Genomic DNA, 115,343 nt, shown 5'->3' with positions numbered 1-115,343 from the left:
CGTCGCTGTTCAGCCCTACGATCAGGCGGTCGCAGGCGGAGCGCGCCGCTGTCAGGACCTTGACGTGGCCGGGATGCAGGATGTCGAAGCAGCCATTGGTGAAGCCGACGCGCTGGCCTTGCTTCTTCCATTCCGCGAGCTGCGGGTCGAGCGCGCCGGGCTCGAGCACGATCTTCTCCTCGGCCGCGTGATAGGCATGCGGCAATATCTTTCGCTTCAGCTCGGCCGCAGTAACGCTGGCGGTGCCCTGCTTGCCGACGGCGACGGCGGCCGCGGCACTGGCCATGCGCAGCGCCGTGTCCCAGTCCGCGCCGGTGGCGAGCGACACCGCGAGCGCCCCGGCAACGGTGTCGCCGGCGCCGGAGACGTCGCGCACCTTGACCGGAAACGCCGGAACGTGAACGGCCTCGCCGTTGCGCGGCACCAGCGTCATGCCGTGCTCGCCTTGGGTGACCAGGATCGCTTCGCAATCGGCGAGCCGCATCAGGTCCTCGCTGGCATCGACGATGCTCTGCGGCGTGTCGGCGCGACTTCGGGTCGCTTCCGAAAATTCCTTGCGATTGGGCGTGAGCACCGTCGCGCCGCGATAGATCGCCCAGTTTAGGCTTTTGGGATCGACGATCACGGGCTTGCCGAGTTTTCGCGCGGCGTCGATGGTGTGGCGGATGACGCGGGCGGTCAGCACGCCCTTGGCGTAGTCGGACAGCAGCACGATGTCGGCGCGCGCGATCTGCGGCAGGATCGCTTCGATCAGCTTGGTCTCGATCGTATCGGAAGCAGGCTGTGCCTGCTCCCAATCCGCACGCAGCATGTGCGTGGAAAAATGCTCGGAGACGAAACGCACTTTTCGCGTGGTCGGACGCGAGGGATCGCACACCAGCACGCTTTCGATGGCGCCCTGCTCCGCAAGCGTCGAGGCGAGCTGCCTGCCCGCCTCGTCCTCGCCGACGAGGCCGACGAAGATGCAGCGCGCGCCGAGCGCGGCGACGTTGCGCGCGACATTGCCGGCGCCGCCGATATGGATCTCGCTGCGCTGGGCCGCGATGACAGGCGCCGGCGCCTCCGGCGATATCCGCGACACCTCGCCATAGACGAACTCGTCCAGCATGATGTCGCCGATGCACAGCACCGTGCAGCCTGAGATGGCTTGCGCGAGGGCATCGAAATTGAGAATGGGCGTCGGCATGGTGATGGACCTCAGCGGAAGCGGTCGGGCCGGTCGAGATAATCCCCGACATAGGCCTTCACCGCGTCCTCGAGCGTCGTGAAACCGCCATTGTAGCCGGCGCGGTGGAGGCGATCGACCTCACTCTGGGTGAAGTACTGGTAGCTGCCGCGGATCTGCTCGGGCATGTCGATGTATTCGATGTTGGGGCCGGCGCCGAGCGCAGCATAAGCCGCCAACATCAGGTCCCTGAAGCTGCGTGCCTTGCCGGTGCCGACATTGAACAGCCCGGACACCGAGGGCGTTGCCAGCAGCCACATGATCACGCGCACGACGTCGTCGACATAGATGAAATCGCGGCGCTGATCGCCGTCGGCGATGCCCTCGCGATGCGACTTGAACAATTGCACGACGCGGCCCGCTTTGACGTCGTCGAAGCGGCGCGCCAGAACGCTCATCATCGAGCCCTTGTGGTATTCGTTGGGGCCGAACACGTTGAAGAACTTCAGTCCGGCCCATTGCGGCGGCAGCTTCTCGCCGTTCGCAGCGCGCTGGGCGACGGCAAGATCGAACAGGTGCTTGCTCCAGCCGTAGAGGTTCATCGGGCGCAGTTTCTTCAACGCAGCGACCGAGGCATCGTCGTCAAATCCTGCGTCGCCGTCGCCGTAGGTCGCCGCCGAGGAGGCGTAGATCAACGGCACCGCATTCGCCGTGCACCAGTCCAGGAGGCGCATCGACAGGCGGAAGTTGGTCTCGAACACCAGGTCGCCGTCGGTCGCGGTGGTCGCGGAAATCGCCCCGAGATGGATCACGGCGTCAAGCTTGCGGCCCTGCAGCCAGTCCGGCAGCTCAGCCGGCGGCACGATATCCAAAAGCTGCCGCTTGGCGAGGTTGCGCCATTTGCCCTCATTGCCAAGGAAATCGCAGACGACCACGTCGCTGCGCCCGGCCTCGTTCAGCACGGCGACGACATTCGATCCGATAAAACCGGCCCCGCCGGTCACCAGCAACATTCCAAGTTCCCTGCCAGATTCCGCGTGCCCGAAGTTTTGCGGCCCGGTTCTGCCCTAGCGCATGATCCGCCAAAGTGTAAGCGGTTTTGGGATTGCCACTCAGCCGGCTTTACCTGCCGGCCCGGAGCGGCTAACCGAACCGCCACATCAGGTACCCGACTTTATCAACGAATGAACCAAGATTCGCAACTTAGCGGCGAGGCAGATCGGGGCGACAGGCGCCCGATCCTGATCGTCCCCTACATGTGGATCGGCGATTTCGTCCGGAATCACACCGTCGTGCGGGTCCTAAATGAGCGCTGGCCGAACCGGCCGGTCGATCTGCTCACGACCTCCCTGTGCGCGCCCTTGGTCGATTACATGCCGGGCGTGCGCGAAGCGATCGTCTGGGACCTGCCGCGCGGCCGGCTCGCCGCGGGCCGCCAGCTCGGCCTGGCGAAGCTCCTGCGCGAGCGAAACTACGGCACCGCCCTGGTGCTGCCCCGGACCTGGAAGGCCGCCATTGCGCCCGCTTTGGCCGGGATTCCGGAAAGGGTCGGCTTCGTCGGCGAGTTCCGGTTCGGCCTGCTCAATCGCTGGCGCTGGGGCGAAAAGAAGCTGCCCCGCTTCATCGACAAGAACGCCGCCCTCGCCCAGCCCGATCGCGCCCCGCTGCCGGCAGAATGGCCGGTGCCGCAGTTGCGGGTTCAGGCCGAGGACATCCTCCGCTGGCGGCAGGCCAACGGCCTCAGCGCCGGCGCCGCGGTGGCCCTGGCTCCCGGCTCGGTCGGCGTCTCAAAACGCTGGACCTACTATCCCGAGGCTGCCCGCTTGCTCGCCGAGCGCGGCGTTGAGGTCTGGGTTGTCGGCGGCCCCGGGGAAAAGGGCTTCGCCCAGGAGATCGTCGCGGCCGGCGGCCCGGGGGTCCGGGACCTTACCGGCAATGATCTGCGCAACGGCGTGCTGGCCATGGCTGCGGCCGGCGTCGCGATCTCCAATGATTCCGGCCTGATGCACATCGCAGCCGCCCTGGGCACGCCGACCATGGGCATCTTCGGCCCGACCAGCCCCTATCTCTGGGCCCCCCTCAACGGCCTCGCCGCGACCGTGGTGCAGGACAAGAGCGTGCTCTCCTGCCAACCCTGCCAGAGCACGATCTGCAAGATGAACGACCACCGCTGCATGCGAGATATCGCGGCGCAGGACGTGGTCGAGATCGCGAGAGACGTGCTGGCGAGGACGCAGGGACTTGGAAATGTCTGACGGCCGCGCGGCGAAACCCGCCGCATTCCTCGATCGGGATGGCGTCATCAACCGTGACGATGGCTATATCGGCACGCAAGACCGCATCCGCTGGATGCCCAACGTTGCCAGGGCCATTCGCCGCCTCAACGAGGCCGGCTATTGGGTATTCGTCTTCACAAACCAGTCCGGCGTCGCGCGCGGCCTCTTCACTGACGCCGACGTGAACCGGCTGCACGGCTGGATGTGCGCCGAGCTCGCCCGTGACAGCGCGCGGATCGATGACATCCGCTTCTGTCCATACCATCCGCAAGGAACGGTCGCCGGCTATATCGGAGAGCATGATTGGCGCAAGCCCGCACCAGGTATGTTGCGCGATCTCGTCCAGCACTGGCCGGTGCAACTCGACGGCAGCTTCGTAATCGGAGATCAGGCTCGGGACATCGAGGCCGGCAAGGCGCTCGGACTGCCGGGCTTTCTCTTTCCAGGCGGCGACCTCGACGCGTTCGTGACCGAGGTGCTCGCCCGGACCAAACGACCGTAGACCGCGGCGATCCGGCGGGACATCGAGTCGAGAAAGGACGTCAACGGGTGTCGTGCCGGAGTGTATCCCCGGGAGTCGCGCATAATCTGCAATGCCGTCTAATTGCAGTGTCTCGTCTGACGGCTCAAAACAAGTTCGTAAATCCGCATTGCATTGCGCAGGCCGCCAAGCCATTGATTCCGCTGCCCGGCTAGTGCATGGGGATATATTTTCTCCGCTCGCTCAGAGCAGTGGCCGATAGACCTCACCGATCCGGGCTGCCTCGGCATCGAGGCTGAATCGTTCGAGCACCCGTGCCCGCCCGCGCTTGCCCATCGCGATCGCGGCGGCCACGTCACGCATCAGCGGTTCGACCGCTGCAGCCAGCGCGTCCGCATCACCGGTCGGGATCAGCACGCCGGTCACGCCATCCTCGACCACGAGTTCGGCCGCGCCGGCGCGCGCGGCGACCAGCGCGCTGCCGGCCGCCATCGCCTCGATCAATGTCAGGCCAAAACCTTCGTTGCGCGAGGTGAAGGCGTAGATCGTCAGCCGCTGATACCAGCGCTGCACGTCTTCGATCGGCAGCTCGCCAGTGATGACGATGCGCGATTGCAGGCCGGCGGCCTCGATCCGCTTCTTCAGGTCGTCTGCAAAAACGGCTTGCTCGGGTGTGACCTGGCCGACGATGATTGCGGTGAAATCCGGATAGCGCGGCAGCAAGCGGCACATCGCGTCGACGAACACGTCGGTGCCCTTCTGCGCGCGTACCCGGCCGAAGCAGCCGATCGCATAGCGGCCCGGCAACGCGGTTTCCGCGAAGGCAGCAGTGCGGTCGAGCGGCGGCGCATAGATTGCGGTGTCGACGCCATGCGGAATCACCGTCGCCTTCACCTTCAGGAACGAGGCCGAAAGATCCGATGTCGCGATGATCGTGTCCATGCGCCGGATCAGCCAGCGCGTGATCCAGCTATGATGGCGCTGTGCCGCCGAGGTGAAGACGAGCTTGAGCGGCCAGCCGAGCGCGCGCAACAGCACACCCGCGATCATCTCGTTGTTGCGGCGCGCGTGCCAGATCAGCGGCGCCTTGCGGCGCCACAATCTCAGGAGATCGGCACAGTTCAGGCGCGCGATCCCCTCCGGCGCGTCGGAGCCGAACCACGCGGCGCGAAACAGCTTCGCCAGCCGCGGCGCCACCATCCGGTTGGTCGCGGTGACCCCGGAATAGCGCCTGTGCAGATTTGGCACGATCACTTCGAGATCGCTTGGGGAATTCGCCACGCCACGCTCCGTTTCGAAAGTCCCTATACGCAACATTAAGCATAGTGACCAGTTCAGCCGCGCCGATACCCACTCTTCACCACGTAAACGTTAGCTTGGAGCGTTGATCGAAGACGGGTGAGATCATGACTGTGCTTGTCACCGGCGGTGCCGGCTATATCGGAAGCCACACGGTTCTGGCGCTGGCGGAAGCCGGCGAGGACGTCGTCGTGATCGACGATCTCTCGACTGGCTTCTCGGCCTATCTGCCCGAAGGCGTGCCGCTGTTCATTGGCGATGCCGGCGACGAGAACCTGCTCGAAGGCGTGATCGCCCAGCACAACATCGAGAGCATCATCCATTTCGCAGGCTCGGTCGTCGTGCCGGATTCGATGCGCGATCCGCTCGGCTATTACCGCAACAATTTCACGACGGCGCGGAACCTGCTCAACGTCGCGGTCAAGCGCGGCATCGACCGCTTCATCTTCTCCTCGACCGCGGCGGTCTATGGCGATCCGGACCAGGTGCCGGTGCCCGAGCATGCGCCGACGCGGCCACTGTCGCCTTACGGCTCGTCGAAGCTGATGACCGAGATCATGCTGCACGACGTCGCCGCCGCCTACGGCATGCAATACGTGACCCTGCGCTATTTCAACGTTGCGGGTGCCGATCCGCAGGCCCGCATCGGCCTTGCCACCGCTGGCGCCACGCATCTGCTCAAGATCGCGGTGGAAGCCGCGACCGGCCAGCGCGCCAAGATCGACGTGTTCGGCACCGACTATCCGACCCAGGACGGCAGCTGCATCCGCGATTTCATCCACGTCACGGACCTGTCGCAGGCGCATCGCTCGGCGCTCGCTTATTTGCGCAACGGCGGTGCCTCGACGACGCTCAATTGCGGCTATGGCCGCGGCTACTCGGTGCTGGAGACCATCGACGCGGTGCGCCGTGTCTCGGGCCGCAGCTTCGCCGTGCAATACGCCCCGCGCCGGCCCGGCGACATCATGACCATGGTCGCCGACACCAGCCGCATCCGCGGCCTGCTCGACTGGAAGCCGCAATACGACGACCTCGAGACCATCGCAGCGCATGCGCTGGCTTGGGAGGACAAGCTGTTCCGCGAGCGTCACGGCGAGCTCCGCCAGGCCGCCTCGGCCTAGATTCCATCCGAGCGCAAGCCCTTAATTGGGCTTGAAAAGCGCTGGCTTAGCGGGCACAGAGGCCGTTCGATCCCTGACGCGCGGGCAGGCTTATTCCTGTGCCGTCAATGGACTGCGGATGGCTCAGTTTCCAAAGAAAATCACCGACGATCCCTATGCGGCAGCGGTGCTGATTCGCCGCCTGGTCACAGAACAGGGCATCATCTACTGGCGGCGCTACCTCGTCGCCTTCGCGCTGATGGCGCTTGCCGCCGGATCGACCGCGGGCGCGACCTACGTGCTCGGCCAGGTCATCAACCAGGCCTATGTCGACAAGAACATCCCGGGCATCGCGATGTTCTCGGGCATCACCGTGATCCTGCTCTTCATCAAGGGCGTGGCGACCTACGGTCACATGGTGATCCTGACCAAGATCTCCAACGCCATCCTCGCCACCAACCAGCGCCAGCTGTTCGCCAAGTTGATGCGCGAGAGCGTCGGATTCTTCTCCGAGCGGCATTCGTCGGAATTCCTGGCGCGGCTGACGGCCGGCGCCAAGTCCATCACCGATGTCCTCAACCTGCTGGTCAATGCGGTCGGGCGCGACCTCATGATGTTGCTCGCCATGATCGGCGTGATGGTGTGGCAGGATCCGGTGATGTCGTTCATCGGCCTCGTCGCCGTGCCACCGGCGATGCTGGTGCTGCGCAAGCTGGTCAAGCGCATCAAGGGGCTCGCCTACAACCAGTTCACCGGCACCGCCGACATCCTGGAGACGATGCAGGAATCGCTGCAGGGCATCCGCACGGTGAAAGCATTCACGCTCGAAGACACCATGCAGACCCGCATCGACGAGAACATCGCGATCGTCGAGCGCAACGCCAACAAGATGGCCCGCGTCGCCAACCGCTCCAATCCGCTGATGGAGATGCTCGGCGGCTTCGCGGTCGCCGGCTGTTTGCTTTACGGCGGCTATAGCGTAGTCGCCCTCAACGCCACGCCTGGCGCGTTCTTTTCCTTCATGACCGCGTTCCTGATGGCGACCGAGCCGGCCAAGCGGCTGGCGCGGCTCAACATCGACCTCAACAGCCAGCTCGTCGGCGCCCGCATGCTGCTCGAAGTCGTCGACAGCCCCGCGAGCGAGCATTCCGACGACGACAAGCCGGCGCTGAAACTGTCGACTGCCCGCATCGAGCTGCGCGACGTCAGCTTCTCCTATCGCAACGGTGAGACCGTCCTCAACCGCATGAGCTTTGTTGCCGAACCCGGCAAGGTCACTGCGCTGGTCGGCCCCTCCGGCGGCGGCAAATCGACCGTGCTGGGATTGCTACTGCGCTTCTACGAGGTGACGCAAGGCCACATCGTGATCGACGGCCAGTCGATCGGCGCCGTCTCGCGAAAATCGCTGCGGGCTCAGACCGCCTATGTCGGCCAGGACGTCTATCTGTTCCGCGACACCATCCGCAGCAACATCGCGTTCGGCCGCGCCGGCGCGACCGAAGACCAGATCATCGATGCTGCGAAAGCAGCCTGCGCGCATGATTTCATCATGGGCTTCCCGCTCGGCTACGACACGCCCGTCGGCGAGCACGGCACGCAGCTGTCCGGCGGCCAGCGCCAGCGCATCGCGGTTGCGCGCGCGCTGATCAAGAACGCGCCGATCATCCTGCTCGACGAAGCCACCGCCGCGCTCGATTCCGAGTCCGAGCGGCAGGTGCAGGAGGCGATCGAGCATCTCTGCCAGAACCGCACCACCATCGTGATCGCGCACCGCCTGCACACCATCATGCACGCCGATGCGATCCTGGTGGTCGAGGGCGGCGAGATCGTCGAGCAGGGCCGGCATGACGAGTTGCTCCGCCGCGGCGGCCGCTACGCCTCGTTCTTCCGCCTGCAACATCACGACGCCGGTGCTCTGGCGCCGATCAGCGCAACCGCATAGAGTTCCCTTCACCTCAAGAGCAGCGAGATCGCACCATGAACGCCGCCTCCTACGTCATCCCGCTTCCGACCCAGGCTTCGCTTCCCGTCGTCGGGGAAAGCGGCCGTTATCCCGTGCGCCGCATCTGGTGTGTCGGCCGCAACTATCTCGAGCACATCCGCGAGATGGGCAATGACGAGCGCGCCCCGCCGTTCTTCTTCGCCAAGCACGCCGACATGCTGGTGCCCGACGGCGCCACCATTCCCTATCCGCCGCTGACCAAAGATCTCCATCACGAGGTCGAGTTGATCGTCGCGATGAAGAGCGGCGGCCTCAACATTCCCGCCGACAAGGCGCTCGACCATGTCTACGGCTATGCCGTCGGCATCGACCTGACCCGCCGCGACCTGCAGATCGCCTCGCGCAAGAAGGAGCGTCCGTGGGAGGTCGGCAAGTCGTTCGACTATTCGGCGCCCTGCTCCGCGGTGCAGCCGGCATCGAAAATCGGTCACCCCGCCAAGGGCAAGATCTGGCTCACAGTCAACGGCAAGGAAGCGCAGAAGGGCGACCTCACCGAGCTGATCTGGAACGTGCCTGAGATCATCTGGCAGCTCTCGCAGCAGGTGAAGCTCGCCGCCGGCGACATCATCATGACGGGCACGCCGGCCGGCGTGTCGCAGCTCCAGCCCGGCGACAAGCTCGAATGCGGCGTCGACGGCATCGGTACGCTGAAGGTGAGCATCGGTCAGCCGGAATAAGGCCGAGCTCGAGATCACGGGACAGCAAAGCCCCGGGCATCGCGTCCCGGGGCTTTTTTGCGGATTCAAGTTCGTCGCTCGTACGCCCCCGCCGCGTTGATGTCCTTTCCGGTGTAATCGGTCATCATCGCGGTCGCGACCAGCGTCACGACCGCGCAAATCGCGATGTAGATCGCGATCGCGGTCGCCGAGTGGAACGTGCCGTACAGCCAGGTGGCGATCAGCGGTGCGGGGCCGCCGGCGATCACGGATGCGAGCTGATAGCCGAGCGAGGAGCCGCTATAGCGCAGGCGTCCGGTGAAGCTCTCGGCGATCAAGGCGGCTTGCGGTCCATACTGCATGTCGTGCGGAATCAGCGACAGGATGATCGCGAGGAAAATGATGGTCAGCGACCCCGTATTGAGCATGGCGAAATAGACGAAGCCGAAGATGCCCGTCACGGCAGCGCCGAGCATATACATGTTCTTGCGGCCGATCTGATCGGAGATATGTCCGCACAGCGGGATCGACACGAACGACAGCACCGAGGCCGAGAGCACCGCGGTCAGCAGGAAGTCGCGCGATACGTGCAGGGTGCCGATGCCATAGGAGAACACGAACGCCGTGAAGATGTAGAACGGCGCCTGCTCCGACATGCGCGCAAAGGCAGACAGTAGAATCTCCTTCGGGTATTCCCGGATCACCGTGAGCATCGGCGTTCGATCGACCTGGCGTTCGGCCACGAGCTTGGAGAACACCGGGGTTTCGAGAATGCCGAGCCTGATATAGAGGCCCACGCCGACCAGGATGATGCTGAGCGCGAAGGGAATACGCCAGCCCCATGCCAGGAACTGATCACCCGCCATCTGGCTGAACACCAGCACGGCAAGATTGGCGAGGAAAAGCCCGCAGGGCACACCGAACTGCGGCCATGATGCGATCAATCCGCGGGATCGGTCGTTGCGCGCCCATTCCATCGACATCAGTACCGAGCCGCCCCACTCACCACCGACTCCGACGCCCTGAATGAACCGCAGCACGGTCAGGATCACGGCGCCCCAGATACCGATGCTGGCATAGGTCGGCACCACGGCGACCGCAGCGGTCGCCAGTCCCATCAAGAGCAAGGTCGCGATCAGCGTGGATTTACGTCCGATGCGGTCGCCATAATGGCCAAAGATTGCCGCGCCGACGGGCCGCGCGGCGAATCCGACCGCGTAGATCGCAAACGCCTCCAGCGTGCCGACCCAGGGATCGGAGTGAGGAAAGAAGAGCTTTGCGAAAACCAGCCCCGTGACGGTGCTGTAAAGAAAGAAGTCATACCACTCGATCGCGGTCCCGATTGTGGAGGCGATCACGGCGCGGCGAAGCTGGCGCTGATGCTCGGGGGCGGTAAGTCGGGTGGCGTCGAGATCAAGGGTTGCCATGGGAGCGCATCCTCAGATAGGCCCCCGCTTGCGTGGTTTCACCTGTTATTGTTGCTGAAAAAACGACATTGGGTTCCAAGGGTTCCAGCCGAGCTGGAATGAGGGGGTAAAACTTTAGTCGGCCCACAAGCCCGGCGGCACTACCAAGCCTTCACCGGCCGATTGGCGTGGCTTGTCTGCGGCACACCCCGATTGAGCGACATGTGCGAATGCACGCACAGCCAACCATCGCCATGTCTTGAAAACACCATCGTGGCCCGGCCGGGACGTGGAAACGCGCTGCCGTCGGGATGATAGCCCGTGCTCGTCCACGGCACGATCACGGTCGCTATCGTGTCATCGGACGATGCCAGGACCGACGCCTGGTTGATGACGAAACGGAAGTCGGACGTCTTCGGCCACACGTTGTCCCATTGCGTGGTGACCCATTGGTCGAGGCCGGGAATGACGTCATTGTGCGTGCCGAAGGCCAGCACTTCCGGATGGAAAAGCGGCCGCGCCGAAGCATAGTCGACCTCGCGGACATAGCCCGCGAAGGTCTCCAGCCAGTGCTGAAAGAACTGCGTGATCACGGTATTCGCGGTCGGCAAAGAGACCATCGTCTGCTCCATGTTCGCAACTCAATCGCGGCAATCTTTGTTGCCATGAGGCGAACCGTCCAGCAAGATATGTGGAGAGCACCGGTGGAGATCGATCGACCAGCCGGGCCGATTTCATGGAGCCAGACTCATGAGACGCCTTCTCCTGCTTGCAGCCACGCTTATCGTCTCGTGCAACGTTGCCAGCGCGCAGTCCGTTCAGCCCTATGCCGGTCTTGAGCATCGCCCCATCAAGGCGCTGTCGCAGCAGCAGATCGATGATCTGCGAGTCGGACGTGGCATGGGCCTGGCACTTGCCGCCGAGCTCAATGGATATCCCGGTCCGAGCCATGTTCTCGACTTCGGTGATCGGCTTGATTTGACCGCGGATCAGCGCATCCAGGTTCAGCGCCTCTTCGATGCCATGAAGCAAGAGGCGGTCCCGCTAGGTAACAAGCTGGTCGAGCAGGAAACGGAGTTGGACCGCCTCTTCTCCGCCCGCGTCGTGACATCGGAGTCACTCAAGGCAGCCCTCGTGGCCATTTCGGAAACCCAGGCACTGCTCCGCGAAAGCCACCTCAAATATCATCTGTCGACAACTGCCTTGCTCGATCAGAGCCAAATGCAGCGATACGCGGAGCTGCGCGGTTACCAACGCCCTGATGGCTCCGAAGAACACAAGCACCGTCACTAAAGGCGATCACCGCAACGCCGACAGCACGATGAGACCGAGGATCAGCGCCGTCAGCGAATATTTGAGCGTGTAGTAGACGTTGCGATTCCATTCCTTGACCTTGCGGCTCGCAAGATGGATCTCGTAGAGCTTGCCGAACACCTTGTTGAGCAGGCCGACGCTCTCGCCGTCGACGTTCTGGGTTGCAGAGGCCTTGACGATGTGGTGGCTGACCCAACGGTTGATCGCGGTCATGAAGCCGTATTTCATCGGACGCTCGACGTCGCAGAACAGGATGATGCGGTTGACGTCGGTGGCATTCTCGGCGCTGTGGATGAAGGTCTCGTCGAACATAAAGGCCTCGCCGTCGCGCCAGACGCATTCGACGCCGTCGACCAGGATGCGGCACTTGTTCGAGTTCGGCGTGACAAGACCGAGGTGGTAGCGCAGCGAACCGGCGAAGGGATCGCGGTGGGCGCCGAGCTTGCCGCCCGGCGGCAGCATCGCAAACATCGCACCATGCACGCTCGGAATGGAGTTGAGCAGCTCCGCCGTCTTCGGGCACAGCGTGCGCGCCGAGGGCAGGAAGTCATCGTACCATTTCAGGTAAAAGCGTTTCCAGCCGCTCTTGAAGAACGAATAGAAGCCCCAATCGTTGTTCTTCGCCGCCGCGCGAATGAAGCCTTCGTCGAACAGGCGAACGGCCTCGTCGCGAATGGTCTCCCAATTTTCGCTGAGGGCTTTCAGCTCCGGAAACTGCTCCACCGGGATCACCGGCTTGTTCGGCACCGCCGAGCCCGCGTACATCAGCACATTGTAAGGCGCGAGATAGGTGGAGTGGTCCCCGAGCTGGCGCGCTAAGCGCAGTCGCTGCTTGCCGCGGAAATGAACGTAGATCGTCGATGCCGCCAGCACATAGAGAATGACGAGTTGCGGCGCAAAAAGCTGTTTTAACATCTCCCCCGTTCCCCAGTGATTCAACCGGGGACGTCATCTATCCCGACGCGGCCCGAGCAGCAAGATATTCGCCGGTGGGTTGCAATCACGCTCCGGAGATCAGGGCTGGGAACTTGAGGCCGAACCGAGCCGAATCAGGCCCGTGACAGGGCCTGGAGGCCCTTGAAGGTCAGGCGCTTGGGGTCGGTGACGCCGGCAAGATACAGGCGGCGGATGAACGCGATGACGGCGTCGCGGTCGCAATCGGTCAACGCGACGACGGCGTCGACCGCGATTCTCTGGGCTTCCATTGCGCTCACCTCGGCCTTGCAAGTAACCCCGGCCGAGACAGGCTAGGACTCCGCGGTTAATCCGGCGTTAACCGTTCGGGCAACATGGCCGATTCACCCGACCCGCCGTATACGCAAAACAACGCATTGCCCGTGTGCGCAGCGGCTCACCGGGCACTGATGCCCTTCTTGAGCTGAGCAAACTGCTTCTTCAGCCGCGGCACCGCAAAGTCCGTGAAGGTCCGCACCTTCGGCACCGAGAGCCGGCCCTGCGGACAGATCAAATGCGCGGGCATCTCGGGATCCTCGTCGCCGGTCAGGACGATCTCAAGTTCGCCGCGCGCGACCTGCTCACCCACCTGGTACGAATACATTCGCGCCACACCGCGGCCGGCGACGGCCGAGGCCACCGCCGCATAGGTGCTGTTGACGACGAGCCGCGGCGTGAACTGCACCGTGCGGGCGGCCGACGACCCGGCCTGCGGTGCAAAGGTCCAGGAATTGGGAAGGTGCGCCATCGCGACGATCTGGTGCTTGGCGAGGTCGCCGGGCTCGGTAATGCGCGGATGCTGCTTCAGATAGCGCGGTGATGCTACCACGACGCGGCTGATCTCACCGACCCGCATCGCGACCATTGCCGAATCCGCGAGATGACCGATACGAAGCGCGACGTCGACCCCCTCCTCGATCAGATTGACCGCGCGATCGAACAGCAGGAGTTTTGCCGAGACGGTCGGATAGGCGTCGAGAAACGCATCGAGGATCGGCCGCAGCACCATCTCACCCGACACCACAGGCGCAGTGATCGTGAGCAGGCCGCGGGGGGCCGTGCGCGGCCCGGCCACGATGTCGTCGGCCTCCTCCAACTCGGTGAGCACGCGGCGACAGACCGCGACATAGCGCTCGCCCTCCTCGCTCAGCTTGATGGAGCGTGTGGTCCGGTGCAGCAGCTCGGCACCGACCCGCTGCTCCAGGAAAGCAATGGCGCGGCTGACTGCCGCCGGCGAACGGCCGAGCTTGCGGCCCGCGGCCGCGAGGCTGCCCTCGTCCACCGCAAGGACAAACACCTTCATCGCATCCAGACGATCCATACGTTTCCCGCCAGCCCATCGAGCTCCGACTGCAAGCTAGGCGTTCGCTCCCGCTGCGACAACCACCGACGGGGGCCGGTCCGGCATTCGTTCGCGCCGCGAAAGAGTGTCTGCCGGACAGCGCGTATTCGCAGCCGGCCCGCTGCGGCGTACCTCATCGACTAAGCCAGCCGCTGCTGGCGCAGGTTCTGAAAGCCAACAACAGGAGCCCATCATGGGTATCGAACAGAAGGTTGCCATCATCACCGGTGCTTCGCAGGGCATCGGTGCCGCCCTGGTCCAGGGTTTTCGCGATCGCAACTATCGCGTCGTCGCGACGGCGCGCTCCATTAAGCCGTCGGGCGATGAAGATGTCCTCACCATTGCCGGCGACATCGCCGACCGGAAGACCGCCGAGCGCGTGGTCTCGCAAGCCGTCGCCCGCTTCGGCCGCGTCGACACGCTGGTCAACAACGCCGGTATCTTCGTCGCAAAGCCGTTCACGCAGTATACGGCGGAGGACTATGCAGCGGTGATGGGCACCAACGTCGCTGGTTTCTTCCACGTCACGCAGCTTGGCATCGCCGAGATGGAAAAGCAGGGGTCCGGCCATGTCGTCCAGATCACGACGACGCTGGTCGACCAGGCCAATTCGAACGTGCCCTCGGTGCTGGCCTCGCTGAGCAAGGGTGGGTTGAGCGCCGCGACGAAGTCACTGGCGATCGAATATGCCAAGCGTGGTATCCGCGTGAACGCGGTGTCGCCCGGCATCATCAAGTCGCCGATGCATCCCGTCGCGACGCACGCCCAGCTCGATGCGCTGCATCCCGTCGGCCATATGGGCGAGATGTCCGACATCGTCGATGCCGTGCTCTATCTCGAGGGCGCCTCCTTCGTCACCGGCGAAATCCTGCATGTCGACGGCGGCCAGAGCGCCGGCCACTGAACGCTGGCGCCTTCGCGCAGGAGGACGATATGACAGACGCAGATGCCAAGCAGCAAGTCCACCCCCGATCGCATCAGCGGTCCGGTTCGACATCACAGACTTGCTCACAGCAAACCTGGCGATATGCGGTAGCAGGATTGTCCGCATCGCTGGTCGGGCTTGGCCTCGCGCGCTTTTCCTACACGCCGCTGATCCCGGCCCTGATCGCCGCAAAATGGTTCGACCCGTCCGACGTCGTCTATCTCGGTGCAGCGAACCTGGTCGGCTATCTTGCCGGCGCGCTCGCGGCGCGGACCGTGGCCGCGCGCATCGGCGCCGTTCGCGGCTTGCGGGCGATGATGTTGCTTGCGACCCTCTCCTTTTTTGCCAGCTCGACCCCGGTGTCGTTCACCTGGTTCTTCGCCTGGCGCTTCCTGTCGGGGCTCACCGGCGGAATTATCATGGTACTGGCGGCCTCCGTCATTCTGCCGCATATCTCGGCCGCGAGGCGCGGCATCGTCGGCGGCGTGATCTTTGCGGGCGTCGGGCTCGGTGTCGCCGCATCCGGCACGCTGGTGCCGCTGTTGCTGCAGCAAGGCTTGCAACAGAGTTGGTATGGTCTTGGCGTGCTCGCGGGCACGCTCACGCTGATGAGCTGGTGGAACTGGCCCGCTGAGGCCAAGGCCGATACCGTGTCATCGCAGCGGGCGAAGCACGCTTCGCCCGCTGCTCGCGGCTTGCTCGTCCAATACGGCCTCAACGCGGTGGCGCTGGTGCCGCACATGGTCTTCATCGTCGATTTCGTCGCGCGCGGCCTCGGCCAGGGTATTGTTGCGGGATCGCACTACTGGGTGCTCTATGGCCTTGGCGCAATCGTCGGCCCGCTGGTCACCGGTCATCTCGGGGACCGCGCTGGGTTTGGACCGGCGCTGCGCGCCGCCTTCCTGATCGAAGCGGCCGCCGTGTTGCTCCCGACCGTCAGTACCGCGCCTCTCCCGCTAATCGTATCGAGCGTGGTGGTCGGCGGCTTCACACCTGGCATCGTACCGCTCGTGCTCGGACGCATCCATGAGCTGGTCCCACATTCTGCCGAGCAGCAGCGCACGACATGGAGCCATGCCACGACCAGCTTTGCGCTGTTCCAGGCGGCCGCGGCCTACGGCTTCTCCTGGATCTACGCACAGACCGGCGGCGATTATCTCGTCTTGTTCGCGCTGGGCGCCGGCGCCGTGGTGCTCGCACTCGCAATTGATCTCGCCCTGCCGCTTGCCACGCGCAAGGCTTAGAACGCCGCGGTCGTCGCGATCAGGAATATTGCATCACGCCGTCGTCGATCCGGCCGAACCGCAAGGAGACGATGTCGAGCGCGTAGTTTTGGTAGAGCCGCCACGGCCGCTTCGAGCCTTGCTTCGGCATCTTTGCGACCGAGCGCTGCACATAACCCGAGGTGAAATCGAGCGACGGCTGCGCCGTGATCGTGGGATCGTCATTATGCGGCATGCACTGCCGGAAATTGTGCCGGTCCATGTAGTTGATGAGCCGACAGACATATTCGCAGGTGAGGTCGCATTTCAGCGTCCATGATGCGTTGGTGTAGCCGAACGCGGAGGCCATGTTGGGCACGTCGGCATACATCATGCCCTTGTAGGTCAGCGTGTTGGCAAAATCGACGACGCGGCCGTCGACATTAACCTCCAACCCGCCGACCACCTGGAGCACCAGCCCCGTCGCGGTCACGATGATGTCCGCCGCAAGCTCGCTGCCGTCCTTCAGGCGGATACCGTCGTGCGTAAACCTGTCGATCTCTTTGGTGACCACCGAGGCGCGCTTCTCGCGGATCGCCTTGAACAGATCGCCATCCGGCACGAGGCAGAGCCGCTGGTCCCACGGATTGTAGCGCGGCGTGAAGTGGGTCGCGACGTCGTAGTCGGGGCCGAGCGCCATCTGCACGCCCTTGAGAACCAGATCCTTCACTTTCGCAGGGCGGCGCCGACTGAGCTGGAAGAAGAACATCCCCCACATCACGTTGCGCCAGCGGATCAGGTGATAGGCAAGCCGCGTCGGGAGATTGCGCCGCAATTTGTTGGCGACGGGATCCTGCGCCGGGCGCGACACTACATAGGTCGGCGAGCGTTGGAGCATGGTGATCTGCGCGGCCGACTTGGCGAGCTCCGGCACCAGCGTCACCGCGGTCGCGCCCGAGCCGATCACGACGACCCGCTTGCCGGCGCAGTCGATGTCGTCGGTCCACTTCTGCGGATGCACGATGCGGCCGGCGAAATCCGCAACGCCCGGAAACTCCGGCGTGTAGCCCGCCTCGTATTTGTAGTAGCCCGAGCACAGGAACAGGAAATTGCAGGTGAAGCGCACGGTTTGTGCCGTGCCCTCGCTGGTGATGCGCTCGGCCTCGACGGTCCAGCGCGCCTCACTCGTCGACCACGCCGCACGCTTGACCCGATGGTGAAAGCGGATGTGCTTCTCGATGCCGTTCTCGGCTGCGGTTTCGCGAACGTAGCTAAGAATTTGCGCGCCGTCGGCGATCGCCTTCGGATCGGTCCAGGGCTTGAAGGAATAGCCGAGCGTGAACATGTCGCTGTCGGAGCGGACGCCGGGATAGCGAAACAGGTCCCAGGTGCCGCCGATACAGTCGCGTCCTTCAAGGATGACGTAGCTCTTGGTCGGACATTTGGTCTGAAGATGATAGCCCGCGCCGATCCCGGACAGGCCGGCACCGACGATCAGCACGTCGAAATGGTCTTGAGCCATTGTTTCCTCCGCTGCCAAGGATTGTCTGACCGGGATCATTGCTCGTCAACGGCAATCGGCCTGACACAACCTCGGGGAGACGCGTGCGTCACGCTCAAGACAACAAAGCCCCGGATCGCTCCGGGGCTTTGCATCGAAAATAGATACGATCAGCGGATCAGTAGCGGTAATGGTCCGACTTGTACGGACCTTCCTGCTTGACACCGATGTAATCGGCCTGGTCCTTGCGCAGTTCGGTGAGCTTGACGCCGATCTTGGCGAGGTGCAGGCGCGCGACTTTTTCGTCGAGGGACTTCGGCAGCACGTAGACTTCCTTCTTGTACTTGCCGTCCTTGTTGTTGGCGAAAAGCTCGATCTGCGCCAGCGTCTGGTTGGTGAAGGAGGCCGACATCACGAAGGACGGATGGCCCATCGCGTTGCCGAGGTTCACGAGGCGGCCTTCCGACAGCATGATGATGCGGTGTTTGTCGGGGAACTCGATCTCGTCGACCTGCGGCTTGATGTTGGTCCATTTCAGGTTACGCAGACCCGCGATCTGGATCTCGTTGTCGAAGTGACCGATGTTGCAGACGATGGCGCGATCCTTCATCGCGCGCATGTGCTCGATCGTGATGATGTCCTTGTTGCCGGTCGCGGTGACGAAGATGTCGGCGCGGGGCGCGGCGTCTTCCATGGTCACGACTTCATAGCCTTCCATCGCCGCCTGCAGCGCGCAGATCGGATCGACTTCGGAGATCATGACGCGGCAGCCGGCCTGGCGCAGCGAGGCGGCCGAACCCTTGCCGACGTCGCCGAAGCCCGCGACCATCGCAACCTTGCCGGACATCATCACGTCGGTGCCGCGGCGAATGCCGTCGACCAGCGATTCACGGCAGCCATAGAGGTTGTCGAACTTCGATTTGGTGACGCTGTCGTTGACGTTGATGGCGGGCCATAGCAACGTGCCGGCCTTCTGCATGTCGTAGAGACGATGCACGCCCGTGGTGGTTTCTTCGGAAACGCCCTTGATGCTCTTGGCGATCTCGGCGAAGTAGCCCTTCGGCTTCTCCTTGAGCTGCTTCTTCAGAAGCGCGAAGAAGACTTCCTCTTCTTCCGAACCCGGCTTGTCCAGGAACTTGGTGTCGCCGTTCTCGGCGCGCAGGCCGAGATGGACGTACATGGTGGCGTCGCCGCCGTCGTCGAGGATCATGTTCGGGTGACCGCCGCCGTGCCAGTCGAACAGCTTGGCGGTGTAGTCCCAGTACTCGGTAAGGCTCTCACCCTTGACGGCGAACACCGGAATGCCGGCGGCTGCGATCGCCGCCGCGGCGTGGTCCTGCGTCGAATAGATGTTGCAGGAGACCCAGCGGATGTCGGCGCCGAGCGCGGCCAGCGTCTCGATCAGCACGCCGGTCTGGATCGTCATGTGCAGCGAGCCGGCGATACGCGCGCCCTTCAGCGGCTGCTTCGGGCCGTACTCCTCGCGGGTGGCCATCAGGCCGGGCATCTCGGTCTCGGCGAGCGAGAGCTCCTTGCGGCCGAAATCGGCCAGCGAAATGTCCTTGACGATGTAATCGGTGAAGCCGGGCTTCGCGTTCATTGCGGGCGTCCTGTTGTTGAATTGGTCATCCCGGGTCACCCTGGAGGGGCGAGCCCGGAATTTCGAGGCGACGGATTAGGAATTCCGGGTTCGCCGCTATCGCGGCGCCCCGAAAGGTCGTCGGTGATCAGACCGCGCGCTTGAGCGCTTCGACGAGATCGGTCTTCTCCCAGGAGAAGCCGCCCTCGTTGTCGGGAGTACGGCCGAAATGGCCATAGGCGGAGGTGCGCGCGTAGATCGGGCGGTTGAGATCGAGATGGCTGCGGATGCCACGCGGGGTGAGATCCATCGCCTTGGCCGCGGCCTTCTCGAGCTGATCCTCCGACACCTTACCGGTGCCGTGGGTGTCGATGTAGATCGACAGCGGACGCGCCACGCCGATGGCGTAGGCGAGCTGCAGCGTGCAGCGGTCGGCAAGACCGGCCGCGACGATGTTCTTGGCGACATAGCGGGCAGCGTAAGCCGCGGAGCGGTCGACCTTGGTCGGATCCTTGCCGGAGAACGCGCCGCCACCGTGCGGAGCCGCGCCACCATAGGTGTCGACGATGATCTTGCGGCCGGTCAGGCCGGAATCGCCGTCGGGACCGCCGATGTAGAACTTGCCGGTCGGGTTGATGTGCCAGATGGTCTTCGCCGTGATCCAGTCCTTCGGCAGCGCCTCGCGCACATAGGGCTCGACGATGTCGCGAATTTGCTTGGACGAGATGTCCTCGATCAGATGCTGGTGCGACACCACGATCTCGCGCACGCCGACCGGCTTGCCGTTCTCGTACTGCACGGTGACCTGGCTCTTGGAGTCCGGGCCCAGCACCTTCTCGCGGTCGGAGTGGCGCGCTTCCGAGATGAGGCGCAGGATCTTGTGGGCGTAAAAGATCGGCGCCGGCATCAGATCCGGCGTCTCGTTAGTGGCATAGCCGAACATAATGCCCTGGTCGCCCGCGCCCTCTTCCTTGACTTCGCCCGGCTGCAGCGCATCGACGCCCTGCGCGATGTCGGCCGACTGCGGATGCAGCAGGATCTCGATGTCCGCCTTCTCCCAGTGGAAACCTTCCTGCTCGTAGCCGATGTCCTTGATCGCGGCGCGCACGACGCCTTCGATCTGCTCATTGGTGACGGATGCAGGACCGCGGGTCTCACCGGCGATCACGACCTTGTTGGTGGTCGCGAGCGTTTCGCAGGCGGCACGGATTTGCCAGGGATCGATGCCTGCTTTCGGTCCTTCGCGGTAGAACAGATCGACGATCTCGTCGGAGATCCGGTCGCACACCTTGTCCGGATGGCCTTCGGATACGGACTCGCTGGTGAAGAGATAGGACGCGCGCATCAGTAACCCCTTGTTCCGCCGCTAGCTGGCGGGCGTTGCGATATTTAGCTTTGAATGATGTCAATCACGCCGGCGCGAGATGACGTAGGATTCGTCGAGAAACCAGAGCCCATTGTACTTTCGCAGCACGTCCCTGGCGGCGTCCAGAGTGCGGCCGTTTTGAGTCATTTCCGTCAACCGGTCGTCCTCAATCTGAGCGACATACACCGCCGCATTCCAGGCTGCAAAGGCTGTCGAGGTTCCGATAGTGCCCGTCACCTCGTTGGGCAGCGCTTCCATATCATACCTGAAGATCGAGCGGTTATCAGCGTAAGCATTAAAATTTAAGTCGCGGCCCACCGAGCCGAGCTCGTACTTCACCGCGCGCAATAGCTCATGACGGCTCACCGAGAAAGGATTTTCTCCGGGCCAGATCGCCTGGATCATCTCCATGCCTGGATCCTGGCCATGGGAGTGAATACCGATCAGGCGGCCACCCGCCCGCAAGGCCCGGGCCAGGGGCGCAATGATCCGTTTTGCCCGAAAATTGACTGAGGACAGCGCGCGGTATGGCTGGGATGCAATAACGAGGTCGAAATTGGCCTCGGCCTGGCCCGGTCGGGGAATGGTCGAATCGAGCAGAAAACGCTGATCTTCACGGTAGAGCACCAGCACGACAGGCCGCTCATAGAGCGGCATCCCCGTGCGCGGGCTGACCGCCGCCCGCCAGTTCTGCTCCAAAAACGGCTTCAACTCCGCGATTTGCGTCTCGAACTCACCGGAGGAAGCCCCCCGCAAGGGAACCTCGTGCCAAACGGTCGCGGCGGCCGCCGCGGGCGATGCCGGCGTGAGCCAGGGCGCCTCCGCGTAGAGCATGTTGGTAAAAACGAACACCGAGGCCGGGTGCTCGAAAATGCGATCCGGCACCTTGTCCAGCGTCAGGCGGAGGTCCTCGAGACTGAGTTCCTTGCCGGCGACATAGAACGGCATGTGCGGAAAGCGCTGATGCATCGAGCGCAGCACGCGCGCCAGTACCGTGCCATCGCCAACACCGGCATCGAACACGCGCAGCGCCGGGGGCCGGGGATGGATGCTGGCAAGCTCCAGCGCCACACGCTCGGCGACCACCCGCTTCTCACTGCAGGTGTGGACGAACAGCAGGTATTTCTGCCGATTCTCGAAAAAGCGGAAATTGCCGCGCGGATCGCGCTTTTCCGGGGGCACCTGAAGCCCCCGCGGCGGCGGCACACCGCCGGGCATCGATGCGGCCATGTAGGCCTGGATCCGGTCCAGCGTGTCGATCGTGATGCGCTTGCCCTCGCGCAAGCGATGCACGAGCTTCCCATCGTTCACCGCGCGTCGGCCGAACGTCGACTCAGCCATGTCCGCCTTGCGGCAGAACTCGGTGATTTGGCTCAGGATTTCGTCATTCTTCATGGAGTGGGACGCGGTGGGCAGAATGATTGGGTAGCGCCTCCTAGCAAAATCTGCCCACTGAGGGAATAGGGATAGCGACACCCCCGTTTGCCGTGTGCACAACAGCGAGGCCGTGAACCACCTTCTCCTGCCGGGCAACAAACAGACGCCTCTCCTCACCGGACCACCACCAATGCGTCGCCTGCTCGTCACGCTCTGCCTGCTCGCCGCAACCCTTTGGTCGGCGCCCGCTTTTGCGCAGGCGCGCAGCCAGCTTGGGCCGTTCTGCACCACCGACACGACGCCCGCAGACCAGATGATCGATGCCTGCAGCAAGATCATTGCGCTGAAGGTGTTCAAAGGCGAGCAGCTCGCGACGGTCCACTTCTGGCGCGCGGTGGGCTGGAATAAGAAGGGCGATTACGCCAAGGTCATCACTGACGCCACGGAAGCGATCCGGCTCCAGCCGAGCCAGGCAGTCTACAACCTGCGCGGCTCGGCGTATTACGACAAAGGCGACTACGAGATCGCGATCGCTGATTTCGACGATGCGCTGAAGCTTGGCCCGCCTGTTGGCATCATCTTCCACAATCACGGCAATGCCTGGCGCGGCAAAGGCGATTACGCCAAGGCGATCGCCGACTACGATATGTCGATCAAGATGTCGATCAAGATGTCGATCAAGGCCAATCCAAAATCGGCGCTCTCATTCCAAAACCGCGGCATCTCCAAGGAGGCGCTCGGCGACCTCGACGGCGCGCTGACCGACCTCAACCAGGCGATCCGGCTCGACCCGACGCTGCCGCAGCCGCTGATCAACCGGACCGCGATCTGGCGTGTCAGAGGCGATTACGATCGCGCGATTGCCGACGGCAGCGAGGCGATCCGGCTCGCGAAGGAGAAGCCGCCGGTCAACATCATGACGCCGCCGAACAGCGTGCTGATCTCGGGCTACACCCATCGCGCGCTGGCCTATGAGGCGAAAGGCGATTACGCGCACGCGAGCGACGACTACAAGACGACGCTGGCGATCGCGGCGTCCGATGCCGGCAGCAAGGCCAATCAAGCCACCGCAAAGGTGCGGCTGTCGCTGATCACCGACGCAAGCGCACCGATCCCGCGCGATGCGCCGTCACCGACGACCGAGCCGGCAAAGGCACCGGCTCCCCAGCAGACCGGTGCCGCGCCCCCCCTCGCCTGCTCCGGCCGCGCGCGGCACACGCATGGCGCTGATCATCGGCAATGGCGCCTATGCACATGTCAAGGCGCTGCCCAATCCGCCCAATGACGCGCGCGCCGTTGCGAAGAGCCTGCGCGATATCGGCTTCACTGTGTCAGAAGGCGTCGACCTCGACCGCGCGGCGATGCAGAAGATGACGCGTGACTTCTTGCGGGAGGCGGCGCGGGCGCAGGTCGTGGTGGTCTACTATGCCGGTCACGGCGTGCAGGTCGACGGCCGCAACTATCTGATTCCCGTCGACGTCGAACTCAAGGCGGGCGCGAGGATGACGGACGCGATGATCGACATGGACACGATCATGGCCGGCCTGGACGACCAGGTCCGCACCAACATTTTGATCTTCGATGCCTGCCGCAACAATCCGATGGCACAGCAGATCGCATCAGCCGGCACCAACCGCGCCATCGAGGCTGCCTCGGGCCTCGCAGCGCCAACGAGTCTCGGAGCCGGCGCGACGCTCGGCGCCGGCACGCTGATCGCCTTCGCCACTGCGCCGGGCCAGGTCGCGCTCGACGGCGAAGGCGCCAACTCGCCGTTCTCCGCCGCGCTCTCCCGCCATCTCGGCACCCCGGCCTGGAAGTGCGGCAGATGCTGACGCGGGTGCGGGCCGAGGTGGTCTCGACCACGAAGAACAAGCAGGTGCCGTGGTCGAACTCGTCGCTGCTGGGCGAGGTTTATCTGGCGGAGAAGTGAGGGGCGTGTGCCTCACCCTCAGCTGTCATCGCCCGGTCTGACCGGGCGATCCAGTACGCCGAGAAGTCAGCGATTCTCCGAGAAGCCGCGGCGTACTGGATTCCCCGCCTTCGCGGGGATGACAGTGAGCGAGTGGCGCCTTATTGGCCCCACACTTCCTTCGCGATCTCCACGGCGAGGCTGAGCTTGGCCCACTGCTCCTCTTCGGAGAGGACGTTGCCCTCCTCCGTCGACGCAAAACCGCACTGCGGGGAAAGTGCAAGCTGCTCCAGCGGGGCGAACTTGGCAGCTTCTTCGAGACGACGCTTGATGGCGTCCTTGTTCTCGAGTTCACCGAACTTCGAGGTGATGACGCCGACCACGACGACCTTGTTGCCCTTGGGCAGGAAGCGCAGCGGCTCGAAGCCACCGGCGCGGTCGCTGTCGTATTCGAGAAAATAGCCGTCGTAATTGGTGCCGGCGAGCATGGTCTCGGCAACCGGCTCGTAGCCGCCTGACGAAATCCAGGTCGAGCGGAAATTGCCGCGGCAGACATGCGTCGTCACCACCATGTCGGCGGGCTTCTCGGCCAGCGCGTAGTTGATGACACGCGCATAGATCTGCTGGAGACCCTCGGGATTGTCGCCCCGCTCGCGCGCCTTCTGCAATTCGTCCGGCGAGCAGAGATAGGCCCACACGGTGTCGTCGAATTGGAGATAGCGGCAGCCGGCGTCGTAGAACGCCTTCACGGCCTTGCGGTAGGTCTTGCCGAGGTCTTCGTAGAAGGCATCGAGATCGGGATAGACGTCCTTGGAGATCGCCTTGCGGCCGCCACGGAAATGCAGCACCGCCGGCGACGGGATCGTCATCTTGGCGGTGACGTGAGCCTGGTCGGCAACCTTCTTCAGGAAGCGGAAGTGATCCAGCATCGGGTGGTCATCTGGGAAATCGAGCTTGCCGATCACGCGCACCGCGTCGTGCCGGGTCTCGACGCCCGCAAACTGGATGCCGGTGTCGGGGTGAAACATTTCACAGCCGGTGAGCTTGGCCAGGAAGTCGAAATGCCACCAGGAGCGGCGGAATTCGCCGTCGGTTGCGAGCTTCAGGCCGAGCGAAGCCTGCTTATGCACGACCTTCTCGATCTCCAAATCCTCGATCTTGCGCAGATCGTCGGCCGAGATCTCGCCCTTCTCCAGCCTGGCGCGGGCTTCCTTGATCTTGGCGGGACGCAAGAGGCTGCCGACCTCGTCGGCGCGGAAGGGGGCTTTGGTTCGCTGCATTTCTTACTCCCAGTTATTTTAGTGGGCCGCCGCCCCTGCAACGCCGAGGTGGCGCTCGAGGACCGACGGGTCGGCCTTCAGCGCGGCGCTCGGGGCGTCGTGGACGATCGTTCCGCGCTCCAATATCACAACACGGTCGGCCAGCCCCAGAATCTTTTGGGCATTCTGCTCGACGATGATCGAGCAGATGCCGCCCGCCCGCGTGATGGTCCCGATCGCCTTCAAGAGCTCCTCGACGATGATGGGGGCAAGGCCCTCGGTCGGCTCGTCCAGGAGAAGCACTTTGGGATTGAGGGTCAGCGCGCGGCCGATTGCCAGCATCTGCTGCTCACCGCCGGAGAGCTGGTTGCCAAAATTGCTCCGCCGCTCCTTCAGCCGCGGGAACATCTCGTAGACCCGTTCGACGGTCCAGGGACCGGGCTGGGCCACTGCGGACATATTCTCCTCCACCGTGAGCGAGCGGAAGATGTTGCGCTCCTGCGGCACCCAGCCGATCCCGGAGCGCGCCCGTTGGTCGGGCCGCAAGGTCGTGACGTCGGTACCGGCGAGCCTGACAGTTCCGGAGAAGCGACGGGTGACGCCGACGATCGAGTTGATCAGCGTGGTCTTGCCGGTACCGTTGCGCCCCAACAGCGCCAGCACCTGGCCTTCGGCGAGACGCAGGGACATGTTCGGCAGCACCACTGCCTCGCCGTAACCGGCGCGAAGCGAGTCGATCGCGAGCAGGTCAGACATTGACCGCCTCCTCGCCGAGATAGACCGCCTTGACCTGCGGGTCGCGCGCGACCTGTTCGGGCGGGCCTTCGGTGAGCAGCGCGCCGGAGACCAGGACAGAGATGCGGTCGGCGAAGGAGAACACGAGGTCCATGTCGTGCTCGATCAGCAGCACGGTGACGTCGCGCGGCAGGCTGCCGACGACGGCGAGAATGTCGTGGCGCTCGCTCTCGGGCACGCCGGCGGCGGGCTCGTCCAGCAGCAGCACGCGCGGCTTGGCGGCGATCGCGACCGCGATCTCGAGCAGGCGCTGCTTGCCGTAAGGCAGCGTCACCGTCTGTTCGTTCATGACGTCGAGCAGGTGGAAACGCGTCAGGAGGTCGGCGATCTCGCCGTTGACGTCGCTGCGCGTGCCCATCCGCCGCCACCAGTCGCCGCCATGGCCGAGGCGCTCGGAGACAGCGAGACCGATGGTCTCAAGCGGCGTCAGGTCGGGATAGAGCTGGTTGATCTGGAAGGTGCGCGACAGCCCGCGCAACACGCGCTTGTGCACGGGCAGATCCGTGACGTCCTGGCCTTCGAGCAGGATGCGGCCCGAGTTCGGCTTGAGCACGCCGGTGAGCTGGTTGATCACCGTGGTCTTGCCGGCGCCGTTGGGGCCGATCAGCGCGTGGCGGGCGCCTTGTTCGATTTTTAGCGACAAGTCGCGGGTGACGCGCAGACCACCGAACTGCTTTTCGAGATTCTGGGTTTCGAGCACGATGGTCATGCGTCGCTCTCCGGCACGACGACAGCCTTGCGCCCCGCTATCTGCCTGATGACCAGATTGGGCACATACAGCATCCAGCGATGCAGGCGCTGGCGGCCGACCAGGACGATCACGACCAGCACGAGGCCGATCCAGAACTGCCAGTATTGCGGAGTGATGGTCGAGAACAATTCCTGCAGCATGCGAAACAGCACCGCGCCAATCAGCCCGCCGTAGAGATAGCCGGTGCCGCCGATCACGAGCACCAGCATCAGGTCCGCCGAGCGCTCGAAGGCGAACACATCGAGCGAGGCGATCGCGGTGGTCTGGGTGAACAGCGCGCCTGCGATGCCGGCATAGAACGCCGCGAGCGTGTAGATCGCAATCAAGCGGCGGTTGACGGGGATGCCGATCGCGGCCGCGCGCAGCGGATTGTTCTTGATCGCGCGCAATGACAGCCCGAACGGGGAATGCACGACCCGGCGGGCGAACAGGAACAACAGGAACAGAACGGTGAGCGAATAGAAGAAGCCGGTCTTGCCGAACATGTCGAACGGGATCTCACCGAAGATCGGCTGCATCTCGATACCCTGCAGGCCGTCGGTGCCACCGGTGATGTTGGAGAAGCGTTCGGCCAATGCCTCAAGCAGCAAGGCGATGCCGAGCGTCACCATCAGCCGCGTCAGGTCGACGCCGCGAATCACCAGGAAGCTGGTGGCGAAGCCGAGCACCATCGCGACAACGCCAGCGACAACAAGCGCAAGCACGGGCTCGTTGATGATGCCGTGCAGCGCGAGAAGCCCCGCCGCGTAAGCGCCGACGCCGAAGAAGGCGGCATGGCCAAGCGAGACGATGCCGGCGTAGCCGAGGATCAGATCGAGCGACATCGCAAACAGCGCGAGCCGCAGGATATCCGTCATGATCAAGTAGCGCGAAGGAAATACGAAGCCGCAGGCCAGCACGATCAGCCAGAAAGCGGCCTCGCCATAGTGCCAGCGTGCCTGGCGCTGGGCGTGATAGCCGACGTCGGAGGAGGCGCTCATCGGCGAACTCAACGCGCGGCCGTGCGGCCGAACAGACCGTTCGGGCGCCAGATCAGGATCACGATCATCATGGTGTAGATCACGAAAGGTCCCATCTTCGGGACGTAATATTTGCCGGCGACGTCGCCGATGCCGAGCAGCAGCGAGGCCAGAAACGGGCCGGTGATCGAGGACGAGCCGCCGACGGTGACCACGATCAGGAAGTAGATCATGAACTTCAGCGGAAAATACGGGTCGAGGCCGAGGATCTCGGCGCTCAGCGCGCCGCCGAGACCGGCCAGGCCGCAGCCAAAAGCAAATGTGAAGGCGAACACCTGCGGCACGTTGATGCCGAGGCCGCTCGCGGCGCGGGGATCGTCGACCGCGGCGCGCAGGCGGCTGCCGAAGCGTGTCTTGGCCAGCACCATCTGGAGACCGATGGTGAGCAGCCCGCAGATCACGATGATCATCAGCCGGTAGCGGCCGATGCCAACGCCGAACAGGTCGAACTGACCCTGGAGCGCCGCCGGCAGGTTGATGAAGACCCGCGAGGAGCCCTGGATGTAGTCGACGGCCGCGACCGACATGAACGTGAGGCCGATCGTGAACAGCACCTGGTCGAGATGGCTGCGCGCATAGAGGTGTCGGTACAGCGTGCGCTCGAGCACGATGCCGATCGCAGCAGAGGAGACGAAGGCAAGCGGCAACGCAGCGAAGAATGGCCAGGCCATCCGGTTGACCAGCACCATGCAGACATAGCCGCCGGCCATGGCGAAGGCGCCATGGGCGAGGTTGACGAAGTTCATCAAGCCGAGCGTGACCGCGAGCCCGCAAGCCAGCACGAACAGCAGCATGCCGTAGGCAACGCCATCGAACAGGTTGGTGAGGATAGAGGTCATCGTCTCAACTTGGAGTTGGGCGCCATGGCCGGGCTTGTCCCGGCCATCCACGTTCTTGGTTCGGCTCTCGCGTGGATGCCCGGGTCAAGCCCGGGCATGACGAGAGTGGCGGGCGAGATCCCGATGCGCGCTAATGCGCGCTCCGGGATGACGCGCTTTCGTGCGTCACTTCTTGGTCTTGCCGAGATCCTTGACGGCCTCGAAGGTCGCGAACTCGACGTTGTAGAGCTCGCCGTCGACCTTCTCGACCTTCCGGATGTAGATGTTCTGCACGATGTCGCGGGTCTCGGGGTCGATCGAGATCGGGCCGCGCGGGCTCTCCCACTTCTGGCCCTTCATCGCTTCGACGAGCTTGGTGCCGTCGGTGTCGCCATTGGTCTTCTTCAGCGCTTCGTAGATCAGGTGAATGCCGTCATAGCCACTCACCGCCATGAAGCCCGGCCGGTTTCCGTAGGCCTTCTTGTAGGCCGCGACGAAATCCTTGTTCATCTGCGACGGATGCGCCGCGGAATAGAGGTGAGCGGTGACCGTGCCCAGCACGGCGTCGCCCATGTTGTTGAGGAGGTCGTCGTCGGTCACGTCACCCGGTCCGATCACCTTGATACCGGCCTTGTCGAGTCCGCGTTCGGCATACTGCTTCATGAAGTTGCCGCCCTGGCCGGCCGGCACGAACACGAAGATCGCGTCAGGCTTGGCATCCTTCATACGCTGGAGGAACGGTGCGAAATCGGGATTGGCAAGCGGCGTCTTCACCTCTTCGACCACCTCGCCGCCACCGGCGGTGAAGTTCTGCTTGAAGAAGTTGAGCGCGTCATTACCCGGCGCGTAGTCCGAGGTCAGCGTCGCCACCTTCTTGATGCCGTTTTTCACCGCCCAGTCGGCGATGATGGTGGACGACTGCGCCAGCGTGAAGCTGGTGCGCACGATATAGGGCGAGCGCTCGGTGATGATGGAGGTGCCCGCCGCCATCACGACCTCCGGGATCTTGGCTTGCGTGGCGAGCGGCGCCGCCGCGAGCGCGGCCGGCGTCACGCCGAAGCCGGCGATGAAATGGACCTTGTCGTTGACGATCAGCTCCTGCGCGGCGGTCTTGGTCTTGTCGGGAATCGCAGCATCGTCCTTGAGGATAATCTCGATTTTCTTGCCGGCGACGCTGTCGCCCTTCTGCTGCATGTAGAGCTTGATCGCGTTCTCGATCTGCTTGCCGGTCGAGGCCTGACCGCCGGTCATCGGCAGGATCAGGCCGACCTTGACGCTGTCCTCGGCCTTGGCCGGAGCGACGGCCACAAGGCCTGCGATGGCGGCAGCTGCTGTGGCCCAAGCAGTCTTTTGAGACAGTTTTTTGCGTTCGAACATCAGATGTCCCTCCCCTTCATTCCTGATCTCTTGTGCGCCGGACCGAGTGCCCGATCCTTGCCTTAAGTCTAGCTCACGCACGCGTGATGCCGCGCGCAACATGGCGTCTTTCGCGCCCTTATTGTCAATCGGACGTTTGGCGACCATTCGGCGCAAGCCGAGCGTTCCGATTGCCGACGGCAGAAGCAATATCGGGTCACATCTGGGTAACCCCGGCATCGTGACTGCGATCGCTATCTTTTGTACGATTGTACAAACAAAATGGACCTGTCAACGAGAAAGCCCCTCTCCGACCAAGCCACTTTGTCGCGAGCCCCTTGCCGCAGTCTAGAAACGCTGCCAGTCGCGTGGAGGGAGGAGTTTGCCTTTTGTTTGCAAAATTTGAACATGGCAAGGCTTGGCGCCGGCACAATCCGGTATCAAATTACCCACCTCGAATAAGTCTCTTTTACCTTGTTGAAGGCTAATGTCCGGGCGACAGCCTGACCTGGCGTCCAACACGACTGACCTCGCCTCCGTACAATGCCTAGATCCTCTTGTTCCCTCCTGATCCTCCTCGCGCTCTCCGCGGGCCTGTCCGGCTGCGGCACAGTCAACGAAAAGCTCACGTCCGGCATGGGCGACTACGTCCCGCAATGGGCCGGCGGTCTGCCGGCGGACGCCCCACCGCGACCAGGGACGCCGCAATACGAGGCTTGGATGAAGGAGCGAGAGCAGAAGCGGCTCCAGCCTGCAGCAGCGCGCGACGAAGCCAAAACTGGTCGGAGCAGGCTTGACCCTGCGCAATAGGGTTGCTTGTAAACGTCGGTTGAGGGTGGGACAGCGGCATGCTGGATGACAGCACAGGCAAGCGAACTGAATGTCTCGTGATCGGCGGCAGCGGACTGGTCGGCGGTTACCTCGTCGACCATCTCGTCCGGCGGCATGGGCGCGTGTTTGCAGTCTCCCGCTCGCCCCGCAGCGTGACCACTAGCGTGGAATGGATTCAGGCCGACCTGACGCGACCGGACACTCTGAAATTTCCTGATGTTACCACCCTGTACTGTACCAGCGACGCAATTCTGCTGGCGAGGGCATTGCCCCTCATCCTCGCATCCACCATCGATCGTGTGGTGGCTCTGAGTTCGACCAGCGTGCTCACCAAGCAGGATACTGAAGTTGCGGAAGAGCGCGAGACCATCCGAAACCTGACTGACGCCGAACAGACGATTGCCAAGCTCTGCGAACAGCGCCAGGTCAGCTGGACGATCTTGCGACCGACTTTAATTTACGCAGAAGGTCGGGACACCAACATCACACCGTTGTCACGGCTGATTCGTCGGGCCGGCTTCATGCCCGTCGTCGGTGGCGCGAAGGGTCTTCGGCAGCCGGTGCATGCAGAGGACCTCGCGATCGGCGCGATCGCTGCAGCCGAGAGTCCAGCAGCACGCAACAAATTCTACTCGCTGCCGGGAGCGGAAACGCTCCCCTACAGCGAAATGATTGGCCGGGTGTTTGACGGCATGGGTCGCCCCCGACGACTGGTTCCCATCTCCCCGTGGCTGTGGCGCGTCATCTTTGCGGTAGCGAAGCCGCTGTTTCCCACGGCGAACGTTGCCATGGGCTTGCGCATGATGAAGGACATGACGTTCGACGCCAGGCCGGCGATCGAGGATTTCGGCTGGAATCCGCGGATGTTCCGTCCTGTCTTCGATTAAGCCGTTCCGATCGAGACGTTGCGCGCGAGCCCAGGATTGCGGGTCAAGTCTTGACGATTTGGTCGACACCGACGCCCTGGCCGCGCAACGTCGCCCAGAGCAGGCCGAGATCGCCAATAAAGCTCTGGGACTTGACGTATTGGGCATCGAGTTCGGCGAGCCGGTCCGGATTCGACATGTCGATGCCCCTTACCTGGGCCAGCCCGGTAATCCCTGGACGTACGTCGAACACGCCCCGCTTGCGCCGCGCCTGGACAAGCTCGACTTGCGTCGGCAGGCACGGCCGCGGGCCGACAAGGCTCATGTCACCGGCCAATACATTGAAAACCTGCGGCAGTTCATCGATCTTGAACCGCCGCATGTAATAGCCCAGTCGCGTGACCTTCGCGGCCGAGACCTGATGGGTCGGAAGATCCCCGGTGTCCGAGGCCATTGTCCGGAATTTGTAACACGTAAAGCGCTGTCCGTTTCTCCCGACGCGAACCTGCCGAAAAATCGCGTTCCCCTGGCTATCGAGCCGGATGGCACCAGCGACAAGAACGAAGATCGGCCAGAGCAGGAGCAGGAGCACCGCACAGACCGAGACATCCAGCAGACGCTTCATCTGGAGGACGCCTGCGGCGGCGACCCGGCCGCCTGCACCATCGCCCGCAGCCCATCTTTTGTCTGCACGCGGGGAGACCACCCGACGCTCTGAAGATCGGCCGAACTTGCGACGAGGTCGCGTCCGATGCGATCCCAGAGCCCGCGGCGGCCCGCGGCAAAAACCAGCGCTCGCACGGCAGCCGGCGGTATAGGAACTAGATTGCTCGTACGTCCGGACGCCTCGCGCAACGTCCCAATCATTTCCGCAAGCGTGATCGGTTCTGGATCGCAGACGATGAAAGTCCGATTGATCGTGTCCGGATTGCCGAGACAGAACGTCACCGCCTGCACGAGATTGTCGATCGAGAGCAGCGAACGGCGGTTCTTGAAGGCGCCGAACGGGAGCGGCATGGGCAGCGAGGCAATCCGCATCATCATGGCCATATTGGCTTTGGCGCCCGGCCCATAGACGATGACCGGCCGCAGAATGGTGAACGGTGCGCCGCAGTGACGAACCTCCTCTTCCGCGGCGAGCTTGGCCCGATCATAGGCCGTGATGGGCCACGGTTCGTCCTTCTCGGTGACGACATGGTCGGCGGCGGAGCCCGCCTGCGCGCCAATTGACGACATGAAGATGAGGCGCTTGATCCCGCGCCCCGCACAGGCCTTTACCAGCTGCGCCGTCGCCACACGATTAGCCCGGGTGTACTGGCCGCTGTCAATGTGGGTGCGATGAGCAATGGCCGCGAGGTGAATGACAACGTCCACACCCTCGAGGAGTGGCGCCCAATCCACCTCGTGCTCAAGATCGGACAACTGCGCCCATTCGCTTCCTGGCGCATTGGTCAGCACCATCGGCTTGCGGGACGCCGCCCGAACGAAGTGGCCATCGTTTGCCAACGCGCGGGTCAGGGCAGACCCTATGAAGCCGGAAGCGCCAGTCACCAATATCCGCAATGACATCCGCTTACTCGCCCCAATGGCCGAAAAGACAGAAAAGACGGAAGCTTCCGCTTGGGCGGAATGTTCCACTAGGTGGTGCATGCAAACTACCCAAGGACGATAAATCTCGACATTCGGATCACTCTAGCGGCGCGGCGCAACCGCGGATGCCACAATTTGCCGCACCGCAGCAGACGGCGAAAACATAGAGCGCCCCAATTCCCGACCGCGCTCTGACATGGACTGCCGCAATTCCTCATCATTCATAAGTTGTTCTGCGATCTCCTTCAACTCGGCGACGGAGTTGCCGGCATACGCCCTCCCCACGTGTTCGGCCTCGATCAACTTCATCAGGTCCGTACCCGGATTTACACGCGCGAGAACCGGCACCCCATATTGCACATAGGAGACGAACTTACCCGGAATATTGTGCGTTTTATGGTCGGGATGCAGTGCGACCATGCCGACATGGCACTGCGCGAGAAGCCCCGGAATCTCGGTCGAATCGATCTCGCCGAAGAACAGCGCGTTGCTGAGATTGCGCGAGGCTTTCTCGGCCTCGAGGCGCGCGAACTCGGTACCGCGTCCGACGAACAAGAACCCGATATCGGTGCGGTCACGCAGGCTGTGGATCAGATCGATGAAGATATCCATGCCCTGGGCCACGCCCATATTGCCGATGTAGACGAAGATCTTACGGCCGGCGAGCGGCGTATTCTTCACCACGATCCTGCTGCCGATATCAGGCGTCACCTCGAGCCAGTTGCGCAGTACCTCAATGCGGCGCGGGGCGCGATCCCACTTCTCGAGGTAGCGGAGATTGGACTCGGTCTGCACGCCGATCACCTGGGCGACGCCATACTGGAATGCCGCAATGGCCTTGAACACCAGGTAGACCGGGCCCCGCCGGACCAGGCCGAGGTCGACCGCCCATTCCGGAAAGATGTCGCGTAGGATGAGATAGGTCCTCGGCTTGTTCTTGCCCTTCCCCTTCGATTTGCTCTGCAATTTCGCAATCAGCGGACCAAAAAAGATCGGTGGTGAATACCACACCAGAAGGTCCCAGTTCGCCGCGGCATACGGGCTGCGTCGGATGTTGAGGTACATGGCGAACGGCAGCCACATCTCGGCGATGGCGCGCCGGACGAACGACGGAGAGCGCGTCGGCGGCGCAGCCACGCGCAACACCTCGACCCCGTCGAATTGCTCTACCACCCACGGCTTTTCCGACATCGGCGACGGAACGATGACGACCGGCCTATGCCCGTGCGCGGCAAACTCCCGTGAGAGATCCCGCAACTGCACCGCCGCGGACGTCCGCAGGGGCGGATAGTCCGTCGAGATCAGCGCAATCAGCAGGCCGCGGTTCATGTCAGTGCTTCACAGTATCAGCGGCAGCGGGTCACCGCCGCTCGCTGCGAGGCTCAGAAGAAGTTCGTGATCTTGGTGCGGATCGCATTCACCACCACGGACGAGGGCGAATAGTCCTCCTCGAACTCGTAGCGCGCGCTCCAGGGAAGGCTGACCGCCAGCGTCACCGCCTCGACGATGTTCTCAGCCTCCATACCCGAAACGATCGTGGCACCGCTCTCGAGCGTCTCCATGCGCTCCGTCGCCATGCGCAGGCTGACATTGGGCACCTTGTAGAACAGCCCCTCCTCGGCCGCGGTGCCCGAATCGGAGAGCACCACGTAGGACTGCTTCAGTAGCTGGTTGAAATCGTAGAAACCGAGCGGCGCCATGATCCGGATGTTCGGCGGTACGTCCATGTTCTTAAGCTTACTGGTCGTGCGCGGATGCATCGGGAAGATGATTTCGCGCTTGAGCCGCTGGTTGAGGACGCCAAGCGCCTTGAAGATATTGGCGAGATTCTGCGGATCGTCGACGTTCTCGCTGCGGTGTGCCGTCACCAGGATGTAACCTTTCGGCTCGAGGCCGAGGCGGGTGAGAATGTCACTATTCTCGATCTCCGGCATGAAGGCCCGCATCGCCTCGAAGGTCGTATTGCCGGTCACGATGATCTTCGAGGGGTGGATGCCCTCGCGCAGCAGGTTCTCGCGATGATAGTGGTTGTAGGGCAGCAGGATGTTGCTGATGTGATCGATAAGGATGCGGTTGCGCTGCTCGGGCATGCGGCGATCCCATGCGCGCAGCCCCGCCTCCATGTGGAAGATCTTGATGCCGCGGTGCGACGCGGGCAGCACGCTCAGCCCGCTATAGGTGTCACCCAGGATCAGCAGAGCATCGGGCTTCACCTTCTCCATCAACGCGTCGGACTTCTTGATCACATCCGCGACTTCCGGGCCGTACCCCGAGGTGTCGATGTCCAGCTCGTAGTCGGGCTTCCTGAGTTTGAGATCCTTGAAGAAGAATTCGCGCAGCTCAGGTGTAAAATTCTGGCCGGTATGGACCATCACATGATCGAAATTGTAGTCGTCGAGCTTCTTCAGCGTCGACCACATCTTGATCATTTCCGGCCGCGTACCGAAAATCGACATCACCTTCATTTGCGTGTTCCGTATGGCTTTCGTTAAACCGGTGCTTAAGAGCAAGAACTTAGATTGGACGGCGGAAAGATCGAGACTTTGGGCAGCGGCAGGATCATGCGGCCGCCCTTCTCCAGATAGGCCGCGTTTCTCTTCATGATCTCGTCGAAGAAGCTCCAGGCGAAGACCAGTAGATAATCCGGCGGATTGTCACTGCCGAGAATTGTGCTCGGGTGAATCTGGAAATGCGATTTCGGCGTGTAGAACCCTACCTTCGCCGGTGCGTCGTCGATCATGTAGTCGAGGTGATCGTGGCTGATGCCGCACCACTGGATCATGGTGTTGGCACGGCCTGACGCGCCGTAGCCGGCGATGCGCTTGCCCTCGGCCCGCAGACGGTTCAACAGCCCGATCAGCTCATCGCGATGGGTGGCGACGGTCGCGGAAAACGCTTGGAAGGTCTCAAAGCGATCGAACCCGCGCGCACGCTCCTCCGCCTCGAGCGCCTTGACCGCGGGGGAAACGGACGCGCTGTGTTTACTGCCCTTCTTGCAGGTGTAGAAGCGGATCGAGCCGGCGTGGATCGGGATCGGCTTGATGTCGAACACCATCATGTCATAGCGGGCGAGATGGTTCATCACCGACAACAGCGAGTAGTAGTAGAGGTGCTCGTGATAGACCATATCGTATTGCAGCTCGTCGATCACCTTGCCGAGGTAGTGCACCTCGAAGGCGAACACGCCGTCCGGGCCGAGCGCCGCGGCAACCGCGCGCGTCGTGCCCTGGATATCGGGAATATGCGCATAGACGTTGTTGGCCATGATCAGATCGACACCGCCGTGCTCGGCGGCGACGCTGCGCGCCACGCTCTCGGTGAAGTAGTCGTTGACCACCTTGATGCGCGGGTCGTTGATGGTTGCGACCACGTTGGAAGCCGGATCGATGCCAATCACGGTCCGTATGCCCTGGTCCGCGAGCGGACGCAGCAGCACGCCGTCATTGCAGCCGAATTCGAGAACTGTCGCCTTGGCCGGATCGAGAAAGCGCCTGGTAACCTCGCCGGCATAGTCGCGGAAATGATCGCGCAGGGTGCCGATCGATGACGAGAAATAGAAATAGTCCTTGAACATCACGTCGGCGGGTACTTTGTCGGTCACCTGCACGGCGTAGCAGTCCTTGCAGAAGTGCAGGCGCATCGGAAACGTCTGCTCGGTCGCGAACTGCTCAGGCTTGAGGAAGCCGCCCGCGAGGCCGACCCTGCCGAAATCCATCACCAGGCCGAGCCGCCGACTGTCGCAGAACGCGCAGCAAGGCTGGGTGGAATCACCCGGTTCCATAGCGAAAAGTCCCCTGTTCCTGCCTTCGGGAGTGACCTTGGCACAACCGTCGGCGACGAGGTGCGAGGTAGCATAATCATTTCGTCAGGTCGATAACCCGGGAAAAACTAGATCTCTGCAATTTCGCCGTCCGCGCCCCGCAGATGCTGCTGGATGAAATCCAGCTTGAGGAGCAACGCCTTGATGCCAGGAACGGTCAAACGTTCGGTATTATGTGACGTATAGTCGTCGAGGGTCGAAATCTCCCGCTGGCCGTCGGTGAAATACATCGCGTAGTTCAGATCGCGATTGTCGGCCGGAATACGGTAGTAGCGATCCATATCCTGGACACGGGCCATCTCCTCGCGCGAAACGAGCGATTCGTAGAGTTTTTCGCCATGGCGCGTACCGACGATCTGGACCGGGTTGTCGGCCTTGAAGAGTTCCTTAAGCGCCTGAACGAGGTCGGCGATCGTGGCTGCGGGCGCCTTCTGCACGAAGATGTCGCCCTGTTGGCCATGCTCGTAGGCGTGCAGGACCAAATCGACGGAATCGTCGAGCGACATCAGGAAGCGCGTCATGTTCGGATCGGTCACGGTCAGCGGTTTGCCGGCCTTGATCTGCTGGACGAACAGCGGAATCACCGAACCACGCGAAACCATGACGTTGCCGTAGCGGGTCGCGCACAACAGGGTCTCGGACGGTGACTGCTGGCGCGCCTTCGCCACCATCACTTTCTCCATCAGCGCCTTGGTCTGCCCCATGGCGTTGATCGGATAGACCGCCTTGTCGGTCGAGAGCACGACGACCTTCTCGACATGGTTGGCGATCGCCGCGCGCATGACATTCTCGGTGCCGAGAACGTTGGTGCGGACCGCCTCGAGCGGATAGAATTCGCAAGACGGCACCTGCTTCAGCGCTGCGGCGTGAAACACGTAGTGCGCGCCCTTCAGCGCCTGATGAATGGAGTCGTAGGCACGCACGTCGCCGATGTAGAACTTCAGGCGGCTGTTGTTGAACGCCGTGCGCATCTCCTCCTGCTTCTTCTCGTCGCGGCTGAAGATGCGTATCTCAGCAACGTCCGTCGACAGGAAACCCTTGAGGATGTGCTGGCCGAACGACCCCGTTCCACCTGTGATGACTACAACCTTATCCTTGAACATCGTGTCCCACCGAACCGAATTTGTCACGATACATTGCATCGACCAGCGCGGGCCAGTCCGGTGCCTCGTAGCCGGTCGCCTTTTCAAAACGCCGTGCAACCAGCGAACGATCCGGCGCCGACCGATCGTCCGCAATCAGATGAAGTTCCTTGCCGTACCGCTCTGCAACGAGGCGCAGGAGGTCGAGCTTCGAGATCGGCTGGGTCGCCACATGATAAATGCCGCAAAGATCGGGTCGCGGGATCACGACATCCCTGATCAGATCGGCCAGCACGATTGTCGGAAAGCCGGAGAAGATCGCCCGCGCGTAGCAGCGGCACGCGCCCCTTTGGGACAAAAACCACTCTAGCAGCCCCGCGCCCGATTGCAATTCGTGACCGACGATCGAGGTCCGCAGGGTGATAGCATGCCGCGCATCGACCTCGCCGAGAAGTTTTGCCATGCCATAGACGTCCTCGGCATCGGGCAGATCGTCTTCGGTATAGGCGCCCTTCTTGCCGGAAAATACGCCGTCAGAGCTGATCTGCACGAACCGCGCGCCGGCGCGCCGGCAGAAATAGGACAGACGTTGCGGCAGCAGCGCATATACCGACATCATGCCCATCGGATCGGCGGGTGCCGCCCGGCCGACCGCAATGCAGTTGACCACGACGTCGGGGCGAACGGCGTCGAATAACCCGGCCTGCTGCTTGGGATCCTCGATATCAGCGACTGTGACCAGACGAGACGTGTCCGAATGCGCAAATCGGGGGCTAGTTTGCCGAACCGTTCCCGTCACCTGCGCCCCAGGCATTTTCGACATGCTGCGGAACACCGCATTGCCAAGCAGACCGGTCGCCCCGAGCACCAATATCCTCATGGCATCAAGATCCGAAAGCGTTTAAAATTCCTGCAGCAAAGCGGTCGACTTACTGTGCTCGACCAGAGCTCTATTATGCGCGGACAACGAGAAGGGCAAACAAAAATTGGCACAAAAAGCGCCGGCGCATCGCGCCGTGGCGCTACTGCGCACGCATCCAGTAGCGGTGATAGGCCCCCCACAAAAGGGGCACCGTCCTGCGGAGCGGCCCAGCATTCAGCGCTTCGACCGCCCGGAGACTGAATGAGTTCCGCAGCAAGTCAGCCGCCGCCGGAGCGCAATTTCGCAAAGACTCCGATATTCGACTGGTTGTCGCTGGCTCGATCCTCTGGCCCGATTGCGATGCTTCCACCAGCGCAAGAATGTAGAGATTTTGGTGATAGCGCAGCATAAAGCTCGTACCCTCGTTGGCGACCGCCACCGACGCCTGGCTGTCGCCTGCGGCATACGCTTTGAGGAACTCCGCGAACTGGTTCAGCCCGAGCAACAGGGCCGGCCATGATGATGGCTTGGTGGTGGACTCCTTCTTTGGATGCATGCGGATCGAGAAGAGCTCGTTCGGATCGAACGCCTTGTAGCCGCCCTGCATCAACGACAGCCAAAGCGCATCATCCGCGAAGAACAACCGCTCGAAGGCTGGAATGCCACCGACCCGGTCGTAGTCTACAGATCGCATCACCACGCCAGTCCCGGTGATATCCCGTTTATACGTGAAGCGGCCTTGGAGATATTGCGCCGGCGTCTCTCTCTCCGGGGTAGGACGGCAACTCCGAATGGTGTTGCCGGAGGTGTCGATCAAGCGAGACCCTGTCTGATACAGCTTCGCATCAGGATATCGTTCGATGGTGCGCTGTATCGTCTCCAGAAAACCTGGGTCGAGCAGATCGTCGTGCCCGATCAGAGTCATGTACTCCTGCCGCTCGATGCCCACCACACGTCTCCAACTGTCCACGATCGACAGCGGCGATGACGAACCGTACAGGCGAATACGGCTATCTCTCAGCGACTTGAGCCAAGGGACCGTGTTGTCGGTGCTTTGATTATCCAGCACCACCAGGTCAAAATGCGGATAGCGTTGCGCCAGAATGCTCTCGACGCATTCCCTCACATAGGGCCAACCGTTACGCACAGGCAGCACGACGCTGAACTTTGTCAAGACGGGCTCCGCGCGAGAGAATTGTTACAGGAAGTGCGGAAACTGTCGGCCAGCAGAACCGTCCAGATCAGCATTCCCGACGACGAGAACAGCAGCGGGTTTGTCACGCTCATGCCGAGATAGGCGATGAATCCCATCGCTAAGGCCCGACGGCGGTCGCCCGGAGCCGCGCGGAAAGCAGAGGCGACCGGATACAACAAGGGTGCCAGCATGATCAATGCGCCGATCAATCCGAACGATCTGATCATTTCGGCGTAGGTCAACTCGGTGACGAAGTAGAAATTTGCGCCCGTCGTCTCGAAATTCGGTTGGCCGGAGCTGCTCCACCGGTAATAGGCGCCGAGCCCCTGGCCAAACATCAAGTCCACGGGATTGCTGAAGATGGCGGCGTAGTCCCGCAGAAACGTCAACTTGACATCGTTCGACAGTTCGGCCGGATTGAGCAGAGTCCTTAGTTTCCCCAGTAGCGGTAGCGACAAGACAACGAGAATCGCGAGGCTGACACCCATGTTGCGCAGCACGCGACGCGTATAGATCGGCCAAAGAAAGAACGGCAACAGCAAGGCGACCGCCATGGTGTTTCGCAAGCCGACCAGGAACATGCCGATCATGTTGACGGCGAGCCAAGTGAAACTCTTAAGTTTCGCACTGCGGGACGCGCCGTCCATAGCCCGATCGAAATGGTAGGAGATCGATATTGCGAGCATCGGAGCCGTGGCAAACGCCACCTGCGTGATCGTCAGGTTCTGACCGTAGCTCCGCTCAAGCAAGATCAAATTGCCTGCGCTTGCGCCCGCTTCGTGCAGAACCAGAAATAGCCAGGGATACAACCGCACGAGCACCGAAATCGCGATGGTCAACACCGCAACCAGCGTCAAGGCTCCAGCCAGAACCGGAACGATGTCAAACCGGCTGACGACCAGAACGATCGCCAGCGAGGCAAAAAGGTAGCTCTTCAGCAGAGCAAACCCGGCATAGGGCTCCGTCCCGCTCACGAAATAATACCGAAGGATCGACAAAAGGGGAATGGCGACGAAAATCGCTATGATAAGCAGCAGATCGATGGGCAGCCGGACTCTGTCGCTGGCCCAAACGCAGGTGGCGAAAGTGCCGCCCCAAAGCGCCACGAACACCCACACCTTCGCGCCCAGAATGCGGTCGGCCGGATCGAACACGCAACCCAGGACGAACGCGACGAGCAGGACGCGCGTTACGATGTTCGCGCCCCTGTCGATTGCATCAGAGCCATATTTCCGCTCGATCGAAATCGTCATCGGATGGGATTGCCTGCAGCCAGTCGATCGGTGGACGTCATCAGGCCTCGGGCTCACCCCAAAACGCCATCGGCTCATAGTCCGCATAGGGTAGCTCGCCGTAGCGGGGCCGAATAGTCCAGCCGTTCTGTTCGATCCAGCCTTCCACGAGCCGACGAACCGAGACCGGTCGCCCTGAACAAAGATTGAGCAGGCCGCGATCTGCTGGACAAGCGGCAAGGTCCGCGAGCCGGCGAGCGATCTCACAGACGGGCAAATAGTCGCGCAGCTGTTCACCTCCCGACATCGGAAAATCTGTCCGCCCAGCGGCAACGGCCGCCTTCAGCATCGGATAAAGCGAGGTCGCCGGCTGGTCGTCGCCGTACATGTAATAGAGGCGCGCCCAGGTCAGTTGAAAGGGCTGCGCCGCCTTGAGGAACTGCAGCTCTCGTCGCAGCGTGTCCTTTGCAAATCCGTAAGGAGTCGTCGGACGGGTCTGGAGACGAGGAGAGAGAGCTCCTGACTGCAGCCCGTACTCAAGGCAGGTGCCGGCGATAACCAGCGCCGGCAGGCCGCCGCGGACCGCGTTGCTCAGAAAGCCATATTGACGCGGCAGCTCGGTCTCGAAGTGGTAAAGTGAACGATAGTTTGGCAAACCGTCCCAGGCGAGATGCAGCAGAACATCGGGGCGCTCGAGCGCCAGAAAGCAGTCCGCAGGCGGGTTTGCGATGTCGATTGGTATCCATTGCACGTTCTCGATCGCGGGCCGTTCGCGCACGACGCCCTTCCTCTCGATCGCAACGATCTGGACACCGCGAAGCGCGAGCTCATAAAGCACATGACGGCCGACGAATCCGCGTGCCCCGGTGACGGCTATCTTCATCTGATGACCCGTTTAAACCAATCAGCAGTCGTCACACGATTTCGAGCGAAGGCACAGCGGTCACGAACTGCACGGAGGAAAGTCCGGCACTCTTCAGCTGGCTCATCACCTCGGCCTTCAGATTCCAGGGCAGCACAACAACGTAATCCGGCTTATCGTCGTACAGCAACGACTCGCTGACAATCGCGATGCGGCTGCCCGGCAAGAACTTCCCCTGCTTCGCCGGATTGCGATCAACCACATACGCAATCAGATCGTGGCGACATCCGGCGAAATTCAGCAGGGTGTTTCCCTTTGCAGCCCCCCCGTATCCGACGACGCGCCTGCCGCGACGTTTTGCGTCGATCAGGAACGAGACGAAGTCGTCCTTGATCTTTTCAGCGCGCACCTGAAACCCCTCATAGGCGCTTGCCGTCGTCAGTCCAGCCTTGCGCTCCTTGGCCATGAGCGCTTTGACGCGGTCGCTCTGGGGGTGCCTGCCCGACGCCGCGCGTTGCGCAAAAACGCGAAGGCTGCCGCCATGGGTAGGAATTTCCTCGACGTCAAATATCGCAAGACCATTCGCTTCGAATATCCGCGCCGCCGTCGTTAGCGAAAGGTAGGAGAAGTGCTCGTGGTAGATGGTATCGAACTGGGTCTCCGCGAGCAGGCGGAGCAGGTGCGGAAACTCGAAAGTCGCGATACCGTTGGGCTTCAGGATGTTAGCGAAGCCTGCAACGAAATCGTTGATGTCCGGAACATGCGCCAGCACGTTGTTTGCCGCCGTGAGGTCGGCCTGCCGGCCGTCGGCCGCAAGGCGCGAGCCAAGCTCCGCGCCGAAGAATTCTTCAAGAACTTCGATGCCCTTCTCCCGTGCCGCGCGCGCGGTGCTCGCGGTCGGCTCGATCCCAAGGCAGTGAATGCCACGCGCCTTGACATATTGCAGAAGATACCCATCATTAGAGGCGACCTCTACAACAAGGCTGTTCCGGTCCAAGCCGAAGCGATTCGTCATTTCATCGACATAGGCTTCGGCGTGACGCAGCCATGTGGTCGAGTAGCTGCTGAAGTAGGCGTATTCGCTTGAGAACAGCTCGTCCGCCTGGGCGAAATCCAACGTCTGCACCAGCCAGCAGTTCTCGCAGACCATGATCCTGAGCGGGAAATACTTCTCCGGTCGCGCCAGCATCTCGGACGTGAGATACGCGTTGGACGGTGGCGAAGTGCCGAGATTGATCAACTCGAGCTTGAGTTCAGATGAACAGTGCCGGCAGCTCACAATGCGATTCCCTGGAAAGACTCAGACAGCTTGGGATGTCCACGATCCCGTGGTGACAGTTCGGCAATGGGCAACGGCCATTGCACTCCGACGCACGGCTCCTCGACGTGAAGGGCACCCTCGCTGTCGGGATGATAGGCACAACTATGAAAATAGATCAGTTCGGTCTCTGCAGCCAGCGCCTGAAAACCGTGAGCAAAGCCTTCCGGGATGAGAAGCGCCCGGTTGTTGTCCGGCGAAAGCTCGATGCCGAACCATTTAAGGAATGTCAGGGAATCCCGCCGGAGATCGACGGCGACGTCCCACACTTTGCCGCGAATGCAGTTGATGAACTTCATTTCGGCGTGCGGAGCTCGCTGAAAATGCAGTCCGCGAACCGCGCCCCGCCGCACTGTCAGAGTCTGGTTGACCTGCGCGATGGGCTTGCTCCAGCCGGCGGCTTGCAGTTCCTCCGAGCAGAACAGGCGTGCGAGAAAACCGCGCTCATCCGCATGCTTGAACCGCTCGACAATTTTCAGTCCGGCCATCGGCGCATCAAGGATCTTGAAGCGGCTCATGTCGAATCATCCTGCCTGGCCGTTCTTTCGAACTCCTCAATGTCGCGAATGCACAGCTCTCGGGCGCGCCCCTCCTGCCGCTCGAGGCGACGGTACCAGTCTATCGTTCGCCCGACGGCTTGCTGCAAGCTCCAGCGCGCTCCTATGCCAAGCACGTGGCGCGCCTTGGCAACTTCTAACGCAAGCCAGGCCGCCTCGTGTGGGCCCTCCGTGCCATCGCCCCATATGATCTCGCCTTCGCGGTAACATTGCCGCGCCAGCAGGATGACATCGCGAACGCTGGCGGCCTCATACGTGGGAGGACCGAAGTTGTAGGCGCCCGCAAGCTTAGGATCCGACCATAAGCGTTCTGCAAGGACAAGATAGGCCGACAACGGTTCGAGAACATGTTGCCAGGGACGCATGGCCTGCGGGCGTCTGATCACCAGCGTCTCTCTTGCACTCCAGGCGCGGATGGCATCGGGAATGAGACGGTCGGCGGACCAGTCCCCGCCACCGATGACATTGCCGGCCCGCGCCGACGCAACCGCGATTCCTGCCGCGGCAAGGTACGAATCCCGGTAACTCGCGATCACAATCTCCGCCGCTGCCTTGCTGGCGCTATAGGGATCATGGCCGCCAAGCGGATCGGTCTCGCGATACGGATAGAACTGCTCGATGTTCCGATAGACCTTGTCGGTGGTGACCGCCACGACGGCACGTGCGGTGCCAGCCGCGCGCACCGCCTCAAGAACATTCGCGGTGCCCTGGACGTTGATGCTGAAGGTCTCGACAGGCTCCTGGTAGCTCGTCCGCACAAGCGCCTGCGCGGCGAGGTGCAGAACGATATCAGGGGCGGCCGACTGGAGATGCCGCTTCAACCCATCAAGCTCGCGAATGTCGGCAATGCGGCCATCGATCATGGTGTCGAGATCGATCAGGCCGGCGAGGTTAAGCGTGGTCGCGGGCGGCAGCGAGACGGCCACAACCTTGGCGCCGAGCCGGCTGAGCCACAGCGCCAGCCATGCCCCCTTGAACCCCGTGTGGCCCGTCAGGAAGACGCGCTTGCCCGACCAGAAAGAGGGATTGGGTTTTGTCGGGCTAAGCGTCACCAGACCTTCCACGGCGCCTTGCCACTCACCCAAAGTTCTTCGAGCATGTTCTTCTCCCGCAATGTATCCATCGGCTGCCAGAATCCGGTGTGACGAAAGGCCATCAACTCGCCTAGTCTCGCAAGCTGCGTCAGGGGATAGCTTTCCCAACTGACATTGTCGTCCGCGATTAGGTCGATGCATGCGGGCGAGAGGACAAAAAAACCTCCATTGATCACGCCGTCGCCGCCGGAAGGCTTTTCAACGAACGCGGTAACCTGCTCTCCCGACCGCGTCATTGCGCCATATCGCCCGGGCGGAGTGACGGCGGTGATCGTTGCGAGCTTGCCGTGGCGGCGGTGAAATTCGATCGACGCGCTGATGTCGACGTCCGATACACCGTCACCATAGGTGAAGCAGAACGCCTGCTCGTTCTTGACAAAGTCTGCCACCCGACGGAGGCGACCGCCCGTCATCGTATCCTCGCCGGTGTCGATTAATGTGACGCGCCACGGCTCGGCCTTTTGCTGGTGAACCTCCATCTGGTTCCGCTGCATGTCGAAGGTCACGTCGGACATGTGCAGGAAGTAGTTGGCAAAATACTCCTTGATCACATAACCCTTGTAGCCGCAGCAGATCACGAAATCATGCACGCCATGAGCGGAGTACATCTTCATGATGTGCCACAGGATCGGCCGCCCCCCGACTTCAACCATAGGTTTGGGCCTAACGGAGGTCTCTTCGGAAATTCTTGTTCCTAGACCGCCTGCGAGAATGACCGCCTTCAAAATCGTCCCTGCCCTTTTTCAAGTGGTCAGGTTGTGGCGCAAAACAGTTCGGATTGCAATCCGGCTTTGCCCTCCCTAACTGGCTAAAAGCGCCGGATGCGTGGTAATTTGATCCGCGGCAGATCCCGCGCTCAACGCCAGATGCGAGAGCTCAGGAAGCTTTCCCGTTAAGGCGAATAAGTGTCCCATCGCCACGGATGCACCCAACTGAGCCGCTCCAGATACTGCTTTCGTTCGGCGCCGCCTTGAGCGTAGTCCGCGGTGCGGTTGTCCGCAATGAGCAGATTTTGTTGCTGCGAGACGCGGAATGTTAGGGACGACTTCCATTCAGCAATATCATAGACTTTGCCATGTCGATCCACGATCACGGGCCGTAATTTTTGTTGCAGGATCTGGCGTGTCATCGAGCGGCGTCCGCTCTCAAACATGTGCGCATCAGATTTTGTCTTGCAATCCGGTAGCCTTAGCGAAAGGAACCGGTCGCGATCGATCATGATCGCGTTCGTCCGGAGATGTGGATTCGGATACCGACCATATCGGTACAATCTCAGTGCATATTCGAATGGTGCCCAGCCGGCGGACTTGATTGCAGCCATCGCGCCCGCTGCGGGACGGGAACCGCTGGCCTGACCGTGCTCGGACGCCTGATACAACCGCGCGGGCAAGCCCATCATTCTACGAATGACGTAGATCAAGCTCGATTCAACACCGGCGGTATTGGCCGCCCACGATCCGGTCGCGCCCACGACGCCGACGCCGGGCCGGCTGAGCGCTCGATCGAAAAATTGCATCCAATTGTCGCCCAATATCTGGCTGAAAGTGTTTAAAAATAGCAGTCGCCGATTCGGCGCGATCCTTGCAGATCTCACGTATGCGCCAAGATCATAACCTGAATCGTCGATCTGAACCGAATGGATCGAAATGCCCGCGAAAAGCGCGCGAGCACGCGCTAGGCTCTCCTCATCGGGGAAGCCCTTGAATACGACATACAGATCGTGATCGACGCCGGCTGGGTGACGACGATATGTCTCCAGGAACCTGCACACTGGCTCCTCCCCCTCGGCAGATCGGTAAAGGTAAATGACCGCAATGTCATGCATGGCAATTTGATTGCAGGAATTTGCGTGAACTTCGACGGGCTTAGCACACGGCATTGATCCTGGGAGGATCACTCCCTCCGAATCATGCCGGGCCGAGAGCAAGCCGGTCCAGCTTGCGTGTGATCTCGAACACCCTGTTGGCAATTTGCCCAATTTGTGATGACAAGTCAAAATCCGATTTCGGGAATCCGTGTATTCGTTTAGGACGGGACGGCCATAGTTCCCGGAAAGGAGCCCTTGTTTTAACACTCCCCGGTAGGTAGACCCTTTTTTGAGAGATCGGAATGAACACCGACCCCACCCCGACTGATTTCGCCGTTTGCCCGGACTTCCGGGTGGGCCTTCATGATTTCAGCGTGCGAGCCTTCACCGCGATCATTCGAAGGAACCTGCTCCTTCTGCTGCTCGCGCCCCTCGTTACGTTCGGATTGGGCTTCGCGATCGCGAGTTTTCTCCCGAAGTGGTACACAAGCGTAGCATTTCTCACGCTGGACGAAGCCGGCGCGCGATCCGCCGACTCCCTCATGCGCTCTCCTAGGGTGCTCGACAGGGTTGTTTCCGAACTAGGAGACCAGGGCACTCGCGAAGCAAACAAACGGTCGTTCGACCGGAACCGCCGTATCGTCGTCGCTACCGGCGAGCTGTCGGGCACATCGAGACTGTATCGTCTTGAGTATTCAGACCGAGAGCCTCATCGCGCACAGAAGATCAATTCCGCGTTCATCGAGGCGTGGCTGGAGACCACGAAGCCGACGCCCCAACAACGCTCAAAGATCGAAGCCGAGCTCGATCGCCGGGAGACCAGCCTGAGAACCGTTTCAACATTGATCGAGCGCGTTCAGAAAGAGGCGACTTCGCTCGTCTCGACGGACCAGTCGGTAGAACTTGCGACCTCGATCGCAAATCTTATTCAACGGAGCGATGACAACTTCACCGCTATTCTGGGCTTGAGGAACTCTTTGAATGGCGTGCCACCGGACGTCGTATTCAGCGCGCCGGACTTACCCGAAGAGCCAAGCTGGCCGAAGATCGGTGTCATCAGCATCATCAGCGGTTTTGCAGGTGGGTTGCTCGCACTGATATTCGTGATCTTCCGCGCCGCGACGAAGGCAAATCGAGGCGTTTGAGCTATTTCGCGCACCCGATCAGCACGCTGCAATCGGCGATTGCCCGTCGCCATGCGCGGATTCGAAGATGCTCCTGGGCGTACGATACCTGAGCAAGAACAAAAGTCCGCCTCCGTGCGTAAGCAAGGCCGTCGAGGGGGGGGCACATTGAGCAGAGCCTGCACCAGAAGTACCGCCGATACGAGGACGAAGGAAGCCGTTGTATGTTCCCCCTCCGGGAAAATATTTGAGCACCACGACCGCCCGCTGCTCTTGATACGGACAGCCGAAGGCCGCTTTCAAGTCGTTCACGAGCCTAATTGGACAGAAATAATAAGTTCGTGCTTGGAGAAGAATTCATTGCATACATCCATCGCAAGACGAACTGCGCTCATGCGAACATTCACGGTGAAGAAATACACATCTTCAATTTGAGCGCGACCTCCCTGCTGGCCGGCGAAGAGAGCAAGATGACGCCAGTCAATGTCGGCACCACGAGGAAAGAACCACCGCTTCTCTGGATGCAACCAGCCGCGACAGTAGGCCAGTACAATCAGCCACGCCGGCGTGAACAAAATCGTCTGGCTCTGGGTGATAGGATAGTACACGATCACTACACTAGGAGGAGGATTGCGCCAGCAATCCAACACACTTCGCCGTTGCAGAAGTATGCAAACAGGAACGGCCATTCCGAGCAAGTATCTTGTCAGTGCTGGGAAGGGGTCGGTGCGCAGCGTCGAAGCGCGCCCAAAAGGCACAAACTTGAAATCGTAGCCTGCGGCACGGCAATGGTCATCACGCAGACCAATACCCGGACGAACGCGGCGACAGACAAGGCTCCCGCGCGCGGCAACGGCGACATCACGAACAGCGCGGGCACCAAGAAACCGGCGACTGAAACGATTGCCGAAATTCGCGCGACTTCAAAGTCGTGGGCCCGCTCTGAAAAGAAGCTCAGCCAGAAACTAGGATCATGCCAGCCAGTGGAAACCGGTGAAATAGCCGAAGCTGAAGCGAGAAGAAGACCAACAGCGAAAACGGTCTGCAGCAGCAACAAGCCCGCATAGGCAAGCTTTCCCGAATCATACTTCAAATGGCAGCCCGCATAGATCCTGGACACATCGAAAGACGACCAGCAGCCGACCGCAACGGAAAAATGCCACGAGCACAGCCAACACGAGAGGCCACTCGTTTCGCAGCTTGGCAACGGCGGTCCTAATGGGCTCGGACATTGTCATGGTCATCGACTGCACGATCAAATCTGAGGCAGTTCGTGATCGGCTCCGCTTCAATCCACGAACACGACGGTCTTGCGGCCATTGAGGATGACGCGGTCGTTGAGATGGTAGCGGATCGCGCGCGCCAGCACGCGGCGCTCGATGTCGCGGCCCTTTCGGACGAGATCCTCAGGCGTGTCGCGATGGCTGATGCGCTCGACGTCCTGGTCGATGATCGGGCCCTCGTCGAGGTCGCGCGTGACGTAATGCGCGGTCGCGCCGATCAGCTTGACGCCACGCTCATGGGCCTGGTGATAGGGTTTTGCGCCCTTGAAACCCGGCAGGAACGAGTGGTGGATGTTGATACAGCGTCCCGACAGATTTGCCGAGAGATCGTCGGACAATATCTGCATATAACGGGCGAGCACGACGAGATCCGTCCCAGTCTTGGCGACGAGATCGAGGATCTGCGCCTCCTGCTCGCGCTTGGTCTCTTTCGTAACAGGCAGATAGTGGAACGGAACCCCGCCGAAATCGAGCCCGTCATAGACCTCGCGCGGATGATTGGAGACGATTGCGGCCAAAGTCATCGGCAGCTCGCCCGTGCGCCAGCGATAGAGGATGTCGACCAGGCAGTGATCGGACTTCGACACCAGCAGCATCACCTTGCGATGCGCAGCGCGATCGCGCATCTGCCATTCCATTCCGAAGCGCTCGGCGATCGCGGCAAAGCCGGTCTGGAGCGCCGACAGCTCCACGGCGAGATCGGCAGCGGTGAACACCACCCGCATGAAGAACTTGTTGGTCTCGGTGTCGTCGAATTGTTGGGCGTCGAGGATGTTCTGTCCGGAATTCGCCAGGAAGGTCGACACCGCCGAGACGATGCCGGGACGATCCGGACAGGACAGGGTCAGGACATATTGATGATCTGGCATGGGCCTTGATGAAGGTTTGGGCAGCGGCTGCGGAACGACCCGCGATTTGCGCCCTGCTGTATCATCGACCCCACCTTGCGCCAATCCCGACCGTGGAGTCAGGATGAACGCACCATTGCTTTGGCTGACCGGAGTAGGCTCATGGCCGACCGCTTGAACGGCACCCGCATCCTGATCCTGGAAACGCGCGAGGAGGCTCAGTTTTCGAAGCTGCTGGCCGAGCAAGGCGCCGAGGTCGTGCAATGCCCGATGTTCACCATCCAGGATGCACCGGACCCCGCCCCGGTCGAGGCCTGGATCCGCCGCGCCATCGACAAGCCCTTCGACGATCTCGTGCTGATGACCGGCGAAGGCCTGCGGCGGATCATGAAGCTCGCGCGAACCCGTGGTCTCGACCAGGCCTTGGTTGCTTCCCTCGCCCGATCGCGAAAATTCACCCGCGGCCCGAAGCCCGGCAAGGCGCTACGCGAGATCGGGCTCGAGCAGCAGCAGATGACGGAGAAGCCGACCACCGAGGGTGCGATCGAGATGCTGAGCAAGCTCGACCTGAACGGACGTCGCCTCGGCCTCCAGCTCTATCCCGACAAGGACCACAGCGCGCTGACCGGCGCGCTCGCCGCGCAAGGTGCCGAGGTCGATACCGTGTTGCCTTACGTCTACGATCCAAAGGCTGCGGACGCCAGCATCGTCAACGCAATCGACGACATGGCGGAAGGGCGGATCGACGCCATCGCACTGACCAATCTCGGCCAGGTCCGCCGTCTCCTCGAAGCTGCGAGGGCGCATGGCAGCGAGGCGCGCCTGCGCGCAGGATTCGAGCGGACGCTGATCGCGTCAGTGGGGCCGGCCGTCTCCGGCGAGCTCGTAGCGCACGGCTTGCGCACGGACATCTCGCCGGTGGAAGACCACTATTTCATGCGCCCGCTGATCTCGGCGATGGCGGCAGCATTGGTGGACAAGCGGCCGAAGGTGGCGGAATGATCGCCAGACGCGGTGCCTAGCTTGCCATCTGCGAGGCGGCCGACATCAGCTCCTGCGGGCTCGGCGCGGCAAACATGCGATGGCCGCCTTCGGGCACCTCGGTAAAGCTCCAGCGCACAACCCCCTCGCGGTCGAGCAGAAACTGCCCGAAGAGCTGGCCCTGGCCGGTTGCCGCCATGCGCTGATCGGCTTCCGTTATCTCATAGCCGTCCTTGTTATTGAGGTACTCCGCGGCCGCGGGCCGGTTCATCGGGGCGGGCAATTCGCCGGGCATGTCGACTTGCATGCTCATGACCACGTTCATGCCGACCTTGTGCGGCCACTCGGTCTCGTTCTCCGTGAACTCGAGATTGGGCAGGCCGAACGCGCGGTGCGAGAGCCGCTCGGGATCGGACGCAGCGAGCAGGTTGGGCAACGGATGGTAACGAAAATAGAGTCGCGCGCGCTCGATCGGCGTGTTGACCACCGTGAGACTTTCGACGCCTTTCTCGTGCAAGGCGGCATCAAGTTGCGCCTGTGCCGCGATATGGCGGCGGCAGAACGGGCAATGCAGCCCCCGATACAGGCCCACCAATATCGGGCTTTGTCCGCGAAAGTCTTCGAGCGCGATCTTTCCGTCGCGTGTGATCGCGTCCAGCACGACGTTCGGTGCACGATCGCCCGGTTGAAGTGGTCCCTCGACGTGACGTTCAGACATGATGGCACTCCTTCACATGATCTAGTCAAGAAACGGCAGTACGATCAGCCCTGCGGGATCAAGCCCGTGCCGCGTGCAGACGTCCTGTGCCAGCGCGAAATATCGCTCGGCCTCGGGCATGTCGCCTCGATCAAGGTTCAGCGTCGCAAGACCATCATAGCATGGAAACAGCTGCTGCGGCTCGCCGGTTTCGCTCGCCACCTCGATTGCCTCATTGTAGCAACGAGCAGCCAGATCGGGCCGGAAATGGCATTGATGGATTTGCCCGAGCACGATCAACGGCACGGAGAGATGCTCGCGCTGATCAAGCGCGCGGTCGATTTCGATCGCCTTTTCGGCGGCCGGCACCCCCTCCTCAGTACATTTGTCCGTGAAGGTGCAACAGGCAACGGCAAAATTGGCAAGAAGGCGCGCCTGGAACCCGAGATCGCCGATCCGACACGCGACATCGAGTCCGCGCCGGCAAACCTCCACGGCTTTCGCCGGGTCGACAATCGTGTAGAGCACACCGAGATTGGTGTAGCCGCGGCAGGCCACGTTGAGGAGCCCGGCGGCCTCGGCTGCTGCGACACTTTGCTCCACCTCGCGCACCGCCTCCTGGTGTCGGCCAAGCCGCGCCAGTGCCACCCCCTTGGTGTTGAGCGACTCTGCAATGGCGCGCGCCGCCTCGAATCCGACTTGCCTGTCGGCGTCCGCCGGTACGCTTCGGGCGTAGCCAAGCGCCTCGTCCGCCCATCTCGCGGCGGCCACGTGATCGCCCGTGCGAAACGAAAGACGGCCGCGCTCTTGCAGGAGGTGCGCCCACTCGATGGGCGCGTCGGTCCCTCCCAGCCGTTCGGCCGCCTCGGCATAATGCGCCTCTGCCTTGATCCGCTTGCCGGCGTCCCACAACAATCGGCCAAGCTTGCGGAGAATTCGCGCTTCGGCGATGCGGTCCTCCGCATTGCGATGACCTTCCAGCGCACTCTGGTAGTGCTCCTCAGCCGTGATCCTCCGGCCGGCCGCGGCACACAGCTCCGCGATCCGCTCGCAGAGGATCAGGCGTTCGGGCTCCCGTTCCCCGCCGGCCAACAACACGGCGAGAGCCTGTTGGTAGAAGCGGATGGCATCGTCATTGGCGTAGGTCGCGCGGGCGCGATCGCCGGCCGCGCGCAGATAGCGCGCACCTTTCGGCTTGCTCGCGCTCAGACTGAAATGATGTCCGAGCAGTATGAGGTCCTCGAGGCGCTCGGGCTCATTGCCATAGAGCCGCTCCAGCGCGGCACCAATCCGTCCATGGAGCTCGATCCGACGCTGCAAGAGCAGGTTTTGATAGATCACGTCCTGAAGCATGGTTTGCGTAAAGCGATAAGATCGCAGCGAGATCGAGTTCGCGCCCGCGACCTCCTCGACAATCTCGGCATCGCACAGAAGTTCGAGCCCCGCTTCCACCTTCGTCCGCTGCGATGCCGTCGCACCGAGAAGAGCCGCATCGAAACGTGGGCCGATCACCGCGGCCTCCTGGGCCAAGCGGCGCACGTCATGCGGCAGCCGGTCCAGGCGCGCCAGTAACAGGGCCTGAATGCTTGCCGGTATATCGGCGGCGGCTTCATCTGACTTGATCCGCCACCGTGAGCCGTCACGCTCCAAGGCGCCAGCTTCGATGAGACCGCGGATGATTTCCTCAAAGAAGAGTGGATTGCCGCCCGCGCGCTCCAGGATTCGACTGAACAGATTTCCCGGCGGTTCACTCCAACCGTGGCTGAAGTAGGCCGCGAGCAGCTTTTGTCCGTCTGCATCACCAAGCGGAAGCAATCGAAGGGTTGTATGGCTGATCCGCCCCGAGCCGAACTGATCCAGTTCCAGCATAGGCCGATGCGTAAACAACAGCATCAGCCGCGTACGCTCCAGCCGGTCCATCAGGAACCGCAGCGCTTCAAGCGATACGGCATCGGCCCAGTGCAGATCCTCGACAATGATCAGGAGCGGCGACAGGACCAGGCGCCGTTCGAACACGGTACGAATCGCAAAGAATATCTGCCGCCGAAGCTGCTCGGGCTCGACGTGCTGCAGCGCGGCGTCCGGATCGCCGAGGCCGAGAACGTGGAAATAAAGGGGCATCAGGCGATCGGCCTCTTCGACCGCAAGGCCGAGCTCCGACAGTGCCGTCGCCAGCTTGGCCTGGGCCTCCGCCACGGTCGTCTTCTGCGCGATGCCGTAGGCGCTGCGCAGCACAGCGGCAAGGGTGCCATAGGACTGTTCGCCCAGCGGCGAGCAGACAGCGCGCCGGATCGCCACGCCGGCGAAACGGTCCTCATCGCGGGCGTGGGCAACGAATTCGTCCACCAGACGCGTTTTGCCGATGCCGGCTTCACCGACCAGCCGCACCAGCTGCGCCGCGCCGCCACACGCGAGATCAAGATTGTCGACTAGACGGGCGAGCTCGGCGTCGCGCCCAATCACCGGCGCACTCAGGCCCAGCGTATCGAGGCCGCGTGCCGCACGGGGCGTGTCGAGCGGTCCGTTCAAGCGATGGATCAGGACGCTGCCCATCTTGCCCTTCAGCGAGACCTCGCCAAGCGATTCATATGAGAATGCATGCCGCGTAAGACGGTAGGTCAGCGGCCCGACCAGCACCTCGCCCGTGGAAGCCATCGACTGCAATCGTTGAGCCGTATTTACCGTATCACCCGTGACCGAGTAGGATTTGGCAACTCCAACACCCAGTCCGCCAGCAACCACGTGCCCGGTGTTGATGCCGACATGAAGCAGGAGCGGTGACCCGGCATACGCCTTTGCACGTTCGCTGAGTTGCGCCGTTCGGCCGATCATGTCGAGCGCGGCGCGGACGGCCCGCTCGGGGTCGTCTTCGTGCGCGGCCGGCGCTCCGAATAACGCAAGCAGCGCGTCGCCGATGAATTTGTCCACGAAGCCGCCAAAGCTTTGCACCGCCGCCGTTAGCTCCTCGAACAATTCGTTCTGAAGCGCCTGCATGACTTCAGGATCGAGTCGCTCGCTCATCGTGGTGAAGCCGCTAAGGTCGGCAAACAGCACGGTAATGGTGCGGCGGTTGGCTTCGCTGTCGATCTTGTCCGGCTGCGATCGAAACCCGTATTGGGCTTCGGCCGTCGGCGCCAGCGGTGGCGAGGACGCACTGGTCGGGACTGTCACGCGGCTGGCCCGCATTGATGCCAGCCCGCCTGACTTGGAGGCTTCACTGACGAGGGCGCCGCATTTCGGGCAGTACGCGAAATCCGGTGCGCACGCATAGCCGCAGGCGGGGCAGGCGTTCGGCTGCTTCGTGCCGCATTTCGGGCAGAAGACAAAGCCGCTCTGAACCTCGGAACCGCAACAGGAGCAGTTCATGGGTCGAGACCCCGCGGGCGCCACGATGGCGCAGCCTGCTGGACCCGGTCAGATGGCCCAGGATCTCGGCAAGGATGGGCTCGTCGTGCCGGAACAGCAAGCGGTGGGTTGCGGCGCTCGCAGTTGCGGCCGCGAACGCTGCTTCACTCCTCCCCGTACCCCCTTAGCCGTTCGATATCCAGAATAGTCACGCCACCATACTCCAACCGGAGCAAGCCCTCTTTCTCCAGCCGATTCAGCGCGCGGTTGGCATTCTGGCGGGACATGCCGGAAAGCGCGCCGATCTCTTCCTGGGTGATCTCCAGATGCGCGGTGGATTCCGGATAGAGGATCGGATTGAACAGCGAAGCAATGCTGCGGGCAAGCCGCGCAGTGGCATCCAACGTGCGGTTGACCTCGAGCATGCCGATGAACTGGCCGAGCCGCTCGTTGAGCTGGCGTACCAGGAAGCGGTTGAAGCCGACGCTGTTCTCGAACAGCCACATGAAGGCGCTGCGTTCCATCAGCGCGACGCGGCTGTCGCGTAGCGCGACCACGTCGTAGCGGCGCGGCTCGTTCTTGAGCACGCTGCCCTCGCCGAACCAGGCCCCTGCCGTCAGCCCGGCAAGACTCGTCTCCTTGCCGTCGCGCGAGACCCCGCCCATCCGGGCAAGCCCGAAGACCATGCCGGCCCAATAGTCGAACGTGTCGCCGCGCATGAAGACGGTCTCGCCGGTGCCGTAGGACCGCTCCCTGATCCCGGTACGAGCGACCTCGATCTCCGCTTGCGTGAGCTCGCGCGACCAGGCAGCGACGCGCTTCAGTTGATCCTCTGAAATCATGATCCCGAAGCCAGCCGCACCGTTCGCCACTCCTGTTCTGCTGCAACGCAGCATGACCGTTTCGACCACCATCCGACGAAAGATGGATGGTCCCCCATCCAAAAACTTTGTCGCAGAATTGTCAGCCGGGAGACATTTCAAAATAGCGCTTTCCCCTATTGAGGACCACCTCGGGCGATGCGGCTTTTGATCCCAAACGGGAGCGAGAGCGGCGCGGCTCCGGTCGAGACCATCTGCTGCATGGCCTCACCGGCACGGTCGTACTAGGATCGCACGACAGGAACGGACGAAGAGCGCCACTGAAAGCGCCATCACCGGGAGGGATCTGTTTGGCGGCTACCAGTCTTGAAGTGCGCGGTGTGTCCTTGCGATTCGGCGGCGTTCGTGCGCTGACCGATGTCGGCTTCGCCATCAGGGAAGGCGAGCTGTTCTCGATCATCGGCCCCAACGGCGCCGGCAAGACCTCGATCGTGAACTGTATCTCCGGCCGCTACAAGCCGACCGAAGGCCAGCTGTTCTACCAGGGCCGCGACATCACCGGCCTGACGCCCAACGCGCGCGCGTCGCTCGGCATCGGCCGCACATTCCAGAACCTGGCGCTGTTCCACCATATGAGCGTGCTCGACAACATCATGGTCGGTCGCCATCACCTCCTGAAGAACAATTTCCTCACGGGCTCGCTGTACTGGCTCACCGGCGCGCGCAAGGAAGAGCTCGAGCACCGCCGCAAGGTGGAAGAAATCATCGATTTCCTCGATCTCCAGTCGGTGCGAAAGGCGCCGGCCGGCACTCTCTCCTACGGCTTGCGCAAGCGCGTCGAGCTCGCCCGCGCCATGGCGCTGGAGCCGCGCCTCATTCTCCTCGACGAGCCGATGGCCGGCATGAACTTCGAGGAGAAGGAGGATATGGCCCGCTATATCGTCGATCTCAACGAAGAGTTCGGCATGACCGTGGTGATGATCGAGCACGACATGGGCGTGGTGATGGACATCTCCCACCGCGTCATGGTGCTGGATTTCGGCCGCAAGATCGCCGAGGGCGATCCGGCCGCCGTGCTCGCCGATCCGCACGTCAGGCGCGCCTATCTCGGCGAAGAGGACGAGGTGCTGGTCGACCCTGACGATGCGCCGCCGGCGCAGGAGAGCGCGGCATGATGGATTACGCAGGCCGCGTCGCGCAGGCCAACACCTATCCCAAAATGCTTCGGCTCAATGCGAAGGAGTACGGCAACGAGATCGCGCTCCGAGAAAAAGATCTCGGGCTATGGCGCCCGTTCACCTGGAACGACTACCAGGCACGGGTGCGCGACTTCGCGCTCGGCCTCGTCGAACTGGGCCTTGGGCGCCAAGACGTCGTAGGCATCATCGGCGACAACCGGCCGGACTGGGTCGCGGCGGAAATCGCGACCCACGCGGTCGGCGGATTGAGCCTCGGGCTCTATCGCGACGTGCTCGACGAAGAGGCCTCCTATCTCCTCAATTATGGCGAGGCGCAGCTCGTTTTCGCTGAGGACGAGGAGCAGGTCGACAAGCTGCTCACCCTCGCCGACCGCGTCCCAAAGCTGAAGCACATCATCTATTCCGATCCGCGCGGCATGCGGAAATACGATGATCCGCGCTTGATGTCGGCGGAGACGTTTGCCGAACTCGGCCGGGCGCGGGCTACGCGCGAACCGGATCTTTACGATCGGCTGGTGGACGCGACCAAGGGCGAGGACGTCGCGATCCTCTGCACGACATCAGGTACCACGTCGCATCCAAAGCTCGCGATGCTCGCCGCCGGCCGCGTGCTCGGCCATTGCGCCACGTATCTCGCTTTCGACCCGAAAGGGCCGGACGACGAATACGTGTCGGTGCTGCCGCTGCCTTGGATCATGGAACAGGTCTATGTACTCGGCAAAGGCCTCTTGTGCCGGATGAAGATCAACTTCGTCGAAGAGCCCGAGACCATGATGAACGATCTGCGCGAGATCGCGCCGACGTTTATCCTGTTTGCACCGCGCGTTTGGGAATCGATCGCCGCCGATGTCCGCGCCAGGGTGATGGACGCAACCCCGTTCAAGCAGCGCCTGTTCGACATCGGCATGAAGAGCGGGCTTGCCGCGCTCGAACAGGGCGAGCGTTCCGGCTTTGCCGACGCGATCCTGTTCCGTGCATTGCGCGACCGCCTCGGCTTCACCCGCCTGCGTTCAGCCGCAACCGGCGGCGCGGCACTCGGGCCCGAGACCTTCAAGTTCTTCCAGGCCATGGGCGTGCCGCTGCGCACGCTCTATGGCCAGACCGAGCTGCTGGGGGCCTACACGCTGCATCCCGCGGGCAAGGTCGATCCCGACACGACGGGCGTGCCGATGGCCGACAGCGTCGAGATCCGCATCGACAATGCCGACGTCCACGGCGTCGGCGAGATCGTGGTGCGGCATCCCAACATGTTCCTCGGCTACTACAAGAACCCGGAGGCGAGCGTCGCCGACGTAAAGGACGGCTGGATGCTGTCGGGCGACGCCGGCTATTTCAACGCGAATCGCCAGCTCGTGGTGATCGACCGCATCAAGGATCTCGCCGAGACCTCGCGCGGCGAGCGCTTCTCGCCGCAATTCATCGAGAACAAGTTGAAGTTCTCGCCCTATATCGCGGAAGCCGTGGTGCTGGGCTCGGGGCGCGACGCGCTCGCCGCAATGATCTGCATCCGCTACTCCATCATCTCGAAATGGGCGGAGAAAAACAGGCTCTCGTTTACGACCTACAGCGACCTGGCCTCGCGGCCCGAGGTTTATGCGCTGCTCAAGAAGGAAGTCGAGACCGTCAACGCGACTCTGCCGCCGGCACAGCGCATCTCCCGTTTCCTGCTGCTCTACAAGGAGCTCGACGCCGACGACGGCGAACTCACCCGCACGCGGAAAGTGCGCCGCAGCGTCATCAACGAAAAATACGAAGGCATCATCGACGCGATTTACCGCGGCCAGGCCGACATCCCCGTGGACACCGTGATCCGCTTCCAGGACGGCAGCACGCAGCGCGTACGTACAACGCTGAGGGTCGTGGAGCTGGGCGGACCCGGGCACATGGCGGAGGCCGCGGAGTGAGCCTACTTCGAACTGAGAGCGCGATGCGGGTCGATGCGTCCTCTCCCCTTGCGGGAGAGGGCATCTCCGCTATTAGCCAAGACCCCACTCGGGTGAGGGGTCCTCTCTCCCCGCCCTTACTGCTGAGACAACCCCTCACCCGTCTTCGCTTCGCGAAGCCACCCTCTCCCACAAGGGGAGAGGGGAATAGCGCGCCGGATTTGTCAGCGAGCACCACTTCATGAATACCGCCTTCCTCATCCAGCTCCTGGTCAACGGCCTCGTGGTCGGCACGCTCTATGGCGTGGTCGCAATGTCCTTTGTGCTGATCTACAAGGCTAGCCAGGTCGTCAATTTCGCGCAGGGCGAGCTCTTGCTTGTCGGCGCCTGGGTGTGCTGGACCTTGCTCGCGAAATACCAGGTGCCGTTCTGGATCGGCATGCCGATGACGCTGGTGTTCATGTTCGTGTTCGGCATCGCAGTGCAGGTCCTGATCCTACGACCGATGATCGGTGAACCCATCATCTCGGTCATCATGGTGACGATCGGCCTGTCCACCGTGCTGCAGGCGGCGCTGAAATGGATGTTCGGTGTCAATCCACAGCCGTTCCCGCGCGTGTTCGAGAGCCAGTCCGTCAGCCTGCTTGGGCTCCAGATCCAGACCGTCTACGTCATGAGCCTCGTCGTCTCGATCGCGATGATGATCGGCATGGCCTGGTTCTTCCGCGCCTCAAAGTACGGCCTTGCGATGCGCGCCACCGCGTTCAACCAGCAGGTCGCGCAATCGCTCGGCATCTCCGTGAAAAGCGTGTTCGCGATGGCGTGGGCGATCTCGGCGACGGTTTCCGCGGTCGCGGGCGTCGTCGTTGCCGTGGTGAACGGCGTCTCGTCCGGGTTGGCCGGCTACGGCATTAAGGTGTTTCCGGCGGCGATCCTCGGCGGACTCGATTCCGTCGGCGGCGCCGTGCTCGGCGGCATCATCATCGGGCTGCTCGAGAACATCGCGCAATATGTCGACAGCGAGTATCTTCACTGGGGCAATCTCTACGAGATCGCGCCGTTCTACGTCCTCATCATCGTGCTGATGATCAAGCCCTACGGCCTGTTCGGCACCCACGACATCGAACGGATCTGATCCATGGCCGGCCCCGCCCTCATCCCTGCTGGTGATTTCCGCACCTCCTATGCGGCCGACACCACGATCTTTCCGACCACGACCAGCCGCAATTTTGCGATCGCCGGCGTGCTGCTGCTGTGCTTCGCACCCCAGTTCTTCAGCGGATACTGGCTCAGTATCCTGATCCAGATCGGCATCTTCTCGATCGCGGCGCTGGGGCTGAACATCCTGGTCGGCTTCACCGGCCAGATCTCGATCGGCCATGCCGCCTTCTTCCTGCTCGGCGCTTTCACCTCGGCCTACATCTCCAACAACGCGCCAATCCCGGTGTTCTTCTCGATCCCGCTTGCCGGCATCATCACGGCACTGGTCGGGCTGATCTTCGGCATCCCGGCGGCGCGCCTGAAGGGGCTCTACCTAGTGATCGCGACACTGGCCGCGCAGTACATCCTGCTCGACTTCTTCTCCCGCGCCGAGTGGTTCACCGGCGGCTCGGTGCCGGCGAGCGCAAATACATTCTCGATCTTCGGATATACGCTGCGCGGCGACAGGCAGTATTTCTACGTTGTGCTGGCCTATGTGCTGGCGAGCTACATCCTCGTCACCAACCTGATGCGCACCCGCGATGGCCGTGCGCTGGTGGCGATCCGCGACCATTATCTCTCCGCCGAGATCATGGGCATCAACCTCACGAAGTATCGCACGCTGTCGTTCGGCCTTGCCGCGTTCTTCGCCGGCATCGCCGGCGCGCTCTATGCGCACTACCAGCTCGTGGTATCGCAAGAGGGTTTCGGCATCGAACGTTCGATCCTGTTCCTCGCCATGATCATCATCGGCGGCACCGGTTCGATCATGGGCACGCTGATGGGTACCGCGTTCGTGGTGCTGCTGCCCGAGACGATGGAGTTCCTTAGCGTGGCGCTGAAGGGCGGCGCGATCGACAAGGCGCTGTCGCTCAACAACAACATCACCTTCCTGCGCGAGATCGCGATCGGGGTGATCATTATCGCGTTCCTGATGTTCGAGCCCGACGGGCTCGCGCATCGCTGGCGACAGATCAAGGCATACTGGAAACTCTACCCGTTCTCCCATTGAGCGCGGGCAACTCTCTAACCAACAAATAAACAGGAGGAGGCAACCAATGAAGACAAAATCCCTTTTGAGCATCGCGTCGCTTGCGCTGGCGATCGCCGCATTCTCGTCAGGCGCGCAGGCGCAGATCGCGATCGGGCATCTCGCCGATTATTCCGGCGGCACGTCGGACGTCGGCACGCCCTACGGCCAGGCCGTCGCCGACACCTTCGCCTGGGTCAACAAGAACGGCGGCGTCGGCGGCAAGCAGCTCAATGTCGACACCAACGATTACGGCTACCAGGTGCCGCGCGCGATCGCGCTCTACAAGAAGTGGTCGGCGCCCGACTCCAAGGTCGCGGCCATCATGGGCTGGGGCACGGCAGACACCGAGGCGCTGACCGGCTTCCTCGCCCAGGACAAGATCCCCGACATGTCCGGCTCCTATGCCGCCGCGCTCACCGACCCCGAAGGTATCAGCGGCAAGGCCAAGCCCGCGCCGTACAACTTCTTCTACGGCCCAAGCTATTCGGACTCGCTCCGCGCCATGCTGATGTGGGCCGCCGAGGACTGGAAGGCCAAGGGCAAGTCCGGCAAACCGAAATTCGTCCACATGGGCGCCAACCACCCCTATCCCAACGCACCGAAGGCCGCCGGCGAAGCCATGGCGCAGGAGCTCGGTTTCGAGGTGCTACCGCCGCTGGTGTTCGCGCTCGCGCCGGGTGACTACAGCGCGCAGTGCCTGAGCCTGAAATCCTCGGGCGCCAACTACGCCTATCTCGGCAACACCGCCGCGTCCAACATCTCGGTGATGAAGGCCTGCAAGACCGCCGGAGTCGACATCCAGTTCATGGGCAATGTCTGGGGCATGGACGAGAACGCCGCCAAGACCGCCGGCGATGCCGCCGATGGCGTGATCTTCCCGCTGCGCACCGCTGTGAGCTGGGGCGGCGATGCGCCCGGCATGAAGACCGTGATGGAGATCTCGAAGATGTCCGACCCGACCGGCAAGGTCTATCGGCCCGTGCACTACATCGCGGCGGTGTGCTCGGCGCTCTACATGAAGGAGGCGATCGATTGGGCCGCCAAGAACGGCGGCGCCACCGGCGAGAACGTCGCCAAGGGCTTCTACCAGAAGAAGGACTGGGTGCCGGCAGGCATGGAAGGCGTCTGCAACCCCTCGACCTGGACCGACAAGGACCACCGCGGCACGCTGAAGGTCGACCTCTACCGCACCAAGATTGCGGGCGCGACCGACGGCGACCTCAACGACCTCATGGCCAAGGGCGCGATCAAACTCGAGAAGGTCAAGACCGTCGAGCTGCCGCGCAAGCCGGAATTGCTGGGCTGGTGAGCTTAGCGCTCACCTCACACACAAATGTCATCCCCCGCGAAGGCGGGGGATCCAGTACGCCGGGGCCTCTCCGTGAGTCTCAGGCGTCTCTGGAATACTGGGTCGCCCGGTCAAGCCGGGCGACGACAGCGGAGTATGAGGCATGACCGAAATTCACGAAGCAGCAGCTCGCCCCTCCCCGACCGTCGTATCCGCGCCGCCTCTCCTCGCCGTGCGCAACATCGAGGTCGTCTATGACGATGTCATCCTGGTGCTGCGCGGTCTCAGCCTCGACGTGCCCAAGGGCGCGATCGTGGCGCTGCTCGGCGCCAACGGCGCCGGCAAGTCGACGACGCTGAAGGCGATCTCCGGGCTGCTCAAGACCGAGGACGGCGAAGTCACGCGCGGCGAGATCCTGTTCGAGGGCGAGCGCATCAACGGCATCGATCCCGACAAGATCGTCCGCCGCGGCATCTTCCAGGTGATGGAGGGCAGGCGCATCGTCGCCGACATGACCTCGCTGGAAAATCTCAAGCTCGGCGCCTTCACCCGCAGGGACCGCGAGGTTGGCGCCGATCTCGACATGGTCTTCAACTATTTCCCGCGCCTGAAGGAGCGCACCGGACTGGCTGGTTATCTTTCCGGCGGCGAGCAGCAGATGCTCGCGATCGGCCGCGCGCTGATGGCGCGCCCGAAGATGATCCTGATGGACGAACCCTCGATGGGTCTGTCGCCGCTGCTGGTGAAAGAGGTGTTCTCGATCATCCACAAGATCAATCGTGACCTCGGCGTCACCATTCTCCTGGTCGAGCAGAACGCCCGCGCTGCGCTGTCGGTGGCAAGCCACGGCTACATCATGGAGCAGGGCAAGGTCGTGCTCGACGGCACCGCGGACGAATTGCGCGACAACGAGGACGTCAAGGAATTCTATCTCGGCGGCGCCGGCGACCAGCGCAAGAGCTTCAAGAACCTCAAGAGCTTCAAGCGGCGCAAGCGCTGGCTCTAACCTTCCAATACCTGTTCCGCTTCCGTGACTGAGCAGAGAACATGATAGAACGACGACGCAGGAATGGTGTCGATCAGCGATTTGCCGTCGCGCTCGAACTGGTCGTACCAGCCGCCCCGCACGGGATGGCTGAGATAATGGCGTTCGAGCCGCGCCAGCGCCATGCGCGCCTCCTCCGCCGCGCCCGCCTCGCCGGATTCGGCCTGCGCGATCCACGCCTTCGCAATCTCGGTCTGTGGCCACAGCCGGCGCGTAGTGCGGCGAATGTTGCCGGCGTCGTCACCCTCGTCGATCAGGCAGCCGGTGGCCTCGTCGCGATAGCGCAGCGCGGTTTCCAGCAGCTCGGCGCGCCGCTGTCTGGTCGGGCAGCCCGTGATGCGTTCGAACCCCTTCAGCAACCAGACCCATTCCGCCTGGTGGCCGGGCTCGACGCTGACCGGCGCGATCTTCGACCAGTCCTCTTCGAAATATTCGCCGAGCGCGCGCGTCCGCTTGTCGTAGAGATTGGCGAGGAACAGCGCGAAGAACTCGCCGGCACGGTTCTGGAACGACAAATCGTGGGTCGCGTCGAAGCACGCGATCATCGCCTCGAACAGATGCATGTGCGGGTTCTGCCGGCGCGGCAGCGAAACCGGAAGGCCTTCGTGGACGCCGCCATGCGGCGAGCGCAGATGGCCATCGAGGAAGGCGAGCAGCGCGTCGATCTCGGCGCGAATTTGTGCGTCCTGGTCGAGCGCATAGACGGCCGCGAGCGCAAACAGGATGAAGGCGTGGTCGTAGGCATCGCGCCGGCCGTCCAGCACCGCGCCCTCCGGCGTCAGCCGGTGCACGTAGCCGGGCCGGCCGTCGGGCGCCTTTGCTTTGGCGAGCAAATGCTCGAGTCCCTTCAGTGCGATGGCGCGCCCCTCAGGGTACCAGCCCATGTGCGCGGCCTTGGCGTAGCACCAGATCTGACGAGCCTGCACGAACACCCGGCGCGGCGCGGCGCTGTCCGCCGTGCCGTCACGATGCAGCCGATCGATGAAACCACCCGCGCCATGGTCCCAGCCGACCGTCGACCACAGCGGCAGCGCCTCGTCGATCATGCGGCGCTTCAGGCGCGCGACGACGTCCGCCACCTCGTCGGCCGCACTGATTCCCTCATCCGCCATCGCGTCCTCTTCAAACCTCGCCAATGGCCGTCTGATACCCACGCCGGCGGCGGCGCGCAACGGATGCCAACCCGGAAAGATGAGCCATGACCGCCCATTACGACGCCCTGGAGACGCGCGAACAAGCCGCGCGCGAGGCCGATCTGTTCTCCCGCCTGCCAGGCGTGCTGCGCTCTGCGATGACCGCGCCCGCCTATGCCGATCGGCTGAAAGGCGTCGATCCCGCCGCCGTGACCTCCAGGGCGGCACTGGCGGGCCTGCCGGTGCTGCGCAAGTCGGAACTGCCGGCCCTGCACAAGGCCTCCACGCCTTTCGGAGGGTTCGTCGCGGCGGCGCCCGGCTCATTCGCCCGCCTCTTCACCTCCCCCGGACCGATTTTCGAGCCGGAGGGGCGGCAGGCCGACCCTTGGCGCGGCGCACGGGCGCTGTTCGCGGCCGGGTTCCGGCCCGATGACATCGTGCTCAACACCTTCAGCTACCATCTCACCCCCGGCGGCTTCATCTTCGATGCGTCAGCCCGCGCGCTCGGTTGCGCCGTGATCCCGGCAGGTCCAGGGAATACCGAGCAGCAATTTGAGCTGATCGAGGCCTACCGTCCCATCGGCTACAGCGGCACGCCGGACTTCCTGAAGATCTTGCTCGATGCTGCCGCAAGCTCGGGCCGCGACGTCTCCTCGATCAAGCGCGCGCTGGTCTCGGGCGCGGCCTTCCCGGCCTCGCTCCAGGCCGAGATCAAGGCGCGCGGCATCGACGCCTACCAGGCCTTCGGCACCGCCGATCTCGGCATCATCGCCTTCGAGACCAGCGCGCGCGACGGCATGGTCGTGAACGAGGATCTCATCATGGAGATCGTCAAGCCCGGTACCGGCGATGCCGTGGCGCCCGGCGACGTCGGCGAGATCGTCGTGACCTCACTCGACCCGCACCATCCCTGGATCCGGCTCGCTCTCGGCGACCTCACCGCGGCACTGCCGGGGACCAGCCGCTGCGGCCGCACCAACATGCGCATTAAGGGCTGGATGGGCCGCGCCGACCAGACCACCAAGGTCAAAGGCATGTTCGTCCGCCCCGAGCAGGTCGCCGAGATCGGCAAGCGCCATTCCGCGCTCGGAAGATTACGCCTCGTCGTCACGCGCCAGGGCGAGACCGATGCGATGACGCTGAAAGCGGAAACGGCGACGGCGAACGATGCGTTGCGCGAGGAGATTGCAGGCACCTTGCGCGCAGTGACGAGACTCGGAGGCGAGGTTGAATTGGTGAGGCCGGGCGCGCTGCCGAACGACGGCAAGGCGATCGCGGACGAGAGATGAAATCAGCGCCTGGAGTAGCTTCCGATCAGGCGCGATCAAAGCCTGCGGCGGCGAAAGAAATTCAGACGTTCTTGGGCGATGAAGGCGGGAATAGTGGCGGCGATAGCATTGACCAAAGACTCGACTGATCTGGCAGCTGCCCTTCCAAGCCCGCTCTTGAGCTTGGCAATGTCCATTTCGATCGGATCGAGCTCGGTCGAATGGGGGGCCAGGTAGAGGAGCCTGGCGTCTGACGCCTGGATTGCGATGGCGGTCTCGGCCCGGTTATGCGCCGCAAGATTGTCAATCACCACGATATCGCCGGGCTGAGCGTGGGCACACGAAGACCTGCGTCACGTAAGCCTCGAACGCCGGACCATCTATGGGGCCGTCGAGGACCATCGGCGCAGACATACCACTCGGCCTGAGCGGGCCGACGAAGGTCATCGTCCTCCAACGGCGTGCGGAAGAGCTGCGCCACAGCGCTGGCCGCGAGGCGAATGGCCATAAAGCCGTGCCATCGTGGTCGAGGCTCCCATCGTCTCGTCGATGAACACCAGCCGGCCGCTCTCGATCTCCGGCTGAGACGCCTTCCACGTGGCGCGGTCGGCGCCACTTCCGGCCAATCCTGGTCGCTCGCGTGCGATTTTTTTGAACGTGGATATTGCGGCAATCGAAGAACCGCCACACCACGCTCCGTACTCGCCGTACTCTTTCAAGAGATGGTCGGCGATCTCGGCCAGCGTCATATCAGGTGTGGGCCCCGACCAGGGCGAGGATCTCCGCCGCATGGCTCTCCCCCCGAGCCAAGCGCCGGTCTCACCTGCGCACGCGCTAGCTCGGCGTCGACAGGCGGCTTCGTCCAAGGTGCAGCGCTCGTCTGCTGAAGCTCGCAGCATAGCCGATGAAGAAGAACAGCAGCGCATCTCTGCTTATCCGTCCGTGCGCGATTGTGAGAAGGCCCGTAAACAGGAGCCCGCACGCAGCGAGTCTTGCTTCCAGGACATGTCGCACTAGCGACAAAGGGGCGATCACCGCAAACAAGGCGAGCAGTGCGAGCGCGACGCCAGCTACCCAGCCGAATTCAATGAAGGCCTGCAAGATTGTGTTGTGGATCTCAACGTCAGGCACACAGCTAAGGGGCATGAACCGGTTCATGCCGATTCCGAAGAAGCCGGCGCTGGGCAACAACGCGAATGCCTCGCTGTAGAGCTGCTTCCGGATTGCGATAGAGTTATGGATGTCGATCGGTGGGCAAGATCGTTCGGATCCACTGCCGGCAGCAACGCTTTCGGCGTCGTCGAACCTGACCTCAATCGCCGTTGCTGACGTGGCGCTGCTCGCAACTGGGGACATTCGAGGTGCGATCTCCAGCCTCGCAACGGTTCCCAATACCAAGCCGACGACGAGAACGCATAGCATTGTCAACGGCGGCCATCTCTCCGAACGCGCGCCGAACACGGTCGCGCCAGCGAGAGCGAAGCCAATTGCGACAAATGTGAAACGTACAAACGACGCCGCAAACATAGCTACCGGAATAGCCAGCAGGAATGCCGCAGCCAACATCGGCGCAGTCATCCGCCGCGTGCAGCCCACGGCGATCATCAGAAAGCCGAGAGATAGCGTGAATTGGGCCGGCGCAGCACCGAACCGGCCAAACATGAGCGGGTGCGGCTTCCCGAACGGGTGCTGCCACTGATCAACCAGAGCATTGATGCTTGCAACCGTACCAACAAGGACGATCGCCGCGATGATAATCATGAATCTTGGGGGGGTCTCTTTCCCGCTGCGAAATAAGCGGCCGGCCGGATATGCGGCCAAGGACAAGAGCAACAGAACGGCCTCTCTTCGATCGCCATCAATTCCGTGAATGACCGTCGACACGGCGACCCCACCCACAAACAGGCAAAAAAGGATGTCGGCCGGATTCGGCTCAAACTCCCTCCAGCGTCCAAGCAGGAGCAATGCCAGGGTCGTTCCGCATACGAATGCTGCTGTGAATGCCGAGCCTACGCCTGCGAGCCCCTGGGCAAGGACCAATATAGGTCCGGTGGACACGTACAGAGCGAGGATGCTCCACCGGTCAAAGAAAATTGCCATGCCCTCCTCATCGACCGCCGCACGGGCTATGGGTTAGCCAGGCATTGTTCAAGCCGGCGCGCGCAACGCACCTCTAGTGCGCCTGATTACGGGGAACCTACTGCAACGACTTTCCGCTTTCAAGCGGACGCTCATTGGTGATATCGAGACCGGCGGCGATATGGACATCGCCCATCTTCGAAGCTTTCAAGCCAGGGTCAGGCTTTCCTGGAACGGCAACTGAATTGCTCATCCTCAACGCCAATAAAGCGCTTTCTGAGCTGGCTCTACCGCCGCCAGCCCGGACTTGAGCACGCCGGCTACGCCGCGCAGGTGGTGGCGCGGAACGCCAGCCTGTTCGGCGTCGCGGATTTCTATTCGCGCAATTTCGCAAGGCTCGGGGCACATCGCGAAGGACATCCATGTCAACAACGCCTGGATGCAGACGGCATGGGCACGCGACCAGGGCCTTGCCGTCGATCCTCCTCCTCCGGCCGGCACGCTTGCGTGCAGCCTCGTTTTTGCCGTGGCCGCAGCGCACGGTCTCCCGTTCAAGCCGGTCCTGCGACCGCTCGCGCGCAAGATCGGGCTGAGCCCGCGCCTCGATGCGCAATCACAAGAGATCCTGCTGGCGCAGATCGAAGATTTCAAACCTGATCTCATGCTCAACCAGGATCTCTTTCATGTCGATACACGACTCGCGCGGCGGATCAAGGGAATTGTTGGCCGATGCTGGTGGGTCAGGTCGGCATCTCTCCGTCGCACGGCGAGGACTCTGTCTTTGATCTCCTGATCTCGCAACTGGCCGCGGCCGTGAACTTCTTCCGCGCGCGCGGAGGTGGTGCATCTTGCGTTCGAACCGGAGATCCTCGGCGTCCTGCCACCACCGCCAGACCGCAGCATCGACGTTTCCTTAGCCGGCGCATTTTCGGCCGATCACCAGCAACGAGTTGCGCAGCTCGAGGCGGTGGCGCGGCGCTTTGATCTGAAGCTGTTCGGCAGCGGAGGGCAGGCGCTGCCCGCAGCCTCGCCCCCGCACCGGTGCTATCAGGACGAGGTGTGGGGCGTCGAGATATATCAGGCCTTGCGGTCGTCGCGCATCACGCTCAACTCGCATATCGACATGGCTAGTCGTGAAGCCGGCAATGGGCGCCTATTCGAGGCCACCGGCGTCGGCACGTTCCTGCTGACCGACTACAAGGACACTTGCATACCCTCTTCGAGCCGAACCGGGAAGCGGTCACTTGGCGGTCCGCCGACGAATGCGTCGCCATGATCGATTGCTATCTCACCGACGACGGGAAGCGAAAGGCTAGCAAGGCGGGACAGGACAGGACGCTATCGTCACACATATTCCGCCGACGCGTCGCCGACATCCTGCAATTCGTCACCCTGAGAACCAGCCGGGCGGCGGTCCGGCGATCATGCACCAGACGCGGTGTGGCCAAAGGCCAACGCGCCGCGGCTTGCCTCTGAAGGCAGCGGTGGTGTGCGCGACCCGGCCGTGTCACTGATTCCGCGCGCTGGGGATCGTTTCGGATGCCACCTGGAGCGGAACTTGGGTCGTCGCCCGTTCCCACCAGGATGGGCCTGACATCAGTCGTCGGTAGATCCGGCAATCGAGAAGTCCGAAGACATAGCCTGCGGCCGTGCCGATTGCAAAATAAAGGAAGAACCAGGCAAGGCCGTGCTGTTGCAACACGCGCGCCGCGACGATGATCGCCGGGAAATGCAGCAAATAGATCCCGTAAGACGCATTGCCCAATGTGGTGGCCAGACGCGACTTCAGATCGAGATCGGCAACGGCCAACGTCAGGCTCGCTGCGGAGATTCCAAGGAAAAGAAGCTTGTGCGCGGCATATTCAGGAAAGGCAAAGCTCACGCAGAATGCGACGAATGCGACCGCGCACAACACCGGTCGACCAACCGTCCTCAGCCGCTCGAAATGAATTCCACAGATCACGCCCATCGGAAAGACTTGCACGGGGGGCGACCATAGAATCGCTGGAAAGCCCGGGAACGTATACACCCCGACGCTTGGAGCTGCGGCCACGACATTCACGATCAGTATCCAGCAAAGTGCAAGAATGGTCAGAGTTCGGTCGCTGAAGCGAGCCCAAAACACGGCTGCGGCGATGACGTAGAAGGTGATCTCAAATGCAAGCGTCCAATAGGGGATCGTGAGCGTACTGTTGCTGACCGTTGATGGGTACAGCAGCAGCGACGATGCGCTTGCGCTGATCGGCGAATGAATAATCGCTAGTGAAGTAGCAGCAACGATCATGGCCAGCCAGTAGCTGGGATAAATCCGAAGCCACCGATGCCGGATAAAGTCGCTCACCGTCTTCGTTCGTTGCAGCGCGATAACGAACCCGGAGATTGCGAAGAACAGGATGACACCGTACGATGTCATGCGTATCGGAGTATAATGGTTCGCGACATAAGTCGCATGCTCGCCGACGACATAGATCGCCGCCACAGCCCTGAGCGCATGTATGCCCTGGAAAAATCGCGGCACTTTAGCCATATCGGCAGTCTACTCCAGAATCCGGCTCGGACATGTCAAGCCAATCACGAAAATCAAGCTGTGTGCGCGTTCCGAGGCCGCGACCACTAGGTTGGACAATCAAGCACCGAGCGTCGGGAAGGTTGCGCTCCGCGACGACGACACGCGGCGGACAATAAGGAACAACGCTAGAGAATGAAAGCCGTCCCATGATGCAGTTCCGCCAGATGGAGATCGACCAAGGCCGGACCGACATGGTCCGCAGAGGCCGGCGCAGCCGAAGCGGCGCTCTGCCAAAGGAATTGATCCTGGAACGGAGCAGAGTTGAACCCAGACTTGTCCGTCGGTTCGCCTGCGGCCAAACGAGACCAATAGGTTTGCGCCGGCAAGAAGTAAAAGGAAGTGTCAGCCGCCGTGCCGAATACGCTCGTCAGGAGCGACGACCCATTGCTGGCGCCGACTATCGTCGTCATGAGCACGCCGATGGTACCATCCCCGTTCAGGTCCTGCTGGAAGCTGGACTCTGCGCTCTTGAGGGCGGAATTACTACCCGACACGAGGCTCAATTGGTAGGAGGTGAAATTGCCGCTGCTGTCGGTATTCCAGATCAGATACTGATCGGTGCTGCGGTACTTCCACGCAAGCTCGTAGCCGGTACCGCTCTGCTCTGCTCCGATGGGCACCCAGCCTCCAAACGAGCCTGCGACCGCTGGCGCGCCGCCTTCGGACAACTCGGGCCCCGTGCCCCCGGCAACGGGGTTGAGGAAATAATTGCCCCCGACCTGCACCAGCTCGGTCGAACCATACGCCTCGATGACCCTCGTACTGACCGTAACGGGAGCGCCGATCACACCATCCCCATTCAGATCTTGATGGAAGCTTGTCTCCGCAGACTCCAGGGAGGCATTGCTGCCCGAGACAAGTCCCAGTTGGTAGGAGATGAAATTGCCGCCGCTGTCCGCGTTCCAGATCAGGTACTGATCAGCGCTGCCATACTTCCAGGCCACCTCATAGCCGGAGCCAGTCTGCTCTGCTCCGATAGGCACCCAGCCTCCGAACGAGCCTGCGACCGCGGGAGAGCCACCTTGGGACAGCTCGGGCCCCGTGCCTCCGGCAACGGGATTGAGGAAATAATTGCTTCCGACCTGGACCAGTTCGGTCGAACCGTACGCCTCGATTAGTGTCACCGGAACGCCGACAACACCATCCCCGTTCAGGTCCTGATGGAAGCTTGTCTCGGAAGCCTCGAGGGAGGCGTTGCTGCCCGAGACAAGTCCCAATTGGGAGGAGATGAAATTGCCGCTGTTGTCGGCGCTCCAGATCAGGTACTGATCGGCGCCGCCGTACTTCCAGGCGACCTCATAGCCGGCGCCGGTCTTCTCTGCGCCGATCGGCACCCACCCTCCGAACGAGCCTGCGATCGCGGGAGAGCCACCCTGAGACAGCGTAGGGCCTGAGCCGCCGGCAACCGGGTTGAGCAGGTAGTGGTTCGCGACTTGCACCAATGCAGTCGAGCCGTAGGCTTCAATGGTCACCGGAACGGGGATTCCGATTACGCCATCACCGTTCAGATCCTGATGGAAACTTGTTTCCGCGGCCTCCAAGGAAGCGTTGCTGCCCGACACTAGTCCCAGTTGGTAGGACGTGAAGTTTCCGCTGCTGTCGGCATTCCAGATCAGGTACTGATCGGTGGTGCCGTACTTCCACGCAACCTCGTAACCGGAGGCCGTCTGCTCTGCTCCGATCGGCGCCCAACCTCCGAACGAGCCCGCGACCGCCGGTGACCCACCCTGCGAAAGCTCCGGGCCCGTGCCGCCTGCAATCGGTTTGAGAAAATAGTTGGATAGAACCTGAACTAGACTGGTCGAGCCGTACGCTTCGATGACTACCGGCGTGCTGGACGTCAAGTGAAATCCAAGCGCGTCCAGTTGTTTCAGGTCCACCGCTGATAAGACTTGGGTCGTCGTGCTCGTGTAGTACTCGTTGAACGGATCATTCGGTCCCTGCACACCGCTGTTGAGGTAGTCGCTGGCATCGGAAACCCGGCCATAATCGGCCAGCTTGGTCGAACCTCCATCCACAGAAAAATAAGAGGCGGGAGCAGTGGCGCCACCCTGGAACAGTCGTACACTAGGACTGGTGAATCGGAAGAGATCGAAAACATCGGGCGCTGTGCCGTACGGAACTCGTCCGAGTGCGTGCGTCAGCTCGTGAAGAGCGACGCCGACGATAAGATTGGGATTGATGTCGGCAGCGAAAGTCGCACTGCCATCGTCCGTGGTCGTATTGTTCGCGCCCAGCAGTCCCCACAGCTTCAGTTGCGAATTCCAGACCGCAACACTCGATTGTCCCTGGATCGAGGTGCCGCTCGGCAGGGCACTGAAGATGGAATCGCCGAGACTCGCATTGTTGATCAGATCGCTTCTTACAAGCGAGTAGCTTTCGTAGAGCCCGTTGTCAGGACCAGCCGCCGCGCCGCCCCCGGTCCCGCTGATGTCGACTTGAAGATTGACCGTAATCTTATCGATGATCGACGATGCCAGAATCGACGCGGCCTGCGCAATACCGTCTCTCAAGCTGGCAGAGGCTGCCATCGCAGCGGAATCGAAGATCAGATTGATGGTTAGGCCACCTGAGGACACGGTTTCCGTGGAGCCGGTCGTAGCGGCCATCGTGCCGGTAGACAAGCCTCCCGAGATTGCCCCGCCACTATTGATACCCGCTGGAATATAGGTCGCTGAAATCGCCTCTCCGTCGACATTGAACGTCGGATCGTCGGACATGGGAAACAAATCAAACTGCCCAAGTTTCCACGGCATCGACTCGCCCCTCAGTTCAGTCTCTCGCCTGTACCGCCGCTACAGGGGTTCGGGATGGCGCTTACGACAACCATAACCAATGCATCTCTCCTGACAGACTTGTCGGCGGCCGACACGCGCTCGACAATAATTTCAGCCTTTATTCCTAAACCTTTGGTTTAATTTGGGCAGACGGCACGGTTCGCCCCCCAATAACCATGTGTTAATAGCAAACCCGGTGTTTACACGGGCTGTGGAACACGCGACTGCGCTGTGCGGCCCGTCTGCTCCGAAGGCTCATCGCGCTATCGCCTCGAATCATCTGCTGTTGGAGAAAAGCCCGTCACTGCCTAGGACGCCAGAGGGGATCGCAGGCATGGCGCCGGTCCGTGATTCCTCGATCGCCGTCCGCCGATAGATAGGAACTTGCGTCAAGCGGGCGCGCAAGCAATTCTCGAGCTGATCATCGGCCGCCGTGGCGACGATCCGCTCGCCAAGAAGCGCGGTCCGAGTTGAAGCGCCTGTCTGCCAATCCGGACATCGCCTTTGAACCGATCTCAAAGAGATCGGATGGGGTGAACTCCTCTGCTTTGCGGGGACGGGAACCACTGTCCGCTCGGGCGAGCGATGCCAGCTTTGCCGTCCTTCTCAATCTCGTCGCGAGCTTCTCGCAAGCCGCAAACTGTAAACACGCCTTAGGTTAGCACGGAATGGCCGAAATTGCGCGCTCGCGAAAGCGCCGGAACGCAAGCGGGCTGGCGAGCGCCCCGATGATGATGAGCCAGAGAGCGCATTCGAACATAAAGTGCGCGGCTCCGGTTCCGGGTACCAGCCGCGCGATAATAGTACCCAAGCCCCATCCCGTCGCGAGAACCGCCAGCGAGAGTCCGAACAGCACCCCGACATGACGAATCGGCCGCTGCAGAGTGTCCCGCAGCACTGTCAGGGTCAGGATCCCGAACTGAACAGTGAATTCGCTGGCGACAATGGAAATGGCCGCGCCCAGCGGGCCAATCCACGGAATCAGCCCGATCGAAAACAGCAGGAAGGCTGCAAGCTGAAGCGGCTTGCTGCGGACCAGCAGATCGCCACGATTGCTGAAATTGGCGAATCCAAGCGCGAGGATCGAAGGCGCCGCAGCGCTCGCCCCCAGCAACAGCACGATGGTGAGCGCCGGATCGTAGGGAACGCCGCCTCGAGTCCAGAGCATGAAGAAATCCGGCCCAAACGCCAACAGGCCCGCGACGATCGCGCTGGCGAGCAAGCTCACGAACGCCGATCCCTGCGCATACAGCCGCCTCAGCCGCTCCTTCTCGCCGACGGCATAGTCGTGACCGAGTTCGGCGGCGAGCGGCAGCGTGACCTGGAGGCAGAGCATGCGGACCAGACCAGCAATGATGCGCGTCAGCGCCCATTGCGCAACCGCTACTCGGTCCGAAACAAATGAGCTGACCAGCAGGACGGGCGCATTCAGTAACACCATGTCCGTGGCTCCGGCCAGCCCAAAGGGAAGCCCCAACCGAAACTGGCCGATGTACCACCGCCAGGATTGCGGCGGGTTGCTGTCGCTGCGAAGGAATCGAAACAGTCGTGGCGCATCGACAACGACGAAATAGATCGCGCCGAGCAGTTGCATCAATGCGTAGGCAATCGCAACGGCCAACAACTTGCCAGTGGCGACCACCGCAACGAGTTGGGCAACCTGCGCCCCCATCATGGCGCCACTTTGGATCCAGATTGCACGGCCATAGCAGCCGCGCGCCCGATACAGCGCCGAGCTCAGATTGGATGGCAAAGAGAGCAAGGTGCCGAGAGTTATCACCGCGAATGCAGCGTCGAAATCCGGCGTCGAGCCAAATCCCAGCACTGCGGAGGGTGGCAGGAGCCACATGCAAATGAGCATCGCAATTGCGAGGACCGCCACCAGCCCAAGGTAGAACCGGAGCATGGCCCCGTAGAAGCGACCGCTGCGGCCATCGCAATCGGCGGTCGCCTTGAATGCGAGAAAACGGTTGATCGCACGCAGCTGCAGGCCTCCATCGGCGATCAGAACGAGGCTGGCTGCGGCATACATGGCGAGCCAGGCGGCAAGCTCGCTGCTGGTCCAGAAGTGTAGGAAGATCGGTACCAAGAGCACTTGCTGGGAGACGCCTAAACCCATTTGGACAAGGCTCGCCCACCAGCCTTGGAAGAGACGGCGCGCTCGGCTGCCACCGGGAGCGCGCGCGCCGGACGCACAGCCCTCGCGTGCTGCGGTCGAGGATTCGGTTGCTGTCGAAACCTTCTGGATCAAACGAACCCGTCTCTCCGGCTATGGACCTCGCCTCGCTTCTCGGGCGAGTAAGAGATGCACGATATACGGGAAGTCTCCAGGCTCTGGTAGCAATATTGTGGGCTGTTCGACGGCTTGGCATTGGAGCATCATGCAAAAGTTGTTGCCGTGGTGAAAAACGCGGTCTATCAGCGCGGCTTGAAAGCGCTCTTACTCCGCCGCGCCCATGCGCGCGAATGAGTTTTCCGTGCCGCGCCCGTCCTCTCAACTCTTTCACGCATGTTGTGCCCCGGTAGATCTGGAGGAGGCAACCCATGAAGACAAAATCCTTTTTGAGCACCGCATCGCTGACGCTGGCGCACGCCGCATTTTCGGCAAGTGCGCAAGCGCAGATCGCGATCGGCCATCTCGCCGATTATTCCGGCGACACCTCCGACGTCGGCACGCCCTACGGCCAGGCCGTCGCCGACACCTTCGCCGGGGTCAACAAGAACGGCGACGTCGGCGGCAAGCAGCTCAACCTCGATACCAACGACTATGGTTGCGCCGTGATCCCGGCAGGTCCTGGCAATACAGAACAGCACCGGCGAGCGCCGGCCGCGACGTCTCCTCGATTAAGCGGGCGATGGTATTGGGCGCCGCTTTCCCGCCCTCGCTCCAGGCCGAGATCAAGGCGCGCGAAATCGACGCCTACCAGGCCTTCGGCACCGCCGATCTCGGCCTTATCGCCTTCGAGACCGTGGCGCGCGACGGCATGGTCGTGAACGAGGATCTGATCATGGCGATCGTCAAGCCCGGTACCGGCGATCCCGTGGCGGCGGGCGACGTCGGCGAGATCGTCGTGACCTCGCTCGACCCGCAGCATCCCTGGACTCATCGCGCCGAGATTCTTGCCGGGATAAAATGAATAGGTGGCGGCCGCTCCGAACGTTCCGACCATCTGCCCCTTGTAGCGTGCGAGGTGCGCCTGAGCGCAGTCCTCGATCTCCCACAATCCATGCTTCTTCGCGATCGCCATGATCGCATCCATCTCGGCGGGCTGTCCGTAAAGATGCACGGGAATGATGCCGACGGTACGCGCGGTGATCGCGGCCTCGATGGTCGCGGGGCCGATGGTGAAGGTCGCCCCGTCGGTGTCGCAGAACCTGACCGTCGCGCCGGCATGCGTGATCATCGCCGAAGTCGATATCCAGGAATGCGCCGTCGTGATGACCTGGTCGCCGGGCTTCACCTTCAGCGCCGCCATGGCGAGATAGAGTGCATCGTCCCGTTGGCGCAGGAGACGCAATGCGCGACGGAGGCGGCCTTCGCAAAGTCGCGCTCGAAGGCGTCGACATAGTGGCCATAGAAGGACAAGGACTGCGTTAGCTGAGATCCAAACCGCTATCGCTGCGTTGGTCAACCAAGTCTTCGCCATCAATTTGATTTCTGATACCCGATCGCCGAGAGGACTGTTCCCGTGACGACAAAAAAAGCCCCAATGCATCAGCATCGATCATGACTAAAACTGATCGAGCAACGAGATCTAACCCGTGTACCTGCTAGCATTGCGGCCTCAACTTGTAAATGTCGCCACCAGCTCAGTCAGGCACAGCAGCCGAACCGCTCCGTGAGGCTATCACATCCCGGGTCAGTCGGATGAAATCCGCAACGAATGCCTCTACGCACTGCTCGAGGTTCGGCAACAAATTGCGGACGGTCGGAGCCCCAGCTGTTTGCGCAACCTGCAACATTTGATCCGCCAGCGCCTCGGCGTTGCGGATGCCGAAATATCGCGCGCCGCCCTCGGTCTGTTCGCGATGGACATCGATGTCCGATAGGATCATCGGGACACCAAACGACTTGGCTTCTTCGACACTGGTGCTCCACCCCTCGCACTGCGAAGGATTGATGAGGGCCATCGAGGCGCGCAGGAGCGCGTAGACGTGATCCAGCGGGATCATTCCAAGATGCTTGAAGTTCATCTCGAGACCGCGCGATCTCACCTCACTCATGGTCCGCTCGAAAAGTCCGGATTCACGGAAGTCCTGCGTACTGCCGGATGCCGCAACGACGACGTTCAGCCCCCGACCTTTCAGCAGATCAAGCGCATCGACCACGATCTGATGATTTTTGTGCCGCCAGAACTGGTTTGGCAGATAAAAATACCGTGACGGAAGACCATAATGCGCAATCACGTCGGGCGGCTGCGTGGCGAGCAAACTGGCGGGCGGCTCGGTCGCAAACCGGACGACCGAGACGCCGTTCGAATTGCCCGGATAGAACTTCTTGAGATGGCCGAGCGCCGTAGCGCTGCTCAACATGATGTGCCGGCCCGATGCGATCTGAACCCGAAAGCCGAGATCACGCCGCCAATATGCACTCCTGGAGAACAGATGCGGGAGTAGCCGATGCTGGAAATCCGGGAACCATGCGACCGCCGGAAATGGCAGGCGCCAGCCAAAGAAGCGCGCGGATTCGAACACCATGTCGATCCTGCTGGCCGTGAAGGCGGCGGCGGCAGGTGCGTCCAAACCAAAGACGATCGCGCGGCCGAGGTCCGTCGCGCGGGCAAGCCCGGTCGCGGCGTGATCGAACACCGGCGAGCGCACGACCTCAACGCCGGGAATGCCGGCCAACACCGCGATCTCCTCGGGATCGTCCGCCGTTCCGGCAAACAGCACGGGTACCACCGTCCCCGGAGAATGCCGGTTGAGCACCTCGAACAGATTGCGTTGATAGTTGTAACCCCCCGCCCATAATCGACGTGGGATGTTGGTGAATGCAATCCGCAGCGGCGCGCGCTCAGGCACGAGCCTGGCTCCTGAACCATTCGACGTAGTCGGCCAGACCGCGCTCCAGCGGGATCCGCCAATCGAAATTCATGTCGAGCACGCGCCCGTTGTCCGCCAGCAAGCTCGTCGGGTCCCCTGGCCGTCCGACGCCGGAAAAGCGCACGACCGTTTTGCTGTCCCAATGCCTGATCAGTCCCTCGGCAATATCGGCCACGCTCACGCCGCGCCCCGAACCGCCATTGATCACGCCAAAATCATCCTGCCACTCCGCTTGCGCGACGCGCGCCAGCAAGCGAACGACGTCACGAACGTCGGTCCAATCCCTGATCTCGGCGCCCGTCCCTCCGAGGTTCAGCGTTTCTACCTCGCTCCCCAGCCCAGAGCAGATATCCCAGAGCAGTTGCTTGCGAAGGTGAGGACCGTAGACAGAGAACAGCCGCACGACCATGCAGTGAATGCCGAAGCTCTGGACGTAGCTTTGGCACAACTGTTCCATGACCAGCTTGTGGTGTCCGTAGGGCGACATCGGCAGAAGTGCCGCGCTCTCGGGAATCGGACCGGTGTGATCGGCGCCGTAGACCGCGGCGCTCGAGACCACGATCAGCCGGCTGCTGGGCGCAAAACTTCGAAGCCATTCGAGCAGCCGCGCCGTGCTCGTCACAGTCCGCGAAAAATCCTCGAACGGGCGCGCGATCGACAGCCCGACCGACGACCCGCCGGCCAGATGGAAGACGTGCGACGGCAGGCCGTGCAAAGCGGCGAGCGCATTCAGATTGGCAGCGTCAACTTCGCCATTGATCCAGGTCTGCAAACCGAGGGCCTGTGCCTGGGTCGGATCGAGCGCACCGTGACCGACGCCATGGACCGCATGCCCGGCGCTCGCCAACTCGCGAACGAGATGACGACCGATGAATCCGTTCGCACCGGTAACCCACGTGGACATGATTCTACCTTGACTCTTGCCAACGAGACGCTCGCTTGGCTCGCAAGCACAATATCGATACTGCCATACGCTCCCTCATCGCTCGTCCGGCGACAATTCCCTGACGATAGTCGCAGGATTGCCTGCTACGATGGAATATGCCGGAACATCCTTGGTGACTACAGCACCAGCGGCGACAATCCCACCCTCACCAATGGTCACGCCGCGCATAACTATGGCGCAAGCACCGATCCACGCATCATCGCAAATCTTGATCGGCCGGTCGTCGAGAGAAAGCTGCCTTGGGTGACCGGTAGAGAAAATCTGCTTCGCCTGTTCGTGCCGCTCAGCAGCACGGATCGGATGCGAGAGATTATCGAAAATGTTAACGGAATGCGAGATCAGGACGCGATTACCGATGTCGATCGAGGCGCCCGACCAAAGGCGCGTGCCAACTCCGACATAGCACCATTCTCCGATCGTGATCCGACCTCCGTGACCGAGGATCATCAACTCGCCTCTGACGTGCGAATGGCTACCAATGACAATATTGTCGCTATCGCCGAGTGCATTCCTGATCCGCGCGCAATGGGCCAAGAATGCTCCCGGTTGCAAGCGGCAGGTCGCCCGCCCGATCAGACGCTGAGCGATGTAGTGCAAGTTGAGGCCGTCGATGGCGCGCGCGCACCAGCGCACCAGCGTGGAAAGGCTGGACATCAGCGCATCCTCTCACGTACCAAAATCCAATGTGCCCGGATTCTCAATTGACACCTCCGACAGAGCGACCGCGTGGTCAAAGGCGCCCTACGATCTTCCCGAACAGCTCCCACTGCATATCTTTGTGGTAAATGTCACGGATGCGTGCCCGACCTAGCGCTGCGATCTCGGCTGACCTCGGCCAATCCTGCAGACTCTGTGAGATCACTTCAGCAGCCTGCTCCGGAGTATCGTACGTTTCAATCGTGGTCCCAGCCTGCATGCCGTCAATATATCTTCCGGCGTCGGATACGAGCAATGCACCGCACCCCATCGACTCGAAGCAGCGCATGTTGCCGCGATCTTCGCCCGCCATATCAATCGAGCCATTGAGCGCGATCTTGGATGAACCAATCAGTTCGTAAAGCGCCCTCCCGAATACCGGCGGCCGAGCAATAGCTGCGATCGCATCAGGACGCCTGTGATTTCGCAGGGGGAGCAATCGTCCGATTGCGCTCTCGGCGAGCTTAGTGAGGCGCGATGCGTCTAGACAAAATACGACATCATGGCTGTCGGCTAGGCGTGCGACTCGCTCTAGCGTCTTTGCACGCTCCCGATGATGTCGTGAATAACCGCCGACGAAGAGGACGTCGATCGGACGTTCTCCGTGACCATACTCGTCCATCACCGGATCATGCGCCGGGTAAAATACCTCGGCCCGGCATCCCTTCCGGCGCCACATGTCGAGCATCGAGGGAAAGTTTGCAAGCACGGCGCCGTAGGCCGTAAAGTCAGCATTTCCCGACGGCGCGCCACGCCAGCACAATGTCTTCTTGACGCAACCCGGCAGCTTGGCAACGAATGCGCTCGGGTAGCGCACGGGATCGAGATTGTAGAACACCTCGGTGGCGTGATGCTCGATCTGCGCGAGCAGAATGGCCTCGAGCGTCGGCTCGCCAGACATGCCCTGCTCGCGCGCCCAGCGGCGCTGCAGGACCTCGTCATCCCCATTGGTGAAGAAGGCCTCCGGCGATCCATCGAGCACCGGTTTCAGAAAATGCATTGCACCGAAGCGATCGTTGAGAAACACCCGGCGTCGCTCTTCGAAGCTAACGGCCGTTGCCGCGAGCTGGTTCAACCGCGGCAGGTAGGATGGATAGAAGCAGCTATTTTGGAACAGACGCATTGCTTATACGTACCTCGCCAACATCCATTTCATGTTCAGATACGGCCAGATCCGCCCGACCGACTCCCAATCCCAGGACTTCGACGCCGTCAAACGGCTGACCGCCGCGCGCAGACCCGCTTCATCCACCAGTTCCGCAAACGCCGGCACATTCTTATCCAGCAAGTCGGCCGTCCAACCGGCCAGCGGTCCGTTCAACCATTCCGGCATCGGCGAGTTGAAGCCGACCTTGCGGCGCGCCGTGCGAATGGACTCCGGCATCAAATTGGCCATCGCCCGCCGGGCAACAGCCTTGGTATAGCCGTCTGCCGACTTGCTGCTTTCGGGAAGCGCCATCGTATAGGTCACCAGCCGCCAATCCATGAAGGGCATGCGGACTTCGACGCCGTGCGCCATCGAAAGGCGGTCGAAGTTGCGCAGGATGGTGGGCAGCACCGTGCTGTGAAACATCCGATACAGACGCTTGTTCAAGCCACCCCATTCACGTGGCAGCACATCGTCCTCCGCAGTCAGCGGGAGCGGGGCAGGAAGATTGCGCAGGCCACCGCGCAGAAAATACACGCCCTTCCGCTTGAGGGCCAACGCACGCAGGACATCCACACAGCGCCGGGCCAGTTTCGAACGCGACGCGAGGTCCTCTGTCACGTTCCGTATTTGAAATGCGCGCGCTTGTCCTTCCTGCAAATAGCCGCCCATCAGCTCGTCTGCGCCGTGGCCGTCGAGTGACACCGTCACGTTGTTTTGGGTCAATTGGCGATAGAGCAGCCATATGGCGCTGGGCAACGCGATGTAGACGTCATCGAGATCGTCGAGAATCTGATCGAGGTCCGTCAGCGCATCGGCCTGTCCGATTTCGAGAAAAGTTGGCGCGACATTGGCCCAGAGGGCGGCCTCCTCCGCCATCGGCCTCTCGTCGTTCAAGGCGCCGGGGAACGTCGCAACAAAGGCGTGACGCCATGCGGTGCTGTCGCGCGGCCCCATGCCTTCTTTCTCGTGCGCCGCCATGGCGCAAATCACGGCCGACGAATCGAAGCCACCGGACAGGCATGTTCCGATCGGGACATCGCTGCGCATGCGCAGCGTCACGGCATCCTGGAACAGCTCGCGAAAGCGCGCGACACGCTCGGCTTCGGTGGCCGGCACCGGCGGCAGATGATCCACGGTCCGCCACCACCGCTTGACGCTGACCCTGCCCTGGCGAAGCCACATGCAGTGGCCGCCCTGCAGGCGGCGAACCTGCCGAAACAGAGTCCGCTCGCTTCCTTCGATCCCGAAGGCATCGAGCAGCAGCCGGCGCGCAACCTCCATGTCAACCGACGTATCGATCAGACCGCTCCGCACCAGCGCCCGCTGCTCGGACGCGAAGATGAATCGTTCCGGTGACGCGGCATAGAGCAGCGGCTTAATGCCGAAGCGGTCGCGCGCAAGGAACAGTTCGCGGGTGCTGGTATCGAAGATCGCCAAGGCCCACATGCCGTTGAAGCGAGGCAGCATGTCTTCCCGCCAGGCCTGCCAGGCCGCCAGGATCACTTCGGTATCGGATTGGCTACGGAACACCGCGCCCTGCGCCTCGAGCTCGCGGCGAAGCTCGAGGAAGTTGTAGATCTCGCCGTTGAACACGATCACATGGCGGCCGTCCGCCGACAGCATGGGCTGATAGCCGCCCTCGCCGGGATCGATGATAGCCAGGCGGCGGTGGCCGAATGCGAGGCTTCGGTCCGCGCTGAACCAGGTCCCCTCGCCGAACGGACCGCGATGCGCGATCAGGCTGGTCAGCCGCGAGATGTCGGCCGGTTCGACCGCATTGCCACCCAGATTTACGATGCCTGCGATTCCGCACATGTCCTAGCCAGCCTTGAGGGGCAAGAAGCGACCGACGATCGAACGAATATCTTGCCGGCAAGCCCTTCGATACGGACCCAATTGCGACGCCGCAACCGCGATTGCGAAAATGATCGCGGCCGTCACCGATGAAACAGCTCCCACCGACCACCAGGACGGCGCGGGCTGGAGTGGCGCACGGTCGAGACCGTATCGCACCGCCAGCGCCGTCGCGATCCCGATGCCGAGCGGCATCAGCACGCAATGCACGATGCGCAACCACATGCCGGCGAGGCCAAAACTACGGCGCAACAGGAAGACAATGGTCGCCATCTGCGCGATCATTCCGGCGCATGCGCTCCAGCCCGCGGCCTGCCATCCGAAGCGTGGCAAGGCCATAGCGCTGGTTACGAGTGTGACGACCCCCGTGATCAAGGCGATGAGCGCGTTGGAGCGCGATCGCCCGTGCGCCAGCAAGTAAAAGCCGAAGACGTTCGCGCTCGATCCGAGGATCCCGGCAATCGACAGGACGACGAGAACCTGTGCAGCCTCGGCCGCGACCTCGGCGCCGGTCCAAACATGCAGCAGCGGGCCGGCCACGGGGATCAATCCGCCGAGCGCGCTTGCGGCCAGGACGTTGAGAATCCAAGACGATCGGAACAGCAGATCGACCTTGCGGACCTCGCTCTCCTCCTGCAGCGTGCTGAAGAAGGGAAACAGGATCTCGCCGACCTTCAGGATACCGATATAGGTCGCCTCCTGCAGGCGCTGCGCAACGCCGTAGAAGCCGACGAACTGCGGTTGCAGTAGCGCGCCAATCAGATATCGATCGGCCTGCCCCGCAAGCAGCGCACCACCCTGTGCGGCAACCTGCCATCCACCAAACCGAACCAGCCTGCCAAGCGCCTCGCGATGCAATGCTGGAGGCGCCAGCCACTGACGCATTTGGCCGCGACACCAAGCCAGCGCCAGCAACAGGCCGATCGCCAACCCCAGCGCCTGGCAACCCAGGAATGTCGATGCGTATGGCGCGGCGGGGATCACGAGGAGCATCGAAAGAGTCGAGACTACGGTGCTGACGATGCCGATCGAGGCGATCCGGCGATAGTCTTGCCGCGCGGTGAACAACGAAATGAAGACCGCCGATACACATTGGCACAACCAGCCGATACCGGCCAACGCAAACGCCAGCGAAAGATCCTCGGCGGCCGGACCGGCCAGATGAAATCCGAGACGCGCGAGCGGAGCCCCGGCCACCAAAAGGAAAATGGCGATCGACCCGCCCGCGCCGACCGCGAGCATGGCCGCGGTCGCGAACAGGCGTCGCGCGTCGTCGCGGTCGGATGGCTCCAGTCGCTGTGCAAGCTCGCGCGATGTCGACAGCCCGAGCGCGTTGCTGAACACCAGTGCCGGCGCAATGCATGCGGTGACAAGACCCGCGACACCGAATGCAGCGAGGCCGAGATGGGTGATCACGAAAGGCAGAATGGCCAGGTTCAGCACCACGGCTACCACGAAGGCTATCGCATTCCAGGCGGAATTCCCCAGTAGATCGGGCGGTGCTTTTCTCAACGTCATGCCAGCCACCCGGCCATCACCTCAGCAAGCCCTTGCCCACACCGATCGGGGTCCTTCCCTAGGCATCGCGAATTCGGGCTAGCAGCCAGTTCACGGAATGTCGATAGCCGGCAGGGATCGCAACCGGCCCGGCTCGGCCGGACCCGTTCAGCCGGTCTTTCAGGGCTCCGCCCGAAGCTTCCCAAGCTCCCGGGAAGGCACGCTCAGTGCCCGTCCGAATCGCCGTTCTTCGGCGTGGAGCGCGGCTCAAAGGAGGCGAAGGCGGATCGGGCAAACCCGGCATGGTCAGCTTGCTTCCCGGCCTCACGGACGGGTTTGGGGCGCGGCCGAGTTGGCCCCTGGAGCCGCCAGTACCTCGCTGCGCTCCCCCTGCCTGAATGTCATTTCGCGCGGCGACACCGACGTCAACGACCAGCCGCTGAGCGATTCCCGCCCCCCACACACGCGCGACCTTCTGATCGATGCGGTTGACGAGAATTGCGGTCGCGTCCCTGCTGGTGCTGCACCGCTGCTGGCGTGGCCGGGACGGGTTAGTGCTCGGCGACATCAAGCTCGCGGCGGTCTGCGGCGCCTAACTCGATCTGGCGACCGTAATCGCGGTCATGGAGCTTGCCGCATTGCTCGGGATCGGCGCCTATACGCAGGCCGCTACGCGCCACCGCATTCCTTCTGTCCGGCCTGTTCCTGACCCCGGCGATCTGGTAGGCTCGTTGGCGAGACTTGGTGTCCGCAAATTTTCAGTGGGCCCCGGATCAGGCAGTTTGTGCAGCGGGAACTACTATCTTTACGACTGGGCGGACAGGGGCCTGCGCTGAAATATGGCAGCGCTGCGGTGACCGCGCCCAACTGCGGCACGTGGTTACGATCGGCCTGCCCGCCATCCAGGTCAGCGCCGTCACGACTAACGAAGCCGCCCGCCGCAAGGGAACGCCGGGGCTCGAGCTCTTCATTGCGCAGCACGGCGATACTGTCCTGGCCGAGCAGGCACGCGCGGAACTGAAGCGCTTGTCGCGCTGAGCTTTCAGGCACCGCAGCAAAGCTGCATCAGGCATGGCGTTTCGGCAGGCGGGATCGGCTTCGAGCCCGCTTGTCGCGTGATCTTTCGGCACTATGGTAGGCCCGCAATCTGTCCCGGAGCCCATCAAGATGCCCTTTCCGCATGCCTCGGAAGCCCTGTCACGCTTTACCGTGCTCGATCTGACCCGAGTCCGGTCCGGGCCCACCTGCGTGCGGCAGCTCGCGGACTGGGGCGCCAACGTGATCAAGATCGACGCGCTGACCGAGGATGCCGGCGGCGAGCAGCCGGGGGGACCGCGGCGGGGCTCCGACTTCCAGAATTTGCACCGCAACAAGCGGGCGATGACGCTGAACCTGAAGGACGAGCGCGGGCTCGCCGTGTTCAAGCGCCTCGCCGCCAAGGCCGACGTCGTGGTCGAGAATTTCCGCCCGGACGTGAAAAAGAAGCTCGGCATCGATTATGAGGGCATGGCCAGGATCAATCCGCGCATCGTCTACGGCAGCATCTCCGGCTTCGGCCAGGACGGGCCCTACCACAAGCGCCCCGGCTTCGATCAGATCGCGCAAGGCATGGGCGGGCTGATGTCGATCACCGGAGCGCCGCGCGAAGGCCCGATGCGGGTCGGCATTCCGGTCGCCGACCTCACCGCCGGTCTATTCTGTGCCATGGGCATCCTCACCGCACTGCTGGAGCGTGAGGTCTCGGGCAAGGGCCAGTGGGTGCAGACCTCGCTGCTGCAGGCCCAGATCTTCATGCTCGACTTCCAGGCCGCACGCTGGCTGATGGAGAAGGAAGTGGCAAAGCAGGCCGGCAATAACCACCCGACCAGCATTCCAACCGGCGTGTTCAAGACCTCGGACGGCTACATCAACATCGCCACCACGGGCGGCCGGATCTGGGAGCGCTGCGCGCAGGCGATCGGCGCGCCGGAACTCTACAGCCATCCCGACTATCTGACCGCGCCGGCACGCTCCAAGAACCGCGACGCGCTCAATGCCGAGATCGAGAAGCGTACCTTGAGGAAGTCCACCGAGACCTGGGTCCGTGAACTCAACGCGGCCGGCGTGCCCTGTGGGCCAATCTACGCCATCGACCAGATGTTCGAAGACGAGCAGGTCAAGCATCTCGGCATCGCGCAGGAGGTGCCGAATGACGAGGGTCGCGAGATCCGCCTGATCGGCCAGCCCGTGACGCTGTCGCGCACGCCGAGCAGGATGGTGGCGCGGCCGCCGGAGTTCGGCGAGCAGACCGAGGAAGTGCTGAAGGAGTTCGGCTTCGGCGCGGATGAGATTGCGCGGCTCAAAGAAGCCAAAGTAGTATAGGCCCACTCACAACAGACGGACGCGTGTCCTGACATGACAAAGCCCGGCTTGAGGCCGGGCTCTGCCATTGAATGCGCAGGAAAGCCTGGGCCTTGCCTCAGTACTTGGCGACGACCGGTCCGGAAAACCGATAGTTCACGCCCACGCGAACGATATTGTCGGTGAAGCGAGTGCCGAAGTTTGCCGTCGTCGTGGTCGTGGTCACGGTGTTGAAACCGACGCCAGGCGTGTTGAGCGCGTTGGTGACGGTGGTCGCGCTGGCCGAAGCTCCGTTGAACGAGCCGAGATCCATGTAGAGATATTCGACCTTCACCGACCAGCTGCGGTCGATCGCGAACTCGCCGCCAGCACCCACGGTCCAACCGGCGTTGGTGCCGCCCCAGCCAATTCCGACGGCCGGAGCACTCGCGTCCAGATGTCCATATGCTAAGCCTCCGGTCGCATACAGAAGGATGCGCGGAGAGGCGAGCCAGCCGACACGACCCCGCACGGTACCGAACCAATCTAGCTTGTAGTTGGCCGGAAACAGCGCCGAACCTGTCGGACAGCCAACCGCCACGCAGATAGTGCCAGTCGATTTCTCATCGCTGGCCTGAAGGTCGGCCTCGAGGCCCACGAGCCAATTGCTCTGCTGCCAGTTGTAACCGAACTGGCCGCCGCCGATGACGCCATCGACGTTGGAGCGGCCCCAGACCGGAACCGCGCCCAGCGCCGTCACGACCGGAGCGCCCACCGGGGTCGGACCTGCCGTACGGAATACCTGCGCGCTCGAGACGCCGCTTAGCGTGCCGTCGTCGCGTTCGCGACCCCAGCTATAGCCGACGTTGCCACCGACATAAAAACCGCTCCAATTGTAGCCGGGGTCGACCATGACAGGCGCCTTCGCGTAAGGCTTCGCCGCCAAGTCCGCCGCCACGGCGTTGGTTCCAAATAGGGAGATCACGGTCGTAACCGCCAATGCAATTTGCTTCATCAAAAAAACCCTTCCCGCTGAATCTGGCCACAGGATAGGCTTAAGGGCCGCGTCTGGCTGTCACGCAGCGACAACATTGAGAAACAATCGTGCTCAAAGCAGCTGGGGATGACGAACACGTTAAGCCTGCGTAGGATCTTGATTTTGCTACTAATTTTAATGAATTAGCGTGGCCGCGAGTTCGCGCGTTGCGTCAATCCGACCCGGGCAAGGAAGCCGTCGATCACAGGCCAGAACAGCAGCACGATCGCCAAGGTCGTGATCGAGCCGACCAGGCCGTTCGACCAGAACACCTTGAGGTCGCCGCCGGCACCGATCATCGACAGTCGGAAGGCATCCTCCGCCCGGTTGCCGAGCACGAGCGCCAGCGTGAACGGAGCCAGCGGAATGCCGATCTTCTTGAAGACGTAGCCGACGACGCCGAAGCCGAGCATCAGCCAGATGTCGAACATCGCGTTCTGGATCGCATAGGCGCCGATCGCGCACGACACCACGATCATCGGCGCCACGGCGGCGAACGGCACGCGCAGGATCGAGGCGAAGATCGGAACCGTCGTCAGCACCAGCACAAGGCCGACGACATTGCCGAGATACATCGAGGCGATCAGGCCCCAGACGAAATCCTTGTGCTCGACGAACAGCAGCGGTCCCGGATTGAGCCCCCACACCATCAACCCGCCGAGCAGGATCGCGGCGGTGCCGGAGCCGGGAATGCCGAGCGCCAGCATCGGCAGCAGCGCCGCGGTGCCGGAGGCATGCGCCGCCGTCTCTGGCGCGAACACGCCCTCGATGCGGCCCTTGCCGAAGCTCTCGGGGTCCTTGGCGAAACGCTTGGCGAGATTGTAGCCCATGAAAGAGGCCGCGATCGCGCCGCCCGGGGTGATGCCGAGCCAGCAGCCGATGAAGGATGAGCGCAGCAGCGTCACCCAGTATTTCGGCAGGTCCTTCCACACACTCAGCACGACGCGCAACGAAATGCTCGCCGCGTGTCCGCGCAGCGCCAGGCGCTCCTCCATCGTCAGCAGGATCTCGCTGATGCCGAACAGGCCGATGACGGCGACGAGGAAGTTGATGCCGCGGAGCAACTCGGACGAGCCGAAGGTCATGCGCAGATTGCCAGACACCGTGTCCATGCCGATGCCGGCCAGCAACAGCCCCAGCGACATCGAGATGACGGTCTTGTGCTTGGCCTCGCGCCCGAGACCGACGAAGGAGCAGAAGGTCAAAAGATACACCGCGAAAAATTCCGGCGGGCCGAACTTCAGCGCAAAGGACGAGATCATCGGGGCGAGGAAGGTGATCAGGAGCACCGCGACCAGCGAGCCGATGAAGGAGGACGTGAACGCCGCCGTCAGCGCCTCCGCCGCCCTGCCCTGCTGCGCCATCGGATAGCCGTCGAAGGTGGTCGCGACCGACCAGGCCTCGCCGGGGATGTTGAACAGTATCGAGGTGATCGCGCCGCCGAACAGCGCGCCCCAATAGATGCAGGACAGCATCACGATCGCCGAGGTCGGATCCATCGTGAAGGTGAGCGGCAACAGGATCGCGACGCCGTTGGGTCCGCCGAGTCCGGGCAAGACGCCGACGAAGATGCCGAGCACCAGCCCGACCATCATCAGCACGAGGGTCTTCCACGTCAGCAAGACCGCAAAGCCGTGAAGCAACAGGCCGAGAGCTTCCATCGCGGGCTCGCCTTAGTGGCCGAAGGCCGCTTCGAGCGGCCCTTTCGGCATGATGACGTCGAAGGCGACGTCGAAGGTAACGAACATGATCGCCGTGAATACGACAGCGGTGAGCAGCGACTTCCACAGCGTGATCTTGCCGACGAGACGCATGAAGCTCGCGATCAGGAGGAAGCTTGCGACATAGAGGCCGAGAAACTGCGTCGCCAGACAAAACAGCAGCGTCGGCACGAACACCGCCATCACGCGGCGGGCTTGCGCGCGCGTGACGAAGGTCTCGGGTGCCGCGCGGTGCGCGACCAGCGCCACGATCAAGCCGTAGAGGCTGGCACCACCGAGAATGACGGAGAGGTAGAACGGGAAATAGCCGGGCTCCGGCCCGGTCGAATCCCAGGAGGCGCCGGTGCGCCAATTGTCGTAGCCGAGCGTCGCGGCCAGCGCGAGCAGCAGCAGACAGACGAATATCTCGATCGTGCCGGAGGAGACGACGGAAGGCGAGTCGTCTTCGGGCGCGGTCGGATCGTCGACGACGATTTCAAGATCGGTCTGGGGCATGAGCCGTTTGGGACGGAGTAAGTTCAATTCCCCCCTCTCCCCGCTTGCGGGGAGAGGTCGGGGTGAGGGAAGTCTCGACGGGGAGGGTGAGAGTTGGACTCGCGGAGAGAGTCCTCACCCCAACCCTCCCAGCGCGAGCGAAGCTCGTCGCGCCTCCGTAAGAACGGGGCGAGCGAGAAGAGGCCGCTACTTCGCGACGAATCCAGCTTCCGTCATCAGCGACTTGTTGACTGCATCGTCCTCCTCGAGGAATTGCACCATGTCCTTGCCGGTGAGGAAGATCGGCTTCAGCGCCTGCTTTTCCATGTAGTCCTTGTATTCCGCCGTCTGCGTCACCTTGTGGAACAGCTCGACATAGAAGGCCTGCTGTTCCGCCGTGACCTTGCCGGGCAGGAACATCGCGCGCAGCATCAGATACTGCACATCGACGCCCTCTTCCTTGCAGGTCGGGATGTCGGCCCAGGACTGCGTCTCCGTCACTTTACTGGTGTAGGAGATTCGCTCTTTGTCGAACACGCAGAGCGGACGCACCTGGCCCGCGCGCCAGACCTCGAGATTTTCGGATGGATTGTTGACGTTGGATTCGGTGTGGTTGCCGACGAGCTGGGTCGCGGCCTCGCCGCCGGATTTGTAGGGCAGATAGGAGAATTTCGCGCCGGTCTTCTGCTCGAGGAACACGGTCAGCACGTGATCCTCGCGCTTCGAGCCGGTGCCGCCCATCTTAAACGGCGCGGCTGCCGCCTTCGCGGCGGCGACGAACTCCTTCACCGTCTTGGGACCCGCGCTGTTGTCCCACAGCACGAACTGATCGAGTGCGATCACCGAAACCGGGGTCAGCTCACGCCAGTTGAACGGGATCTTCGCCGACAGCGGCAGCATGTAGATCAGCGAATAGGCGATCAGCACCTTGTTGGGATCGCCCTCGCTGGATTTCATGTACATCAGTGCTTCCGCGCCGGAAGCCCCGCCCTTGAGCGAGACCACAATCGGCTGCTTCATCAGATTGTTCTTCTGGATGGCGGCCTGCATCATCCGTGCCATCTGGTCGGAGGCGCCGCCCGCGCCCGCCGCGACCACGATCTCGACCGGCTTGCTCGGCTCCCAGCCGGCAAGGGCCGGCGCGCTCAACGATAGCGCGGCTGCAACGCCAACAGCTTTCACTAGAATTCGCACGAGTTTCGTCCCCTGGTTATTGTTGGCTTTGTTTGCCAGGAATTTATCGGCGCATTGTGCGGACTAATGCCGGCGAGTTCAAGCACGCGGGCATCGAGCCGCCTATGACTTTCGGCTGACGAAGCCAAGCCGGAGATGCGCTACTTGCCCTTCCAGTTCGGCGTGCGCTTGTTGAGGAAGGCGTCCATTCCCTCGCGGAAATCTTCGCTCATATAGGCCTTGAGGATCAGATCCTCGCCCTCTTCGCGCGACAACGTGCGGCGGATGCGGCGCACTGCCTCTTTGGTGGCTTCAAGCGTCAGCGGGGCGTGGCTCGCCACCAGCCTGGCCGTCTCGTCGGCGCGGCGCTGCAGCGTCTCGACATCAGGGACGATCTCGTTGAGGAGGCCGAGGGCCAGTGCTTCCGGTGCCTCGACGAGGCGCGCCTTGAAGATCAGATCCTTGGTGCGGGCGGGGCCGACCAGCGAGACGACGCGGCTGATGTTCGACATCGACAGGCAGTTGCCGAGCGTGCGCGCGATCGGAAACCCGATGCGCGTCGTTTCAGTCCCGATGCGGAGGTCGCAGCAGGCCGCAATTCCGGCGCCGCCGCCGGTGCAGGCCCCCGCGATCGCGGCGATCACGGGAACGCGGCACTGCTCCAGCGTGCCGAGCACGCGGTCGATGCGGGCTTCATAGTCGAGCGCATCCTGCGCGGTCTTGAACGCACGGAATTGAGAAATGTCGGTGCCGGAGGCAAACGCCTTGTCGCCGGCGCCGGTCAGGATCAGCGCCTTGATTGAGCGGTCAGCGTTGATCTCCTGGCAAATCTCCGCCATGCGCTCGTACATGGCGAAGGTCAGCGCGTTGCGCGCCTGCGGGCGGTTGAAGGTGATCCGCGCGATGCCGTCCGTGACGGAGTAGAGCAGGTCTTCGTTGGCGGTCGTCGGTGCGTTCATCGCGCGCTCTCTTTTGTCGAAGTTGGTTCAGGCAAGCTGAGCCTTCAGGCCACCTGAGCCTTTAAGCCACCTGAGCTTTGGTCATCGGCACCGCGTCGCGTCCCTTCAGGACGTCCATGGCCGCCAATACGCCGCCGCTCCGGTGCGGGATCTTTGCAAGATCGAGGCCCATCTCGACGCCGGCGAGCGTGCCCATCAGCATCAGATCGTTGAAATGACCGATATGGCCGATGCGGAACACCTTGCCCTTGACCTTGTTCAGGCCGGTGCCGAGCGACATGTCGAAGTTTTCCAGCACCACCTTGCGGAAGGCGTCGGCATCGTGGCCATCAGGCACGCGCACGCCGGTCAGCGCCGGCGAATGCGCGGCAGGATCGGCGCACTGCGTCTCCAGGCCCCAGACCTTGATCGCGGCACGGGTCGCCGCACTGTGGCGCTTGTGGCGGGTCCAGACGTTCTCGAGCCCCTCCTCTTCCAGCATCTTGATCGCCTCGCGCAGGCCGTAGAGCAAATTGGTGGCCGGCGTATAGGGGAAGGTGCCGAGCTTGTTGAAGCCGATGACCTCCTGCCAGTCCCAATAGGAGCGCATGCCGGGGTTGGCCTTGGACACCGCGAGCGCCTTCTCCGAGACGGCGTTGAAGCCCAGGCCCGGCGGCAGCATCAGGCCTTTCTGGGAGCCCGCGACAGAGACGTCGATGCCCCAGGCATCGTGCTCGTACTCGATCGAGCCGAGGCCGGAGATGGTGTCGACCATCAGCAGCGCCGGATGCTTGACGCGGTCGAGCAGCTTGCGCACCTCCAGCGGCGGCGTCACGCAGCCGGTCGAAGTCTCGTTGTGGACGACGCAGACCGCCTTGATCGCGTGCTGCTTGTCGGCGGCAAGGCGCTTCTCGATCTCCGCGAGATCGGCGCCATGGCGCCAGTCGCTCGGGATGAAGTCGACGTCGAGCTTGAACTTATCGGCGATGCCGCGCCACAGCACGGCGAACTGGCCGGTCTCGCACATCAGGACCTTGTCGCCGGGCGCGAGCACGTTGACCATCGCAGCTTCCCAGGCGCCGGTGCCGGACGAGGGGAAGATGATCACGGGCTGCTTGGTGCGGAACACCCGCTGCATGCCGGCGAGAACGGCGAAACCGAGCTCGGCGAACTCCGGACCGCGGTGATCCAGCGTCGGCATGTCCATCGCCCGCAGCACCCGGTCGGGCACGTTGGTCGGTCCTGGAATCTGGAGAAAATGCCTTCCAGTATGCACGGTCATCGGCGTCCTTCCCGGTCTTTGAGTCTGTCTTGAGCCTAGCTCGACTTCGAGCCTGTTGGCTGAAGGAGGCTGAGCGAGCTGCTCGAATATCACTATTCGCCGGGCTTGTCCCTCGCCGGGCGGGGTCCGTCAATGCACAAGAAGCAGGGCTCGCCTTGCCAAGGGCCGTGACCGGGGGCAAGACGGGGGCGGCGAACAGGCAAGAGCGGACCATGGCGGCGGAAGTGCCCGGGAAATCACAGGATTTGGCCAAAAAGGACGGCATCGCGGCCCGTCTTGCTCGGGAAATCACCGGCGACGTCCTGTTCGACGCTTTCAGCAGGGGCCGCTACGCCACCGACGCTTCCTTCTACCAGATCGTGCCCACTGGCGTGGTGGTGCCGCGCACCATGGACGACGCCCTCAAGGCACTGGCGATCGCGCGCGACGAGGGACTGAAGGTGACCCCGCGCGGCGGCGGCACCTCACAATGCGGCCAGACCGTCAATGACGGCCTCGTTGTCGATCTCTCCAAGCACCTGAACCGGATCCTGTCGCTCGACGTCGAAGGGCGCACCTGCGTGGTCGAGCCCGGCATCGTGCTCGACGACCTCAACCGCCAGCTGAAAAAGCACGGCCTCTGGTTTCCAGTCGATGTCTCCACGGCCTCGCGCGCTACCATCGGCGGCATGGCCGGCAACAATTCCTGCGGCGGCCGCAGCCTGCGCTACGGCACCATGCGCGACAACACGCTGTCGATGGAGGCCGCGCTCGCCGACGGCACGCTGAGCCGCTTCGGCGAGGTCTCGCGCGATCTCTCCGATCTCGATGCGAACGACAGCGCCCGCGCCCTGTTCCGCGACATGCTCGATCTTGGCGCCCGCGAAGCCGGGGAGATCGCGGCGCGTTTCCCAAAAGTGCAGCGCCGTGTCGGCGGCTACAATCTCGATGCGCTGGTGCCGCGCAATGCGCGCAACAACATGGCGCACCTTCTCGTCGGCTCCGAGGGTACACTCGCTTTCACAACCAAGGTCGAGCTGAAGCTGTGGCCCGTGATCCGCAACAAGGTGCTCGGTATCTGCCATTTCGGCAGTTTTTACGAGGCGATGGACGCGGCCCAGCATCTGGTCAAGCTGAAGCCGATTGCGATCGAGCTGGTCGACCGCACCATGCTGGCGCTCGGCCGCGACATCGCGATGTTCCGGCCCATCATCTCCACCGCGATCAAGGGTGATCCGGATGCGGTGCTCGTGGTTGAGTTCGCCGAGGAGGACCAGGCGGACAACCTCGTGCGCCTGAAGCAGCTCGGCGAGCTGATGGGCGATCTCGGCTTCGGCTGGAACAACGACAAGCGCAAATGGGGCGGCGTGGTCGAAATCACCGACCCCGCGCTGCAGAGCGGGATCGCCGATTTCCGCGCCGCCGGCCTCAACGTCATGATGTCGATGAAGCAGGAGGGTAAGCCGGTCTCCTTCGTCGAGGACTGCGCCGTGCCGCTGCCGCATCTCGCCGACTACACCGCGCGTCTGAGCGAGGTGTTTGCCAAGCACGGCACCAGCGGCACCATGTATGCTCACGCCTCCGAAGGCTGCCTGCATGTGCGGCCCGTGCTGAACTTAAAGCTGGAGAAGGACGTCAAGGCGATGCGGGCCATCGCCGAAGAAACCTTCGAACTGGTGCGCGAATACAAGGGCTCGCATTCCGGCGAGCACGGCGACGGCCTGGTGCGCTCCGAATTCCACGAAACGATGTTTGGCGAGCGCCTCGTCGCCGACTTCCGCGAGGTGAAGCAACGCTTCGATCCCGATGGCGTGCTCAATCCCGGCAAGATCGTCGACGCTCCCAGGATGGACGATCGCTCGCTGTTTCGCTTCGCGCCTGAGTATCGCGTCGCTGAGCTCAAGACAAAACTCGACTGGTCGGCTTATCCCGGGGCCGGCGGCGGCTTTCAGGGCGCGGTCGAGATGTGCAACAACAACGGCGCCTGCCGCAAGCTCGAGGGCGGCGTGATGTGTCCGTCCTACCGCGCGACGCGCAACGAGAAGGACGTGACGCGAGGCCGCGCCAACACATTGCGCCTCGCAATCTCCGGCCAGCTTGGCCCGGGCGCACTCTCCTCCGACGAGATGATGGAGACGCTAAAGCTTTGCGTGTCGTGCAAGGCCTGCCGCCACGAATGCCCGACCGGCGTCGACATGGCCAAGATGAAGATCGAGGCGCTCGCCGCGCGCGCGGCGTCGCATGGCCTGACCTTGCGCGACCGGCTGGTCGGCTACCTCCCGCGCTATGCCGGCCTCGCGTCGCGCTTTGCGCCGCTGGCAAATTTGCGCAACCGCAGCCCGCTGTTGCGAAAGCTGCTCGAGCGCTTTGCCGGCATCAGCGCCCGCCGCGCGCTCCCCGCCTTCCGCAGCGACGTGTTCGTGCCGCCGGCCGAAACGGTCGGGCCGGAAACCGGGCGCGAGGTCGTGCTGTTCGCCGACACGTTCAATCGCATCTACGAGCGCGAAAATCTCGATGCCGCGCTGCGCGTGCTTTCGGCCGGCGGCTATCGCGTGCATCTGCCGAAACCCGCAAGCGGCAGCCGTCCGCTGTGCTGCGGCCGCACCTTCCTGTCAGCGGGCCTTGTCGACAAAGCCAGGTCCGAACTCGATCGTCTTGTCGCCGCCTTCGTGCCCTTTGCCGCGCGCGGCGTCCCGATCGTCGGGCTTGAGCCAAGCTGCCTTTTGACTCTGCGCGACGAGCTCGCCTCACTGCGCGACGACGATGACGCCAAGGCCGTCGGCGCCCACGCGCTGACCTTCGAGGAATTCCTGGTGCGCGAGGCCGAGGCCGGCCGGCTGCAACTGCCGCTCGGCACCGTCGCTGACAAAGCCCTGGTGCACGGCCATTGCCATCAAAAATCCTTCGGTGCGTTCAAGCCGGTCGAGCAGGTGCTGCGCCTCATCCCTCGCCTTGAGGTCGAGACCATCGAGTCGAGCTGCTGCGGCATGGCCGGCGCGTTCGGTTATGGCGCGGACACCTACGATGCCTCGATCGAGATGGCCGAGCTGTCGCTGCTACCCGCCGTGCGACGCGCGGACCACAATACGCTCGTCGTCGCCGACGGCACCTCTTGCCGTCACCAGATCCACGACGGCGCCCAGCGCGAAGCCCTTCACGTCGCGCGCGTGCTGGCGATGAGCCTCGATCGTGCCGAAACCCAATCCACAACCACTCCCGTTGCAAAGGAAACCAGCCATGGCTGACCTCTCCCTCGACACTGCCCGCAAGATCCTCGACGCTGCCTTCGCGAAATCCACCGAGCTGAAGCTGAAGCCGCTGGTGGTTACCATCCTCGACGCCCGCGGCGTGCTCAAGATCGCCGCGGCGCAGGACGGCACCAGCCTGATGCGCGCCGAGATCGCGCACGGCAAGGCCTATGGCGCGCTCGCATTGGGCATCGGTTCACGCGCCCTCTTCCAGCGCGCGCAGGAGCAGGCCTATTTCATCGACGCCGTGAACACCATGGCCAAGGGCGCGCTGGTGCCGGTCCCCGGCGGCGTGCTGATCATGGACGGCACGACGCTACTCGGCGCCGTCGGCATCTCCGGCGACACGTCGGACAATGACGAGGCGTGCGCGGTGGCGGGCATCCAGGCGGCAGGGTTGAAGGCCAACGCGGGGTAGCGATCGTCCACGCACCCAGAGCCCCTGCGCTCGACAAGACGTTATGGAGTGCGCCGCGTGGGATTGCTTGTCGGGGGTTCGAGTCCCTAGAGCGCTACATCGCTAAACCCACTCTTTTGGAAGCCCTGTTTTCTTATCGGCGGGCAGCCTAACTCCCGAGCTGGCCTCCCGATAGCCCGTCAAAAGCCGCCGTTCGAGCGCGATTCCTCGCTACCCAAATGGTGCTCGAATAAGGTTCAAATCCCGGAGGCGCAACCACCGATACCGACATTCGGTTCAAGTTGCGATCTGACCGTGGGGCCTCTGCGTCCCGAACGCAGTGAGTATCTTTTAAGTTATTGATATTTCTTGGTGTGGCAGTCGTTCCCGTCCCGTTTTGTTCACTGTCGTTTCACCCAATTCATTGCGATTTCGTTGCGGGCGTTTACCGCGAGAACAGCTACAAACCTCGTCCGATTTCTCTGCGCGAAGGGCGCTTCTCCGGTCGCATGAGGCGGAAAAGGCCCCCGGGAAAGACTCGAACTCGTTTCATGACGGGATGAGCGAGCCACCCGCGAGCGGATGTCGCCGTCATGCGAGCCGAAGCGCTCTCGCGAAAACCCGGCTGCGCAGGCGGTCGCGTTCAGCCACGGGCGATCCGGAACCGGTGAATTCGGCGACGCCGAGCTGATCTGTAATTCGGCGATGTGTCTGAGTACCTGTCCGCGCCCTGACATGCAGCGGGAACCTCGGACCTTTTTATTCGCAATTATCCTTTCGGTAGGCCTAACTCCTCGATGGCCCGGAGGCAGATCTTGGCGGGGTCCTTGAGGCCCGTCTGCCCGATCTCAATGATCTTCCCGGCGGTATCACTTCGGCGAGCGGATCGTTTCGATCCTGTACGCCAATCGTACGGAGGGCCTTCTCGTAAGCGCTGGAAAGCCGCGTGATCTATTCAGACCCAAGAGGTGAGTTTTGAAATATTCGGTAGATGGCCCAGCGTTAGTCCCCCTGCTGGACGTACCGTAGCATCAGCTCGCCAAGGGAGCATTGCGATTCGAGCCTTGGGCAAACGATTTTCGGTTTTCCGGGATGACCAGAGGCTCGACGGAAGCCGCTCAGGAGGAGTCAGGGAGCCTTCGCGCGCGCCCGTTCGCGGGCGGCTCGGCGGCGCTGATCCCGGCCGAGCCGGGTCGAGGCAGGAAGACGAGCCGCGGGTGTGGTGGCGGCGGCTCGGCTCCAGCTGCCTGCCTTCCGGCCTCGGCTTCAGAAGGCCGAGCTTCCATGAGCTCGAGCACCGCGCGCCCCTTCTCATTGTCACCAACCAGGCCGATCCGGCGCTCGTCCAGGCGAAGCTCGGGAATGGCAAGAACCTGACGGTCCGCGCGCCGAAACTGCACTTCTTCGAAGATGATCCGTTCAGCCGCCCTACGAAAGTGAGGACGGCCTGCCTGAGGCGCTTCGCGTCGGACAGCTTCAATCAAAACGATTCTTTCGCCTCTGTCGCACTATGGAGTTGGCTGAAGTATCACGTTGTCGATAAGCCGCGTCGAGCCGACATAGGCGGCCACGCACAGCGCCGCGGGGCGGTGCAGCGGACTTGACGCGGGCTTGAGCGTGTCGCCGTCGACGAGCTCGAGGTATTGCAGCTGATCGACCGTTTCCAAATGCCTCTTGGCGATTGCAACCAGCTTGTCCACGTTCCGCTCTCCCAAGCCGAACGCCTCCGCTGCGGCGAACAGTCCACGACTGATGGCGAGGGCCTGCCCCCGATCTTCCTCGCTGAGATACCGGTTACGGCTGCTCATTGCGAGACGGTCCGCCTCCCGAACGGTCGGCACGGTCACGATCTCGATCGGCAGATTCAGATCGATGGTCATCCGACGCACGACCGCACACTGCTGAAAATCCTTTTGCCCGAAGAGCGCGACGTCCGGCTGCACCATATTGAACAGCTTGCATACAACCGTCGCGACCCCACGAAAATGTCCCGGTCTGAAAGCGCCGCAAAGCAGTTTCGCGAGCTCGCCCGGTTCGACGAAGGTCTCGAATTGAGCAGGATAGATTTCTTGTGAAACCGGCGCGAAGACGATCGTAACACCGGCATCGCGGCATAGCTTCTCATCGCGCTGGAAGTCGCGCGGATACGTACTTAGATCCTCGCGTGGCCCGAACTGGGTGGGATTGACGAAGATGCTGACCACGGTGACGTCGCATTGCGCCCGGCTGGCCTCGATCAGCGCCAAATGGCCGTCGTGCAGATAGCCCATTGTCGGTACAAGTCCGACACGTTTGTCGGCTCTGTGAGCGTCCGCGAGCGCGCGGCGAAGCTCGGCGACCGTCGTGATTGTCTGCATTTCTACGCTTCACATCGGGTTCGGTTGGAAGGCGCCCAGTTTGCGATCGTCTCACCTATGCCTTCGGGAAGCCGATAGGATTCTTGCGGTGCCGGAAATGTACCGTTGCGGACATCGGCAACCCAACGCGACAGCGCCTCCTGCAACACCCGAAAGCCGTCAGCGTAGGTCCGAACGAATCTCGGGACATGGCCTTCAATCAAGCCGAGCACGTCGTGGAACACCAGCACCTGCCCCGAACAACCAGGACCTGCGCCAATCCCGATGGTCGGTATCGTCAGCGTTTCCGTCGCTCGCGCAGCAAGCTCGGTCGGGATGCCTTCCAGGACCAGAGCGAAGCAGCCGGCCTCCTGCAGGCGATGGGCGTCGTCGAGCAGGCGCAAGGCGTCATCGCCCTTGCGGCCCTGCACCTTGAATCCGCCCATTGCATTGACGCTCTGCGGGGTCAGGCCGAGATGACCCATCACGGGAATCTCGCACTCGACCAGGGCACGTATCATTGCGACGCGTTTGGATCCGCCCTCGAGCTTCACGGCGTCAGCGCCACGCTGCAGGAAACCTCCGGCGTTACGTATCGTGTCCTCGGGACTGAGGTGAAAGCTCAGAAATGGCATATCGGCCACGAGCAAGGCTCGAGGCTTCGCACGCGCAACCGCCTCGAGATGGTGATTCATCATCGCCATGCTGACCGGCAGCGTATTGTCGAATCCGAGGCAGACGTTGCCGACGCTGTCTCCGACAAGGATCATATCCACGATGGGATCCGCGATGCGTGCGGTGACCGCATCATAGGCGGTCGTCATCACGAGGCGCCGCCCCTCCTCCTTCCACAGCTGCAGCCTTGGAAGCGTGACCCGCTCGAACGCCGTTTCGGACCTGTGGCTCATATCCACTCCTACCGTAAGACTGACATCAGTTCGATTCTGCGGCACGAAGTGCTATGGTCTTGGCGTCGCCTGCCTCGCCCAGGATTTCGAAGCAATAGCGCTTGGCACCATCCCGAGTGACGGAATAGGTCATGCGATCGGTAATGTGGTTGTCGCGATCGAAGGCGAGAATTCTTGGTTTCAGCCGAACGATTTCCGCCCCATCCACGTACGTCGAACTGCAGACGATGATCTGGTCGCCGACGTGGCAGGTGCGCGCGGCGGCACCATTGAGGACACAACAACGTGAGCCGGGTTCGCCAAAGATGACATAGGTCGAAATTCGCGCGCCGGAATTCTTGTTCCAGATCTCCACGAATTCCATCGGCAGAATCCCCGCCTCATGGCACTGATCCGGATCGAGCGTAATCGAGCCGTGATAGTGAAGATTGGCCTCCGTGACATGGATGCCGTGAAGTTTGGCGGCAAGCACCTTTTTCATCTGAAAGTTCCGTCGAACCTCGCACGCATCCCCAAAGCCGGGCATTCCTACGGAGCACGAGATAAAACTGTCAACCTCGATGAGCAAAATGAAACATATCTCTCAAAAATGGCGACCCAACGCATAAAAACGTCCAATGGTCGCGCGATCATCACGTAAGAACTTCCCACCCAATCGCCATGTGAAAGGCGGAGTTGCCTCGAGCTGGGCGCCGACGTCTCAAGTACCCGCGAGCGATGCGCCGCTGGCAGGAACGTCCGGTCAGGCGGCTCGCATTTTGGTCAGAAATTGGTCTACCGCCGTACGCAGCATATCCGACTGATTCTCCAACCCACGCGCATTAGTGAGAACCTCGCCGGCTGCTGTACCGGTGGCGGCCGCTGCGGTGCTGACGTTGCCTATATGCACTCTGATTTCGTTGGAACCCGCGGCGACGGACTGGATGTTGCGCGCAATTTCGCTTGTCATAGCACTCTGCTCTTCGACCGCGCAGGAAATGCTCAGCGTGATGTCACTCATCCTGACGATCGTTTGCGTAATTCCGTTGATGGCGAGAACTGCGTCGTTTGTAGTTGCCTGCATGGTCTCGACCTGCGCGGAGATCTCCTCCGTTGCCTTTGCCGTCTGATTGGCAAGCGCTTTAACCTCGGCTGCCACGACAGCAAATCCGCGTCCGGCGTCGCCGGCACGTGCCGCTTCGATCGTCGCGTTGAGGGCAAGGAGATTGGTCTGCGTGGCGATACTATGGATGAGTTGGACAACTTCGCCGATCTTTTCGGCTCCGCTTGCCAGGACCTGCACCGTAGCGTTTGTGCGCTCAGCGTCACCAACAGCTTGGCGCGCGACCTCGGTCGACTGCAACACCTGTTGCGATATCCCCCTTACCGACGCAGATAATTCCTCGGCGGCGGCGGCTACCATTTCGACGTTCCCGGACGCTTTTTCTGACGCAGCGTCGACGGTGGACGCGCGCAGACTGGCATCGCTGGCGGTCGTGGTCAAAATATCCGCTGTGCCCTGCATATCGGCGGCTGAAGCGGCGACCGCACGAACGATGCCATCGACGCTTTGCTCAAAATCATTCGCAATGCTCTCCAAGGTGGCACGGCGCTCGGCAGCCGTGCGACGTTGAGCTTCGGCCTCGACCAGCTCCAGCCCCCGAATACGAATCGTGTTGTCCTTGAACACTTGGACGGTCGCGGCCATTGCGCCGATCTCATCTTTCCGACCTACACCTGGAATGTCCTGTTCGAGTTCGCCGTCAGCGAGCCGCCTCATGCACGTGCCAAGTGCTGCCAACGGTTTAGTGATGCTGCGGCCGAGGAACCAGGCGATGACACCCGAGACCAGTCCGATCACGATGATGGCACCCCCGAGCGACCACATGATCGGTTGCAGCTTGGCATCAAGATCATCCAGATACGCGCCGGAACCGACGAACATGTCCCATCCGGGAATGCCTACCCCGTAGGACAGCTTCCTGATCGGCTCCTTTTCGCCGGGCCTCATAAACTCGTAACGCAGCACGACATCGCCGTTCGCCGCCACGCCGTCCCGCAGTTCGCGGATCAGCGCACGTCCGTTGGTCTTGCCGTCAAGACGATTGACCCCAATTGTCTTTGGATCCTGAGAGGCGACCGCGACACCTTCCATCGTATTTGCAAAAATATAGCCCGCGCCCTTGTCATACGTCATCGTCTGAGCACGGCGGGAAAATTCAGCAATTGCAGCCTCTTTGGTGAGTTGGCCTGCCTCGACTTGCTTCTGCAAGCCTAATGCAAAGTTCTTGGCGATCTCGACGATGGCGCGGGTCTGTTCGACACGCGAATTGATCACTTCCTTCTGCATCAAATAGCCCGCAAGCGATCCAGCTGAGAAGAGGCCCAGCATCGAGATCGCAACTAGAATGCTGATCTTGGGAGTGATCGGCATGTTATTGAGTGATTTCAAGGAACGTCTCCAAGGCAACTGCCCGGCGGGCTCAGGCGCATAGATTATTGCTTGTATACAAGTGATCGGTTTAGGTTTCGTTACAGCCGCTACAAGTCGGCCAACACTTGCGCCATGTTGACCAGGATCGGACGACGGAGTGCCAGCTCCTTTCCACTGCGCATGCATCGACGAGATGAGCAGGTCGACAACCCTCATCTCGCCGGTCAAGCCCTTCCACCAGCGTCAAACGCTCGACACCGACGCAGCCTTCATCGTGGCCTCCGTTTCCGTGTCGACCTTGAAGCCCTTCGCGGACAAATCCCGGCCGAGGGTCTCGGGCAGCAAAAGAGAGGCGAGAATGAAGACGGCCGCAGCGGGAAGGGCCACCGCAACCATGCCGTTGAGAAGGCTTCCGCCGAAATGGGCGGCCGCAAGTGGCACGATCACAGGGGCTATGCTGCCGAGCCCGCGACCTCCCATATAGAATGTAGACACCGCTGTCGCACGCAGGTTGACCGGATAGAGTTCCGAGATCCAGACGCCCGTCACACCCAGCGCGACGTTGCCAATGCCGAAGCCGATGTAGAGCCAGAACATCGGCCACTCAGTCTTCGATCCCACGTAGAGCTGGCTCCCCCACACAGCCATACCGACCAAAGACCCGACCCAGAACAGCGCGGGCACGAGGGCTCCGAAGCGGCGGCCAGCCCTGTCATTGAAAAAGCCGTTCGCGAGGTAGCAAATGCCGCTGACCACCGAGAGCAGAACGGCTGTCGTGCGAACGACATCACCTGGCGTATGCATATCGCGCAGCAGCAGTGTCGGAATAAAGGAGACGACGCTGTAGTAGCAGAGCATGTAGCTCATCAGCCATACGAAGGCGATGACGGTCTGCCGTGCCAGCCCATTGCGGAAGAGATCCGCAAGGGGAAGTGTGCGGGCTTCTGCGGTGACCTGACTGGCCTTGCGTTGCGCCTCATACTCCAGCCAGATCTTGGATTCAGGCATAAAGAAACGAATGAAGATGATCAGCAGGATGGGCACACCGCCACTCAGTAGGCCGATGCGCCAGCTCCACTCGTCGCTGAACGTCGCAATCAGCCAGATGCCAACGATTGAAGCCGTGGATGACGCGATCACGGCACAGCCTTGGAGCGCGGCCGCGCCCAAACCTCGGCTGCTCTTTTTCCAGGCCTCGTTGAAGAGCACCATGCCTACGCCATACTCGCCGCCAAGACCGATGCCGGTGATCAACCGCAGCACGGCAAGCGACCAGTAATTCCATGCGAAGGCCGAAATGATCGCGGCAACCGAGAACAGCGCGATTGTGAGTTGAAGCGAGGTCTTTCGGCCAAGTCGATCACCAACGATGCCAAACAGCGCGCCGCCAATGGCCGATCCGAACAATGTCAGAGCTTGCAGTGAACCGACCTCGGCCAACGATAGCGACATCGACCGTTGGATCGCGGGCAAAAGAAACGGAAAGATCAGAACGTCGTAGAAGTCGAGAATGTAGCCCAGCATCGCCGAGATCATAATCGAATACCGTTGCCTCGCCGTGTAATCTTCCGAAGTTCCGATCGCCGTAGACATGTGGTGCGCTTCCCGTTGAGAGAACTGGACAATTGATGGTCGTTATCGAAACGCTTTCCGCGTCGTTGGGAGTCGCAAATGCGGCTCCGGGCACCGATTTTGATGCGCGGGGGCCTAGCGGCCCGGCGCTCTCAATTCCGGATAAGCAAAGTCGCCCTTGTCGAGGATGTGGATATCGTCGAGCCACAGGCTGCAGCCGCGAAGCGGGATGTCCAAATGACACGGCGTGTCATTCGTACCGCCGAGCTCCGTGTTCGGACCCGTCGAGAACAGGACGTTCCCGTAGAAGGAAAGCGCATTCATGATGTGCTCCGACGCGACTACCTGGGAGGCCGCGATGTGGTGCCAGGTAGCACGCTCGTTCGATCCCCAGCCGATATGCGAGATCGCCCAGCCGCGCGGATCGCCGAAACTGTCGATATAGTTTTTGATGAGGAGCGCGTCGGTGCCCTCGCCCTTGAGGTCGACGATATAACCGCCCTTCACGGTCAGCGTGACCGGCGACTGGATGTAACGCTTGAACGCGCAGAGGATGTCACCGGGCATCAGCACGACCGTGCCGTTGACGTCGCCATCGGTCGCCTGAGTGAAGGCAAAGCCTGACGGGAAATGATCCCAGCGCCCGGGCTCATCCGTGTATCCGTATTCGGAAATGACCGGGTATTGCTTCAGGCCATAAGTTACGTCCGTTCCGCCGGGCGACGTGATCCGCATTTTGCTGGCCGACTGGAGGAGGGTTCGAGAAAGCTCCGTTCGCCGGCGCAGATCTTCGGTCGGGAACATCTTCTTGAGGATGTGGAACGGCTCCATCACGCGCAAGATGCGCGTGCCCGCTTCCTGAATTTCGGCTTGCTCGCGAGAGAACAGCAACCCCAGGAGATCGATCACCATGTCCACGCGCTTGAGCGTATCGATCGCCGGCTGGTTTCCCGTGAGCGCATGCCGGCCCTGCAGGCCTGCGACCTTGCCCTGGCCGTATTTGGGCACGTTGAGATGAAAGGTCGTTGCGCCGAGACTCTGCGCGGCCAGCATGAAGGCCTGGGCGTATTCCTGCTGATCCTCGCCGCCGCTCAGGACCGCAACGACTTCGCCCTTCTTCACCTTGCAGAGTGTCAGCTCGGCCTTGAAGAGCTCGAGCATTTCAACATCAACGATTTGTCGGGACATCTTCACTGATCTCCTGTTTGCCGAACGTAGACACGCGGCCGTCGAACCGATCGCGTGGTCGCGCTAGAAGCTCTTCGACGATCGAAAGGAAGCCCTCGGTATCGTCGATCTGCATTTGGTGACCCGCGCTTTCCAGCGTCCTGATCGCGATCGACGGCAGCAATCCGCGAATTTCCGCTTCATCTTCGGGTCGAATGACCCCTCCCCGCCCGGCGACGATCAATGCGGTGGGAACGCCGAGATGGGCGAGGTCGCGGTGGATATCATCGTCATGAAAGCCGTTATGGCTCTCGATGAGAGCACGCTCGTCGCAGGTATGCATCCACTCGGCCCGAGTGCGGATGTGCAGCTCGGGCCACCGCGGAGCAGAGGGGCTTCGCAGCGCCGCGTCGGCTTCTCCGCGCTTCGCGCTTTGAAGCAATTTGAGAAGCGGTTCGACCGGAATCGGATAGGCTCGGCGTCCGGGACCGGAGACCGGCGGATCGACCAGTATCAGTTGGTCCATGGACGATGGCCGCCAACGCGCGGCGCGGATTCCGATGCGGCCGCCCATCGAGTGGCCCAGCAGCGTATAAGGGCCCATTCCAAGCGCTTCAGCGAACCCGATGAGGTCGGATGCGCATGCGTCGAGCGAATAATTGAGATGCGGGCCGCTTTCGGAAAGGCCGCGACCGCGGACATCGAGCACGAAAACGTCGTGTCCGGAGCACAGGCGTTCTGCGATGAAGGCCCATTGCGCCGCAGTCGTCGAGATGCCAGGGACAATGATGATCTCCGGCCCGGCCCCGCCGAACCGCAAATAATGCTGCCGAATGCCGTTGGCGTGCACATTGGCGCCGTAAAGCAATCCGGATGCCGCGGCGCCGCTCACGTCTGCTGATCCTTTGTGTGGTCATCCGACAGCGCGCGAAGCCGCTCGATGGCGACCTGCGTCGGCAAGACATCCGCGTATTTGCTGGCGATATCGAACAGGTTGACGGCGTGAGACGTGGGCGAGCGGTCGTAGACCGCATCGCTCGGCACAATTGACTTGAAGTTCAGCGCGCACGCATCCACAACCGAAGCCCGCACGCAGCCGCTGGTCGTGCAGCCGGTCACCACCAGCGAGTCGACGCCGGCACCGATCAGATAGGTCGCAAGCGGAGTGCCGAAGAACGCGCTTGCCTGAGTTTTCGGCAGCAGCAACTCGCCGGGCTCCGGAGCCACCTCTCGGACGAAGTCGTAGCCCTCGGACGGGATCCGCATGATACCCGGGATCTTCGCGGAGAACGCGCCCTGGTCCTGGCCTACCTTCCGCGCGACATGCGGGAAAATCACCGGCCGTTCTTTCTCGCGAAACAGCAGCACCAATTCGGCGATGTGTGCGATCGCATGCCAACCGGCCTCGCCGCAGCTGGTGGGGTATTGCTTGATCGCGTCGCGGATCGGCATCGGCCGGTCGCCGACCGAACGATACTGCACGTCGATGACCAGCAACGCCGGTCGTCTGCCGAATCCCGCCGCACCACCCAGCCCTGCGAGGGCATAGGTTTCGCGCTCGTCCAGCGGTATCACGTCGTCCCAGGGGTGCCTGGTGCCAGTCACTGTTGCGCTCCAGAGGTCACAATCGTGAGCATGTCAGTGAAGCGGCGCGGTGGCCGCGTCGTACTGGTAGATCCAATCGTATCGCGCAGCCGTCGCGTCCGGTGCCCACTGGGTCTTGATGTAGTCACCCGCTGTCTCCGGCTTGCACAGCGCCTGGTTATGAAAGATCGGCAGCATGCCGGCCGCCGACTTTGCGACCTTGGTGGTGCGATCGAGCCGCAGGCCCTGATACGTCTTGAATACCGCCGCGATGTCATCGGGATTCTCCTCGAAGCAACGGGCGAGGACGGATGCATCCTCCAGGGCCATGTTCACGCCCTGCCCGAGGTACGGCAGCATCGAATGGCAGGCGTCGCCGAGCAGGGTGACGCATCCCTTCGACCACGTACCCAGCGACGGCCGCACGAACAGTCCCCACTTGTTCAGGGTATCCACATTCCCGACCAGATCGATGATGTCCGGATGCCAGCCCTCGAAGTCCTTCAGGCATTCCTCGACAGAACCCTTCTCCGACCAGGATTCGAGGAGCCAGTCGTCATGGTCGACCTGGCCCGAAAAGGTCATCATGACGGTGTTCTGCCAACGGACCGGATAGGCAGTGACATGAGCGGTGGGTCCGATCCAGGTTGCCACCTCGGGTTCGCGCTGATGCCGCGCAAGGCGGTCGACGGGCACGAGACCACGCCAGGCGATGGCCTTCGTGTACTCGCTCTCGATGTTGCCGATGAGGCCAAGGCGGACCTTCGAATGCGCACCGTCAGCGCCGATCAGCGCGCGTCCTTCGACTTCGGAGCCATCAGCAAGCTTGGCCCGAACCCCTTCGTCGTCTTGACTGAACCCGACAACGTGGGCGCTCAGATGAATGGCGCCCGGCTTCAACTCGCGCACGCCGTCGACGAGAATCTTCAGCAGGTGAGCACGGAGCAGCAGATAGGGCTGATTGCGCGCCGCGTCGGAGCTGCGGTTGTAGAGGGGCCACCTATCACCCGTGTTCCAGAGCCGGATCGAGCGTCGCTCGGCCGCGATGCAGTTCTGCTCGACCTGTTCGGTGAGGCCGAGATCCCGAAGAACGCGCACGCCGTTCATGGAGATCCAAAGGCCGGCTCCGACCTCGCGCAACTCGGACGCTTGCTCAAATACGTCACAATCGATGCCGCGACGAAGCAGCGAAAGCGCCATCGCCAAGCCGCCGATGCCGGCGCCGGCAATGAGGACACTCGATTTACTGACCTGTTCAAGAATCATGATATCTCCAAACGACATTGCGCTATCTTGCGACGGGCTAGGCGGCGTCTTCGGAGACTTGCTCGGCGGCAAGGCTCCTTACGGCCTCGAAAATCTTGGTGTATCCGGTGCAGCGGCAGAGGTTGCCGTGCAGGTAGTGACGGATTTCTTCGTCAGTCGGGTGCGGCGTCGCCTTCAGCAACGCTGTCACAGCCATAATGAAGCCCGGCGTGCAGAAGCCGCACTGAAGGCCGCCGTGAAGCACGAACGCCTTCTGAATCCGCGATAGGCCCTCGGGCGGCGTTACGCCCTCGATCGTCGTGACCTCCCGCTGATCGACATCGACGGCGAGCGTGGTGCAACTCGAGATCGGCTCACCGTCGAGCAGAACGGTGCAGGCGCCGCACACCTCCATGTCACAGGAGCGCTTCGTCCCCTTCAGGCCAAGGCGATCCCGGATCAGGTCGATCAATAGCGTATGGGCAGGAACGTCGATCGCGATCGCCTGGCCGTTCAGCGAGAACGAAATGGGCAGCACATGTGTCATTTCACGCGCTCCCGGCTGCGGCGATCGCCTCGTCCGCGTTTCGCAGAAGCAAGACACCTGCAAGGTGCCGCTTATATTCGGCGCCGCCATGCCGATCCTCGTTGACTTCCAACTCGCCCAGCGCCGTCGGGAGCACCGCCTCGATCGCCGGGCGGACTTCAGCGACGGATATGCCCTGGAGGACATCTTCGATGGCCTTCAAAGGCTGAGGTCGCGAACCGAGCGCTCCGACCCGCACGCGGGCGCTTCTGATCGTCCTTCCGCTGGGGCCCAGCGACCAAGCCATCGCGACATTCACCGAGGGCCTCTCACCATGCTTGAACCGCCGATAGGTCACCGGTCCGGTAGGGCGCGAAAACGCAATGACTGTCAGAAGCTCATCCGGCTCCCGCACCGTTTCCAGCTCACTTCGGATGAAATCGTCAGCGTGAACGACACGCGTACCGCTGGGGCCAATAAGCACCAGCCGTGCGTCCAAGGCCGCGAGCATAGTCAGCGGATCGGCGTGGGGCTCTCCGAAGCACAGATTGCCTCCGATCGTTCCAACGCTGCGGATCCTGATGTTCGCAACGTTGGCACAGAGCGAGGACAGCGCCGGCACATGCGCGCGAATAACGGGATCATTGGCGATCTTGTTGTGCGTACAGCGCGCACCGAGTTCGATGTCATTCGCATCGTTCAGAGCAATGCGGTCAAGTCCGTTGATTCCCTTAATGTCGATGAGTCGGTCCGTATGGATGACGCGCAACTTCAACGCCAGTAGCAATTCGGTTCCGCCGGAGTAGAACATGCCGTCACCGGACTTTCCGACCGCACGTACGGCGCCGGCAATCGTCGAAGGCCTCTCGAATGCGAAGGGTGAAGGCAGCATGATCAGGTCGCGCCCAACATTTCTTTGAGCCGCTTCTCGAACTCCTCGAAGTTCTGATCGACGCGACGCTTGATGACGCCGAACCCCATAGTCGCGAGGCGACCTTGCACGTCGACCTTCGCGTCCACGGCGAATGTGGACCCCGCCCCTTCCGGCGTCACAGTTACGTCGAGAACAACCGCCAGCCTCGTCCCGGTGATCTTGTCGCGGCCCGTGGCGCGCGTGCGGACGTGAGACGGCTCCGTTATCGATTCAACGATGATGTCGGCCGGGACCTCGACCTTGAACGGGCCGATCTTCTGTTTGACGGTCGCTTTGTAAGTTGCAAGCCGCTCGATTTCCTCGACGTTTTCGCAGCCGGGGATGCAACCCGATATGCGAGGGACGTCGATCAGCGTGCTCCAAAGCTCCGCCGGCGTCGCGGGCACCACCATCGACATATTGAAATCCATGAATTCAGTTCCTCTTCTGCAGGGCGCGCCATACCTTTTCGGGCGTCATTGGCAGCTCGGTGATCCGAATGCCGTAGGCGGAGAACAGCGCATTGGCGATCGCGGGCGCGACCGGAAGGATCGCTCCCTCGCCCATTCCCTTGGCGCCGCCTGGACCGGGACCGTCGCCGTTTTCGACAAGGATGGTGTCAAACACGGGGGGAACGTCGGAGATGCGCGGTATCGAATAATCGATCGGCGTCGCATTGACCGGCTGGCCATCCTCGAACTCCAGCACTTCATAAAGTGCGTGTCCGAGGCCCATGATTGCAGCCCCCTCGTCCTGCCCTTCCGCCGCAACGCGATTGATCACGCGGCCGACGTCAGCGGCGCTGGCATATCGGGTGACATGGATCTCGCCGGTGTCTTCATCGACAATGATTTCAGCGAGGCCCGCGGAAGTCTCCCAGAACAGAGGGGACTCAACCAGAGCGCCCTTCTTCGAGCGTGGCGTAATCGCGCCGCGGCCGATGACCTCTCCCGAATCGACACCCAGCGTGCGGTGAAAAATCTGGTGGAAAGTGAGAACCTCGGATCCGGTCGTGACACCGCCCTCAACAAGCGAGAGGTTCTCCCGGGGAAGCTCCCAAACATCAGCAACCATTTCGAGTATCTGATCGGCTGCGTCGAGTGCGGCATTCTCGACGGAAAGGCCGACGACCACGGTCGATCGGCTTGCGCCTGTGCCCCAGTCGTAAGGGGCGACGGCCGTATCGGTGCGCAAGACGGTTACCGCGGAGGCTGGCTGCTTCAAGGTCTGCGATGCGATGCGCGCCGTGGTCGCGTGCGCGCCCTGGCCGACTTCAATGCTGGAGACCGAAACGAGGATCGACCCGTCGATCTTGAGACGTACGATCGCGTTACTAATCGGCGTATTGGCCGGATCGGTCGCGGCGACTGCCAATCCGCGCGCCTGCCGGTTGGAGGCCTTCACCTCCGATGCGAACGACTGGGTCACTCGGTCCATCAGCTCACTCATATCCATATCGAGCGCCCGCAAATCGGGGCGGATGCGCTCACCGCGGGACGCCAAATTCCGCAACCGAAACTCGGACGGATCCATGCCGATTGCCGCCGCGACATTATCCATGTGCGATTCTTTGGCCCAAACAGCTTGCGGCCCCCCGATCGAGCGGAACGCCGCACCTGGAACGGTGTTCGTGTAGACCGCGCAGGCCTCAAGACGCAGATTGGGCACCGCGTAGGGGCCCATGATGCGATTTGCCGCTTTAGTGGCGACGGCCGAGCCTGTGTCGGAATATGCCCCGCCATCGAGCAGCAGTTTGGCGCTCTTGGCGAGGATCCGTCCGTTGGCGTCCACAGCCGTTCGAATCGTGATGTCGGCGCCCAACCTTCTGCACGTGAGCATCGATTCAGCTATGGATTGGGCAATCCGGACCGGACGTTGCACCTTCCACGAAGCAGCGGCGACCAAAGGCTCAATCTTCACCGAGGCCTTGCCGCCAAACCCTCCGCCGACAAACGGAACGATCACCCGGACCTTGGCCAGTTGCAGCCCGAAGAGGCGCGATAGCACTTTCTGAACAGCGGTCGGCGTTTGTGCACCTGCCCAAACCGTCAGAGAGTCCCGCTGGAAATCCGCAATGACCGCATGCGGCTCCATTGCGAAGTGAGAAATGGCCGGGAAGGTGAAGCGATCTTCGTGGATATACGCTGCGGTCGCCTCCGCCGCGTCAACGTCTCCGACGTTGTTCCGGTAAGTGTGGAAAATGTTGGTGTTCTGGGTCGGCCGGGCGCCGCCCTTGAAATAAAAGTCTTCCAGATTTTCATGGCGCTCGTGGATGAGCGGCGCTTCTTCCGCCAGGGCTTCCTGGATGGTCGTTGCGCGCGGAAGGTCATCGTATCCCACATCGACTAGTTCTGCGGCGTTTTCTGCGATCTCGATTGTCTCCGCGATCACCACGGCGACGGGTTCGCCCACATATCTCACGCGGTCGGTCGCAATGATCGGCCGGTCTTTAAGCACAACGCCCCAGTTACCGAACGAGGCGACGTCTTCGCCGATCAGCACGTCCACAACACCGTCCATGGCCCGTGCAACGCTCGAATCGATAGAAGCGATGCGGGCATGAATGGCTGGCGAGCGAACCACAAACCCATGCAGCATCCCCGGAACCGTCAGGTCGGTAACGTACTCGGCGCGGCCCGTAACCTTTTCGATCAGGTCGGGCCGAACGGAACTCATGTTGTCAATCGCTGACATACGCAAATCCGATGGTACTTTGGTGCGCCGGTCCGTAAGGCGTGAAGCCAAGGTCCGGGGAGCAATCTTAGGACACTACAACATCTATCACTTGTATGCAAGTGCTGCACTCGCTTGCAAGTATTAGATGTTTTCTTCCCGTGATCGGAGGCAAGCCGGAGCGAATCGGTCTAGCCCAGCGCGTGCGAGAATGGGTTTGCCTCTTAGGCGGAGCGGATTTCGATATGCGAACGACGGACGCATCGAAGCGAGCCACTTCCGGGGCTCTCAACGAAGCAAATCGCATTAAACAGAATGAAGTCGAACAAAGATGGATTTCCTAGGTCGGGAAATGTAGACAATCGGCCGGCACCGGAGACCTTCGGAGCTTGAGGCCTGTATTTCTTGAACTGAGGCAACCTACGGCAAGGAAGTAAAAAGTGGTGCAACCCAAGACAAAGCCGCGCGCGGCCGGGAAAGTGAAAGAAGCTATAGATTCGTACCGGCTGGATGACGCACCGGGCTTTTTGTTGCGAGTCGCGCTCCGTACTCACACGTCCATCTTTGCCGCTAAGATGATTGAAGAATTAACGGGGCCCCAATTCTCGACGCTAGCGAAATTGAAGGAGGTAGGCCCTTGCTCGCAAAACCACTTAGGACGGCTAATTCATTATGATTCGGCGACCATCACCGGCGTTATCAATCGCCTGAAATCTCGCGGCCTCATCAAGAGCTCCAAAGACCCTCTGGATCCGCGGCGACGCGAGATAGATTTGACCGAGAAGGGAAGACGGATAGCGGACGCAGCGATTGAAACTATTGGCGAGATTTCCGGCGAGACATTCGCTCCGCTGACCCAAGATGAATTTCGAGCGCTCACCGAAATCTTGAAGAAGATCATACGACGCTGATCAACCGGCTTCGAGCGGCACTAGATATCGTCAGCAGCCGAGAAAAAGGGCCCGGCGATCGCGCCGGGCCGAGTAGAGGGAGGAAAACGAAAGATCGCAAATCTTTCGCAGACGCCGAATGCGGAATTCGATCGTAGAAACCCAACGAACGACCTCCAGCAGCAATACTATCGTACATGTCAGACCGCATTTTGTGCTGAAGTCGGCATCTCTCCGCACCGTTTCCGGCATTTGACGGGTCGTACGATTTCGACAGCACGACAAAGAGCGCGCGCGAGACTTGGAAGGTCCCGATCACCAGGCTCCACGCGTCCGGTTCATTTCATCGCCCGGCTCCGATCTCGCAATGCCCGCACCGCCGTACCCGCCTTTGCAATTCAGAGATCCGAATCTCCTGCCAAGGGATGACTGCCGGTCCCCGTTGCGTCGATGAGTATCTATTCCTTGACTCTGCGCGCTGAATGAATCGTGCTAGTGACCCGAGGGGCTGTCCTCAATCGTCCCTACCTAGCGCGCGGAGTATCTTCCTTCTATAGCTCGCCAGGTCGAACAGGAGTCTTGGCACTCTTTTGAGCGCAATCGCCTTGCCCTCGATTGCGAGATGTAGAACTCGTATCAATCTGGCAAGACCAAGTTCTACAAACGCGAGCCGAACATGCGGATCGTTCACAATCCTGAGCTGGTTGTCTACAATGACGATGGATGCCGCGAGATCAGGTTTCGTCTCCAGAACGAAGTCTCGACATGCCGCGGCAAATTCCTCCTCTTGAACGCTCAAAGGTACCTTTACTTCCCTGCGAGAACTCCCCGCCATATTCGGGTCCCCTATGAACGAACGGCAGCGAGGCACCTGATGCCGACTCAGGTTTTTGGATTTCTAGTGGCTCGCGCGCTTGGTCGATCTCTTCGGACCCGGCAACACATCCGTGCAAACACCTTCATACACTTCGCCAGCCAGGCCTATTGTCTCTCCGAACGTCGGATGCGGATGGATGGTCTTGCTGAGATCAATTGCATCGGCGCCCATCTCGATCGCCAGGCAGATTTCTCCAATCATGTCGCCAGCGTGCGGGCCAACGTTCACACCGCCGATGATGCGGTGCGTCTCTTGGTCGATGATCAGCTTGTTCATGCCATAAGACGCGCCCGAGGCGATCGCTCTGCCCGAGGCAGCCCACGGAAACTTCGCGGATCTAACGTGCCTGCCTGAGGAGGCCGCTTCATGTTCCATGATGCCAACCCAGGCCACCTCAGGATCAGTGTAGGCGACGTTCGGGACGATCTTCGCGTCAAAGAAGCTCTTGAGCCCGGCAGCCGCTTCTGCCGCGACATGCCCCTCGTGAACCGCCTTATGGGCGAGCATCGGGTTACCCGCGACATCGCCGATCGCGAAAATATGAGGCAAATTCGTCCGCATTTGCCTATTGACTGCAACGAAACCTTTGCGTCGCATCTTACACCAATCTTCTCCAAGCCCAGATTTGCGCTGTTAGGCACTTTGCCTGCGGACTGCAGGATCAAATCGTACGTTCGACGCCCCGGCTTTGAGCTTTCAATCTCGACCGATACGCCGTTACTATCTGCCGTGGCGCTTACTATATGCCGCCTCACTGTGCCCGAGCCGAGCATTGAGCTTCTGGATCAGCTGATCCGCGGCGTCTGCGATCACGGTACCGGGCGGGAAGATGGCTTCGGCACCGGCCGCGTAGAGCGCATCGTAATCCTGTGGCGGCACCACGCCGCCGACGATGATCATGATGTCGTCGCGGCCCTGCTTCTTCAGCGCGGCCTTGAGCTCCGG

At 62.2% G+C, this 115,343-nt stretch carries 100 protein-coding genes and 4 pseudogenes (1 of these 104 running past the window's edge); 29 read left to right on the top strand and 75 right to left on the bottom strand.

Translation table 11 applies throughout. From position 1 onward, the window contains the following. Positions 1–1,174, bottom strand: the 5' portion of a protein-coding gene (gene rfaE1, locus ACFQX9_RS38240) for a D-glycero-beta-D-manno-heptose-7-phosphate kinase (protein ID WP_377792175.1). The gene continues 299 nt to the left of window position 1, outside the view; 1,174 of the gene's 1,473 nt are visible here — the first part of the coding sequence; it begins with the start codon at positions 1,172–1,174; the stop codon falls past the left edge of the window. A gap of 23 nt (positions 1,175–1,197) precedes the next feature. Beyond that, positions 1,198–2,178, bottom strand: coding sequence for an ADP-glyceromanno-heptose 6-epimerase (gene rfaD / locus ACFQX9_RS38235; protein ID WP_377792128.1), 981 nt, complete (start codon positions 2,176–2,178; stop codon positions 1,198–1,200). 171 nt (positions 2,179–2,349) lie between these two features. On the opposite strand from rfaD, the gene waaF reads away from it, so the two are divergent. Continuing rightward, positions 2,350–3,420, top strand: coding sequence for a lipopolysaccharide heptosyltransferase II (gene waaF / locus ACFQX9_RS38230; RefSeq protein ID WP_377792127.1), 1,071 nt, complete (start codon positions 2,350–2,352; stop codon positions 3,418–3,420). Then, positions 3,413–3,943, top strand: coding sequence for an HAD-IIIA family hydrolase (locus ACFQX9_RS38225; protein WP_085383341.1), 531 nt, complete (start codon positions 3,413–3,415; stop codon positions 3,941–3,943). Before waaF ends, ACFQX9_RS38225 begins: the two co-directional genes overlap by 8 nt. Positions 3,944–4,165: 222 nt before the next feature. On the opposite strand, the gene ACFQX9_RS38220 is transcribed toward ACFQX9_RS38225, so the two are convergent. Continuing rightward, on the bottom strand, positions 4,166–5,203 hold the full coding sequence (locus ACFQX9_RS38220; RefSeq protein ID WP_377792126.1) for a glycosyltransferase family 4 protein: 1,038 nt from the start codon (positions 5,201–5,203) through the stop codon (positions 4,166–4,168). 125 nt (positions 5,204–5,328) lie between these two features. On the opposite strand from ACFQX9_RS38220, the gene galE reads away from it, so the two are divergent. The 3 genes from galE (at position 5,329) to ACFQX9_RS38205 (ending at position 9,000) form a co-directional block, all read left to right on the top strand. Then, on the top strand, positions 5,329–6,342 hold the full coding sequence (gene galE / locus ACFQX9_RS38215; RefSeq protein ID WP_085348707.1) for a UDP-glucose 4-epimerase GalE: 1,014 nt from the start codon (positions 5,329–5,331) through the stop codon (positions 6,340–6,342). A 118-nt stretch (positions 6,343–6,460) separates the two neighbouring features. Continuing rightward, positions 6,461–8,263, top strand: coding sequence for an ABC transporter ATP-binding protein (locus tag ACFQX9_RS38210; protein WP_377792125.1), 1,803 nt, complete (start codon positions 6,461–6,463; stop codon positions 8,261–8,263). Between the two features lie 35 nt (positions 8,264–8,298). Beyond that, complete coding sequence (locus ACFQX9_RS38205; protein ID WP_377792124.1) at positions 8,299–9,000, top strand: fumarylacetoacetate hydrolase family protein; 702 nt, start codon at positions 8,299–8,301, stop codon at positions 8,998–9,000. A gap of 65 nt (positions 9,001–9,065) precedes the next feature. Here ACFQX9_RS38205 and ACFQX9_RS38200 read toward each other — a convergent pair whose 3' ends face one another. Both ACFQX9_RS38200 and ACFQX9_RS38195 read right to left on the bottom strand, forming a co-directional pair. After that, positions 9,066–10,406 (bottom strand): MFS transporter, encoded by a 1,341-nt coding sequence (locus ACFQX9_RS38200; protein ID WP_247378041.1) that lies wholly within the window; start codon positions 10,404–10,406, stop codon positions 9,066–9,068. Between the two features lie 140 nt (positions 10,407–10,546). Next, a complete protein-coding gene (locus ACFQX9_RS38195; protein ID WP_247386291.1) occupies positions 10,547–11,005 on the bottom strand; it encodes a nuclear transport factor 2 family protein in 459 nt (152 codons plus the stop codon). Between the two features lie 130 nt (positions 11,006–11,135). Here ACFQX9_RS38195 and ACFQX9_RS38190 point away from each other — a divergent pair, with 130 nt between their 5' ends. Continuing rightward, positions 11,136–11,678, top strand: a complete 543-nt coding sequence (locus ACFQX9_RS38190; RefSeq protein ID WP_247453175.1) for a Spy/CpxP family protein refolding chaperone — start codon at positions 11,136–11,138, stop codon at positions 11,676–11,678. 6 nt (positions 11,679–11,684) lie between these two features. Here ACFQX9_RS38190 and ACFQX9_RS38185 read toward each other — a convergent pair whose 3' ends face one another. From ACFQX9_RS38185 to ACFQX9_RS38175, 3 genes are all read right to left on the bottom strand, one after another. Then, positions 11,685–12,614 (bottom strand): aspartyl/asparaginyl beta-hydroxylase domain-containing protein, encoded by a 930-nt coding sequence (locus ACFQX9_RS38185; protein ID WP_377792123.1) that lies wholly within the window; start codon positions 12,612–12,614, stop codon positions 11,685–11,687. A gap of 134 nt (positions 12,615–12,748) precedes the next feature. Then, the gene (locus ACFQX9_RS38180) at positions 12,749–12,904 is read right to left on the bottom strand and encodes a hypothetical protein (protein ID WP_007612486.1); all 156 of its coding nucleotides are present in this window, start codon (positions 12,902–12,904) and stop codon (positions 12,749–12,751) included. A 146-nt stretch (positions 12,905–13,050) separates the two neighbouring features. Beyond that, positions 13,051–13,974: a LysR family transcriptional regulator gene (locus ACFQX9_RS38175; RefSeq protein ID WP_377792122.1), complete on the bottom strand. Its 924-nt coding sequence runs from the start codon at positions 13,972–13,974 to the stop codon at positions 13,051–13,053. A gap of 214 nt (positions 13,975–14,188) precedes the next feature. On the opposite strand from ACFQX9_RS38175, the gene ACFQX9_RS38170 reads away from it, so the two are divergent. Beyond that, the gene (locus tag ACFQX9_RS38170) at positions 14,189–14,899 is read left to right on the top strand and encodes an SDR family NAD(P)-dependent oxidoreductase (RefSeq protein ID WP_085394527.1); all 711 of its coding nucleotides are present in this window, start codon (positions 14,189–14,191) and stop codon (positions 14,897–14,899) included. A gap of 29 nt (positions 14,900–14,928) precedes the next feature. Next, positions 14,929–16,164, top strand: coding sequence for an MFS transporter (locus ACFQX9_RS38165; protein WP_377792121.1), 1,236 nt, complete (start codon positions 14,929–14,931; stop codon positions 16,162–16,164). A 19-nt stretch (positions 16,165–16,183) separates the two neighbouring features. Here ACFQX9_RS38165 and ACFQX9_RS38160 read toward each other — a convergent pair whose 3' ends face one another. The 4 genes from ACFQX9_RS38160 to ACFQX9_RS38145 all read right to left on the bottom strand — a co-directional run bounded on the left by ACFQX9_RS38160 (position 16,184) and on the right by ACFQX9_RS38145 (position 21,963). Then, positions 16,184–17,644, bottom strand: coding sequence for a flavin-containing monooxygenase (locus ACFQX9_RS38160; RefSeq protein WP_377792120.1), 1,461 nt, complete (start codon positions 17,642–17,644; stop codon positions 16,184–16,186). A gap of 157 nt (positions 17,645–17,801) precedes the next feature. Then, entirely contained in the window at positions 17,802–19,223 is a 1,422-nt protein-coding gene (gene ahcY, locus ACFQX9_RS38155) for an adenosylhomocysteinase (protein WP_377792119.1), read from the bottom strand. A gap of 127 nt (positions 19,224–19,350) precedes the next feature. After that, the gene (gene metK, locus ACFQX9_RS38150) at positions 19,351–20,547 is read right to left on the bottom strand and encodes a methionine adenosyltransferase (RefSeq protein WP_377792118.1); all 1,197 of its coding nucleotides are present in this window, start codon (positions 20,545–20,547) and stop codon (positions 19,351–19,353) included. A gap of 60 nt (positions 20,548–20,607) precedes the next feature. Then, complete coding sequence (locus ACFQX9_RS38145; RefSeq protein WP_377792117.1) at positions 20,608–21,963, bottom strand: hypothetical protein; 1,356 nt, start codon at positions 21,961–21,963, stop codon at positions 20,608–20,610. 172 nt (positions 21,964–22,135) lie between these two features. Here ACFQX9_RS38145 and ACFQX9_RS38140 point away from each other — a divergent pair. Then, positions 22,136–23,875: pseudogene (locus tag ACFQX9_RS38140) on the top strand (caspase family protein). 140 nt (positions 23,876–24,015) lie between these two features. Here the strand turns inward: ACFQX9_RS38140 and ACFQX9_RS38135 are convergent. From ACFQX9_RS38135 to ACFQX9_RS38110, 6 genes are all read right to left on the bottom strand, one after another. After that, complete coding sequence (locus ACFQX9_RS38135) at positions 24,016–25,134, bottom strand: cobalamin-independent methionine synthase II family protein (RefSeq protein ID WP_377792115.1); 1,119 nt, start codon at positions 25,132–25,134, stop codon at positions 24,016–24,018. Between the two features lie 18 nt (positions 25,135–25,152). Continuing rightward, positions 25,153–25,869 carry an ABC transporter ATP-binding protein gene (locus ACFQX9_RS38130; RefSeq protein WP_247361668.1) on the bottom strand — a complete coding sequence of 239 codons (717 nt, stop codon included), beginning with the start codon at positions 25,867–25,869 and terminating at the stop codon, positions 25,153–25,155. Beyond that, positions 25,862–26,617, bottom strand: coding sequence for an ABC transporter ATP-binding protein (locus tag ACFQX9_RS38125; protein WP_085394522.1), 756 nt, complete (start codon positions 26,615–26,617; stop codon positions 25,862–25,864). Before ACFQX9_RS38125 ends, ACFQX9_RS38130 begins: the two co-directional genes overlap by 8 nt. Then, positions 26,614–27,639, bottom strand: coding sequence for a branched-chain amino acid ABC transporter permease (locus ACFQX9_RS38120; RefSeq protein ID WP_377792113.1), 1,026 nt, complete (start codon positions 27,637–27,639; stop codon positions 26,614–26,616). Before ACFQX9_RS38120 ends, ACFQX9_RS38125 begins: the two co-directional genes overlap by 4 nt. An 8-nt stretch (positions 27,640–27,647) precedes the next feature. Then, the gene (locus ACFQX9_RS38115) at positions 27,648–28,517 is read right to left on the bottom strand and encodes a branched-chain amino acid ABC transporter permease (protein ID WP_377792111.1); all 870 of its coding nucleotides are present in this window, start codon (positions 28,515–28,517) and stop codon (positions 27,648–27,650) included. Positions 28,518–28,682: 165 nt separating this feature from the next. After that, complete coding sequence (locus tag ACFQX9_RS38110) at positions 28,683–29,873, bottom strand: ABC transporter substrate-binding protein (RefSeq protein ID WP_377792109.1); 1,191 nt, start codon at positions 29,871–29,873, stop codon at positions 28,683–28,685. 522 nt (positions 29,874–30,395) lie between these two features. Here ACFQX9_RS38110 and ACFQX9_RS38105 point away from each other — a divergent pair. Then, positions 30,396–30,662 carry a hypothetical protein gene (locus ACFQX9_RS38105; protein ID WP_377792108.1) on the top strand — a complete coding sequence of 89 codons (267 nt, stop codon included), beginning with the start codon at positions 30,396–30,398 and terminating at the stop codon, positions 30,660–30,662. A 38-nt stretch (positions 30,663–30,700) separates the two neighbouring features. Next, the gene (locus ACFQX9_RS38100; protein ID WP_377792107.1) at positions 30,701–31,570 is read left to right on the top strand and encodes an NAD-dependent epimerase/dehydratase family protein; all 870 of its coding nucleotides are present in this window, start codon (positions 30,701–30,703) and stop codon (positions 31,568–31,570) included. 43 nt (positions 31,571–31,613) lie between these two features. On the opposite strand, the gene ACFQX9_RS38095 is transcribed toward ACFQX9_RS38100, so the two are convergent. The 15 genes from ACFQX9_RS38095 to ACFQX9_RS38025 all read right to left on the bottom strand — a co-directional run bounded on the left by ACFQX9_RS38095 (position 31,614) and on the right by ACFQX9_RS38025 (position 46,986). Further along, positions 31,614–32,174, bottom strand: a complete 561-nt coding sequence (locus ACFQX9_RS38095; protein WP_377792106.1) for a sugar transferase — start codon at positions 32,172–32,174, stop codon at positions 31,614–31,616. Next, the gene (locus ACFQX9_RS38090) at positions 32,171–33,118 is read right to left on the bottom strand and encodes an NAD-dependent epimerase/dehydratase family protein (RefSeq protein WP_377792104.1); all 948 of its coding nucleotides are present in this window, start codon (positions 33,116–33,118) and stop codon (positions 32,171–32,173) included. The genes ACFQX9_RS38095 and ACFQX9_RS38090 overlap by 4 nt, the downstream gene beginning before the upstream one ends. 123 nt (positions 33,119–33,241) lie before the next feature. Then, positions 33,242–34,468 (bottom strand): glycosyltransferase family 4 protein, encoded by a 1,227-nt coding sequence (locus ACFQX9_RS38085; protein WP_377792103.1) that lies wholly within the window; start codon positions 34,466–34,468, stop codon positions 33,242–33,244. A 53-nt stretch (positions 34,469–34,521) separates the two neighbouring features. After that, positions 34,522–35,604, bottom strand: coding sequence for a non-hydrolyzing UDP-N-acetylglucosamine 2-epimerase (gene wecB, locus ACFQX9_RS38080; RefSeq protein ID WP_377792102.1), 1,083 nt, complete (start codon positions 35,602–35,604; stop codon positions 34,522–34,524). Between the two features lie 35 nt (positions 35,605–35,639). Then, the gene (locus ACFQX9_RS38075) at positions 35,640–36,920 is read right to left on the bottom strand and encodes a methyltransferase domain-containing protein (protein WP_377792101.1); all 1,281 of its coding nucleotides are present in this window, start codon (positions 36,918–36,920) and stop codon (positions 35,640–35,642) included. 107 nt (positions 36,921–37,027) lie between these two features. Continuing rightward, on the bottom strand, positions 37,028–38,062 hold the full coding sequence (locus ACFQX9_RS38070) for a polysaccharide biosynthesis protein (protein ID WP_377792100.1): 1,035 nt from the start codon (positions 38,060–38,062) through the stop codon (positions 37,028–37,030). Beyond that, on the bottom strand, positions 38,049–38,921 hold the full coding sequence (locus ACFQX9_RS38065) for a dTDP-4-dehydrorhamnose reductase family protein (RefSeq protein ID WP_377792099.1): 873 nt from the start codon (positions 38,919–38,921) through the stop codon (positions 38,049–38,051). Before ACFQX9_RS38065 ends, ACFQX9_RS38070 begins: the two co-directional genes overlap by 14 nt. Before the next feature lie 142 nt (positions 38,922–39,063). Then, positions 39,064–40,077 (bottom strand): glycosyltransferase family 2 protein, encoded by a 1,014-nt coding sequence (locus tag ACFQX9_RS38060; RefSeq protein ID WP_377792098.1) that lies wholly within the window; start codon positions 40,075–40,077, stop codon positions 39,064–39,066. After that, positions 40,074–41,351 carry a hypothetical protein gene (locus ACFQX9_RS38055; RefSeq protein WP_377792097.1) on the bottom strand — a complete coding sequence of 426 codons (1,278 nt, stop codon included), beginning with the start codon at positions 41,349–41,351 and terminating at the stop codon, positions 40,074–40,076. The genes ACFQX9_RS38060 and ACFQX9_RS38055 overlap by 4 nt, the downstream gene beginning before the upstream one ends. Positions 41,352–41,391: 40 nt before the next feature. Beyond that, positions 41,392–42,213, bottom strand: a complete 822-nt coding sequence (locus ACFQX9_RS38050; protein ID WP_377792096.1) for an NAD-dependent epimerase/dehydratase family protein — start codon at positions 42,211–42,213, stop codon at positions 41,392–41,394. 31 nt (positions 42,214–42,244) lie between these two features. Further along, positions 42,245–43,471, bottom strand: coding sequence for a methyltransferase domain-containing protein (locus ACFQX9_RS38045; protein WP_377792094.1), 1,227 nt, complete (start codon positions 43,469–43,471; stop codon positions 42,245–42,247). Further along, positions 43,468–44,028, bottom strand: a complete 561-nt coding sequence (locus ACFQX9_RS38040; RefSeq protein WP_377792093.1) for a dTDP-4-dehydrorhamnose 3,5-epimerase family protein — start codon at positions 44,026–44,028, stop codon at positions 43,468–43,470. The genes ACFQX9_RS38045 and ACFQX9_RS38040 overlap by 4 nt, the downstream gene beginning before the upstream one ends. Then, positions 44,025–45,131, bottom strand: a complete 1,107-nt coding sequence (rfbG, locus tag ACFQX9_RS38035; protein ID WP_377792092.1) for a CDP-glucose 4,6-dehydratase — start codon at positions 45,129–45,131, stop codon at positions 44,025–44,027. Before rfbG ends, ACFQX9_RS38040 begins: the two co-directional genes overlap by 4 nt. Next, the gene (rfbF, locus tag ACFQX9_RS38030) at positions 45,116–45,886 is read right to left on the bottom strand and encodes a glucose-1-phosphate cytidylyltransferase (protein ID WP_377792091.1); all 771 of its coding nucleotides are present in this window, start codon (positions 45,884–45,886) and stop codon (positions 45,116–45,118) included. The genes rfbG and rfbF overlap by 16 nt, the downstream gene beginning before the upstream one ends. A 167-nt stretch (positions 45,887–46,053) precedes the next feature. Continuing rightward, positions 46,054–46,986, bottom strand: a complete 933-nt coding sequence (locus tag ACFQX9_RS38025; RefSeq protein ID WP_377792090.1) for a hypothetical protein — start codon at positions 46,984–46,986, stop codon at positions 46,054–46,056. A gap of 284 nt (positions 46,987–47,270) precedes the next feature. Between ACFQX9_RS38025 and ACFQX9_RS38020 the strand changes: the two genes are divergently transcribed. Further along, entirely contained in the window at positions 47,271–48,113 is an 843-nt protein-coding gene (locus ACFQX9_RS38020; RefSeq protein WP_377792089.1) for a hypothetical protein, read from the top strand. A gap of 287 nt (positions 48,114–48,400) precedes the next feature. On the opposite strand, the gene ACFQX9_RS38015 is transcribed toward ACFQX9_RS38020, so the two are convergent. The 3 genes from ACFQX9_RS38015 to purU form a co-directional block, all read right to left on the bottom strand. Continuing rightward, positions 48,401–48,781 carry a hypothetical protein gene (locus tag ACFQX9_RS38015; RefSeq protein ID WP_377792088.1) on the bottom strand — a complete coding sequence of 127 codons (381 nt, stop codon included), beginning with the start codon at positions 48,779–48,781 and terminating at the stop codon, positions 48,401–48,403. A 17-nt stretch (positions 48,782–48,798) separates the two neighbouring features. Further along, entirely contained in the window at positions 48,799–49,185 is a 387-nt protein-coding gene (locus ACFQX9_RS38010; protein ID WP_377792087.1) for a hypothetical protein, read from the bottom strand. Positions 49,186–49,380: 195 nt separating this feature from the next. After that, entirely contained in the window at positions 49,381–50,244 is an 864-nt protein-coding gene (gene purU, locus ACFQX9_RS38005; RefSeq protein WP_085348724.1) for a formyltetrahydrofolate deformylase, read from the bottom strand. Between the two features lie 141 nt (positions 50,245–50,385). On the opposite strand from purU, the gene ACFQX9_RS38000 reads away from it, so the two are divergent. Then, complete coding sequence (locus ACFQX9_RS38000) at positions 50,386–51,225, top strand: uroporphyrinogen-III synthase (RefSeq protein WP_377792086.1); 840 nt, start codon at positions 50,386–50,388, stop codon at positions 51,223–51,225. Between the two features lie 16 nt (positions 51,226–51,241). Here ACFQX9_RS38000 and ACFQX9_RS37995 read toward each other — a convergent pair whose 3' ends face one another. The 3 genes from ACFQX9_RS37995 to ACFQX9_RS37985 all read right to left on the bottom strand — a co-directional run bounded on the left by ACFQX9_RS37995 (position 51,242) and on the right by ACFQX9_RS37985 (position 56,088). Further along, positions 51,242–51,922 (bottom strand): redoxin domain-containing protein, encoded by a 681-nt coding sequence (locus ACFQX9_RS37995; RefSeq protein WP_085348726.1) that lies wholly within the window; start codon positions 51,920–51,922, stop codon positions 51,242–51,244. Between the two features lie 21 nt (positions 51,923–51,943). Next, complete coding sequence (locus tag ACFQX9_RS37990; protein ID WP_377792085.1) at positions 51,944–55,267, bottom strand: adenylate/guanylate cyclase domain-containing protein; 3,324 nt, start codon at positions 55,265–55,267, stop codon at positions 51,944–51,946. Between the two features lie 143 nt (positions 55,268–55,410). After that, positions 55,411–56,088 (bottom strand): Crp/Fnr family transcriptional regulator, encoded by a 678-nt coding sequence (locus ACFQX9_RS37985; RefSeq protein ID WP_377792084.1) that lies wholly within the window; start codon positions 56,086–56,088, stop codon positions 55,411–55,413. A gap of 350 nt (positions 56,089–56,438) precedes the next feature. Between ACFQX9_RS37985 and ACFQX9_RS37980 the strand changes: the two genes are divergently transcribed. The 6 genes from ACFQX9_RS37980 to ACFQX9_RS37955 all read left to right on the top strand — a co-directional run bounded on the left by ACFQX9_RS37980 (position 56,439) and on the right by ACFQX9_RS37955 (position 63,676). Then, complete coding sequence (locus ACFQX9_RS37980; RefSeq protein ID WP_377792173.1) at positions 56,439–57,242, top strand: ABC transporter ATP-binding protein; 804 nt, start codon at positions 56,439–56,441, stop codon at positions 57,240–57,242. After that, a complete protein-coding gene (locus tag ACFQX9_RS37975) occupies positions 57,239–59,170 on the top strand; it encodes a long-chain fatty acid--CoA ligase (RefSeq protein ID WP_377792083.1) in 1,932 nt (643 codons plus the stop codon). The genes ACFQX9_RS37980 and ACFQX9_RS37975 overlap by 4 nt, the downstream gene beginning before the upstream one ends. A gap of 220 nt (positions 59,171–59,390) precedes the next feature. Next, positions 59,391–60,284 (top strand): branched-chain amino acid ABC transporter permease, encoded by an 894-nt coding sequence (locus tag ACFQX9_RS37970; RefSeq protein ID WP_377792082.1) that lies wholly within the window; start codon positions 59,391–59,393, stop codon positions 60,282–60,284. Positions 60,285–60,287: 3 nt separating this feature from the next. Beyond that, positions 60,288–61,361, top strand: coding sequence for a branched-chain amino acid ABC transporter permease (locus tag ACFQX9_RS37965; protein ID WP_377792081.1), 1,074 nt, complete (start codon positions 60,288–60,290; stop codon positions 61,359–61,361). A gap of 46 nt (positions 61,362–61,407) precedes the next feature. Further along, on the top strand, positions 61,408–62,691 hold the full coding sequence (locus ACFQX9_RS37960; RefSeq protein WP_377792080.1) for an ABC transporter substrate-binding protein: 1,284 nt from the start codon (positions 61,408–61,410) through the stop codon (positions 62,689–62,691). A 142-nt stretch (positions 62,692–62,833) separates the two neighbouring features. Continuing rightward, entirely contained in the window at positions 62,834–63,676 is an 843-nt protein-coding gene (locus ACFQX9_RS37955) for an ABC transporter ATP-binding protein (RefSeq protein ID WP_377792079.1), read from the top strand. Here the strand turns inward: ACFQX9_RS37955 and ACFQX9_RS37950 are convergent. Continuing rightward, positions 63,673–64,827: an AGE family epimerase/isomerase gene (locus ACFQX9_RS37950; RefSeq protein WP_377792078.1), complete on the bottom strand. Its 1,155-nt coding sequence runs from the start codon at positions 64,825–64,827 to the stop codon at positions 63,673–63,675. The genes ACFQX9_RS37955 and ACFQX9_RS37950 overlap by 4 nt on opposite strands. Before the next feature lie 86 nt (positions 64,828–64,913). Here ACFQX9_RS37950 and ACFQX9_RS37945 point away from each other — a divergent pair, with 86 nt between their 5' ends. Then, positions 64,914–66,137, top strand: coding sequence for a phenylacetate--CoA ligase family protein (locus ACFQX9_RS37945; protein WP_377792077.1), 1,224 nt, complete (start codon positions 64,914–64,916; stop codon positions 66,135–66,137). Between the two features lie 35 nt (positions 66,138–66,172). On the opposite strand, the pseudogene ACFQX9_RS37940 reads toward ACFQX9_RS37945, so the two are convergent. The 4 genes and pseudogenes from ACFQX9_RS37940 to ACFQX9_RS37925 all read right to left on the bottom strand — a co-directional run. After that, positions 66,173–66,445: pseudogene (locus tag ACFQX9_RS37940) on the bottom strand (transposase); the annotation flags it as partial. Between the two features lie 114 nt (positions 66,446–66,559). After that, complete coding sequence (locus tag ACFQX9_RS37935) at positions 66,560–66,865, bottom strand: hypothetical protein (protein ID WP_377792075.1); 306 nt, start codon at positions 66,863–66,865, stop codon at positions 66,560–66,562. Positions 66,866–66,950: 85 nt separating this feature from the next. Continuing rightward, entirely contained in the window at positions 66,951–68,216 is a 1,266-nt protein-coding gene (locus ACFQX9_RS37930) for a hypothetical protein (protein WP_377792073.1), read from the bottom strand. 97 nt (positions 68,217–68,313) lie between these two features. Beyond that, positions 68,314–68,448 carry a hypothetical protein gene (locus ACFQX9_RS37925; RefSeq protein ID WP_377792072.1) on the bottom strand — a complete coding sequence of 45 codons (135 nt, stop codon included), beginning with the start codon at positions 68,446–68,448 and terminating at the stop codon, positions 68,314–68,316. 186 nt (positions 68,449–68,634) lie between these two features. Here ACFQX9_RS37925 and ACFQX9_RS37920 point away from each other — a divergent pair, with 186 nt between their 5' ends. The 3 genes from ACFQX9_RS37920 to ACFQX9_RS37910 are packed head-to-tail and all read left to right on the top strand — an operon-like array spanning position 68,635 to position 69,671. Then, positions 68,635–68,988 carry a hypothetical protein gene (locus ACFQX9_RS37920; protein ID WP_377792071.1) on the top strand — a complete coding sequence of 118 codons (354 nt, stop codon included), beginning with the start codon at positions 68,635–68,637 and terminating at the stop codon, positions 68,986–68,988. A gap of 45 nt (positions 68,989–69,033) precedes the next feature. Continuing rightward, positions 69,034–69,471: a hypothetical protein gene (locus ACFQX9_RS37915; protein WP_377792178.1), complete on the top strand. Its 438-nt coding sequence runs from the start codon at positions 69,034–69,036 to the stop codon at positions 69,469–69,471. Further along, entirely contained in the window at positions 69,402–69,671 is a 270-nt protein-coding gene (locus tag ACFQX9_RS37910) for a glycosyltransferase (RefSeq protein WP_377792070.1), read from the top strand. The genes ACFQX9_RS37915 and ACFQX9_RS37910 overlap by 70 nt, the downstream gene beginning before the upstream one ends. Positions 69,672–69,702: 31 nt before the next feature. Here the strand turns inward: ACFQX9_RS37910 and ACFQX9_RS37905 are convergent, their stop codons facing one another. The 3 genes from ACFQX9_RS37905 to ACFQX9_RS37895 all read right to left on the bottom strand — a co-directional run bounded on the left by ACFQX9_RS37905 (position 69,703) and on the right by ACFQX9_RS37895 (position 75,630). Further along, on the bottom strand, positions 69,703–70,722 hold the full coding sequence (locus tag ACFQX9_RS37905) for an acyltransferase family protein (RefSeq protein ID WP_377792068.1): 1,020 nt from the start codon (positions 70,720–70,722) through the stop codon (positions 69,703–69,705). Positions 70,723–70,889: 167 nt separating this feature from the next. Further along, entirely contained in the window at positions 70,890–73,520 is a 2,631-nt protein-coding gene (locus ACFQX9_RS37900) for an NF038122 family metalloprotease (RefSeq protein WP_377792067.1), read from the bottom strand. 679 nt (positions 73,521–74,199) lie between these two features. Beyond that, positions 74,200–75,630 carry a hypothetical protein gene (locus ACFQX9_RS37895; protein ID WP_377792066.1) on the bottom strand — a complete coding sequence of 477 codons (1,431 nt, stop codon included), beginning with the start codon at positions 75,628–75,630 and terminating at the stop codon, positions 74,200–74,202. A 455-nt stretch (positions 75,631–76,085) separates the two neighbouring features. Here ACFQX9_RS37895 and ACFQX9_RS37890 point away from each other — a divergent pair. Next, positions 76,086–76,322: pseudogene (locus ACFQX9_RS37890) on the top strand (branched-chain amino acid ABC transporter substrate-binding protein); the annotation flags it as partial. Here ACFQX9_RS37890 and ACFQX9_RS37885 read toward each other — a convergent pair. The 7 genes from ACFQX9_RS37885 to ACFQX9_RS37855 form a co-directional block, all read right to left on the bottom strand. Next, positions 76,307–77,017, bottom strand: coding sequence for a DegT/DnrJ/EryC1/StrS family aminotransferase (locus ACFQX9_RS37885; protein ID WP_377792172.1), 711 nt, complete (start codon positions 77,015–77,017; stop codon positions 76,307–76,309). The pseudogene ACFQX9_RS37890 and the gene ACFQX9_RS37885 sit on opposite strands and share 16 nt — an antisense overlap. A gap of 334 nt (positions 77,018–77,351) precedes the next feature. After that, a complete protein-coding gene (locus tag ACFQX9_RS37880; protein WP_377792065.1) occupies positions 77,352–78,563 on the bottom strand; it encodes a glycosyltransferase family 4 protein in 1,212 nt (403 codons plus the stop codon). Next, positions 78,556–79,488, bottom strand: coding sequence for an NAD-dependent epimerase/dehydratase family protein (locus ACFQX9_RS37875; RefSeq protein ID WP_377792064.1), 933 nt, complete (start codon positions 79,486–79,488; stop codon positions 78,556–78,558). Before ACFQX9_RS37875 ends, ACFQX9_RS37880 begins: the two co-directional genes overlap by 8 nt. A 75-nt stretch (positions 79,489–79,563) precedes the next feature. Beyond that, a complete protein-coding gene (locus tag ACFQX9_RS37870) occupies positions 79,564–80,184 on the bottom strand; it encodes an acyltransferase (protein ID WP_247367400.1) in 621 nt (206 codons plus the stop codon). Positions 80,185–80,260: 76 nt separating this feature from the next. Then, complete coding sequence (locus ACFQX9_RS37865; protein WP_377792063.1) at positions 80,261–81,349, bottom strand: glycosyltransferase; 1,089 nt, start codon at positions 81,347–81,349, stop codon at positions 80,261–80,263. A gap of 3 nt (positions 81,350–81,352) precedes the next feature. Then, on the bottom strand, positions 81,353–83,191 hold the full coding sequence (asnB, locus tag ACFQX9_RS37860) for an asparagine synthase (glutamine-hydrolyzing) (protein ID WP_377792062.1): 1,839 nt from the start codon (positions 83,189–83,191) through the stop codon (positions 81,353–81,355). Positions 83,192–83,194: 3 nt separating this feature from the next. After that, complete coding sequence (locus tag ACFQX9_RS37855) at positions 83,195–84,748, bottom strand: lipopolysaccharide biosynthesis protein (RefSeq protein WP_377792061.1); 1,554 nt, start codon at positions 84,746–84,748, stop codon at positions 83,195–83,197. Between the two features lie 855 nt (positions 84,749–85,603). On the opposite strand from ACFQX9_RS37855, the gene ACFQX9_RS37850 reads away from it, so the two are divergent. Then, complete coding sequence (locus ACFQX9_RS37850; protein WP_377792060.1) at positions 85,604–85,765, top strand: hypothetical protein; 162 nt, start codon at positions 85,604–85,606, stop codon at positions 85,763–85,765. Between the two features lie 129 nt (positions 85,766–85,894). Continuing rightward, the gene (locus ACFQX9_RS37845; RefSeq protein WP_377792059.1) at positions 85,895–87,088 is read left to right on the top strand and encodes a CaiB/BaiF CoA transferase family protein; all 1,194 of its coding nucleotides are present in this window, start codon (positions 85,895–85,897) and stop codon (positions 87,086–87,088) included. Positions 87,089–87,185: 97 nt separating this feature from the next. On the opposite strand, the gene ACFQX9_RS37840 is transcribed toward ACFQX9_RS37845, so the two are convergent. The 6 genes from ACFQX9_RS37840 to ACFQX9_RS37815 form a co-directional block, all read right to left on the bottom strand. Next, a complete protein-coding gene (locus ACFQX9_RS37840) occupies positions 87,186–88,004 on the bottom strand; it encodes an outer membrane protein (protein ID WP_377792058.1) in 819 nt (272 codons plus the stop codon). Between the two features lie 221 nt (positions 88,005–88,225). Next, positions 88,226–89,743 (bottom strand): tripartite tricarboxylate transporter permease, encoded by a 1,518-nt coding sequence (locus ACFQX9_RS37835; RefSeq protein ID WP_247441485.1) that lies wholly within the window; start codon positions 89,741–89,743, stop codon positions 88,226–88,228. A 12-nt stretch (positions 89,744–89,755) separates the two neighbouring features. Continuing rightward, entirely contained in the window at positions 89,756–90,298 is a 543-nt protein-coding gene (locus ACFQX9_RS37830; RefSeq protein ID WP_377792057.1) for a tripartite tricarboxylate transporter TctB family protein, read from the bottom strand. Between the two features lie 186 nt (positions 90,299–90,484). Beyond that, positions 90,485–91,471: a tripartite tricarboxylate transporter substrate binding protein gene (locus ACFQX9_RS37825; RefSeq protein WP_377792056.1), complete on the bottom strand. Its 987-nt coding sequence runs from the start codon at positions 91,469–91,471 to the stop codon at positions 90,485–90,487. A 140-nt stretch (positions 91,472–91,611) separates the two neighbouring features. Continuing rightward, positions 91,612–92,409 (bottom strand): enoyl-CoA hydratase/isomerase family protein, encoded by a 798-nt coding sequence (locus ACFQX9_RS37820; protein WP_027519069.1) that lies wholly within the window; start codon positions 92,407–92,409, stop codon positions 91,612–91,614. A gap of 61 nt (positions 92,410–92,470) precedes the next feature. Next, positions 92,471–93,670 carry a pyridoxal-phosphate-dependent aminotransferase family protein gene (locus ACFQX9_RS37815; protein WP_377792054.1) on the bottom strand — a complete coding sequence of 400 codons (1,200 nt, stop codon included), beginning with the start codon at positions 93,668–93,670 and terminating at the stop codon, positions 92,471–92,473. 212 nt (positions 93,671–93,882) lie between these two features. On the opposite strand from ACFQX9_RS37815, the gene ACFQX9_RS37810 reads away from it, so the two are divergent. Both ACFQX9_RS37810 and ACFQX9_RS37805 read left to right on the top strand, forming a co-directional pair. Next, complete coding sequence (locus tag ACFQX9_RS37810; RefSeq protein ID WP_377792053.1) at positions 93,883–96,894, top strand: FAD-binding and (Fe-S)-binding domain-containing protein; 3,012 nt, start codon at positions 93,883–93,885, stop codon at positions 96,892–96,894. After that, positions 96,887–97,315, top strand: a complete 429-nt coding sequence (locus tag ACFQX9_RS37805) for a heme-binding protein (RefSeq protein WP_377792052.1) — start codon at positions 96,887–96,889, stop codon at positions 97,313–97,315. The genes ACFQX9_RS37810 and ACFQX9_RS37805 overlap by 8 nt, the downstream gene beginning before the upstream one ends. Positions 97,316–98,802: 1,487 nt before the next feature. On the opposite strand, the gene panC is transcribed toward ACFQX9_RS37805, so the two are convergent. From panC to ACFQX9_RS37740, 13 genes are all read right to left on the bottom strand, one after another. After that, the gene (gene panC, locus ACFQX9_RS37800; protein WP_377792051.1) at positions 98,803–99,651 is read right to left on the bottom strand and encodes a pantoate--beta-alanine ligase; all 849 of its coding nucleotides are present in this window, start codon (positions 99,649–99,651) and stop codon (positions 98,803–98,805) included. 2 nt (positions 99,652–99,653) lie between these two features. Then, complete coding sequence (panB, locus tag ACFQX9_RS37795; RefSeq protein ID WP_377792050.1) at positions 99,654–100,538, bottom strand: 3-methyl-2-oxobutanoate hydroxymethyltransferase; 885 nt, start codon at positions 100,536–100,538, stop codon at positions 99,654–99,656. Between the two features lie 25 nt (positions 100,539–100,563). Further along, positions 100,564–101,019, bottom strand: coding sequence for an aspartate 1-decarboxylase (gene panD / locus ACFQX9_RS37790; RefSeq protein WP_377792049.1), 456 nt, complete (start codon positions 101,017–101,019; stop codon positions 100,564–100,566). Between the two features lie 261 nt (positions 101,020–101,280). Further along, positions 101,281–102,951, bottom strand: coding sequence for a methyl-accepting chemotaxis protein (locus ACFQX9_RS37785; protein WP_377792171.1), 1,671 nt, complete (start codon positions 102,949–102,951; stop codon positions 101,281–101,283). Between the two features lie 243 nt (positions 102,952–103,194). Continuing rightward, positions 103,195–104,544, bottom strand: a complete 1,350-nt coding sequence (locus tag ACFQX9_RS37780) for an MFS transporter (protein ID WP_247495136.1) — start codon at positions 104,542–104,544, stop codon at positions 103,195–103,197. Positions 104,545–104,658: 114 nt separating this feature from the next. Continuing rightward, entirely contained in the window at positions 104,659–105,711 is a 1,053-nt protein-coding gene (locus tag ACFQX9_RS37775; RefSeq protein ID WP_247495137.1) for a leucyl aminopeptidase, read from the bottom strand. Continuing rightward, complete coding sequence (locus tag ACFQX9_RS37770) at positions 105,692–106,582, bottom strand: alpha/beta fold hydrolase (protein ID WP_377792048.1); 891 nt, start codon at positions 106,580–106,582, stop codon at positions 105,692–105,694. Before ACFQX9_RS37770 ends, ACFQX9_RS37775 begins: the two co-directional genes overlap by 20 nt. Next, positions 106,579–107,295, bottom strand: coding sequence for an isochorismatase family protein (locus ACFQX9_RS37765; protein WP_377792047.1), 717 nt, complete (start codon positions 107,293–107,295; stop codon positions 106,579–106,581). Before ACFQX9_RS37765 ends, ACFQX9_RS37770 begins: the two co-directional genes overlap by 4 nt. A 33-nt stretch (positions 107,296–107,328) precedes the next feature. Then, positions 107,329–108,540: an FAD-dependent monooxygenase gene (locus ACFQX9_RS37760; RefSeq protein ID WP_377792046.1), complete on the bottom strand. Its 1,212-nt coding sequence runs from the start codon at positions 108,538–108,540 to the stop codon at positions 107,329–107,331. Between the two features lie 37 nt (positions 108,541–108,577). After that, positions 108,578–109,066 carry a (2Fe-2S)-binding protein gene (locus ACFQX9_RS37755; protein WP_038950124.1) on the bottom strand — a complete coding sequence of 163 codons (489 nt, stop codon included), beginning with the start codon at positions 109,064–109,066 and terminating at the stop codon, positions 108,578–108,580. Position 109,067: 1 nt separating this feature from the next. Continuing rightward, positions 109,068–109,937: a xanthine dehydrogenase family protein subunit M gene (locus ACFQX9_RS37750; protein WP_007594422.1), complete on the bottom strand. Its 870-nt coding sequence runs from the start codon at positions 109,935–109,937 to the stop codon at positions 109,068–109,070. Between the two features lie 2 nt (positions 109,938–109,939). Beyond that, positions 109,940–110,389: a CoxG family protein gene (locus tag ACFQX9_RS37745; RefSeq protein ID WP_377792044.1), complete on the bottom strand. Its 450-nt coding sequence runs from the start codon at positions 110,387–110,389 to the stop codon at positions 109,940–109,942. A gap of 4 nt (positions 110,390–110,393) precedes the next feature. Continuing rightward, positions 110,394–112,652, bottom strand: a complete 2,259-nt coding sequence (locus tag ACFQX9_RS37740; RefSeq protein WP_377792043.1) for a xanthine dehydrogenase family protein molybdopterin-binding subunit — start codon at positions 112,650–112,652, stop codon at positions 110,394–110,396. 419 nt (positions 112,653–113,071) lie between these two features. Here ACFQX9_RS37740 and ACFQX9_RS37735 point away from each other — a divergent pair, with 419 nt between their 5' ends. Next, the gene (locus tag ACFQX9_RS37735; RefSeq protein ID WP_038944656.1) at positions 113,072–113,542 is read left to right on the top strand and encodes a MarR family winged helix-turn-helix transcriptional regulator; all 471 of its coding nucleotides are present in this window, start codon (positions 113,072–113,074) and stop codon (positions 113,540–113,542) included. An 877-nt stretch (positions 113,543–114,419) separates the two neighbouring features. Here the strand turns inward: ACFQX9_RS37735 and ACFQX9_RS37730 are convergent. Beyond that, the gene (locus tag ACFQX9_RS37730) at positions 114,420–114,959 is read right to left on the bottom strand and encodes an FAD-dependent oxidoreductase (RefSeq protein WP_317246027.1); all 540 of its coding nucleotides are present in this window, start codon (positions 114,957–114,959) and stop codon (positions 114,420–114,422) included. Positions 114,960–115,118: 159 nt separating this feature from the next. Further along, positions 115,119–115,343 (bottom strand): annotated as a pseudogene (locus ACFQX9_RS37725) (methylmalonyl-CoA mutase); the annotation flags it as partial.

The organism is Bradyrhizobium sp. GCM10028915 (genome assembly GCF_042666195.1).
Classification (GTDB): Bacteria; Pseudomonadota; Alphaproteobacteria; order Rhizobiales; family Xanthobacteraceae; genus Bradyrhizobium; species Bradyrhizobium canariense_D.
Note: the sequence above shows the minus strand (reverse complement) of the source record. Positions and strands in the feature narration are given on the sequence as shown.

Coding starts and splice junctions, on each gene's coding strand:
- ACFQX9_RS38110 (WP_377792109.1), bottom strand. CDS start 29,873: ATGTTCGAACGCAAAAAACTGTCTCAAAAGACTGCTTGGGCCACAGCA.
- ACFQX9_RS37830 (WP_377792057.1), bottom strand. CDS start 90,298: ATGCCCCAGACCGATCTTGAAATCGTCGTCGACGATCCGACCGCGCCC.
- ACFQX9_RS37885 (WP_377792172.1), bottom strand. CDS start 77,017: ATGGCGGCGCTGAAGGTGAAGCCCGGCGACCAGGTCATCACGACGGCG.
- ACFQX9_RS38145 (WP_377792117.1), bottom strand. CDS start 21,963: ATGAAGAATGACGAAATCCTGAGCCAAATCACCGAGTTCTGCCGCAAG.
- ACFQX9_RS37955 (WP_377792079.1), top strand. CDS start 62,834: ATGACCGAAATTCACGAAGCAGCAGCTCGCCCCTCCCCGACCGTCGTA.
- ACFQX9_RS37730 (WP_317246027.1), bottom strand. CDS start 114,959: ATGCGGACGAATTTGCCTCATATTTTCGCGATCGGCGATGTCGCGGGT.
- panC (WP_377792051.1), bottom strand. CDS start 99,651: ATGCAGACAATCACGACGGTCGCCGAGCTTCGCCGCGCGCTCGCGGAC.
- ACFQX9_RS38085 (WP_377792103.1), bottom strand. CDS start 34,468: ATGAACCGCGGCCTGCTGATTGCGCTGATCTCGACGGACTATCCGCCC.
- ACFQX9_RS38065 (WP_377792099.1), bottom strand. CDS start 38,921: ATGAGGATATTGGTGCTCGGGGCGACCGGTCTGCTTGGCAATGCGGTG.
- ACFQX9_RS38125 (WP_085394522.1), bottom strand. CDS start 26,617: ATGACCATCGTGCTCGAAACCCAGAATCTCGAAAAGCAGTTCGGTGGT.
- panD (WP_377792049.1), bottom strand. CDS start 101,019: ATGAAAAAGGTGCTTGCCGCCAAACTTCACGGCATCCATGTCACGGAG.
- ACFQX9_RS38055 (WP_377792097.1), bottom strand. CDS start 41,351: ATGACGATTTCGATCGAGCGGAAATATGGCTCTGATGCAATCGACAGG.
- ACFQX9_RS37975 (WP_377792083.1), top strand. CDS start 57,239: ATGATGGATTACGCAGGCCGCGTCGCGCAGGCCAACACCTATCCCAAA.
- ACFQX9_RS38160 (WP_377792120.1), bottom strand. CDS start 17,644: ATGGCTCAAGACCATTTCGACGTGCTGATCGTCGGTGCCGGCCTGTCC.
- ACFQX9_RS37835 (WP_247441485.1), bottom strand. CDS start 89,743: ATGGAAGCTCTCGGCCTGTTGCTTCACGGCTTTGCGGTCTTGCTGACG.
- ACFQX9_RS37870 (WP_247367400.1), bottom strand. CDS start 80,184: ATGTCCAGCCTTTCCACGCTGGTGCGCTGGTGCGCGCGCGCCATCGAC.
- ACFQX9_RS38135 (WP_377792115.1), bottom strand. CDS start 25,134: ATGCAGCGAACCAAAGCCCCCTTCCGCGCCGACGAGGTCGGCAGCCTC.
- ahcY (WP_377792119.1), bottom strand. CDS start 19,223: ATGAACGCGAAGCCCGGCTTCACCGATTACATCGTCAAGGACATTTCG.
- ACFQX9_RS37945 (WP_377792077.1), top strand. CDS start 64,914: ATGACCGCCCATTACGACGCCCTGGAGACGCGCGAACAAGCCGCGCGC.
- ACFQX9_RS37950 (WP_377792078.1), bottom strand. CDS start 64,827: ATGGCGGATGAGGGAATCAGTGCGGCCGACGAGGTGGCGGACGTCGTC.
- ACFQX9_RS38130 (WP_247361668.1), bottom strand. CDS start 25,869: ATGTCTGACCTGCTCGCGATCGACTCGCTTCGCGCCGGTTACGGCGAG.
- purU (WP_085348724.1), bottom strand. CDS start 50,244: ATGCCAGATCATCAATATGTCCTGACCCTGTCCTGTCCGGATCGTCCC.
- ACFQX9_RS38190 (WP_247453175.1), top strand. CDS start 11,136: ATGAGACGCCTTCTCCTGCTTGCAGCCACGCTTATCGTCTCGTGCAAC.
- metK (WP_377792118.1), bottom strand. CDS start 20,547: ATGCGCGCGTCCTATCTCTTCACCAGCGAGTCCGTATCCGAAGGCCAT.
- ACFQX9_RS38225 (WP_085383341.1), top strand. CDS start 3,413: ATGTCTGACGGCCGCGCGGCGAAACCCGCCGCATTCCTCGATCGGGAT.
- ACFQX9_RS38050 (WP_377792096.1), bottom strand. CDS start 42,213: ATGAAGATAGCCGTCACCGGGGCACGCGGATTCGTCGGCCGTCATGTG.
- ACFQX9_RS37925 (WP_377792072.1), bottom strand. CDS start 68,448: ATGAGCAATTCAGTTGCCGTTCCAGGAAAGCCTGACCCTGGCTTGAAA.
- ACFQX9_RS38200 (WP_247378041.1), bottom strand. CDS start 10,406: ATGGCAACCCTTGATCTCGACGCCACCCGACTTACCGCCCCCGAGCAT.
- ACFQX9_RS37905 (WP_377792068.1), bottom strand. CDS start 70,722: ATGGCTAAAGTGCCGCGATTTTTCCAGGGCATACATGCGCTCAGGGCT.
- ACFQX9_RS37995 (WP_085348726.1), bottom strand. CDS start 51,922: ATGTCTGAACGTCACGTCGAGGGACCACTTCAACCGGGCGATCGTGCA.
- ACFQX9_RS38195 (WP_247386291.1), bottom strand. CDS start 11,005: ATGGTCTCTTTGCCGACCGCGAATACCGTGATCACGCAGTTCTTTCAG.
- ACFQX9_RS37920 (WP_377792071.1), top strand. CDS start 68,635: ATGCAGACGGCATGGGCACGCGACCAGGGCCTTGCCGTCGATCCTCCT.
- ACFQX9_RS37990 (WP_377792085.1), bottom strand. CDS start 55,267: ATGAACTGCTCCTGTTGCGGTTCCGAGGTTCAGAGCGGCTTTGTCTTC.
- ACFQX9_RS37965 (WP_377792081.1), top strand. CDS start 60,288: ATGGCCGGCCCCGCCCTCATCCCTGCTGGTGATTTCCGCACCTCCTAT.
- ACFQX9_RS37820 (WP_027519069.1), bottom strand. CDS start 92,409: ATGAACGCACCGACGACCGCCAACGAAGACCTGCTCTACTCCGTCACG.
- ACFQX9_RS38015 (WP_377792088.1), bottom strand. CDS start 48,781: ATGGCCGTTCCTGTTTGCATACTTCTGCAACGGCGAAGTGTGTTGGAT.
- ACFQX9_RS37865 (WP_377792063.1), bottom strand. CDS start 81,349: ATGCGTCTGTTCCAAAATAGCTGCTTCTATCCATCCTACCTGCCGCGG.
- ACFQX9_RS37935 (WP_377792075.1), bottom strand. CDS start 66,865: ATGACGCTGGCCGAGATCGCCGACCATCTCTTGAAAGAGTACGGCGAG.
- ACFQX9_RS37745 (WP_377792044.1), bottom strand. CDS start 110,389: ATGGATTTCAATATGTCGATGGTGGTGCCCGCGACGCCGGCGGAGCTT.
- ACFQX9_RS38095 (WP_377792106.1), bottom strand. CDS start 32,174: ATGAAGCGTCTGCTGGATGTCTCGGTCTGTGCGGTGCTCCTGCTCCTG.
- ACFQX9_RS37875 (WP_377792064.1), bottom strand. CDS start 79,488: ATGTCCACGTGGGTTACCGGTGCGAACGGATTCATCGGTCGTCATCTC.
- ACFQX9_RS37805 (WP_377792052.1), top strand. CDS start 96,887: ATGGCTGACCTCTCCCTCGACACTGCCCGCAAGATCCTCGACGCTGCC.
- ACFQX9_RS37985 (WP_377792084.1), bottom strand. CDS start 56,088: ATGATTTCAGAGGATCAACTGAAGCGCGTCGCTGCCTGGTCGCGCGAG.
- ACFQX9_RS38115 (WP_377792111.1), bottom strand. CDS start 28,517: ATGACCTCTATCCTCACCAACCTGTTCGATGGCGTTGCCTACGGCATG.
- ACFQX9_RS37810 (WP_377792053.1), top strand. CDS start 93,883: ATGGCGGCGGAAGTGCCCGGGAAATCACAGGATTTGGCCAAAAAGGAC.
- galE (WP_085348707.1), top strand. CDS start 5,329: ATGACTGTGCTTGTCACCGGCGGTGCCGGCTATATCGGAAGCCACACG.
- ACFQX9_RS38170 (WP_085394527.1), top strand. CDS start 14,189: ATGGGTATCGAACAGAAGGTTGCCATCATCACCGGTGCTTCGCAGGGC.
- ACFQX9_RS37740 (WP_377792043.1), bottom strand. CDS start 112,652: ATGTCAGCGATTGACAACATGAGTTCCGTTCGGCCCGACCTGATCGAA.
- ACFQX9_RS37755 (WP_038950124.1), bottom strand. CDS start 109,066: ATGACACATGTGCTGCCCATTTCGTTCTCGCTGAACGGCCAGGCGATC.
- ACFQX9_RS38020 (WP_377792089.1), top strand. CDS start 47,271: ATGAACACCGACCCCACCCCGACTGATTTCGCCGTTTGCCCGGACTTC.
- ACFQX9_RS38165 (WP_377792121.1), top strand. CDS start 14,929: ATGACAGACGCAGATGCCAAGCAGCAAGTCCACCCCCGATCGCATCAG.
- ACFQX9_RS38040 (WP_377792093.1), bottom strand. CDS start 44,028: ATGAGCCGCTTCAAGATCCTTGATGCGCCGATGGCCGGACTGAAAATT.
- ACFQX9_RS38180 (WP_007612486.1), bottom strand. CDS start 12,904: ATGGAAGCCCAGAGAATCGCGGTCGACGCCGTCGTCGCGTTGACCGAT.
- asnB (WP_377792062.1), bottom strand. CDS start 83,191: ATGTGCGGAATCGCAGGCATCGTAAATCTGGGTGGCAATGCGGTCGAA.
- ACFQX9_RS37775 (WP_247495137.1), bottom strand. CDS start 105,711: ATGTCCCGACAAATCGTTGATGTTGAAATGCTCGAGCTCTTCAAGGCC.
- ACFQX9_RS38210 (WP_377792125.1), top strand. CDS start 6,461: ATGGCTCAGTTTCCAAAGAAAATCACCGACGATCCCTATGCGGCAGCG.
- ACFQX9_RS38120 (WP_377792113.1), bottom strand. CDS start 27,639: ATGAGCGCCTCCTCCGACGTCGGCTATCACGCCCAGCGCCAGGCACGC.
- ACFQX9_RS37855 (WP_377792061.1), bottom strand. CDS start 84,748: ATGACGTTGAGAAAAGCACCGCCCGATCTACTGGGGAATTCCGCCTGG.
- ACFQX9_RS38090 (WP_377792104.1), bottom strand. CDS start 33,118: ATGTCATTGCGGATATTGGTGACTGGCGCTTCCGGCTTCATAGGGTCT.
- ACFQX9_RS37900 (WP_377792067.1), bottom strand. CDS start 73,520: ATGCCGTGGAAACTTGGGCAGTTTGATTTGTTTCCCATGTCCGACGAT.
- ACFQX9_RS38075 (WP_377792101.1), bottom strand. CDS start 36,920: ATGGAACCGGGTGATTCCACCCAGCCTTGCTGCGCGTTCTGCGACAGT.
- ACFQX9_RS37780 (WP_247495136.1), bottom strand. CDS start 104,544: ATGTCTACGGCGATCGGAACTTCGGAAGATTACACGGCGAGGCAACGG.
- ACFQX9_RS37750 (WP_007594422.1), bottom strand. CDS start 109,937: ATGCTGCCTTCACCCTTCGCATTCGAGAGGCCTTCGACGATTGCCGGC.
- rfaD (WP_377792128.1), bottom strand. CDS start 2,178: ATGTTGCTGGTGACCGGCGGGGCCGGTTTTATCGGATCGAATGTCGTC.
- ACFQX9_RS38105 (WP_377792108.1), top strand. CDS start 30,396: ATGCCTAGATCCTCTTGTTCCCTCCTGATCCTCCTCGCGCTCTCCGCG.
- ACFQX9_RS37815 (WP_377792054.1), bottom strand. CDS start 93,670: ATGACCGTGCATACTGGAAGGCATTTTCTCCAGATTCCAGGACCGACC.
- ACFQX9_RS37760 (WP_377792046.1), bottom strand. CDS start 108,540: ATGATTCTTGAACAGGTCAGTAAATCGAGTGTCCTCATTGCCGGCGCC.
- ACFQX9_RS37785 (WP_377792171.1), bottom strand. CDS start 102,951: ATGCCGATCACTCCCAAGATCAGCATTCTAGTTGCGATCTCGATGCTG.
- ACFQX9_RS38070 (WP_377792100.1), bottom strand. CDS start 38,062: ATGTTCAAGGATAAGGTTGTAGTCATCACAGGTGGAACGGGGTCGTTC.
- ACFQX9_RS38175 (WP_377792122.1), bottom strand. CDS start 13,974: ATGGATCGTCTGGATGCGATGAAGGTGTTTGTCCTTGCGGTGGACGAG.
- ACFQX9_RS38100 (WP_377792107.1), top strand. CDS start 30,701: ATGCTGGATGACAGCACAGGCAAGCGAACTGAATGTCTCGTGATCGGC.
- ACFQX9_RS37930 (WP_377792073.1), bottom strand. CDS start 68,216: ATGGCAATTTTCTTTGACCGGTGGAGCATCCTCGCTCTGTACGTGTCC.
- waaF (WP_377792127.1), top strand. CDS start 2,350: ATGAACCAAGATTCGCAACTTAGCGGCGAGGCAGATCGGGGCGACAGG.
- ACFQX9_RS38205 (WP_377792124.1), top strand. CDS start 8,299: ATGAACGCCGCCTCCTACGTCATCCCGCTTCCGACCCAGGCTTCGCTT.
- ACFQX9_RS37960 (WP_377792080.1), top strand. CDS start 61,408: ATGAAGACAAAATCCCTTTTGAGCATCGCGTCGCTTGCGCTGGCGATC.
- ACFQX9_RS37845 (WP_377792059.1), top strand. CDS start 85,895: ATGCCCTTTCCGCATGCCTCGGAAGCCCTGTCACGCTTTACCGTGCTC.
- wecB (WP_377792102.1), bottom strand. CDS start 35,604: ATGAAGGTGATGTCGATTTTCGGTACGCGGCCGGAAATGATCAAGATG.
- ACFQX9_RS38025 (WP_377792090.1), bottom strand. CDS start 46,986: ATGCATGACATTGCGGTCATTTACCTTTACCGATCTGCCGAGGGGGAG.
- ACFQX9_RS37970 (WP_377792082.1), top strand. CDS start 59,391: ATGAATACCGCCTTCCTCATCCAGCTCCTGGTCAACGGCCTCGTGGTC.
- panB (WP_377792050.1), bottom strand. CDS start 100,538: ATGAGCCACAGGTCCGAAACGGCGTTCGAGCGGGTCACGCTTCCAAGG.
- ACFQX9_RS38000 (WP_377792086.1), top strand. CDS start 50,386: ATGGCCGACCGCTTGAACGGCACCCGCATCCTGATCCTGGAAACGCGC.
- ACFQX9_RS38185 (WP_377792123.1), bottom strand. CDS start 12,614: ATGTTAAAACAGCTTTTTGCGCCGCAACTCGTCATTCTCTATGTGCTG.